The 113,029-nt window shown below is 69.4% G+C and carries 101 protein-coding genes and 1 pseudogene (2 of these 102 only partly in view); 35 read left to right on the forward strand and 67 right to left on the reverse strand.

Annotated features, from left to right (window positions below; all coding sequences use genetic code 11):
• Positions 1-467 carry the 5' portion of a LacI family DNA-binding transcriptional regulator gene (locus AC07OY_RS08370; RefSeq protein ID WP_495042095.1) on the reverse strand. 553 nt of this gene lie to the left of the window's left edge, so the window shows 467 of its 1,020 coding nt (coding positions 1-467); its start codon is at positions 465-467; the stop codon falls past the left edge of the window.
• 167 nt (positions 468-634) lie between these two features.
• Here AC07OY_RS08370 and AC07OY_RS08375 point away from each other — a divergent pair, with 167 nt between their 5' ends.
• Complete coding sequence (locus AC07OY_RS08375) at positions 635-1,006, forward strand: YciI family protein (RefSeq protein WP_495042096.1); 372 nt, start codon at positions 635-637, stop codon at positions 1,004-1,006.
• A gap of 13 nt (positions 1,007-1,019) precedes the next feature.
• Complete coding sequence (locus AC07OY_RS08380; protein ID WP_495042097.1) at positions 1,020-2,246, forward strand: MFS transporter; 1,227 nt, start codon at positions 1,020-1,022, stop codon at positions 2,244-2,246.
• Positions 2,247-2,302: 56 nt separating this feature from the next.
• Here AC07OY_RS08380 and AC07OY_RS08385 read toward each other — a convergent pair whose 3' ends face one another.
• Positions 2,303-6,043, reverse strand: a complete 3,741-nt coding sequence (locus AC07OY_RS08385; protein WP_495042098.1) for a glycosyl hydrolase family 8 — start codon at positions 6,041-6,043, stop codon at positions 2,303-2,305.
• A 164-nt stretch (positions 6,044-6,207) separates the two neighbouring features.
• Here AC07OY_RS08385 and AC07OY_RS08390 point away from each other — a divergent pair, with 164 nt between their 5' ends.
• The 4 genes from AC07OY_RS08390 (at position 6,208) to AC07OY_RS08405 (ending at position 11,432) form a co-directional block, all read left to right on the forward strand.
• Entirely contained in the window at positions 6,208-7,824 is a 1,617-nt protein-coding gene (locus AC07OY_RS08390; protein WP_495042099.1) for a glycoside hydrolase family 43 protein, read from the forward strand.
• On the forward strand, positions 7,821-8,843 hold the full coding sequence (locus AC07OY_RS08395; protein ID WP_495042100.1) for an aldose epimerase family protein: 1,023 nt from the start codon (positions 7,821-7,823) through the stop codon (positions 8,841-8,843). Before AC07OY_RS08390 ends, AC07OY_RS08395 begins: the two co-directional genes overlap by 4 nt.
• Positions 8,840-10,564, forward strand: coding sequence for an L-arabinonate dehydratase (gene araD, locus AC07OY_RS08400; protein ID WP_495042101.1), 1,725 nt, complete (start codon positions 8,840-8,842; stop codon positions 10,562-10,564). Before AC07OY_RS08395 ends, araD begins: the two co-directional genes overlap by 4 nt.
• A gap of 157 nt (positions 10,565-10,721) precedes the next feature.
• Positions 10,722-11,432 (forward strand): ribonuclease activity regulator RraA, encoded by a 711-nt coding sequence (locus tag AC07OY_RS08405; RefSeq protein ID WP_495043516.1) that lies wholly within the window; start codon positions 10,722-10,724, stop codon positions 11,430-11,432.
• Here the strand turns inward: AC07OY_RS08405 and AC07OY_RS08410 are convergent.
• From AC07OY_RS08410 to AC07OY_RS08430, 5 genes are read right to left on the reverse strand one after another with little or no spacing between them, the layout of a single operon-like run.
• Complete coding sequence (locus AC07OY_RS08410; protein WP_495042102.1) at positions 11,419-12,672, reverse strand: GDSL-type esterase/lipase family protein; 1,254 nt, start codon at positions 12,670-12,672, stop codon at positions 11,419-11,421. The genes AC07OY_RS08405 and AC07OY_RS08410 overlap by 14 nt on opposite strands.
• A 30-nt stretch (positions 12,673-12,702) precedes the next feature.
• Positions 12,703-13,380 carry an IclR family transcriptional regulator gene (locus AC07OY_RS08415; protein ID WP_495042103.1) on the reverse strand — a complete coding sequence of 226 codons (678 nt, stop codon included), beginning with the start codon at positions 13,378-13,380 and terminating at the stop codon, positions 12,703-12,705.
• A gap of 7 nt (positions 13,381-13,387) precedes the next feature.
• Positions 13,388-14,149 carry a 2-dehydro-3-deoxy-D-gluconate 5-dehydrogenase KduD gene (gene kduD / locus AC07OY_RS08420; protein ID WP_495042104.1) on the reverse strand — a complete coding sequence of 254 codons (762 nt, stop codon included), beginning with the start codon at positions 14,147-14,149 and terminating at the stop codon, positions 13,388-13,390.
• A 5-nt stretch (positions 14,150-14,154) separates the two neighbouring features.
• On the reverse strand, positions 14,155-16,572 hold the full coding sequence (locus tag AC07OY_RS08425; protein ID WP_495042105.1) for a TonB-dependent receptor: 2,418 nt from the start codon (positions 16,570-16,572) through the stop codon (positions 14,155-14,157).
• A 34-nt stretch (positions 16,573-16,606) separates the two neighbouring features.
• A complete protein-coding gene (locus AC07OY_RS08430) occupies positions 16,607-18,409 on the reverse strand; it encodes a hypothetical protein (protein WP_495042106.1) in 1,803 nt (600 codons plus the stop codon).
• A gap of 67 nt (positions 18,410-18,476) precedes the next feature.
• Between AC07OY_RS08430 and AC07OY_RS08435 the strand changes: the two genes are divergently transcribed.
• Complete coding sequence (locus AC07OY_RS08435) at positions 18,477-19,472, forward strand: LacI family DNA-binding transcriptional regulator (RefSeq protein WP_495042107.1); 996 nt, start codon at positions 18,477-18,479, stop codon at positions 19,470-19,472.
• Positions 19,473-19,486: 14 nt separating this feature from the next.
• On the opposite strand, the gene AC07OY_RS08440 is transcribed toward AC07OY_RS08435, so the two are convergent.
• Complete coding sequence (locus tag AC07OY_RS08440; RefSeq protein WP_495042108.1) at positions 19,487-20,488, reverse strand: LacI family DNA-binding transcriptional regulator; 1,002 nt, start codon at positions 20,486-20,488, stop codon at positions 19,487-19,489.
• Positions 20,489-20,620: 132 nt separating this feature from the next.
• Between AC07OY_RS08440 and AC07OY_RS08445 the strand changes: the two genes are divergently transcribed.
• Genes AC07OY_RS08445 through AC07OY_RS08465 form a run of 5 tightly spaced genes read left to right on the forward strand, consistent with a single transcriptional unit; the run spans position 20,621 to position 25,827 of the window.
• Positions 20,621-21,916: an ABC transporter substrate-binding protein gene (locus AC07OY_RS08445; protein WP_495042109.1), complete on the forward strand. Its 1,296-nt coding sequence runs from the start codon at positions 20,621-20,623 to the stop codon at positions 21,914-21,916.
• Positions 21,913-22,782, forward strand: a complete 870-nt coding sequence (locus AC07OY_RS08450) for a carbohydrate ABC transporter permease (RefSeq protein WP_495042110.1) — start codon at positions 21,913-21,915, stop codon at positions 22,780-22,782. Before AC07OY_RS08445 ends, AC07OY_RS08450 begins: the two co-directional genes overlap by 4 nt.
• Positions 22,779-23,612 carry a carbohydrate ABC transporter permease gene (locus AC07OY_RS08455; RefSeq protein WP_495042111.1) on the forward strand — a complete coding sequence of 278 codons (834 nt, stop codon included), beginning with the start codon at positions 22,779-22,781 and terminating at the stop codon, positions 23,610-23,612. The genes AC07OY_RS08450 and AC07OY_RS08455 overlap by 4 nt, the downstream gene beginning before the upstream one ends.
• A gap of 8 nt (positions 23,613-23,620) precedes the next feature.
• Positions 23,621-24,649 (forward strand): ABC transporter ATP-binding protein, encoded by a 1,029-nt coding sequence (locus tag AC07OY_RS08460; protein WP_495042112.1) that lies wholly within the window; start codon positions 23,621-23,623, stop codon positions 24,647-24,649.
• Positions 24,646-25,827: an alginate lyase family protein gene (locus AC07OY_RS08465; RefSeq protein ID WP_495042113.1), complete on the forward strand. Its 1,182-nt coding sequence runs from the start codon at positions 24,646-24,648 to the stop codon at positions 25,825-25,827. Before AC07OY_RS08460 ends, AC07OY_RS08465 begins: the two co-directional genes overlap by 4 nt.
• 4 nt (positions 25,828-25,831) lie before the next feature.
• On the opposite strand, the gene AC07OY_RS08470 is transcribed toward AC07OY_RS08465, so the two are convergent.
• The 11 genes from AC07OY_RS08470 to AC07OY_RS08520 form a co-directional block, all read right to left on the reverse strand.
• Positions 25,832-26,032, reverse strand: coding sequence for a hypothetical protein (locus AC07OY_RS08470; RefSeq protein WP_495042114.1), 201 nt, complete (start codon positions 26,030-26,032; stop codon positions 25,832-25,834).
• A gap of 220 nt (positions 26,033-26,252) precedes the next feature.
• Positions 26,253-26,459, reverse strand: a complete 207-nt coding sequence (locus tag AC07OY_RS08475) for a hypothetical protein (protein ID WP_495042115.1) — start codon at positions 26,457-26,459, stop codon at positions 26,253-26,255.
• Between the two features lie 129 nt (positions 26,460-26,588).
• Positions 26,589-26,900 (reverse strand): thiosulfate oxidation carrier complex protein SoxZ, encoded by a 312-nt coding sequence (gene soxZ, locus AC07OY_RS08480; protein ID WP_495042116.1) that lies wholly within the window; start codon positions 26,898-26,900, stop codon positions 26,589-26,591.
• A gap of 5 nt (positions 26,901-26,905) precedes the next feature.
• Positions 26,906-27,325, reverse strand: coding sequence for a thiosulfate oxidation carrier protein SoxY (locus tag AC07OY_RS08485; protein ID WP_495042117.1), 420 nt, complete (start codon positions 27,323-27,325; stop codon positions 26,906-26,908).
• Positions 27,325-28,599 carry an FCSD flavin-binding domain-containing protein gene (locus AC07OY_RS08490; protein ID WP_495042118.1) on the reverse strand — a complete coding sequence of 425 codons (1,275 nt, stop codon included), beginning with the start codon at positions 28,597-28,599 and terminating at the stop codon, positions 27,325-27,327. Before AC07OY_RS08490 ends, AC07OY_RS08485 begins: the two co-directional genes overlap by 1 nt.
• A 10-nt stretch (positions 28,600-28,609) precedes the next feature.
• Entirely contained in the window at positions 28,610-28,930 is a 321-nt protein-coding gene (locus tag AC07OY_RS08495; protein ID WP_495042119.1) for a c-type cytochrome, read from the reverse strand.
• 16 nt (positions 28,931-28,946) lie between these two features.
• Complete coding sequence (locus tag AC07OY_RS08500; RefSeq protein ID WP_495042120.1) at positions 28,947-30,539, reverse strand: rhodanese-like domain-containing protein; 1,593 nt, start codon at positions 30,537-30,539, stop codon at positions 28,947-28,949.
• A gap of 140 nt (positions 30,540-30,679) precedes the next feature.
• Positions 30,680-31,492, reverse strand: a complete 813-nt coding sequence (locus AC07OY_RS08505) for a LytR/AlgR family response regulator transcription factor (protein ID WP_495042121.1) — start codon at positions 31,490-31,492, stop codon at positions 30,680-30,682.
• Positions 31,489-32,559, reverse strand: coding sequence for a sensor histidine kinase (locus AC07OY_RS08510; protein WP_495042122.1), 1,071 nt, complete (start codon positions 32,557-32,559; stop codon positions 31,489-31,491). The genes AC07OY_RS08505 and AC07OY_RS08510 overlap by 4 nt, the downstream gene beginning before the upstream one ends.
• A gap of 160 nt (positions 32,560-32,719) precedes the next feature.
• Positions 32,720-36,268, reverse strand: a complete 3,549-nt coding sequence (locus AC07OY_RS08515; RefSeq protein WP_495042123.1) for a DNA/RNA non-specific endonuclease — start codon at positions 36,266-36,268, stop codon at positions 32,720-32,722.
• Positions 36,255-37,337 carry a caspase family protein gene (locus tag AC07OY_RS08520; protein WP_495042124.1) on the reverse strand — a complete coding sequence of 361 codons (1,083 nt, stop codon included), beginning with the start codon at positions 37,335-37,337 and terminating at the stop codon, positions 36,255-36,257. Before AC07OY_RS08520 ends, AC07OY_RS08515 begins: the two co-directional genes overlap by 14 nt.
• Positions 37,338-37,607: 270 nt before the next feature.
• Here AC07OY_RS08520 and AC07OY_RS08525 point away from each other — a divergent pair, with 270 nt between their 5' ends.
• Positions 37,608-40,046 (forward strand): S8 family serine peptidase, encoded by a 2,439-nt coding sequence (locus tag AC07OY_RS08525; RefSeq protein WP_495042125.1) that lies wholly within the window; start codon positions 37,608-37,610, stop codon positions 40,044-40,046.
• Between the two features lie 7 nt (positions 40,047-40,053).
• Here AC07OY_RS08525 and truD read toward each other — a convergent pair whose 3' ends face one another.
• The 8 genes and pseudogenes from truD to AC07OY_RS08565 form a co-directional block, all read right to left on the reverse strand.
• Positions 40,054-41,079: a tRNA pseudouridine(13) synthase TruD gene (gene truD, locus AC07OY_RS08530; protein ID WP_495042126.1), complete on the reverse strand. Its 1,026-nt coding sequence runs from the start codon at positions 41,077-41,079 to the stop codon at positions 40,054-40,056.
• Positions 41,080-41,199: 120 nt separating this feature from the next.
• Positions 41,200-41,373 carry a hypothetical protein gene (locus AC07OY_RS08535; RefSeq protein WP_495042127.1) on the reverse strand — a complete coding sequence of 58 codons (174 nt, stop codon included), beginning with the start codon at positions 41,371-41,373 and terminating at the stop codon, positions 41,200-41,202.
• A gap of 45 nt (positions 41,374-41,418) precedes the next feature.
• On the reverse strand, positions 41,419-41,736 hold the full coding sequence (locus tag AC07OY_RS08540; RefSeq protein ID WP_495042128.1) for a hypothetical protein: 318 nt from the start codon (positions 41,734-41,736) through the stop codon (positions 41,419-41,421).
• A gap of 43 nt (positions 41,737-41,779) precedes the next feature.
• On the reverse strand, positions 41,780-42,343 hold the full coding sequence (locus AC07OY_RS08545) for a hemerythrin domain-containing protein (protein WP_495042129.1): 564 nt from the start codon (positions 42,341-42,343) through the stop codon (positions 41,780-41,782).
• A gap of 387 nt (positions 42,344-42,730) precedes the next feature.
• Positions 42,731-43,258 carry a hypothetical protein gene (locus AC07OY_RS08550; RefSeq protein ID WP_495042130.1) on the reverse strand — a complete coding sequence of 176 codons (528 nt, stop codon included), beginning with the start codon at positions 43,256-43,258 and terminating at the stop codon, positions 42,731-42,733.
• A 29-nt stretch (positions 43,259-43,287) separates the two neighbouring features.
• Complete coding sequence (locus AC07OY_RS08555) at positions 43,288-43,617, reverse strand: hypothetical protein (protein ID WP_495042131.1); 330 nt, start codon at positions 43,615-43,617, stop codon at positions 43,288-43,290.
• 185 nt (positions 43,618-43,802) lie between these two features.
• The gene (locus AC07OY_RS08560; protein WP_495042132.1) at positions 43,803-45,092 is read right to left on the reverse strand and encodes a phospholipase D-like domain-containing protein; all 1,290 of its coding nucleotides are present in this window, start codon (positions 45,090-45,092) and stop codon (positions 43,803-43,805) included.
• A gap of 80 nt (positions 45,093-45,172) precedes the next feature.
• Positions 45,173-45,337, reverse strand: a pseudogene (locus AC07OY_RS08565) (extracellular catalytic domain type 1 short-chain-length polyhydroxyalkanoate depolymerase); the annotation flags it as partial.
• 849 nt (positions 45,338-46,186) lie between these two features.
• On the opposite strand from AC07OY_RS08565, the gene AC07OY_RS08570 reads away from it, so the two are divergent.
• From AC07OY_RS08570 to AC07OY_RS08580, 3 genes are read left to right on the forward strand one after another with little or no spacing between them, the layout of a single operon-like run.
• Entirely contained in the window at positions 46,187-47,341 is a 1,155-nt protein-coding gene (locus AC07OY_RS08570) for a response regulator (protein ID WP_495042133.1), read from the forward strand.
• Between the two features lie 25 nt (positions 47,342-47,366).
• Positions 47,367-51,779: a response regulator gene (locus AC07OY_RS08575; RefSeq protein ID WP_495042134.1), complete on the forward strand. Its 4,413-nt coding sequence runs from the start codon at positions 47,367-47,369 to the stop codon at positions 51,777-51,779.
• A gap of 41 nt (positions 51,780-51,820) precedes the next feature.
• Positions 51,821-53,350 (forward strand): ATP-binding response regulator, encoded by a 1,530-nt coding sequence (locus AC07OY_RS08580; protein WP_495042135.1) that lies wholly within the window; start codon positions 51,821-51,823, stop codon positions 53,348-53,350.
• 378 nt (positions 53,351-53,728) lie between these two features.
• Here the strand turns inward: AC07OY_RS08580 and glmS are convergent, their stop codons facing one another.
• Complete coding sequence (gene glmS / locus AC07OY_RS08585) at positions 53,729-55,588, reverse strand: glutamine--fructose-6-phosphate transaminase (isomerizing) (protein WP_495042136.1); 1,860 nt, start codon at positions 55,586-55,588, stop codon at positions 53,729-53,731.
• Positions 55,589-55,722: 134 nt separating this feature from the next.
• Here glmS and AC07OY_RS08590 point away from each other — a divergent pair, with 134 nt between their 5' ends.
• Together AC07OY_RS08590 and AC07OY_RS08595 are read left to right on the forward strand one after the other, a co-directional pair.
• On the forward strand, positions 55,723-56,193 hold the full coding sequence (locus AC07OY_RS08590) for an Lrp/AsnC family transcriptional regulator (RefSeq protein ID WP_495042137.1): 471 nt from the start codon (positions 55,723-55,725) through the stop codon (positions 56,191-56,193).
• Positions 56,194-56,279: 86 nt separating this feature from the next.
• A complete protein-coding gene (locus AC07OY_RS08595; RefSeq protein WP_495042138.1) occupies positions 56,280-57,350 on the forward strand; it encodes an NF038122 family metalloprotease in 1,071 nt (356 codons plus the stop codon).
• 49 nt (positions 57,351-57,399) lie between these two features.
• Here AC07OY_RS08595 and AC07OY_RS08600 read toward each other — a convergent pair whose 3' ends face one another.
• The 8 genes from AC07OY_RS08600 to AC07OY_RS08635 all read right to left on the reverse strand — a co-directional run bounded on the left by AC07OY_RS08600 (position 57,400) and on the right by AC07OY_RS08635 (position 65,614).
• On the reverse strand, positions 57,400-58,440 hold the full coding sequence (locus AC07OY_RS08600) for a trypsin-like serine protease (RefSeq protein WP_495042139.1): 1,041 nt from the start codon (positions 58,438-58,440) through the stop codon (positions 57,400-57,402).
• A gap of 276 nt (positions 58,441-58,716) precedes the next feature.
• Positions 58,717-59,898, reverse strand: a complete 1,182-nt coding sequence (locus AC07OY_RS08605) for a class I SAM-dependent rRNA methyltransferase (protein WP_495042140.1) — start codon at positions 59,896-59,898, stop codon at positions 58,717-58,719.
• Positions 59,899-59,977: 79 nt separating this feature from the next.
• A complete protein-coding gene (locus tag AC07OY_RS08610; protein ID WP_495042141.1) occupies positions 59,978-61,489 on the reverse strand; it encodes a hypothetical protein in 1,512 nt (503 codons plus the stop codon).
• Positions 61,486-62,436, reverse strand: a complete 951-nt coding sequence (locus AC07OY_RS08615; protein WP_495042142.1) for a tyrosine-type recombinase/integrase — start codon at positions 62,434-62,436, stop codon at positions 61,486-61,488. The genes AC07OY_RS08610 and AC07OY_RS08615 overlap by 4 nt, the downstream gene beginning before the upstream one ends.
• Positions 62,437-62,498: 62 nt before the next feature.
• The gene (locus AC07OY_RS08620) at positions 62,499-63,206 is read right to left on the reverse strand and encodes a DUF484 family protein (RefSeq protein ID WP_495042143.1); all 708 of its coding nucleotides are present in this window, start codon (positions 63,204-63,206) and stop codon (positions 62,499-62,501) included.
• Positions 63,203-64,042, reverse strand: a complete 840-nt coding sequence (dapF, locus tag AC07OY_RS08625) for a diaminopimelate epimerase (protein WP_495042144.1) — start codon at positions 64,040-64,042, stop codon at positions 63,203-63,205. Before dapF ends, AC07OY_RS08620 begins: the two co-directional genes overlap by 4 nt.
• Before the next feature lie 7 nt (positions 64,043-64,049).
• Positions 64,050-65,177 carry a cytochrome c biogenesis protein/redoxin gene (locus tag AC07OY_RS08630; RefSeq protein ID WP_495042145.1) on the reverse strand — a complete coding sequence of 376 codons (1,128 nt, stop codon included), beginning with the start codon at positions 65,175-65,177 and terminating at the stop codon, positions 64,050-64,052.
• On the reverse strand, positions 65,174-65,614 hold the full coding sequence (locus AC07OY_RS08635) for a DUF2147 domain-containing protein (protein WP_495042146.1): 441 nt from the start codon (positions 65,612-65,614) through the stop codon (positions 65,174-65,176). The genes AC07OY_RS08630 and AC07OY_RS08635 overlap by 4 nt, the downstream gene beginning before the upstream one ends.
• 147 nt (positions 65,615-65,761) lie before the next feature.
• Between AC07OY_RS08635 and AC07OY_RS08640 the strand changes: the two genes are divergently transcribed.
• Together AC07OY_RS08640 and AC07OY_RS08645 are read left to right on the forward strand one after the other, a co-directional pair.
• The gene (locus AC07OY_RS08640; RefSeq protein WP_495042147.1) at positions 65,762-66,499 is read left to right on the forward strand and encodes a response regulator; all 738 of its coding nucleotides are present in this window, start codon (positions 65,762-65,764) and stop codon (positions 66,497-66,499) included.
• A complete protein-coding gene (locus AC07OY_RS08645; protein ID WP_495042148.1) occupies positions 66,496-67,755 on the forward strand; it encodes an ATP-binding protein in 1,260 nt (419 codons plus the stop codon). The genes AC07OY_RS08640 and AC07OY_RS08645 overlap by 4 nt, the downstream gene beginning before the upstream one ends.
• Here the strand turns inward: AC07OY_RS08645 and AC07OY_RS08650 are convergent.
• On the reverse strand, positions 67,739-68,614 hold the full coding sequence (locus tag AC07OY_RS08650) for a lysophospholipid acyltransferase family protein (protein WP_495042149.1): 876 nt from the start codon (positions 68,612-68,614) through the stop codon (positions 67,739-67,741). The genes AC07OY_RS08645 and AC07OY_RS08650 overlap by 17 nt on opposite strands.
• A 129-nt stretch (positions 68,615-68,743) precedes the next feature.
• Between AC07OY_RS08650 and metK the strand changes: the two genes are divergently transcribed.
• Positions 68,744-69,925, forward strand: coding sequence for a methionine adenosyltransferase (gene metK, locus AC07OY_RS08655; RefSeq protein ID WP_495042150.1), 1,182 nt, complete (start codon positions 68,744-68,746; stop codon positions 69,923-69,925).
• A gap of 221 nt (positions 69,926-70,146) precedes the next feature.
• A complete protein-coding gene (locus tag AC07OY_RS08660; RefSeq protein ID WP_495042151.1) occupies positions 70,147-71,682 on the forward strand; it encodes a methyl-accepting chemotaxis protein in 1,536 nt (511 codons plus the stop codon).
• Positions 71,683-71,761: 79 nt separating this feature from the next.
• On the opposite strand, the gene AC07OY_RS08665 is transcribed toward AC07OY_RS08660, so the two are convergent.
• Positions 71,762-72,424 carry a response regulator gene (locus tag AC07OY_RS08665; protein ID WP_495042152.1) on the reverse strand — a complete coding sequence of 221 codons (663 nt, stop codon included), beginning with the start codon at positions 72,422-72,424 and terminating at the stop codon, positions 71,762-71,764.
• Positions 72,425-72,561: 137 nt separating this feature from the next.
• On the opposite strand from AC07OY_RS08665, the gene AC07OY_RS08670 reads away from it, so the two are divergent.
• The gene (locus tag AC07OY_RS08670; protein WP_495042153.1) at positions 72,562-72,846 is read left to right on the forward strand and encodes a hypothetical protein; all 285 of its coding nucleotides are present in this window, start codon (positions 72,562-72,564) and stop codon (positions 72,844-72,846) included.
• A gap of 152 nt (positions 72,847-72,998) precedes the next feature.
• Here AC07OY_RS08670 and glcF read toward each other — a convergent pair whose 3' ends face one another.
• From glcF to AC07OY_RS08700, 6 genes are all read right to left on the reverse strand, one after another.
• Entirely contained in the window at positions 72,999-74,246 is a 1,248-nt protein-coding gene (gene glcF / locus AC07OY_RS08675; protein WP_495042154.1) for a glycolate oxidase subunit GlcF, read from the reverse strand.
• A gap of 2 nt (positions 74,247-74,248) precedes the next feature.
• Entirely contained in the window at positions 74,249-75,319 is a 1,071-nt protein-coding gene (gene glcE / locus AC07OY_RS08680; RefSeq protein ID WP_495042155.1) for a glycolate oxidase subunit GlcE, read from the reverse strand.
• A complete protein-coding gene (locus AC07OY_RS08685) occupies positions 75,316-76,806 on the reverse strand; it encodes an FAD-linked oxidase C-terminal domain-containing protein (RefSeq protein ID WP_495042156.1) in 1,491 nt (496 codons plus the stop codon). The genes glcE and AC07OY_RS08685 overlap by 4 nt, the downstream gene beginning before the upstream one ends.
• Positions 76,807-76,872: 66 nt before the next feature.
• The gene (locus AC07OY_RS08690) at positions 76,873-77,670 is read right to left on the reverse strand and encodes a PhaM family polyhydroxyalkanoate granule multifunctional regulatory protein (protein ID WP_495042157.1); all 798 of its coding nucleotides are present in this window, start codon (positions 77,668-77,670) and stop codon (positions 76,873-76,875) included.
• A 27-nt stretch (positions 77,671-77,697) separates the two neighbouring features.
• Entirely contained in the window at positions 77,698-78,606 is a 909-nt protein-coding gene (locus tag AC07OY_RS08695) for a TraB/GumN family protein (RefSeq protein ID WP_495042158.1), read from the reverse strand.
• Complete coding sequence (locus tag AC07OY_RS08700) at positions 78,603-79,088, reverse strand: retropepsin-like aspartic protease family protein (RefSeq protein ID WP_495042159.1); 486 nt, start codon at positions 79,086-79,088, stop codon at positions 78,603-78,605. The genes AC07OY_RS08695 and AC07OY_RS08700 overlap by 4 nt, the downstream gene beginning before the upstream one ends.
• 65 nt (positions 79,089-79,153) lie before the next feature.
• On the opposite strand from AC07OY_RS08700, the gene AC07OY_RS08705 reads away from it, so the two are divergent.
• Genes AC07OY_RS08705 through AC07OY_RS08715 form a run of 3 tightly spaced genes read left to right on the forward strand, consistent with a single transcriptional unit; the run spans position 79,154 to position 80,944 of the window.
• A complete protein-coding gene (locus tag AC07OY_RS08705; protein WP_495042160.1) occupies positions 79,154-79,609 on the forward strand; it encodes a DUF6265 family protein in 456 nt (151 codons plus the stop codon).
• Entirely contained in the window at positions 79,606-80,073 is a 468-nt protein-coding gene (locus tag AC07OY_RS08710; RefSeq protein WP_495042161.1) for a BON domain-containing protein, read from the forward strand. Before AC07OY_RS08705 ends, AC07OY_RS08710 begins: the two co-directional genes overlap by 4 nt.
• 52 nt (positions 80,074-80,125) lie before the next feature.
• Entirely contained in the window at positions 80,126-80,944 is an 819-nt protein-coding gene (locus tag AC07OY_RS08715; protein WP_495042162.1) for a DUF6279 family lipoprotein, read from the forward strand.
• A 175-nt stretch (positions 80,945-81,119) separates the two neighbouring features.
• Here AC07OY_RS08715 and AC07OY_RS08720 read toward each other — a convergent pair whose 3' ends face one another.
• The 8 genes from AC07OY_RS08720 to AC07OY_RS08755 all read right to left on the reverse strand — a co-directional run bounded on the left by AC07OY_RS08720 (position 81,120) and on the right by AC07OY_RS08755 (position 89,556).
• The gene (locus tag AC07OY_RS08720; protein WP_495042163.1) at positions 81,120-81,986 is read right to left on the reverse strand and encodes an alpha/beta hydrolase; all 867 of its coding nucleotides are present in this window, start codon (positions 81,984-81,986) and stop codon (positions 81,120-81,122) included.
• Positions 81,987-82,032: 46 nt separating this feature from the next.
• A complete protein-coding gene (locus AC07OY_RS08725; protein ID WP_495042164.1) occupies positions 82,033-82,935 on the reverse strand; it encodes a c-type cytochrome in 903 nt (300 codons plus the stop codon).
• Positions 82,936-82,980: 45 nt separating this feature from the next.
• Positions 82,981-84,189: an ABC transporter permease gene (locus AC07OY_RS08730; RefSeq protein ID WP_495042165.1), complete on the reverse strand. Its 1,209-nt coding sequence runs from the start codon at positions 84,187-84,189 to the stop codon at positions 82,981-82,983.
• Between the two features lie 11 nt (positions 84,190-84,200).
• On the reverse strand, positions 84,201-85,508 hold the full coding sequence (locus tag AC07OY_RS08735) for an ABC transporter permease (RefSeq protein WP_495042166.1): 1,308 nt from the start codon (positions 85,506-85,508) through the stop codon (positions 84,201-84,203).
• The gene (locus AC07OY_RS08740) at positions 85,508-86,908 is read right to left on the reverse strand and encodes a TolC family outer membrane protein (protein ID WP_495042167.1); all 1,401 of its coding nucleotides are present in this window, start codon (positions 86,906-86,908) and stop codon (positions 85,508-85,510) included. Before AC07OY_RS08740 ends, AC07OY_RS08735 begins: the two co-directional genes overlap by 1 nt.
• A 1-nt stretch (position 86,909) precedes the next feature.
• A complete protein-coding gene (locus tag AC07OY_RS08745; RefSeq protein ID WP_495042168.1) occupies positions 86,910-87,608 on the reverse strand; it encodes an ABC transporter ATP-binding protein in 699 nt (232 codons plus the stop codon).
• A 38-nt stretch (positions 87,609-87,646) separates the two neighbouring features.
• Positions 87,647-88,048 (reverse strand): hypothetical protein, encoded by a 402-nt coding sequence (locus tag AC07OY_RS08750; protein WP_495042169.1) that lies wholly within the window; start codon positions 88,046-88,048, stop codon positions 87,647-87,649.
• Positions 88,049-88,272: 224 nt separating this feature from the next.
• The gene (locus AC07OY_RS08755) at positions 88,273-89,556 is read right to left on the reverse strand and encodes an efflux RND transporter periplasmic adaptor subunit (protein ID WP_495042170.1); all 1,284 of its coding nucleotides are present in this window, start codon (positions 89,554-89,556) and stop codon (positions 88,273-88,275) included.
• Positions 89,557-89,760: 204 nt separating this feature from the next.
• On the opposite strand from AC07OY_RS08755, the gene AC07OY_RS08760 reads away from it, so the two are divergent.
• The 5 genes from AC07OY_RS08760 to AC07OY_RS08780 all read left to right on the forward strand — a co-directional run bounded on the left by AC07OY_RS08760 (position 89,761) and on the right by AC07OY_RS08780 (position 95,918).
• On the forward strand, positions 89,761-91,419 hold the full coding sequence (locus tag AC07OY_RS08760; protein WP_495042171.1) for a DUF1800 domain-containing protein: 1,659 nt from the start codon (positions 89,761-89,763) through the stop codon (positions 91,417-91,419).
• Between the two features lies 1 nt (position 91,420).
• Positions 91,421-92,758: a DUF1501 domain-containing protein gene (locus tag AC07OY_RS08765; RefSeq protein WP_495042172.1), complete on the forward strand. Its 1,338-nt coding sequence runs from the start codon at positions 91,421-91,423 to the stop codon at positions 92,756-92,758.
• 63 nt (positions 92,759-92,821) lie between these two features.
• A complete protein-coding gene (locus AC07OY_RS08770) occupies positions 92,822-94,828 on the forward strand; it encodes a hypothetical protein (RefSeq protein ID WP_495042173.1) in 2,007 nt (668 codons plus the stop codon).
• A gap of 6 nt (positions 94,829-94,834) precedes the next feature.
• Entirely contained in the window at positions 94,835-95,467 is a 633-nt protein-coding gene (locus tag AC07OY_RS08775) for a DUF6151 family protein (RefSeq protein WP_495042174.1), read from the forward strand.
• Between the two features lie 7 nt (positions 95,468-95,474).
• A complete protein-coding gene (locus tag AC07OY_RS08780; protein WP_495042175.1) occupies positions 95,475-95,918 on the forward strand; it encodes a hypothetical protein in 444 nt (147 codons plus the stop codon).
• 17 nt (positions 95,919-95,935) lie between these two features.
• Here AC07OY_RS08780 and AC07OY_RS08785 read toward each other — a convergent pair whose 3' ends face one another.
• From AC07OY_RS08785 to AC07OY_RS08815, 7 genes are all read right to left on the reverse strand, one after another.
• Positions 95,936-96,442 carry a hypothetical protein gene (locus AC07OY_RS08785; protein ID WP_495042176.1) on the reverse strand — a complete coding sequence of 169 codons (507 nt, stop codon included), beginning with the start codon at positions 96,440-96,442 and terminating at the stop codon, positions 95,936-95,938.
• 82 nt (positions 96,443-96,524) lie between these two features.
• Complete coding sequence (locus AC07OY_RS08790) at positions 96,525-96,875, reverse strand: tautomerase family protein (RefSeq protein WP_495042177.1); 351 nt, start codon at positions 96,873-96,875, stop codon at positions 96,525-96,527.
• Between the two features lie 131 nt (positions 96,876-97,006).
• Positions 97,007-98,239, reverse strand: coding sequence for a DUF1501 domain-containing protein (locus AC07OY_RS08795; protein WP_495042178.1), 1,233 nt, complete (start codon positions 98,237-98,239; stop codon positions 97,007-97,009).
• Positions 98,240-98,245: 6 nt separating this feature from the next.
• Positions 98,246-99,805, reverse strand: a complete 1,560-nt coding sequence (locus AC07OY_RS08800; protein ID WP_495042179.1) for a DUF1800 domain-containing protein — start codon at positions 99,803-99,805, stop codon at positions 98,246-98,248.
• A gap of 99 nt (positions 99,806-99,904) precedes the next feature.
• Positions 99,905-100,282, reverse strand: a complete 378-nt coding sequence (locus tag AC07OY_RS08805; RefSeq protein ID WP_495042180.1) for a response regulator — start codon at positions 100,280-100,282, stop codon at positions 99,905-99,907.
• A gap of 206 nt (positions 100,283-100,488) precedes the next feature.
• Positions 100,489-101,226: an Hpt domain-containing protein gene (locus AC07OY_RS08810; protein ID WP_495042181.1), complete on the reverse strand. Its 738-nt coding sequence runs from the start codon at positions 101,224-101,226 to the stop codon at positions 100,489-100,491.
• A gap of 93 nt (positions 101,227-101,319) precedes the next feature.
• On the reverse strand, positions 101,320-101,934 hold the full coding sequence (locus tag AC07OY_RS08815) for a helix-turn-helix domain-containing protein (RefSeq protein ID WP_495042182.1): 615 nt from the start codon (positions 101,932-101,934) through the stop codon (positions 101,320-101,322).
• 98 nt (positions 101,935-102,032) lie between these two features.
• Here AC07OY_RS08815 and AC07OY_RS08820 point away from each other — a divergent pair, with 98 nt between their 5' ends.
• The 4 genes from AC07OY_RS08820 (at position 102,033) to AC07OY_RS08835 (ending at position 106,717) form a co-directional block, all read left to right on the forward strand.
• A complete protein-coding gene (locus AC07OY_RS08820; protein WP_495042183.1) occupies positions 102,033-102,674 on the forward strand; it encodes an HD-GYP domain-containing protein in 642 nt (213 codons plus the stop codon).
• Positions 102,671-103,459, forward strand: coding sequence for an ABC transporter substrate-binding protein (locus AC07OY_RS08825; protein WP_495042184.1), 789 nt, complete (start codon positions 102,671-102,673; stop codon positions 103,457-103,459). The genes AC07OY_RS08820 and AC07OY_RS08825 overlap by 4 nt, the downstream gene beginning before the upstream one ends.
• Positions 103,459-105,963 (forward strand): ATP-binding protein, encoded by a 2,505-nt coding sequence (locus AC07OY_RS08830; protein WP_495042185.1) that lies wholly within the window; start codon positions 103,459-103,461, stop codon positions 105,961-105,963. Before AC07OY_RS08825 ends, AC07OY_RS08830 begins: the two co-directional genes overlap by 1 nt.
• A 106-nt stretch (positions 105,964-106,069) precedes the next feature.
• Positions 106,070-106,717, forward strand: a complete 648-nt coding sequence (locus tag AC07OY_RS08835) for a discoidin domain-containing protein (protein WP_495042186.1) — start codon at positions 106,070-106,072, stop codon at positions 106,715-106,717.
• 8 nt (positions 106,718-106,725) lie between these two features.
• Here the strand turns inward: AC07OY_RS08835 and AC07OY_RS08840 are convergent, their stop codons facing one another.
• The 8 genes in view from AC07OY_RS08840 to AC07OY_RS08875 are tightly spaced (at most 36 nt apart) and all read right to left on the reverse strand, a layout consistent with a single transcriptional unit that may run on beyond the window.
• Positions 106,726-107,259, reverse strand: coding sequence for a DUF805 domain-containing protein (locus AC07OY_RS08840; RefSeq protein WP_495042187.1), 534 nt, complete (start codon positions 107,257-107,259; stop codon positions 106,726-106,728).
• A 36-nt stretch (positions 107,260-107,295) separates the two neighbouring features.
• The gene (locus AC07OY_RS08845) at positions 107,296-107,751 is read right to left on the reverse strand and encodes a hypothetical protein (RefSeq protein WP_495042188.1); all 456 of its coding nucleotides are present in this window, start codon (positions 107,749-107,751) and stop codon (positions 107,296-107,298) included.
• Positions 107,752-107,773: 22 nt separating this feature from the next.
• Positions 107,774-109,144 carry a DUF58 domain-containing protein gene (locus AC07OY_RS08850; protein WP_495042189.1) on the reverse strand — a complete coding sequence of 457 codons (1,371 nt, stop codon included), beginning with the start codon at positions 109,142-109,144 and terminating at the stop codon, positions 107,774-107,776.
• Positions 109,144-110,124 carry an AAA family ATPase gene (locus tag AC07OY_RS08855; protein ID WP_495042190.1) on the reverse strand — a complete coding sequence of 327 codons (981 nt, stop codon included), beginning with the start codon at positions 110,122-110,124 and terminating at the stop codon, positions 109,144-109,146. Before AC07OY_RS08855 ends, AC07OY_RS08850 begins: the two co-directional genes overlap by 1 nt.
• A complete protein-coding gene (locus AC07OY_RS08860) occupies positions 110,121-111,395 on the reverse strand; it encodes a DUF4350 domain-containing protein (protein WP_495042191.1) in 1,275 nt (424 codons plus the stop codon). The genes AC07OY_RS08855 and AC07OY_RS08860 overlap by 4 nt, the downstream gene beginning before the upstream one ends.
• Positions 111,392-112,135, reverse strand: coding sequence for a DUF4129 domain-containing protein (locus tag AC07OY_RS08865; protein ID WP_495042192.1), 744 nt, complete (start codon positions 112,133-112,135; stop codon positions 111,392-111,394). Before AC07OY_RS08865 ends, AC07OY_RS08860 begins: the two co-directional genes overlap by 4 nt.
• Positions 112,122-112,868 (reverse strand): hypothetical protein, encoded by a 747-nt coding sequence (locus tag AC07OY_RS08870; protein ID WP_495042193.1) that lies wholly within the window; start codon positions 112,866-112,868, stop codon positions 112,122-112,124. The genes AC07OY_RS08865 and AC07OY_RS08870 overlap by 14 nt, the downstream gene beginning before the upstream one ends.
• A protein-coding gene (locus tag AC07OY_RS08875; RefSeq protein WP_495042194.1) for a stage II sporulation protein M crosses the window boundary here: on the reverse strand, positions 112,858-113,029 show its end. 797 nt of this gene lie beyond the right edge of the window; the window shows 172 of its 969 coding nt (coding positions 798-969); the start codon falls outside the window, past its right edge — the gene reads right to left on this strand; its stop codon occupies positions 112,858-112,860. The genes AC07OY_RS08870 and AC07OY_RS08875 overlap by 11 nt, the downstream gene beginning before the upstream one ends.

A 113,029-nucleotide genomic window follows, 5' to 3' on the forward strand; every position in this document is an offset into this window, starting at 1 on the left:
TGGCGGCCGGTGGCCACGACGGGCAGTTCTTGGGCCAGCTCGGTCAGGAAACGGTCCTCCAGCATGCCGGTCAGCACGATGATGCCGTCCACGCGGCGCGCCTTCAGCGACTGCACGCAGCGCTCCTCCTCGCGCCGGTCCCAATGCCCGCTGGCGACCACCAGGCCATAGCCGGCCTTGGACAGGGCCTCCTCGACGCCGCGCAGCGTCCAGGCATAGCAGGGGCTCTCGAAATGCTGGACGACGATGCCGATGGTGCGCGAGCGCCCGTCGGCCAGGGCGCGCGCAATCGTGTTGGGCACGAAGCCCAGGCGGGCGATGGCGGCGAGCACGGCTTCGCGCTTCTCGGGCCGCACATGCGGGGCGTTGTTGATCACGCGCGACGCCGTCGTCGTCGACACGCCGGAGGCATCGGCCACCATGCGCAATGTGGCGGCATGGGAAGAGGTGGGGGGATGGCTTTTCATGAAACCGGATGAAATGACAACGTTGTCAGATTCCTGCAATCGTGCATCAAGATTGGCAATCGATCAAGCGGGGGCAGCCGAAAACCTGGCTTGTCGATTTGGTGGCCCGTCGTTCGTCGTGGGGGTGAAGTGGCGGAATCGGTCCGCCGCATCCGGGAGACATGACGATGCGATTCCTTTCGATGATCAGCGGCGACGAGACCTCGACCCAGGCCCCCAGCGAGCAACTGATGGCCGACATGGGCCGGCTGATCGACGAGCTCACCCGCAGCGGCGAGCTGATCAGCACCGCCGGCCTGCGGCCGACGTCGGAGGGCGTGCGAGTGCGGCTGCACCGCGGCGGCCTGCTGTCGGTGGTGGACGGCCCCTTCACCGAGACCAAGGAGGTCATCGCCGGCTTCGCCATCTTCGAGGCGCCGTCGCGCGACGCCGCGCTGGCCCTGACGCATCGCTTCCTGAAGCTGCACGGCAGCGACTGGGACCTGGTGTGCGAGGTGCGCCAGATCGACGAAGCCGGCTGCGCCCTCTCCGATGCTTGAGGACGGGACCGCCATGCCTTCCCTGACATCCACCCTGCGCGAGCACTACCGCTGGGTCATCGTCGCCGCCGGCGGCCTGCTCGGCTGCGTCGCCATCGGTGCCCTCTTCTCCCTGCCGGTGCTGCTGCGGCCCATCGCGCTGGACACCGGCTGGTCGACCACGGGCATCTCCACCGCCATGACCATCGCCTTCGGGGCCATGGCCGCCGGCAGCATGTTCTGGGGTGCCCTGTCCGACCGCATCGGGCCGCGCCTCGTCGTCGTGGCGGGCACCCTGCTGCTCATCGCCGGCCTGGCGCTGTCCAGCCTGGCGACGTCGCTGACGGCCTTCCAGCTCTGCTTCGGCGCCGTCGTCGGCGTCAGCGCGGCGGCCATCTTCGCGCCGCTGATGGCCTGCGTGACGGGCTGGTTCGACACCCGCCGCAGCCTGGCCGTATCCCTGGTGTCGGCCGGCATGGGCATGGCCCCCCTGACCATGTCGCCCCTGGTGGCCTGGCTGATCCAGGACCATGACTGGCGCAGCACGCTGCAGATCCTCGCCGTGCTGGTGGCTGTGCTCATGCTGCCTGCCGCGCTGCTGATCCGCCGTCCGCCGGCTTTGGCCCAGGCCGCGGCCTCGCCCGGGGCGCCGCAAGAGACAGGCCCCTCCGTCGGCCAGGCCCTGCGCTCGGCCCCCTTCATCATCCTGGTGCTGACCAGCTTCCTGACCTGCGCCACCCACTCCGGGCCCATCTTCCACACGGTCAGCTATGCGGTGACCTGCGGCATCCCGCTGATGGCGGCCGTGTCCATCTACAGCCTGGAGGGTCTGGCCGGCATGGGCGGTCGCATCGTCTTCGGCCTGCTAGGCGACCGCTTCGGCGCGGCACGCACCCTGGTGCTGGCCCTGCTGGCCCAGGCCATCGTCGTACTCGGCTACATCTACGCCCGCGAGCTGAAGAGCTTCTACACCGTGGCCGCCCTGTTCGGCTTCACCTATGCCGGCGTGATGCCGCTGTTCGCCGTCATCGCGCGCGACAACTTCCCACTGCGCATGATGGGCACCGTCATCGGCGGCACCGCCATGGCCAGCAGCATCGGCATGGCCCTGGGGCCCGTATTGGGCGGGCTCATCTACGACGCCTTCTCCAGCTACAGCTGGCTCTTCATTGCCGCCTTCGCGCTGGGCATGGGCTCCTGCCTGTGCGCGCTGGTCTTCACGCGCCTGCCGAAGCGGCCCCTGGCCGCGGTCGCGGCATGAGCGCCGCCGGATGGGCCTTGATGGCGGCGGCCGCCAGCCGGGCCGCCGTCATCGCCTCACCACGCCCTGAACCGCCCCGTCACATGCAGCATCGCCATGAACTGCAGCAGCCCGTCGTAGTAGCGCCACTGGCCGCTCGGCGGCTCCAGGGCCCAGAGATCGTTGACGAAGCGCGCGCCCAGGGGCTTGTCGACGAGTAGGGCCGCCACCGCATTGCTGGCGACGAGACCCTTGGAAGGCTCGTCGTTCAGCGGCTTGCCGTCCAGCTTGTAGAGATGTGGATAGGGCTTGCCATCGGGGCCCTGTGACGCGAAGAAGCCCAGCAGCCTGCGGCTCAGGCCCGCGGCCTCGGGGTTCCTGTCCCACCAGGCCTGGTCGACGCTCCAGTTCACCGCCGTGCGGAAGGCGTCGTAGCGGAAGTCCTCATGGCCTTCGTGCACGCGCGGGCGGCCGTCGAACTCGGCGTAGTCGGGCGTCAGGCCCGTCCTGGGGTGCGCGGCCACGGAGAAATAGGCGCGGCTGATGTCAGCGATCTCGGCCCAGCGCTTGCGGTCCTCGGGCCTGGCCGCGCGGCGGGCCCAGATCTCGTAGAAGGCCGGCAGGTGGTAGGAGGGGTCGCTGAAGTCGGCCGCCTCGCCGATCGGCACGAAGACGACCTGGCCGCGGTCCGGCGAGAACATGGCGCGCACGCCGTCGACGATGCCGCCGTTCATGGCCTCCTTGTGCAGCATGGTGCTGAGCAGGGCCTGGGCCTGGGCGTTGTAGTCGTACAGCCCCTGGCCATTGCCCCAGCGGCTGGCGGCCATCAGCAAGGCGGTTGCGAAGTATTCCTCGCCGTCCGAAGCGGGCACCGCGTCCTTGTCGCAGCCCCTTGGCTGGCACTGCCAGCGGAAATAGCCTTGGCGCGGCCCGGAGGCATAGCGCATATGCGTCGCGGTCCAGTTCCACAGCGCGTCGAACTCGGCCTTGCGGCCCATCTGCACCGCAATCATCATCCCGTAGGACATGCCTTCGCTGCGCACATCGGCATTGCCGACGTCCAGCACATAGGCGGCGGGGCCATCGGGCGTTGCCGCGGCGGGGTAGACGACGCGCTGCTCGGGGCCGCCTTCGAACAGCGACTTCCAATAGCCGGCCAGCTTGGCATCGATCTGCGCTTCGCTGATGTCGGGCTTGATCTCACGCAGCAGATTGCGGTACTGGCCGGTGATTGCCGCACCACGCGGCGCGACGGTGATCGACGCGAGCGGCGCCAGCACCAGCTGCTGCAGCACCGCGTTGTCATCCAGGCGCCAGACCTTGATGACATGCCTGCCCGGCTGCAGGCCCTTGAACGAAGCCTTCAACACGAAGTCGTTGTCCTTGACGGCCTGGGCCCAGTCCTTCTCGACGCGGCTCAGCTCCGGGCCCGCCGTGGGCACGAGGTTGAGCCTGAGCTCCTGCGCCGGCTGCTCGTCGATGGCCACGGCCAGGCGGATGCCGCCGGCATTGCGAGTGTCCAGCGTCGGCACCATGTGCAGGCTGAGCAGGGCGTCGCCGCTGAAGGCCGTGTCGACGTCGTACTCCAGCCTCACGCCATCGGCCAGCGCCGTTGCCGCGCGCCCTTGCGGCAACGCCGTCACGGCGCCCAGGCTCTGGCCGAGGTTGGGGATGGCCGTCCACGCCAGGCCGCGGCCGTTGACGGCGCGGCTGAAGCGCGGGGCTTCGATCGTGATCGCCTTCGACAGCGCCGGTACGCCACGCGCCAGCTGCCTGTCCACGTCGCCCGCGTCCACGCGGCCGGTCACCCGCAGGACGGCCGGCATGATGTTCCTGTCCGGCTGCTGCCAGCTCGTGTAGCCGATATGGGTCTGCAGCATCATGCCGGCCCATTTGCCACCGGCGATGCCGTGGTACTGGTCGGCAATCGCCTGGTCGCGCGCGAAGGCCGCCTCGGCGCGGTCGGCAAAGACATTGGCGCGCGCATCACCGGCCGCCGCCAGCTTACGGTTCCAGGCCGCCGCATAGTGCAGGCGATAGAGATTGGCCAGGGCCAGCACCGGGTGCTCGACCAGCTGGAAATAGGCGTCGAGCTGATCGGCGCGCAGCCCGGCCTTGACCCTGGCGACACCCGCCTCGAGTGCGGCCCACTCGGCCACGCGCCGGCCGAAGTCGCCGCCGTCCAGCGCGTCGGTCGTCGCATGGCCCAGGCGGAAGCTGTCCGGGTCGATCAGCTCGGGCTTGCGCCGCGCCGCGTACTGGCTGTAGCGCGTCACCAGCTCGCCGATCTCGGCCGCCTGCGCGGGCCCGAAGGTCTGCGCCGCCCAGGCTTTCGGGTAGGCCGCGAGCGCGGCCGGCGTCATCGCCTGGGGCGACCAGGCCATGTCCAGGAAGAAATGAATCGGGAACTCCATCGGCTTGATGTCGCCGACGTTGACGATCCACAGCGCATCGGCCCCACGCTCGTGCGCCAGGTTCATCTGCTGCCAGGTCTTCTCGATCTGGTTGGTGTTGAGCCACTTGTAGTTGCGCGGCCCGCCGACATAGTCGAAGTGGTAGTACACGCCATAGCCACCCTTGCGTTTGGCATCGGACGTCGGCAGGCGGCGGATCTGGCCCCAGTTGTCGTCGCAGAACAGCAGCAGCACATCGTCGGGCACCTGCATGCCCTTGTCGTGGTAGTCCTGCACCTCCTTGTAGAGGGCCCACATCTGCGGCGTCTTTTCGGCCGGCTGCTTGGTCACCTCGGCCAGGATCTGACGCTGGTCCTTGACGATGCCTTCCAGCAGGCCGATGGCCGTGCCCTCGCTCATGGCCTCGTCGCCATCGCCGCGCATGCCGATGGTGACGAGGCTGTCGAAGGCGCTGCCGTCGGGCCGGCCCATCATGCGCTGGGCGCCGCCGCGCCAGAACTCGCGCAGCTTCTCGCCGTTCTTCGCATGGTCCCAGCGCCCGCCCTTGAAGCGGGTCCATTCATCATGGGCCCGCATCATGGGCTCGTGGTGGGAGGTGCCCATGACGATGCCCATCTCATCGGCCAGCACCATGTTCTTCGGGTCGTCGGCGCTGAAGGCGCGCGGCTGCCACATGGCGGGCCACAGATAGTTGCCCTTCAAGCGCAGGATCAGCTCGAAGACATGGGCATAGAAGGCCGAGTTGGTGCCGCCGAACTTCGCCTGTGCCCAGGTGCTGAGTGCCGGCGCCTCGTCGTTGATGAAGATGCCGCGGTATTTGACGCCGGGCTGGTCGCTGCGCATGCCGGCGGCGAGGTAGACATCGCGCTTCTTCTCGACCGGCACGTCGGCCCACCAGGCCCAGGGGCTGACGCCGATGCGCGCCGACACGTCATAGGTACCGAACACGGCGCCCCGGCGGTCGGAGCCGGCGATGACCAGGGCCCGCGCAACGCCCGGCCAGGGCTGGTCGACGACGGCCTGGGTGTAGGCCTCCCATTGGCCTTTCAGGCTGTCGAGCTTGAGCTTGCCGCGCTTGGCCAGCTCGTCGATGGCGGCGCTGCGGCCCGCGACGCCGATGACGACGACCTCGCCCTTGGCATCGGCCAGGCGATCCAGCAGCACGGCCGGACGGCCCGAGACACGCTCCAGGTCGGCAGCGAAGTTGCGGCTGGCATGCCTGAGGGCCGCATCGGCGCCGGCATCCACATAGACGGCGGCCGGCTGGCCCGCCTTCACCAGGGCCAGGCCGCGGCCAGGGTCGCGCGCGCAGGTCGAGACGGGCGCCTCGCAGGCGCTCGCAGGCGCCGCGCACAGCGCCGACCACAGCATCGCGGCCAGCCAGGCCAGGCGTCGGAAGTCCATGTCCGAATGTCTCCGGCCGGTGCCGAACGGCACCGCCCTTGTGGTTTGAATGGTTACGCAATCAGGAATGTTTTCCATGAGTGCGCAGAGTCTTGTTTTGAATTATGGTAGCGCAATCTTTTGTTTGCATGCAGCGGGTTCACCCGCTCCTCGGCGCGCCGTCCATGATCCGCAACCCCGTGCTGCCCGGCTTCAACCCGGACCCCTCCTTTTGCCGCGTCGGCGACGACTTCTACATCGCCACCTCGACCTTCGAGTGGTACCCGGGCGTGCAGATCCATCACTCGCGCGACCTCGTCAACTGGACCCTGGTGGGCCGCCCGCTGAACCGCAAGAGCCAGCTCGACCTGCGCGGCAACCCCGATTCCTGCGGCGTCTGGGCGCCCTGCCTTTCCTATGCCGACGGCCAGTTCTGGCTGGTCTATACCGATGTCAAGCGCTTCGAGGGCAACTTCAAGGATGCGCACAACTACATCGTCACGGCGCCATCCATCGAAGGTCCCTGGAGCGATCCGGTCCATGTGAACTCCTCGGGCTTCGATCCTTCGCTCTTCCATGACGGCGACGGCCGCAAATGGTTCCTCAACATGCTCTGGAACCACCGCACCGGCTCCATCGGCGGCCAGCCCAAGGCGCCGGCTTTCGACGGCATCCTGCTGCAGGAATGGGATGCCGGCAGCGGCAAGCTCGTCGGCCCCGCCACCAACATCTACAAGGGCACGCCGCTGGGCCTGGTCGAAGGACCGCATCTCTTCAAGCGCAAGGGCTGGTACTACCTGGTCACGGCCGAAGGCGGCACGGGCTACAGCCATGCGGTGACGCTGGCGCGCTCGCGCTCGCTGCAGGGCCCGTACGAAACCCATCCGCAACGGCATGTCGTCAGCAGCAAGGACGCGCCCGAGGCGGCGCTGCAGCGCGCCGGCCATGGCCAGGTCGTCGAGCTGGCCGACGGGTCCACCTATCTGGCCCACCTCTGTGGCCGCCCGCTGCCCGGCACGCGGCGCTCGCCGCGCGGCCGCGAGACGGCCATCCAGCGCTGCGTCTGGGGCGATGACGACTGGCTGTATCTCGAGCATGGCGGCATGGTGCCGGCGGTGGATGTGCCGGCGCCTCTTTCCATTGCCACCGGCGTCGACCCCGCGCCGCGCCAGGCCGTGCGCTGCAGCTTTGTCGATTGCCCCACGCTGCCGGCCGAATTCCAATGGCTGCGCACGCCAGAACCTGACCGCCTGTTCCGGCTGACCGGCGGCGCGCTGCGGCTGACGGGCCGCGAGTCGGTCGGCAGCTGGTTCGAGCAAAGCCTGGTGGCCCGACGCCAGGAAGACGCCAGCCTGCGCGCCGAGACGACGCTCGCCAGCTTCGCGCCTGAAAGCTATCAGCAGGCCGCCGGCCTGACCCACTACTACAACCGCCACAAGTTCCACGCCCTCGTCGTGACCTGGCAGGAGGGCATGGGCCGCGTGCTGAGCCTGCTGTCCTGCGCAGGCGACTGGCCGGACAACCGCTTGAGCTTTCCGCTGGCCGAAGCCGTGGTGCTGCCGGCCGACGGCCCGGTGCGCCTGGCCGCCGACATCGCCGGTGAGGCCCTGCAGTTCTCGGCCAACTGGGGCCAGGGCTGGCAGCCCGTCGGCCCGGTGCTGGACGCCAGCGTCATCTCCGACGAGGGCGGTCGCGGCGAGCACGGCAGCTTCACCGGCGCCTTTGTCGGCATGCTGGCCTTCGACACCAGCGGCGGCGCGCGCACGGCCGACTTCAGCAGCTTCGACTATCTGCCGCGATGAGCATGGAGGTCTACACCCTGGGTGCAGCCGATGGCCTGCAGATCCAGGTCAGCAACTGCGGCGCGCGCTGGCTGTCCTGCCTGGTGCCCATGCCAGACGGCAGCCGCCGCGAGGTCGTGCTGGGCCATGCGACACCCGACGACCATCTGCACGAGCCCGGCTTCTTCGGCGCCGTCGTGGGCCGCTATGCCAACCGCATCGGCGGGGCCTCCTTCAGGCTCGACGGGCGGGAGCACCGCCTGGTCGCCAACGAGGGCGCCAACCAGCTTCACGGCGGGCCCGATGGCTTTGATCGCCGCCTCTGGACCGTCGTCGACCACGGACCCTGGCATCTGCGCCTGGGCCTGCATTCGCCGCACGGCGACCAGGGCTGGCCGGGCGACGTCGATGCCGAGGTCGAGTACCGGGTCGACCCCGCGCGGCCGGCCGTCACGCTGCGCTTCGGCGCCCGCACGACGGCGCCCTGCCCTGTCAGCCTGACCAGCCACCCCTACTTCAATCTCGACGGCGGCACGGCGCCGGTGCTGGGCCATCGCCTGCATGTCGCCGCGGCGCACATGCTGCCGGTGCGGCCGGACATGATCCCGACCGGCGTGGTCGCGGCCGTGGACGGCACGGCCTTCGACCTGCGCCAGGCACGGCGTCTCGGCGACGGCCTGGGCCAGGGCGAGCAGCAGCGGCTGGGCAGCGGCTACGACCATTGCTTCGTGCTCGACGACACCGCCTCGCGCGGCGAGCGGGCAGCGGCCGAACTGATCTCCACCGACGAGAGGCTGGCGATGCGCCTCTTCACCGACTACCCCGGCCTGCAGGTCTGCAGCGGCAACTTCGTGCAGAACTCGCGCGGCCGCGACGGCCTGCCGTTCGAGCGCCATGCCGGCATCGCGCTGGAGCCGCAGTTCTTTCCCGATGCACCCAACCATCCCGTCTGGCGCGGCCAGGGCTGCCTGCTGAGGCCCGGTCAGCATCTGCAACGGTGGATGCGGCTGGAGTTCGACAACAGAAAGAATCGCTCATGAAGACCGCTGATGAGCTGCGCAGCGCGCGCTGGTTTGCCAAGGACGATTTCCGCAGCTTCGGCCACCGCAGCCGAGTGCTGCAGATGGGCTACGCCGCCGAGGACTTCATCGGCAAACCGGTGATTGCCATCGTCAACACCTGGAGCGATGCCAACCAGTGCCACACCCACTTCAAGCAGCGGGTGGAGGACGTCAAGCGCGGCATCCTCCAGGCCGGCGGCTGGCCGCTGGAGCTGCCGGCCATCTCCCTCAGCGAGAGCATGGTCAAGCCGACCTCCATGCTCTATCGCAACTTCCTCGCGATGGAGACCGAGGAGCTGCTGCGCAGCCATCCGGTGGACGGCGCCGTGCTGATGGGCGGCTGCGACAAGACCACGCCGGGGCTGCTGATGGGCGCCCTCAGCATGGGCCTGCCCTGCATCTATCTGCCGGCCGGCCCCATGCTGCGCGGCAACTGGCGCGGCCAGGTGCTGGGCTCGGGCAGCGACGCCTTCAAGTACTGGGACGAACGCCGCGCCGGCCGGCTGGATGACCAGGCCTGGGCCGAGATGGAAGCCGGCATCGCGCGCAGCCACGGCACCTGCATGACCATGGGCACGGCCGCCACCATGATGGGCATTGCCGAGGCCCTGGGCTTCACGCTGCCGGGGGCCAGCAGCATCCCGGCGCCGGACGCCAACCACATCCGCATGTCGGCCGAATGCGGACGGCGCATCGTGCAGATGGTGTGGGATGACCTGACGCCCGCGAAGATGCTGAGCCAGGGCAGCTTTGCCAACGCGATTGCGGTCGCCATGGCCATGGGCTGCAGCACCAACGCCATCATCCACCTCGTCGCCATCAGCCGTCGCGCCGGCCTCGCCGTCACGCTGGACGACTTCGATGCGGCCAGCCGCCATGTCAGCGTCATCGCCAATATCCGGCCCAGCGGCGATGCCTATCTGATGGAGGACTTCTTCTACGCCGGTGGCCTGCCGGCGCTGATGAACGTGATGCGCGACAAGCTGGACCTGGGTGCGCAGACCGTCAACGGCCGCACGGTGGCCGACAACATCGCGGGCGCCGAGGTCTTCAACGCCGACGTCATCCGCCCGCTGGACAAGCCCATCTATGCCGAAGGCGCGCTGGCCGTGCTGCGCGGCAATCTCGCGCCCGACGGCGTCGTCATCAAGCCCAGCGCCGTGGCACCGCATCTGCTGCAGCACACCGGCCGCGCGCTGGTCTTCGACGACTACCCGAGCTTGAAGGCCGCGGTCGACGACCCCGATCTCGACGTGACCGGCGACGACATCCTGGTGCTGCGCAACGCCGGCCCCAAGGGCGCCGGCATGCCGGAGTGGGGCATGCTGCCCATCCCCACCAAGCTGCTCAAACAAGGTGTGACCGACATGCTGCGCCTGTCCGACGCGCGCATGAGCGGCACCAGCTATGGCGGCTGCCTGCTGCACTGCAGCCCCGAGGCCTTTGTCGGCGGCCCGCTGGCCCTGGTGAAGACGGGCGACCGCATCAGCGTCGACGTGCCGGCCCGGACCATCCATCTCGAGGTCGGCGACGCGGAGCTGGCCGCCCGCCGCGCCGCGTGGACGCCGCCGCCGCCGCGCTACGAGCGCGGCTATGGCTGGATGTTCGGCCGCCACATCCTGCAGGCCCATGAGGGCTGCGACTTCGATTTCCTCGAAACCCAGTTCGGCGCCCCCGTGCCCGAACCGATGATTTATTAGCCCCTCGTCCAAGGATTACCTTGGCCGGTCCCCCGAGGGGACGGCGATGCTTGCGGCGTCGAGCCGCAAGCACATCGCCAGGGCGGGCCAGCTAGGGAGCGGCCCGTCGCTCGGCCCGCAAATACCGCCAGCCACGATGGAGACTGACATGCGAAACATGAATCCCGATACCCGCAACAGGCTGATGGGCGTCAGCACCGCCACGCTGTGCACCGCCCTGTTCAAGCGCGGCCTGCGCAACCAGTTCATCCAGGGCGTGCTGCCGCTGAACGCCGGCCTGCCCAACATGGTCGGCCCCGCCTACACGCTGCGCTACATCCCGGCGCGTGAAGACCTGAACGACATCAGCGTCTTCAAGGACCGCGCCCATCCGCAGCGCAAGGCCGTCGAGGAATGCCCTGAAGGCGCGGTGCTGGTCATCGACAGCCGCAAGGATGCGCGCGCCGCCTCGGCCGGTGGCATCCTGGTTGCAAGGCTGATGGTGCGCGGCGTGGCCGGTGTCGTCACCGACGGCGGCTTTCGCGACAGCCCCGACATCGCGAAGTACGCCTTTCCCGCCTACCACTCGCGCCCCAGCGCACCGACCAATCTGACGCTGCACCAGGCCATCGCCATCAACGAGCCCATCGCCTGCGGCGACGCGCCGGTCTTCCCGGGCGATGTCGTCGTCGGCGACGCCGAGGGTGTCATCGTCATCCCGGCCCATCTGGCCGACGGGATCGCGAGCGAGGCCGTCGAGATGACGGTGTTCGAGGACTATGTGCAGGACAAGGTCATGGGCGGCCGCAGCGTGCTGGGCCTCTACCCGCCGACCGACGCCGACGTGGCCGCCGACTTTGCGGCCTGGCGCCAGCTCAAGGGGCGCTGACTTTCGGGCAGCGCCTGTCGAGCACCTCGACAGGAAAGGCCGCGGCCATCGCGCGATAGCCGGCCAGCGAGGGATGCAGGCCATCGTTGTCGACGTCGGCACGCAGATACGCAGGCCGCGCCGGGTCGCGCATCAACGCGTCGAAATCCACCAGCGCGTCGAAGCGCCCCGGCTCGCGCAGCCAGGCATTCAGGGCCTGGCGGTCGGCCTCGTTCTCGGCCTGCGGCGCGTAGTAGCCGCTGCCCGAATAGGGCATGACGGTGGAGGCGATCAGGCAGACACCGCGCGCACGGGCACGTTGCGCCAGATCCGTGAAACCGGCCTTCAGTTCGGCCAGCAGCGCCGCGCGCGCCTCCGGCGTCGTCAGCCGGCCCCGATGGCTGACGCCGAAGTCATTGACGCCGATCAGCACGACAGCATGGGTGGCCCCACTGCGCGCCAGCACATCGCGCTCGAAGCGCGACACGAGATTCGGCCCGAGGCCATCGCGCAGCAGCCGGCCACCGCCGATGCCGGTGTTGACAACGGCCACGTCGCGCTTCTCCACCATCAGGCGGCGCGACAGCCCGTCCGTCCAGCGCTGGTAGCTGCCCGAGGGCACGCCATAGCCGTCGGTGATGGAGTCACCCGTCGCGACCAGCACCGGCGTCGGCCGGGCCGCCCGCACATCGAGGGCGGCCAGATGCCACCAGCCCTCCTGGGCCGCTGCATCCGGCCATTCCGCCAGGCCGACGCGGTTGCCCGGTGCTGCCCAGCTGCGGATGCGCGAACCCGGATGCACCGTGGCGACGGCTGGCCCCGCCTGCACATGCATCTGCACGGCGATATCGGCCTGACGCGGCACGGCGAACTCGAGGGCATCGCTCCAGATCTCGGCACGCGCCGGCACAACGACGCCGCGCAGGCCGCCAAAGCTCAGCGAGCGCAGGCTGGACGCATTCACCGCCACGCCATCGGCCAGGGCCACGGTGACGGCACCCAGGCTGAGCGGCTCGGCGCCGAAGAGATTGCTGATGCGCACCCGCAAGACCGGGCCCGCGGCGTCCACACGCACGATCTGGCGCAGGCTGACGTCGCGCATGGGTTGGCGCCACGGCGCCGCAGCGTTGGCGGCTGGCGCCTGCTCCAGCTGGGCGCTACCCCAGGCAGCCAGCCAAGGTCCGTCGCCGCGCGGCGCGCTCGCGCAGCCGGCCAGCAACAAGGCGGCCGCGAGCAGGCCTGCTATCAACGACTTGGTCATTCGAAAATGGTAGCGCGACCATTTTGAATGTCATCCGGGCGATCCCCAGCCCAAGCCTTGTGAGATGGCGCCACTCGCAGCGCGCAGCTGACTGGCCAGGCGAGCGGTGGTGCTGGCATTGAAGCGCGCCGCCGGCACATGCACGGCCAGGCCGGCAATCGCCCGGCCGCGACAGTCAAGGATGGGCGTGGCGATGCTGTGCACCTGCAGGGCCCGCTGCTCGCTGAAGCCACGCAGGCGGATGTGGGCGAACTCCGCGTCGTCGCCGCCCCAGGCCAGCAGCGCCTGGCCGATGGCCGAACTCCGCAAGGGCAGGCGCTGGCCGATGGGCAGGGACAGGCCCAGAGGCTGGGTGGAGTCGATCTTGTGCAGGCAGATGACCTCGCCCTCCTCCAGCGCCCCCAGCTGCACGGCCTCGCCGAGGGCGTCGGCGACGGCGCGCATGGCGGGCTTGGCGGCATCCACGAGCTCGGGCAGTTGCAGCGCACGCGCGCCGAGTTCGAAGGTGCGCACGGTCAGCCGCCAGACGCCTTCGCGCTCGGCCACATAGCCCAGGGCGGCCATGGTCCGCAGCAGGCGCTGCGCGGCATGCGGCGCCAGGCCAATGCCTTGCGCCAGCTCGGCCAGCGTCGCCGCGCCGTGCTGGCCGATGGCTTCCAGCAGCGCGAACACCTGGTGCACGGCACCGATGGAATCCTTGGCGGACATGGCTGCCTCAGCGCGCCAGCCAGCCGCCGTCGACGGCCAGGGTGTGGCCATGCACATAGTCGGCGGCGCGCGAAGCCAGGAAGACAACGGCCCCCGACAGGTCCTCGGGCCGGCCCCAGCGGCCGGCCGGGATGCGGCCGAGGATGGCCTCGTTGCGCTCGCTGTCGGCGCGCAGCTCGGCCGTGTTGTTGGTGCTCATATAGCCGGGCGCGATGGCGTTGACGTTGATGCCCAGCGGCGCCCATTCATTGGCCAGGGCGCGCGTGAGGCCAAGCACGCCGCTCTTGCTGGCCGTGTAGGAGGCCACGCGCAGCCCGCCCTGGAAGCTCAGCATGGAAGCGACGTTGATGATCTTGCCGCCGCCGCCCTGGTCCATGAAGCGGCGCGCAGCCGCCTGGCTGAGCTGGAAGACGGCGCGCAGGTTCAGGTCGACGACGTCGTCCCAGTCGGTCTCGCTGAACTCCAGCGCGCTGCGGCGCCGGATGATGCCGGCATTGTTGACGAGGATGTCGACGCGGCCGCTCAGAGCCGCGGCCTGCTCGATCAGGTCGGCGGCAGGGCTGTCGGCCAGGTCGGCGCGCAGGTCCAGGAAGCGCCGGCCGCAGCGGGCGATCTCGTCCGCGAGGCCCGCGGCCTCGCTGCGGTTCAGGCCGACGATGTCGGCCCCCGCCTCGGCCAGGGCCAGCGCCATCGCGCGGCCCAGGCCCGTGTTGCAGCCGCTGACCACGGCCGTGCGCCCTTCCAGGCTGAATACTGCTGAGGCGTTCATGGCGCTCAGAACTTCACATCCAGGCGCACCGCCGAGTAGCTGAAGGCGTCGCGGGCCGGCGTCCACGTCGTGTGCGCATACGAGGAGCCGCTGTTGGTCGGGTTGACGCGCCAGGTGCCCAGGCCGCTGTAGCCGGTGTTGGCGTAGTGGTGGTCGAAGAGGTTGTTGACGTAGAAGCCCAGCTGGTACTTGCCGGCCTTGTCCTTCAGGCCAAAGCCGATGTTGACGATGGTGAAACCCGGCGAGGCCAGCGTCGGGTCCTGGTTGATATTGGTCAGCACCGCGGTGCGCTTGCGCAGGTTGCCGCTGAAGAAGAGGTTGAAGGGCGCGTCCGTCAGCGCGAAGTCATAGCGGCCCGACATGCCGACCTTCCATTTCGGCGCATTGGGCATGGAGCCGCCGCTCACGTCCTGGGTGTTCTGGCCACCGTAGATGGGGTTGGCGCGCACGCACTCCAGGTTGAAGCCGCCGTTGGGCGAGCCCGCCACGTTGTAGCAAGGCGCGTTGGGCCAGTCGGTCACGGTGGCCCGCGTGTAGGCGATGTCGGCGTTGACGATGAAGTTGGGCGTGACCAGGGCCGCGATGTCCAGTTCCACGCCGCGCGTCTGTACGCCGCCGATGCTGTTCAACCGCGTCACATAGGTCGACGTGCCGGGCAGGAAGCTGCCGGAGTTCTGCTGGTAGTCCTTGAACTTGGTGTTGAAGACGGCCAGGTTCATCGTCAGGCGGTTGCCGAAGAAGTTGCCCTTGGCGCCCAGCTCGTAGTGCTTGGCCGATTCGGACGCCACCGGCTGCTGGGCGGCCGTCGCGGCTGTCAGGCCGCTGGTGATGTCATAGGCCTTGCCCTTGTAGCCCGTCGAGGTCATCACATAGCCCATCAGCCCGGGCGTGAACTGGCGCTGCAGGCTGAGCTTGCCGGTCGTCGAGTCCTCCTTGTTGCCGCGGCTGGAATAGGTGGCCGTGGGCGTGAAGACGGCCGGCAGCGGGTTGCTCAGCGTCAGCGAATAGCCCGAGACCTGGCGGTTCTGGCGCAGGCCGGCCACCAGCGTCGTCTGCGGCAGGAACTCCCAGGTGGCCTGGCCATAGATGGCGGTGTTGCGGTTGCTGGTGTCGCCGACATAGGCGATGGGCGTGGACAGCGCGATGCCATCGAAGCCGCGATTGAAGAAGCGGTCGATGGTGTTGCTGGCCCACCAGAGGCCGGCCACGTAGCGGAAGCTGCCCTGGTCTGCCGACGTCAGGCGCAGCTCCTGAGTCTTGGAGTCGATCTGGTAGTTGCCGTATTGCGTGTAGCCCGAATCCCGGCCCACCGTCGGCTTGCCGGCGGTGATGGGGTAGTACAGCAGCGTGTGGACGTCGGTGAAGTCCTGGTCACGGTAGTCGCTGGCCGTGTAGCGCTGGCCCGAGGTGATGGAGGTCAGCGTCATGCCATTGGGCATGGCCCAGTTGACCCGCAGCGAAGCGCCCTTGATCTCGGACTCGATGCCGGTGGGCGAGTCCATGCGGATGTCGCGGTTGGTGGGGCCGGGCGTGATGCCCGCCAGCAGCAGCGTGGCCGGCAGGGCTTGGACGCCGTTCTGGTAGCCGGCCAGCTGGTTGTTGGTGCCGAAGCTGGTCAGCGCGAAGGTGCAGCAGTCGTTGCGGGTCTTGTTGTAGGTCGGCGTGAACTCGACGTCGAGGTCCTCCGTCGGATGCCAGGCCAGCTTCATCATCAGCGTGCGGTCGCGGCTGCCGTTGACCTTCTTGCCGGTGCTGAGGTTGTTCAGGTTGCCGTCGAACTGGCTGGCCGCGGCCGCGACGCGCAGGCCGAGCTTGGGCGCGATCTCGCCGCCGACCGAGAAGCGCAGCCTCTCCTCGCCATCGCTGGTGACATAGGCGCTGGCGTCGCCACGGATGGCGCTGCCGATGGGCTTGGTCGTGATCAGCATGGCGCCGGCGATGGCGCTCTTGCCGAACAGCGTGCTCTGCGGGCCCTTCAGCACCTCGACGCGCTGCACGTCGGCCAGGTCCTTGAAGGCCATGAACTGGGCGCCCATGGGCACGTCGTCGATGATGACGGACACGTCCGACTCGACGCCGATGCCGATGGACGAGGTGCCGATGCCGCGCATGTTCAGGCCGTTGTTGGCCGGCGTCGTGCCATAGGTGACGCTCAGAGCCGGCGTCAGCTCGATGACGTCTTCCAGCGAGCGCACATTGCTGCGCTCCAGCCGCTCGCTGGTGAAGACCGAGATGGCCAGGGGCACGTTCTCCAGCTTCTCCACGCGCTTGTTGGCCGTGACCTCGACGCGCTCCAGCTGGTTCTTCGCCGGCTCGGCATCGGCCTTGGGCTTGGCCGCCTCCTGCGCCAGCGCGGCCTGGGCCGACAGCAGCAGCAGGGCGGCGGCGATGGGCGTCAGGCGCCCGGTTGTGACCTCGTTCATTGCCTGTCTCCGTCTTATTGATGGTTTGGGTTGGCTACCGGTAGCTCAGCGTCCACCGGACTTGAAGTGGGGCGGCCCTCTGTGGGGCCGTTCCCGAGAAGTGCAGATGCGTGCGCGAGGGCCCGCTGGTCAGGCCGCGCAGGACGCTGGTGGGTGGCTCCTGCACGTCCAGGCGCTCATAGCCTTCGGCCTCGAAGCGCGCGACGACCCCGGCATCGAAGGCCACGCCCATGCCCTCGGTGGCGGCGCCCGACGAGAAGCAGGCGAACTCCAGGCTCAAGGCGACGATGTCCAGCGCCGCCGAGGGACGCAGCACGTCGGTGCGGCTGATGCGGCCGGGGCCGAAGCGGTACTCGGTCGTCAGCGTCACGCGGGTATCGAGCACGGGCTGGCGGCCGCCAACGCGGTTCAGGCCGGGCTGGCTGTAGCTGACGACATGGTCGTCGCCATCGCGCCAGGTCTTGATGTCGGCGATGAAGGAGGTCGGCAGCAGCAGGCTGCCGTCGGCCAGCACGAGGCGGGGCAGCAGCTGGGCATGGGCGGCGCCGCTCTCGGGCCGGCCCTCGATGAGGCGCGGCGAGAAGGGGATGGGGTAGTAGGGTGCGTTGTCGTGCTGGCCCGCACCGCCGTTGATCAGCGGCAGCGTGAAGACCAGGCCCCGGTCGCGCCGCGTCACCAGCGCGCGGTCGTAGGTGCCGCGGGCGAACCAGTTCAGCTTGAAGTCGGGCTGGCGGCGCTCGAGCCAGGCGGCGAGGTCCGCCGGCGGCACCTGGTCGGCCATGCCGATCTCATCCCACAGCTCGCAGGTCGACAGCAGCTGGTGGATGATGGAGAAGTTCTCCCCCAGCATGCGGTGCGGGCCGCGGTAGCCGTCGGTGCTGCGGCCGTGCTTCCAGAGATTGACCGAGTTCAGCGCCGGGTCGAACCAGAAGTCGACGTATTTGGCCGCCGCGCGCACGCAGAAGGCATAGGCGTGGCTGACCTCCTCGGCATCGAGCACGCCCAGGCGCGCCGCCGTCGCGAGGATCTCGACGACGCCGGTGTCGCCATAGGGTCCGATGCTGCGGCCGAAGCCGAAGCCGTCGCCGCCCGAGCTGGCGCATTGCAGGGCGAGCTGGGCCGACTGGGCCAGCAGGGTCTTGAGCTGCGGCGTGACAGGCAGCTCGGTCTCGATGAAGCGCTCGCAGAACTCGGCGGCGAGCAGGATGCTGTAGCGGTCGAAGCGGCCTTCGCCTTCGGTCTCGTCGGAGAAGCCGAACTCGCCGGAGTAGCGCTCGTAATGGTCCAGCGTCTTGGCCAGCAGGGCTTCGCCGGCGCTGGCGTCCTCCCAGCCCATCAGCATGCGCAGCCGCGCGATGCCGAAGGCCACGCCGTAGTAGTTGGTCGGCAGGGCTTTGAGCCGCAGCGTCTTCGCGTCGACGAAAAGGCGCCAGTCCAGGCCCGCGCGAAAACGCGCGAGGCTTTCGGCGTCGACGGCCGCGTCCAGCAGCCCGGCCTTGCGCAGGCGGTTCAGCGCCATCAGCGCGTAATAGATGCCCCAGCTGTCGATGCGCATCTGGCTGATCAGGGCCATCAGGCGGCGGCTGCCGGCCAGCGTGCCGGCAAACGACGGGTCGTCGCGCGGCGTCAGCGTCAGCAGGTGCGCCAGCGCAATGGCGACCTTGCCGGGCAGGAAGACATCGCCCTGGCCGAACACCGGCGCGCCGTTGAAGCGGGTGTCGATGCCATCGGCGTCCAGCAAAGCGAAGTAGCTGGCCAGCTGGGGCAGCAGCTGCTCGCGCACCAGCGCGTTCAGCGGCGTGCCCTTGAGCGGCGGCTCGTAGCGATCAGCTGGCATGGCGGCTCCGGTCGCTCTGCCCTTGGTAGAGAATCCGCGCCATTCCAGCGCCGCCCACAAGCCCATCGTGTCCTCCACCAAATCCCCCGCCACCCTGCGCGATGTCGCCGAGCTGGCCGGGGTGTCGACGGCGGCGGTGTCCAAATACGTCAATGGCAAGCAGCGCTTCACACCCGCCGTCGAGACCCGCATCGCCGAGGCCATCGAGAAGGTGGGCTACCGCTCCAACCTGGCGGCGCGCAGCATGGTCACGGGCCGCTCGGGCGCCATCGCGGCCCTGGTCTACGGCGTGGAGAACCCCTACACGGCCGCCGTCATCAAAGGCGCCAGCCGCGCGGCCACGGCCCTGGGCTATGACCTGCTCTTCGTCGACCTGCTGCAGAGCGAGTCGCCCGAGCGCGAGCTGGCCCGCGTGACCGGCATGCAGGTGGACGGCATCGTGCTGGCCGCCGCGCTGCCGACCGCCGCGCGCAAGCTGCTGGCCAGCTATGGCCGGCCCTTCGTGGACCTGGGCCGCGCCAGCGAACCCTCGCAGGCCCCCAGTGGCGACGAGCAGGCCGCGGCCATGCTGGGCCGCTATCTGCTGAGCCTGGGCCACCGCGACATCGCCTACATCGCCTGCGAGGCCCAGCCCGGCAATGCCGAGCGCCTGCTGGGCATGAAGCGTTCGCTGCAGGCCGCCGGCATCGAGCTGGCCGTGCACCAGGTGGTGAACCCGACGGCCGAGGACGGCGCCAGGCTGGCCTCCAGCCTGCTGCTGGGCCAGAAGCGGCCGCAAGCGATCGCGACCTGCAATGACCTGATTGCCATGGGCCTGATCTCCGAGGCGCGGCATCTGGGCCTGACGGTGCCTCAGGATGTGTCGGTCGCCGGCATCGAGAACATGCCCTTCGGCCGCTTCCTGAGCCCGCCGTTGACCAGCGTCGACCTGCATGCCGACGCCCTCGGTGAATGGGCCATGCGCGACCTCATCGCGGCCATCGACGGCGAGGCCGCACCGGCGCGCGCGCACGACATGACGCCGCGACTCGTCGTGCGGGGCTCGACCCGAGCCGCCGCCTGATGGATAGCGGGCGTTCATGACGCTCGCCGGCTGGTGGATTCGCGCACGACCAGGCGCGGCGCGAGCACTTCGTCGAAGGGCGAGTCCAGCTCGTCGTTGATGAGCTGCAGCAGGCGTTGCATCGCCACCTCGCCCATCTGCTCACTGTTCATCGCCACCGAGGTCAGCGTCGGGCTGGTGTAGCGGCCATAGGCGATGTCGTCGAAGCTGGCGATGGAGACGTCGCGCGGGATGCTGACGCCCAGGGCTCGCGCTTCGTTCATCAGGCCCAGCGCGATCAGGTCGTTGTAGGTGACGATGGCATCGGGCCGCTGGCCGCCCAGCAGCAGGCGCGACGCGGCCGATTCGCCGGCCTCGGGCGACGGCGCGTCGATGTCCAGCACCTCCAGCCTGCGGCCCTTCTCGGCCAGCGCGTCGCCCAGGCCGCGTATGCGCTCCGCATTCCAGCGCGAGGACGGGAAGCCCACATAGGTCACGCGCTGGTGCTCCAGCGACATCAGGTGGCGGCCGATCATCAGCCCGGCCAGATAGCCGTCGGCGCCGACGCTGTGCACGCCGCCATGCCCGTAGCGGCCGAAGAAGACGACGGGCTTGCCCAGGGCCTTCAGCCACTCGATGGATTCGTCGGCCAGGCGTGAGCTGACGACGAGGCCGTCGACGCGCCGCGACAGCGTCTCGACCAGATGCCGCTCCGGCGCCTGGCTCTCGGCCGTGTCGACGAAGGCCATGCTGTAGTCATTGGCCTGGGCCACGCGGCTGGCGCCCTTGACGATGCCGGTGAAGTGCGGGTTGCCCAGGTCCAGCACCACCAGGCCGACCGTGCCGCTGCGGCCCGTCGCGATGGAGCGGGCGAGGTGGTTGGTGCGGTAGCCCAGGCTGTCGATGGCGGCCTGGATGGCGGCCTCGACGGCTGCGGAGAAGCGCTGGCCGCCGCTGCAGTACTTGGAGACCGTGGCCACGGAGACGCCGGCGGCTTCGGCCACGTCACGGAGGGTGGGGAGTCGTTTTTTGGTCATCTCAGTAAAGCGTTTAACTGAATGATAGTGAGCGGAGCAAGAAATGGAAGCCAGTTTCACGCCTTTGTAGCCAGGGTTTTCTCTAGACGACTCGCTGTTTACTTGGCAGCAAGCAGCCGCAACAATGATGGAATGGTTAACCGCTTTACCTTGATTGCGTTGTCATTGGCGCTGCTGCCGATGGCGGCGCAGTCCGCCTCGCCCGATGAGCCCCTGCGGGTCTGGACACGCTCTTCCAAGGACGGCCGCAAGACCTACGACGCCATCGCCGCGGCCTTCACGAAGAAGACCGGCATCCGCATCGAGTACTTCAATGCGCTGAACGATTTCGAGCAGCGCCTGGCCCGCGCCGCGGTCGGCGGCCGCATGCCCGATGTCATCGTCAACGAGCTCGGCACGGTGGGTCAGCTCGTCAACATGGGCGTGGCCGCCGAGATAGCCCGCAGCCGCATCGCCGGCAGCGAGGACCTGTTGGACAGCGCATGGAAAGCCGCCACCCTGCCCGATGGCAAGACCTATGGCGTGCCCATCTCCGTGCAGACCCATGTGCTCTTCATCCGCAAGGACTGGCGCGAGAAGCTCGGTCTGCCGCTGCCCCGCACCTGGCAGGACCTGGCCCAGCTCGCGCGCGCCTTCACCGAGCGCGACCCCGATGGCAACGGCCGCCGCGACACCTATGGCCTGGCCTTTCCCGGTGGCGCGGCGCGCGGCTATGCGGCCTGGTACTTGAGCAGCTTCCTGTTCCAGGCGGGCGGCGAGTTCCAGCGCGCGGGCGCCGACGGCAAGATGCACGGCGCGCTGGACGAGGTGGCGGCCGTCGCCACGCTCACGCTGTTCCGCCGCCTGGTCTGCGAGGAGCGCAGCGTGCAGCCCAATGCCATCAACGCGACGACGCAGGACACCAACAAGGTCTTCAGCTCGGGCCAGGCCGGCATCTATCTGTCGGGCCCGTATCACATCGCCCTGTTCGACAAGGAGCCGGGCCGCGATCGCTACGAGGTGGTCCCCGCGCCCGCCGGCCCCAACGGGCAACGCGCCAGCCTCGCGGGCGGTGAGCTGGCCTATATCGCCCGCAACACCTCGCAGCCCGAGCGGGCGCGGCGATTCATCGAATTCCTGATCTCGCCCGAGGGCCAGGCCCTGGGCACCAAGCCGCCGTCCGGGGGCCTGCCCGTCGTGCGCCTGCCGGTCAATCGCAAGGTCGATGCGGCCCAGGCCCACGGCGACGAACGCTGGGCCATGGTGGCCCAGGAGTACACCCAGCATGGCCATCCGCTGCCGCAGGCGCGCAACTGGTCGCGACTGCAGCAGGTGGCGGCCGATGGCTTCAATGCCATCCTGGCCCATTGCAGCAAGGACATCCCCGGCGATCTGCGCGCACTGAACGCGCGCTTCAATGCCGAACTCGCCCGCCAGGAGGCGCAATGACATCGCGCCGCAACTTCTCCCGCTTCACGCCCTGGCTCTTTCTCGCACCGGCGCTGCTGATCTTCACCTGGTTCAAGTTCATCCCCATGGCCAAGGGCCTGGTGATGAGCTTTCACAAGGTCAACTTCGGCAGCCCCGACAGCTTTGTCGGCTGGCACAACTTCGAGCGCGCGCTGAGCGACGCGGCCCTGCGCGACGCCGCCGGCCGCACCCTGCTCTATGTCTTCGTCACCGTGCTGCTGTCGGCCTCCATCGCGCTGCTGCTGGCCCAGACCCTGCAGGGCACGGCGCGGCATATGCGCTTCATCCGCACGGCGATGTTCCTGCCCGCGGTGACCAGCGCCGCCGTGGCCGCCGAGGTCTGGCGCATCCTCTACGCACCCACGCCGGATGGTGTCATCAACGCCATGCTCGGTTTGATCGGTGTCGGCCCGCAGGGCTTCTGGGCCGACCCGTCGCAGGCCCTGGCCGCGCTGATGGGCATGCATGTCTGGAAGCATGTGCCCTATGACACCGTCATCTTCGTGGCGGGCCTGGCGGGCATCAACAGCGAGCTCTACGACGCCGCAGCCGTGGACGGTGCCAATGCCTGGCAACGCTTCACGGCCGTGACGCTGCCGGGCCTCGCACCCGCCATCACCGTCATCTGTACCCTGGGCTTCATCCGCGGCTTTCGCGTCTTCACCGAGGTCTATGCGACGACCGGCGGCGGCCCGGCCGGCAGCACCGAGGTCGTCATGACGCAGATCTACAAGCAGGGCTTCCAGGAGCTGGACTACGGCTTCGCCGCCGCCGCATCCACCCTGCTCTTCCTCTTCACTGCGGCCCTCACCGCGGTCTATCTCGCCTGGCGCCGCCGTCGATGAAATCAGCCTTCGCCTGGGCGCCGCGCGCCCTGCTCTACACCCTGGTCGTCGTCGTCTTCGCCGGACCCTTCTGGGCCTTCCTGATGACGGCCCTGTCCGGCGTCACCATCGCGCCGGGCCGGCTGCTGTGGTGGCCCGAGCAACCCACGCTGGAGAACTTCCGCTATGCCTGGGTGGAGGCCAAGGTCTGGCGCTATTTGCTGAACTCGAGCATCGTCGTGCTGGTGGGCACCGTGCTGCAGCTGTCGGTCAGCGCCTTCGCGGCCTATGCGCTGGCGCGCAAGCGCTTTCGCGGCCTGGCGGCGGTCAGCTTCCTGATCCTGTCCACCATGATGCTGCCGGACGAGGTCATCGCCATCCCGCTGTTCATCGTGCTGGGCAAGTTGCCGCTGATCGGCGCCAGCCTGCATGACACGCATCTGGGCATGATCCTGCCGGTCGTCGGCTGGGGCTTCTCCATCTTCATGCTGAGCGAGTTCATGCGCGCCATTCCCGCCGACCTGGAAGAGGCCGCGCGCGTGGATGGCGCCAGCGACTGGCAGATCTTCTGGCACGTCATCCTGCCGCTGTGCAAGCCGGCCCTGGGCAGCGCCGCGGTGTTCGGCTTCATCATGATCTGGGACCAGTACCTGCTGCCCCTGCTCGTCACCAACGACGAGAACCTCTACACGCTGCCCGTCGCGCTGGCCACCGTGCGCGCCGACGAGACCATGAAGCCCGCCGTCTTCATCGCCATCAGCGTCATCGCCATGCTGCCCAGCATCCTCGTCTACCTGGGCCTGCAGAAATCCTTCAACCGCGGCCTGCTGGCCGGTGCCGTGAAAGGCTAGACATCCCCGTGGCTGCCATTGAATTGAAGGGCGTCGGCAAACGCTTCGCCCAGACCGACGTCATCAAGAACGTCTCGCTCACCATCGCCGAAGGCGAGTTCTGCGTGCTCGTCGGCCCCAGCGGCTCGGGCAAGTCCACGCTGCTGCGCATGATCGCGGGGCTGGAGGAAGCGACCGGCGGCCAGCTCTTCATCGGCGGCCGCGACGTCACGCATGAGCCGCCCAAGGCGCGCGACATCGCCATGGTGTTCCAGAGCTATGCGCTGTACCCGCAGATGACGGTGCGCGAGAACATGGGCTTTGGCCTGAAGCTGATGAAGCGCCCGACCGACGAGATCCGCCGCCGTGTCGACGAGATCGCCCGCATGCTGAGCCTGGAGGCGCTGATGGAGCGCAAGCCCGCGGCGCTCTCCGGCGGCCAGCGCCAGCGCGTGGCCATGGGGCGGGCCATGGTGCGCGAGCCGGCAGCCTTTTTGTTCGACGAACCCCTGTCCAATCTCGACGCCGCCCTGCGCAGCGCCGTGCGCCAGGAGATCCGCTCACTGCATGCGCGGCTGCGCACCACCTCGGTCTATGTGACCCACGACCAGGTCGAGGCCATGACCATGGGCGACAAGATCGTGGTGCTGCGCGATGGCCGCATCGAGCAGAGCGGCACCCCGACGGCGCTCTACGACCGGCCGGCCAATCGCTTCGTGGCCGGCTTCATCGGCTCGCCAGCGATGAACTTCTGCGCGCTGCCGGCGGGGCTGTCCACCTCGCTGGATGCGACGCGGCTGCAGCTCGGCGTGCGGCCCGAGCATCTGCAACTGGGCCGCGCGCCGGATGCGGCGGCCGTCTTCGAAGGCACCGTCGAGGCGGTCGAGTTCATGGGCGCGCAGTCGCAGCTGAGCCTGCAGACGGCGGCCGGGCCGCTGGTCGTCAACGTCGCGGATCGGCCGGGCCTGAGTGCTGGCGATCGCATCAGCGTGTCGGCCCCGCGCGAACGCCTGCATTTCTTCGACACGCAAAGCGGCCTGCGCCAGGAGGCTGCATGAAGCGCCGTGCCCTGCTGCTGGCCGCGCTGGCAAGCCAGGTCCATGCGACGCCGAAGGAAGCGCAGCTGTTGACCTTGGACCGCAGCGCCCTGGACGAAACACGCCGCCGCCTCGCTGCCGGTGACACGCAACTCGCAGCGGCCCACGCCGCCCTGCTCGCCCGTGCCGCCAAGGCCCTGAAGACGCCGCTGCGCAGCGTCACCGACAAGAAGCTGCTGCCGCCCTCGGGCTCGCGCAACGACTACATGAGCATGGGCCCCTACTGGTGGCCCAACCCGGACACGGCCAACGGCCTGCCCTATGTGCGGCGCGACGGCCAGCGCAACCCGCAGGTGGCCGGCGAGGCCCTGGACTCCGACCGCATGCAGGCCTTCTGCCGCGATGTGCTGGAGCTGACCCTGGCCCACCATGTCGGCGCCCCCGACAGCCATGCCGACAAGGCTGCGGCCGCCATCCGCCATTGGTTCCTGGCGCCCGAGACGCGCATGACCCCGCATCTGCGCTATGGCCAGGGCATCCCCGGCATCGTCGAGGGCCGCGCCGAAGGACTGATCGACACGCGCAACCTCTGGATGGTCATCGACTCGGCCCTGCTGCTGAATGCCCGCGGCGCCTTCCCGGACGCCGACCTGGCAGCGCTGCGCCAATGGTTCACCGAGTTCGCGCAGTGGATGCAGACCAGCCCCATCGCGCAGGACGAGGACAGGGCCGCCAACAACCACGGCATGTTCTTCGATGCCCAGCTGGTCGCCTGCCTGCTCTTCATCGGCCAGGCCGACAAGGCACGCGCGCGCCTGAGCACCGTCGTGGCAAGGCGCTTCACGCCGCAGATCGAGGCCGACGGCCGCATGCCGCACGAGCTGTCGCGCACGCGGCCCTTTCACTATTGCGCCTTCAATCTGGAGGCCGCAACGCGCCTCGCGCAATACGACCCGGCGCTGTGGCGCGAACCGCGCCTGCTGCAGGCCATCGCCTATCTGCAGGCGGCCGCGCTGGCGCCCGCCAGCTGGAAGCATGTAACGCCCACCGAGCCCACGCTGGAGGCCGACAAGCTGCTGCCGATTCTGCTGATGGCGCATCGCGCGACGAGGTCCGGCCAGCCCCTGCTGAAAACGCTCGAGGCTTCGCGGCCGGCGGATCTGGATTGGCTGGTCTGGCCCGCGCCGACGACTCTCTGACGGATCAGTCGCGCGACAGCCAGACGCAGGCACCGTTGGAGGCCTGCTTGTTGCTCTGCATGCCCACGGGCATCGTCTGGCTGAGCCTGGTGGCCAGCTTCTCGACATAGCCCTTGTCCGGGTGCCAGGGCCCGGAGCAGAAGCTGTCGCTTTGGAGGGTGACTCGGCGGGTATAGATGACCCGCCACAAAACCAGGTTGTCCACGTCGGTGACTTCGCTAACGTCCTGACGAAATGGTACGAAGCGAGCCCCTGGACGTCACCACCCCGCGTCGACGAAGGCGCGCCGGATGCCACTTGGTTCACGCATTTGCAGGGCGCACCGCCAGCCGCCCTATTGACAATTCCGGCGCCGTAAAGATTCACCTACGCGCGCTGTCAAGAACTCCCGGCTTGCCTCTCCCGAGGCGCCTGGTCTAGCGCATTCAGCGGCGTGACGGCAATGACGCCAGCCGGGCAGACCACTGGGGCTGTCGCGCCAGTTCCGCGGCCGTGATGTCGTCTGCCGTCACCGCATATTCATTGCTGCTGCGCTCCACGAAATAGGCCGTGCGATAGCGCTGCAGAAGGCCGCCCAGGGCGATGCGGGCCTGGCTCGACGGGCCGTTGAAGGTGAGGGTCAGCGTGGTCATGGTCGTTGCCTTCTCGATGGGTCGGGGTCAATGCCACCGGTCCTGCTTGAACGCCGGCCATGCGCCGCGGTTGACGCGCGGGTTGCTACAGCTTGTGAAACCCGGGACGGTTTCCTGACGCCGAGGCGCTCACGAGACGGTGGCTTCGTCGGTGCGGCTTTCACCGCGGTTGTCACGCCAGGTGATGGCGATGGTGTCGCCGGGCCTGGCGCCTTTCACGACGAATTGAAGCCATGGGTTCCGCGACACGGAGGGCCCCCACGCGGCGTTGAACACGGGCCTGCCGTTGAGCCGGGCGGTCACTTCCTGAATGAAGCACGCGGGGATGACCTTGCCGGCGGGGTCCTGGCGAAGACCGGTCTCCATCTCATGGCTGATCAGCACCCGGACCGTCGTCCTGTCTCCGCCCGCCTGGGCTCGAATGCGCATGGGATCGGGCATGTCCGTCAGCCGCCGCAGCCGCCGAGGGTGACTTCGACTGGCTTGCGGGCACAGAACGCGCGGCCATCCGCCATCAGCGCGATGGCCATCACGTCAGACGACCGGCCCATCTTCACCTGGAGGGTGAAGCTGGGTTCGACGAGCTCGCTGATGTCGAAGGCCGCGGCCAAGGGGCTGGGGTTCTTCTCGACCCATAGCAGCAGACGCCTGGCGCCGGACAGCGTCGTGGCAATACCCACGGGCACGATGGCGCCGTTCTCCGCAATGTCGGGCGCGGTGAGCATCACGCCCCTGCTCTCGACGAGCGTTCCGACGCCCAGTGCCTTCGCCAGTTCGGTGCCGGCCAGCACATGGCTGGGCAGCAGACCCAGGCCGCCCAGCATCAGTGCCGCGTGCCGGCGGTTCAGCATGGCCAGGTTTCCCATCAAGGCGCACCCGCCAGCATGTCGTCCCAGGTGTTCCGGGCCCAGGACAGCGCGTAGCGGCCTTCCGTCCGGTTGGCGGCGGTCGACACGCCGCCCGAGCCGGGTACCGGCTTCATCACCCTGTCCTGGGCGTCGTACTGGTGGACGCTGGCGACGTGGATGGCGTCCTGCGCCGTGACGAAGCTGTAGCAGGTGTTCATCACGATCGGTGCCGGGTTCACCGCCTCGCCCTTCAGCAGCTGGATCACGGCCGCGGCCGCCACCTTGCCGTGCTGGTTCGCCATATGGCCGGACTTGGGCATCCCGGGCCCCGGGAAGATGGCATCGCCCAGCACATGGATGCCCGGCGCCGCGGTTGACTCCATGGACAGCCAGTCGATGCCCACCCAGCGCTGGTTGATGTTGACCAGCCCGGCCTTCACCGCAATGTCCGCCGCCCGCTGCGGGGGCACGATGTTGAGGACGTCGGCACGGACATCCTCGAAGGCCAGCTTCGCGACCCGCCCGGCGACCTCGCGCAGTTCGGCGTTGGCCCGGTACTCCAGCATGCCGGCGTAGTGCTGCTGGAAGGCCTTCTCGAACAGCGCCTTCTTGGACTGCACTTCCGGGTTGGCATCGAGCACCAGCACCTTGGACTTCGGCTTGTGCTGCTGGAGATACGCCGCCACCACGCAGGCCCGCTCATAGGGGCCGGGTGGGCAGCGATAAGGCGCCTTGGGGATGCTGATGGCGAACACGCCGCCATCGCGCATGCCCTCCAGCTGCTGGCGCAGGGCCAGCGTCTGCGGCCCGGCCTTCCAGGCATGCGTGACCTCACCCCGCTCCAGCCCCAGCGCCAGGCCGCCGACCTGCTCGGCCATGAAGTCGACGCCGGGCGACAGGATCAAGCGGTCGTAGGCCAGCTCCCGCCCATCGGCCAGCCTCACCTTGCGTGCCGCGGCGTCGATGGCCGTGACCTCGCCCTGCACGATGCTGACGCCGAGGGATTGCAGGCCTTCGTAGCCCCGGGTCAGCTCGGCCATCGGCTTGAAGCCCCCCACCACCAGGTTGGACATCGGGCAGGAGATGAACTGCGGATGGCGCTCGACCAGGGTCACCTCCACGCTGCCACCCCACAGCCGCAGATAGCGTGCGGCCGTGCTGCCGCCAAAGCCACCGCCCACGACGACGACGCGGCCGATGCTCGGGCCACTCATCGTGGCGCATCCGGCCAGGCCCAGCGCTGCGGCCCCCGCCAGCACGCTGCGACGGGTGAATTGCTTGTTGTCAGACATGCCAGCTCCTTCAGCGTGCCGGAGCCGGCGCTTGCGCGGCCAGGTATTGCGCGATCAGGCGGAGCTGATCCTCGGTGTAGCCCTTGGCGATCTGGTGCATGACCGTGGCGGGCTGGCTGCCGCTCTTGAAGTCGGCAAGCATGGCGAGCATCTGGTCCGCCCTCATGCCCGCCAGCGGCTTCACGTCGCCCTTGGCGCGGCCCTGCGTGCCATGGCAGTTGGCGCAGGTGGCCGCGAGGCTGCGCGCCTGCTGGATCCGCAACTCAGCCGGCTGGGCCGCAGCGGCCGTCGCCAGCAGCAGGGCTGCGCCGCTCAATAGGCATCTCTTCATGTCTGTCTCCCTGGCTTCAGATCTGGGGCCGCACATCGGCATAGCCCATCAGCTTGAGCACGAAGTAGCCGAGCGCCACCTCGCCGGGGTCGTCGGCCAGCACGACGATGGGCGCATAGCGCGGCACGCCGGCCTTGTCGAGCAAAGGCCACAGGGCCTTGGCCGGCTTGGGGCGGCGCTGGGCGTCAAGCAGCTCGGTGTAGGGCAGATGGAGAGTCACGGCGCCATCGCCGGCACGGCGAACCGACGGCTTCGTGCCGACGCCCAGATAGACGGTGGCATGGCCGCCGGCCTTGCCCTGCGCCAGCGGCGACGGCGCAGCCCGGGGCACCGCCTTGGCCGCACTGCTGGTCTTCTCCACCGCCAGGCCCGCGAAAGCCCAGTCCTCGACCGAATCCATCAGCACCGACACGCGCTGCTGCCCCTGCCGCTCCAGCAGCATGAAGGCCAGGGCCGCGCCGGGGTCGATGCCGCCGGCGCTGACGATGACGGCCTCGTCCGTCGTCTTCACGCCAGCCCCGGCCAGCGCTTCGGCGAGCCGGTCAGGCTGGCCCAGGTGCTGCCTGAACAGCGCGGCCGGCAGGTTCTGCGCGAAGGGCAGATGGCTCTGCGCGAAGGCCTCCGGGCTGCGGACATCGATCACGCTGATGCGCGCCACGCCGAACATCCGGGTCATCGCCGTGTTCCAGCCGCTCAGCCAGCGCATGTCGCGCAGCAGGGACGGTGCGCCATAGGTCCACACCGGCAGGCCGCGTTCGTCGCGCAGCCACTCCTGCTGGGAGCCGGCAAAGAGCTTGACGCGCGGCTGGTCGGTCAGCAGGAACTTCAGCGCGAAGTAGGGCACGCTGGCCGCCACGCCGCCACCGCAGTAGCTGTGCACCTCCTGGTCGGGCCGTATGCCGAGGTGATCCCGCATGCGGGCGATCTCCGCGGTGGATTTGAAGGTCTTGTCCGCGTTGAAGAAGTCGGCGGAGGGCCACAGCCTGGCGTTCGGCAGATGGCCGCCGGTACCGAAGAAGCTGCGCTCGCCGTAGTAGTAGCCCGGCTCCAGCGCATCGACCACCGCATGGCGCGCCGGGTCTCCCGAGGCGGTGACGACCTCGGCCAGGCCGCTGCGGACTTCCGCGTCGTGCTTGAGCGTCGGCACGAAGCTGCCGGCAGCCGGCGCCGGCGTGGGCGTCTTCGTGATCGCGCCGCCGATGGCCTTCCAACGCGCCATGCCACCATCGAGCACCAGCACGTCGGCCATGTTGAAACCCTGGCGATGGAGCTCGTAGTAGAGGTGGGTGGCCATATAGCTGGCGCCTTGGTCCGTGATGACCACCATGCGCCCGGGGCTCAGGCCCCAGGACTGGAAGCGCTGAGTCATCTGCGCCGGCGTCAACGCGCCCGAGGCGTAGGAGAACACGTCGACGGGGACCGCGCCCTCGATGTGGCCGGCCGCGTGCATGGGCGCCGGCGAGGTGTCGAGGATCAGCGGAGCGTCGCTGCCGGCCAGGCGCGAAGCCAGCTGCTCGGCGCTGATCAGCGGACTGGCGGCGGCCGCCGCGGTCAACAGCGCCATCACAAGCGCCGCCACGCTGCGAATGACCAGAAGTGGGAGTGTCATGTCGGTCGTCCTTCCATGGGAGAAGCCACTCTCTCGCGGCGAAGCTCGCGGGGCGAGATGGACGCGACAGGCGACGGACTGATGGGGCCGAGCGACGGCCGGCGGGGACGGGCTACGGCTGCTCTGCCAGCCGGCTCACGTCACATCTGACGGAACAGATGCAGATAGGTGCGGCTCACGCGCAGCACCTCGGGGCGGTCCTTGAGACGGATGTCGGCCGTCTCGTTCTCGCCGCGCGTCAGCACGTCGATCGCACGCAGGTTCACGACCGTCGAGCGGTGCACCTGCACGAACTGATCGGGGTCGAGCTGGGGCAGCAGCTCCTTCAGCGGCGTGCGGATCAGCGCCTCGCCGGGTTGGCCGCCGTCGCCGCGCCAGGCGACCAGTGTGTACTTCTCGTCCGAGCGGAGGTAGTCGATCTCGTCGACCGGAATCAGCCGCAAGGCGTCGCCGATGGAGGCGCGCAGCCAGCGCAGCCCGGAACCCGGCCGGCTGCCTTTCATCTGCGCCTGGATGTGCGCGGCCAGCTGCTGCAGCAGCACTTCGGTATGGCCTGCCGGCGCGGCTGCACTGAAGCGCTCCTGCAGCCTGGTGACCGTGTCGGCGAGGCGCGCAGGCTCGACCGGCTTGACCAGATAGTCCAGCGCGCCATGCTCGAAGGCCTGCACCGCGTACTGGTCGTAGGCGGTCACGAAGACGAGGTGGGCGCGCCGGCCGATGTGCCGCGCCGCCTCGACGCCGGACATGCCGGGCATGTGCACATCGAGAAAGCAGATGTCGGGCCGGTGCAGCTCGAACTGCTCGACGGCCTCGAGCCCGTTGCGGGCCTGCGCCACCACCTCCAGCACCGGCCAGGCCAGGCCCAGCAGGCGTGCCAGGCCCGAGCGCAGCAGCGGCTCGTCGTCGGCGATCAGCGCCGTGGGCCGCCGCTGCATGATGTCCCCGGCGCTCACGGCGTGGTCCTGGCGGGAAAGTTCAGCTCCGCGCAAACGCCGCGCGGCTGGCGCTCGGCCAGGCTCAGTTGCGCGTCCCCGCCGAACACCAGCTGCAGCCGCTCGCGCAGCGTGGACAGACCGGTGCCCAGCCCCGGCTTGGCCGCGCCCAGGCCCACGCCGGTGTCCATCACCTGGGCCGTGCAGCGCCCGCCACTGAGGCGCACCCGCACGTCGATGCGGCCGCCCTCCACGCTCGGGTCGATGCCGTGCCTGACCGCGTTCTCCACCAGGGTCAGCAGCGTCGTCGGCGGACATTGCAGAGCCTCCGCCGCGCCGTCGACCTCGAGCGCGAACTCCAGCCGGTCCGGCATGCGCAGGTGCATCAGGGCCAGGTAGGCGCGCACGAGCTGCAGCTCCTGGCCCATCGTCGTGGCCGGCTCGTGCAGGCGCGGCACGGCGGCGCGCAGGTAGTCGATCAGGTTCTCCAGCACCGTCGAGGCCTGCGGCGAGCCGCTGTCCACCAGCTCGCGCACATTGGCCAGCGTGTTGAACAGGAAATGCGGCTCGACCTGGGCCTGCAGGAGGCGCAGGCGGGCATCGACGGCCTGGCGTTCGAGCGCGCTGCGCTCCTGGGCGAATGACAGGGCCTGCGCCCGCACCGCGTCATCGCGCTGGCGCAGCAGCGTCGACATCGCCACCCAGGGCGCCACCAGCATGCCGCTGAAGCTCATCAGCAGCGCGCCGTTCACGCGCTTGCCGTCATGCCAGAAGGCGCCCTTGTCGCCCTGCAGGACGATATAGAGCAGGACGACGCCAACCGGCACCGCCAGCGCGACCCCGAGCACCTGCAGCACCCAGCGCGCCAGCCAGTGCGGCAGGTTCGCCGGCCAGCGTTCGAGCAGCGAGAACACCAGCAGGACGAACATCCCCACCGTCGCGACGCGCACCACCACGCCCAGGGTCGACGTGGTGAAGCCTGCGCTGATGATCAACCCCAGCAGCCCCGAGACGACCAGCGTCGTCAGCGCGCGCCGCCAGGTCAGCGTGAGGGGCGTGCCCAGGCTCGGTGTCGCGGCGGAGGTCATGGCGGGACGATAACGCCGACCGCCGGGCGCTGGGCGCGCGGGCTGACGAACGACGGACAGGACCTGACGGGGCACGGCCGGCAAGGACGAACCGCAGGCCGCGGCAAGGTTCCGGATCCATCACGAGTCCGGGCGACGGTTCATGCCGCCCGGCCGCGGCTCACAGCGCCGGCAGCCCCGCTTGCGCCAGCACGCCGTCGATCCAGGCGCGGAACTTGTCCGGCCGCACATAGATGCCGCCATCGCCGCAGTTCACGGTCGCACCGAACGTGGGCCGGCTGGTGAGGCCGGCGAGCAGGAAGCCGGCCGCCACCGGAAGGTAGGCCGGGCCGCCGCTGTCCCCGTTGCAGGTGTCGATGCCCAGGTGCTTGCGGCCCGCGACGAACTCGTAGTCGCTGTGATGGCCGAACTGCCGCTCCAGCTCCGCGCTGGCCTCGGGCGTCGCGCCATCGATCACCGGCGCCATCGGGATGCGCACATGCCGCTTGATGCCGAATCCGAGCGGCCGCGACGGGTCGTCGTAGCCGAACCCGACCAGTTCGAAGTCGGGGGTCGCACGCAGCTCGGCGTCGCTGGCCAGCCTCACCGGCGGCACGTTCGCATCCTCCGCCAGGATCAGCACGTTGATGTCGTTGGCATTGACGTTGCGCCGGTAGTCGGGATGCACCACGGCACGCAGCACGTTGATCACGCGGCCATCGACACCGCCCACGACACGGTTGCCGCCGACCATCACGCGCGTGATGTCGCCACCGCAGTGCGCCGCCGTCAGCACGACCCGCGGGGCGACCACGACACCCGTGCACTGCCAGCCCGTCGCCGTGCCAATGCACACGCAGGACAGGAAGCCACCCGGCCCGACGGCGTCGCCGCCTACGATGCGCTTGGCATCGGTCGCGACCGCCTCCTCGGCGCCGCGCGCGATCCTGCCGCGCTTGTGGATCTCGGCCAGGAAGGCCGCCATGCGCGCCTGCTGGTCGGCGGGCGTCAGCGCCAGCACGGCCTGGTCGCGCGCCGCGTCGATGGACCGCACGGCCGGCTCGACAAGGGGCGCGGCACCGCCATTCCCTGGCAGCCCCCTGACTCCGCCGCCATCGGCGGGGCCGGCCAGCAGCGCGGTCAGGCGCACCACGTCGGCATTGAGGGCGGCGATGGCGGCGCGGGCGTCGAAGGCCTGCGCCTCTCCACCCTTGCACCCGCAGCCCCCCGCGGCCGGCTGGGCATCGCGCGGCAGGCTCGCCGCGCCGACGGACCGCAGGGCACGCCGGCCGCCCAGGCGCCGGGTGGCGCCGGAGAAGGCGATATCGCCGGCCTTGCGCACCTCCGGCCAGGGGGCATCGCCGTCCTCGGCGAGGCCGCGCGGCTCCGACCATTGCAGCTCGTCGGCCGACTTCAGCTCGCCGAAGTCCAGGCCCGTCCACGCCTCGATCGCCGCCAGCGTCACCTGGTGGACCTTCAGATGCAGCAGCTTGCGGCCCTGCCTGTCGTTCCACATCTCGCTCTGCCGCATGGCGAAGGCGACCACCGACAGGTCTTCGCCGCCAGCGGAGGCGTCGCGAAGCACGATGACCTTCCAGAAGGCCGCCGGGATCTGGGCCAGCCCGACATTGCGCAGCCCGGGCGGCAGGTCCGTGAGGACGGGGTCGTCGTCGCGCAGCACCGGCCCGGTCAGCACGCACAGGCGGTAGGAGAAGTCGGTGGCATGGTCCAGCACCCAGTCCTCCAGCGCGACCCATTCGTCCTGGTTGAAGTTCTGGTGCTGGGGCGCCGCATTGGCGTAGAAGAAGGTGGCCTGGTTGGCCAGGCGTGCCTCCTGCACGCTGCCCCACAGCACGTCCTCGCGGCGCACCAGGTGGCCGCGGTCGAGCTGGTTGCCGCCGTAGGTCTCGGGGCCGAGCTGGCTGTCGCCCACGCGCTCGTCCATCTGCCAGGTCAGGCCGCCACTGACCTGCACCTTGCGGGCCGCGTCGATGTTGTTGGCCGCCACGATGGCCACGCGGCGCCGCGCATGCATGACCAGCGAGTAATGCGTGTAGGGGATCTCGACGCCTTCGCCGAAGGCGTCGGCCTTCAAGGCCTCGGACAGGCGCGGCAGCGGCACCTGGAAGCCGTCACCGAGGAAGTGCGGGTCGTAGGGAATGATGAGGGTCGGGGATGCCATCGGAGCTCCTTCGAGTCGGGAAAGGCCGTCACGCCTGGCCTGTGAGGCGATCTTTGCGGTGAGGCTGTCGGCGGCGTCTTCCACCGTGGCCTGGGGCAGGCCGAGGCGCTCGGCCAGGGCCTGGATAGAGGGAGTGGCCTGCTCGCCGCGCGGCCGGCCTATCCACAAGGCGTCGAACAGCGGCTGGCGGCCCTCGTCGGCAGCGACGGGGCGCAGCGCCCCGACAAGGGCGCGCTCCTGCGGCTCGATCGCTTCGTCTTGTTCGCCGTTGATGCTGCGGGCAGCGGCGTCGCGGTACCAGCCGCGCAGCGCGGCATGTCCCAGCGCCGTGCGGAGATAGGCACACTGCGCCGCAAAGTCGGCGACCTGGACAGCAGGCGGGATTTCGCGCGGCGTCGCCACGGGCCCACGGAGAAGTCCCCGTTCCTGACGCGGCACGCCCCCCCTCGACACGCCTGCCCTGCCCTTGCTCGCCGGCCCGGTCCAGCCGCGCCAAGGCCCGCATTCGAAGGACCGGGCCGCAAACTCCGCCACCTTCGAACCACGCGGAATGAGTTCGGGGCGCCGCTTGGCGGCCTCCAGCAACACACGCCAGCTGGCACCCAGCATGGGCGGGTCGCTGAAGGGCGGCACCTCCTCGGCGGGGAGCCGCAGCTTCAGGGCCTGCACGTCGGGGTGCCGGAAGCCGTCCTGCTGCACCAGGCCCTCCAGGTTGGCGACGACCTCCCGCAGCAGCTTGCTGTCCTCTTCCGTCTGCAGCTTCAGCAGATGCCCCGCATAGATGCCCAGCATGGGATCCTGGAACTTGTCGCGCGTCAGCCGCGTCAACAGCTCGCGGTAGGAGGCCCCGGACAGCGAGCGCCTGCCGGCGAGGGCCGCCAGCGCGGTCCGGCTGTCCTGGCTGGCAGCAGCCGACTGCCCATCCCAGCGGACGTAGGAGACCAGCGTGCGCGCCGGATCCCATTTCTTCACCTCGCTGCCCATCGTGTAGAGCCGCAGGCGGCATCGCCAGTCCGGAATGCAGACCAGCGGCATCGAAGCCGACGGCTTGCGGCCCTCGATGGCAACGCTGAGGAACCAGACGCCCGGCGGCACCGGCTCGAGGAAGCCGTCGGGGCCTTGCGCAAGCCGCCGCACGAGATGGCCATCCGTCAGGGTGATCTCGACGTCGCCGCGTGAGGGCCTTTCCTCGGACCTGCCGTGCCGCAAGAACAGATGGATGCCGCTCGTGAACGACGGAAATCCCGAAACGCCCAGCAGCACCTCATCCACGTCGTCCGGTGGCCCCTCTTGCGGCAGCGCGTCGGCCGGCTCCTGCTTACAGTACGCCTCGGGTTGGCCGGCCTCCAACGCAATGAGCTGGTTGCTCCAGCCCTTTTGCCGCCTGAACGCCACCTGGTAGACGCCCGGCGCCAGGTCCACTTGAACGTCGCCGGTATTGCCCGGCAGGCGAACCTCGCGGAAGCGGGCGTCGGAGACGCGGATCTCCGTCAGCGACGTGGCCGCCTGGATGTTCAGCTTGATCTTCACGGCTTCAGAAGTCGACATCGACGGACTCCGCAAAGAGTTCAACCGGACGCTTGCCGATGCGCACGCCCGCCGCGTCCAGGGCTTCGACCAGGTAGCGCGCCGGGGGCAGCTCGAAGACGACCGGCTGGCCACCCAGAGCTGGTACCGGCCGGCGCGCCAGCTCCGCCAGCCCCTGGCCATCGCGCACGACGACCTCGGCAATGGGCTGGCCGCCCGCTGCGCTGCCGGCGGCGACTTGCAGGCGGTTGGGACGGCCCGTACCGAAGACGATGGGCTGCAGGTCCTCGTGAAACTCGATCAGCGGCCGGTCGTTGTCGCCGGGCGGCAGCAAGGGCTGGACGGCATCGCGCACATAGGCTTTCAGCGACAGCGAGGTGACTTGCCCGTCGGCGTCGGCCGCACTGCGCAGCCCGCGCAGCAGGCAGTGCGTGAAGACGCCCTGCACCGACGGCCCCTTGCTGGCATCGAAGGGGTGCGGCAGCAGCTGCTCCGATGCGGTGGCCGCCCAGGGCGCGGCAAAGCCGTGCAGGAAGGGAATGCGCTTGGTGACGCTGGCGTCGCCGGCCATCGAAGGCAGCTCGCAGCTCGCCTGGACGAAGTCCGTGAGCTCGCGGCAGCAGTCCACGAACAGCACCACCTCCTCGAAGACCGAGGCCTCGCGCACATGCTTCGCGGTGGTGCGGCTCAGCAGCGAGCGCAGCGACAGCTTCACGGCGTTGCCCATCACGACGCCACAGTCTTCGTCGAAGGGCTTGGGTGGCCCGACACCGTGCCCGGCAAAGTAGAGATAGACGCGCCGACCCTTGCGCAATCCGGTCTGCAGCAGGTGCTGGTAGTAGCCGTGGATGATGAGGTCTTCGATGTCGTTGCGGATCGGCCGGCCGCTCGGTCCTGCACCGTTGACCGGGCGGGGTGCCGTGATGAGCTTGATGTTGTCCGGATCCAGGCCGCCGCCATCGTCGGCCTCCAGCCATTCCTTGAAGAGCAGGGCATCGTTGACGCAGCCCGTCAGCGACTGGATGCCGTCGGCATAGCTGTCGATGCCCACGACGATGGCGTGATCCCGCGGTGATCGGAAGTTGGGCATGGGCCTGGCGAAGCCTTCTCAGCGGCGTTGACGCGCCACATGAATGACGCGCCGGGACCATATCGACGCGCCCGGCCAGTGACATCCACAACTTTGGTGAGGCGGGCCCGCTGGGCCCACTCACAACACGCGTTTCCCAGGCCCGATGGCGCAAGCCGCGCCTTGCCTCATGAGAAACGGGGACGAGCCACTCAACAAAATTGGTGATGTTCGGGCCCTCGGAGGCTGCCATCGTGCTTCGACACGGCATCCCAAGCGAGGCAGGCACCCATGGACGAAATCACCCTCAAGCTCGGCAGTCACGAAGTGACGCTGCGAAAGAGCGATCGTGAGATCGCTGTCCATCCCAGGTCCAACATCAGCGCAGCCAAGCGCGCGGCCTTGCATCCGCAGCTGGTCGAGGAAAGCGCGGCGCGGCTCACCTCGCTGGCGGGTTTTCAGGTGCTTGCCGTCGCGCCGGAAAGCATGGAAAGCGACCTGGATGCCCTCCGCAAGGACCCCGCGGTCGCGGCGGGCACCCACGTCTATCACACCAGCGATGACGGGGTCGCCTTCGTTCCCACGGGCGAGATCTTCGTGAAATGGAGCGATCGGGCCACGTCGGAGCAGCGCAACGCCCTGCTCGCGGAGCACCATCTTTGCGTCCAGGAGCTCCGCGAAGGCGGCGCAGCCATCCTCAGGATCACCGAGAGTTCGCCCAACCCGCTGAAGGTCGCGGCATCGTTGCAGCGCAGTCCGGCGGTGGACGTCGCCGAACCCGACCTGGCCACACCCGGCACGCTCCACGCGTTTGTCATGCCCAGCGACTCGCTGCTCGAGCAGCAATGGCATCTGCGCAACACAGGCAACAACGGGGGCAGCGACCTGGGATTGCTGGCGGAGGCTGACGCCCGTGTCATCGATGCCTGGGAAGCTTGCGGATCTTTCGGCGTCCCCTCCGTCACGGTCGCGGTCATCGATGACGGCTTCGACCTCGGACATCCCGATCTCAGCGGGCCTGGCAAGCAGGTCGCGCCCTGGGACTTCACGCGGGGCAATGACGATCCTCGCCCTTCATTCGGGTTCAATCCGCAAGGCCGCTTTGTTGGCGACTGGCACGGCACGGCATGCGCCGGCGTCGCCGTCGGTGCGAACCAGGGCGTCGGCGTCGTCGGCGCCGCCCCGGGTTGCCGCCTGCTGCCGGTTCGCTGGGGCCCGAATCTGGCCGCCTCGCAGGTCGAGCAATGGTTTCGCTACGTCACCTTGCAAGGCGCGGCCGTGGTGAGCTGCAGCTGGAGCGCGCAGGCGCGGAACTTCCCGCTGGCCGACCGCATCGCAGACGCGATCACCGCCTGCGCCCGAGACGGACGCGGCGGCTTGGGCACGGTCATCTGCTTCGCGGCGGGCAATGAGAACCGTGACATCAACGACCCCGCCAGCAACTCGATCAACGGCTTCGCCATCCACCCCGACGTCATCGCCGTGGCGGCCTCCACGAGCCGCGACGAAAGGGCGCACTACTCCAACCATGGCGCAGAGATCTCCATCTGCGCACCGTCCAGCGGCGCTGGTGGAAGAGGCATCCTGACCGCCGATGTGCGGTCCTCGGCCGACACGCCGAACGGCAAGTTCGCGCTCGGATACGCCGCGGGCGACTTCGCGGCCGATTTCGGCGGCACCTCGAGTGCCACGCCCCTCGTTGCCGGTGTCTGCGGCCTGCTGCTTTCCATCCGCCCTCAGGCGACGGCGCAGCAGATCCGTCAGCTGATCGAGCGCACGGCCCGCAAGATCGGCCCGCCCGGCGGCTACGACGCCAGCGGACATTCAAGATTCTTCGGCTACGGCTGCGTGGATGCCCGAGCCGCGGTTCAAGTCATCCTGAATGCGGAAGGAGAAGGGGAGGATGCGCTGGGCATCGCTCCGCTCTGGGGACAGGAAGGCCACGAGAACACGAATGGCAAGGCGATCGCAGCCGTGCCGCAAGCGCTCAGGGGCTTCTATCTTGCGCACGAGGAGCGCATCGTCGTGGAGGCCATGGCCGCCGATCATGCAAAGAACAGCGATCCCTCCGAAAGGCCGCGTCACTATCTCGATGCCGATCGGTATGGCGTCCATCCGTTCGCCGAGCTGCCGGAGGACCTGGGCGAAGCCGTCGCCAAGTTCGGCCTGGAGACGCTCACCAAGAACGGTCTGCTGCCCTGGATCATCGAGGATAGCTTCGGGAAGCTGGTCCAGGCTTTCCGCAGCAAGGACGTCGATCAGGTCATCCGTCACTCCGCCTGGCTGGGCCACTACATCGGCGACTCGCATGTGCCGCTTCACACCACCGAGAACCACGACGGCCAGATGACCGGGCAACGTGGCCTGCACAGCCACTTCGAGTCCGTGGCCCTCGAGTTCATCGCCATCGATGAGATCGCCCCCGATGCTGGAGCGCTACTGACAGCCCCTATCCGCACCCTCGCCTTCGAGTGGATCCGGGAGAGTCATCTCCACATCCCGGAGATCCTGCGCGCCGACCTCGAAACGCGGATGCCGGGGCCGCAGCGACGCAGGAACAAGCAGGCCTTCGCCCTGCGCGTGCGGCCCATCGTGGTCGAGCGTCTCAGCCGGGGTGCATCACGGCTGGCCAGCGCGTGGTTCAGCGCCTGGACGATGGCAGGCGAGCCCGAGCTTGATGGCGCCATGCCAGCAAGTCACGTCCGGCCTGCCTCCTTCAACCTGAGCTGAGAACGGGTCATTCGACAGCCGCAGGCTCGCCCTCCGCGTGCCGGTCCCGCTCCGTCGTGCGGAGGATCTCGTCCAGAACGGATGTGGCGTAGGTCCCGGCGGGCAAGGAGAAGGTGAGCACCAGCTGGTCGGCTTGCGGCCATTCCCATGACATCTCCGCCGGGCTCGCGACCAGGGCGCGGCGCTCCTGATCCAGGCCGGCGTGCTCCATGCCGTCGCACAAGGTGGCGTGACGGCCAGCCACGCCGTTCTCCAGGGCCTGCGCTTGATCGGTGGTGCTCACCCGGCCCCGTCCCCAGAGCGGTCCGGTGGGCCGGCCCGCCTCGTCCATCACGTCACCGGGCAGGGTCTTGCCCCAGAGGCCCTGCTGGATTCGCAGCGCCAGCACTTCATTGAAGACGAAGGAGCGCACCGCCGACAGGTAGATGCCCTTCTTCTTCGGGTTGCGCACGCGGATTTCGCGCGCCAGCATGGCCCGGCCCAGCTCGACGTTGCCGCCGTCATGGCCGAAGCGCTGAGCGCCGAAGTAGTTGGGCACGCCCTGTGACGCGACGGCCTTGAGATTGGCCTCGATGGCGTCGCGGTCGCCGGTCACGTCACGCAGCACGATGCGGAATCGGTTGCCCTGCAGATCACCGGGGCGCAGCTTCTTCACATGGCGGCTCTGGCTCAGCACCTTGAACTCCGGGTGCTGAAGCCCGGTCAGGTCGGGCGTCTCGCCCTTCCCTTTCCCAATCGGCAGATAGATGCTGAACCACTGGCGGGTGATGGCGTAGCGGTCCTTGAGGCCGGCGTAGCCCACGTCCATCTCCTGCACGCCGGCGGCCTCGGCCAGCTGCTGGGCGACGAAGGCGGTGTTGGCGCCGTTCTTTTCGATGTCCAGCCAGATGTGCTCGCCCTCGCCGCCGGGCAGCTGCAGCGGCAGCTCGGTCACGACGAAATCCTCATTGAGGAGTTTCAGCGTGGCGCTGGCGCCGCTGGCGGGATAGGCGTTGGGCCAGGGCGGCAAGGTCGTGTATTGAGGGTCGGTCATGAGCGGTCTGACGGCACCAGCTGTAGAGAGGGACAGGCTGCCCGGCCGACCAGGTGCAGTCCAGACGGTGATTCTCCGCGAAGCCAGGGACCGCTCCCAGCGTCATCACGTCGCGCACTGTCAACCCACGTTCCGCGGCTGGCCGGCTGCAAGCCGGCTGCCGGGCGCAACGACTGGGCTGTGCGGCACGCGTTCGACCGCGGGCGTTGGAACGGGGTCGGACAAGGTCTCCGGCTCGAACGTCGACACGCAAAGCAACGCCATGAGGCTCGTCAGCACGAGCAGCACCGTCACGATGGCTCGGTGCCAGCCCATTGCAGCCCCCGGCAGCAGCGCCGCTCAGCGGCAGAGGCGACCGATGACCATGCCGAGGGCCAGCGCGGTGACAACGACGGTGAGCGGCTTGGCGCGTACGACCGACCGCGCAGCTTCTGTGCCTTCGGCACCCAGGGTGCAAGCGTCATCAACGTACTGGTAGACGGTTTCGCGCGCGGCGGCCACACCGGCCTTGACTTGCTCGCCAGCAGACGACGCGGCCTGCGCAACGTGATCCATTGCGTTTCGCACGGTTCCAGCGACGGCTGACGGGTCCGATGCAGCGGTATCCGATCCATGAGCGGGATCTGCAAGATTTGGTGACGTGGTGACAGTTGCCATGGTGATTCCTTTGGGAGAGTCCATCTTTCTGGTCGTGCGGCGATCAATGCTTCTCGGCGTCTTCGCCAAGCAATTCGGCCTTGCGGACTGCCATGTCCTCGCCCAGCGCGTCGAGATCCAGGTCCGACTTGCGCACCTTGGGAAACATCTCGCCTTCCTCTTCCTTGACGTGGTGATCGATGTACTCCCCCAGCACCTTGACCTTGGCGTCGTACAGCGGATCTTCCGGCGAGCCTTCCTCGATCTGCGCGATCAGCTCCTTGCAGCTGGCGTGTTCCACATCGGCCTCGTCGACCAGGTCTTCGTCCTCACCCAGCACGCTGCGCGCGGCCGGATAGAACAGCTCTTCCTCGACCGTGGCGTGCGCCGTCAGCATGGTGCAGATCAGCAGGGCGATGGTCTGCTTGTCCTCGGCCTGGGCCTCGGACTTGACGAGCTGGTCGTAATCCTTGAACAGCGCCTTCACCTCCTTGTGGTCGGCGATGAGGAGCTGGATGGCGTCGGGGGTGGCGCTGGCCTTCGACCGGGTGGCGGTTTTCCGAGCGGCGGGCTTGTGCGCGGCTGCGTGCTTGGCCGCCTTGGCTGAGGTCTTTGTTGCATTGGGCATGGGGATTCCTGCTGGATGGTGGCGAAAGAGAAGTGGCGGATATGCACCGGGAAGAAGTCCCAGGCGCGTGAGTTGTGTCGGCGTTGGCGCGGGGCCGTGCAGCGGCGGTCGGATGGAGGAAGGCGGTTCAGCGCCGCCGAGCCAGAGGCCCGAGGCAGCGATCGGGTCGCTTCAGAAGCGATGACGGATGGTGATCGCAAGGGCGAACGGCCGATGAAAGACGCCGCGTCGCAAGGGCGTAGGCGCTGGCGCCGATGTCACCAAGGCAGTCAGCGCAACAAGGTCCAAACGCGGAGTTGCCAATGGCCGACGGAGTCCTGCGTGCAGGCGAGTACGCCTGGTCGAAAGAAAAGGCGGCCGGGGCCGCCTTTCTTGGGTGCGCGTCGATCAGCGATAGACGTGCTGGCCCTTCGCTTCGGTCCAGTTGCGCTCGAAGTGCTCGGCGTCCTCGTCCGACTTGGCGCGCACGCCCATCAGGATGCCGCCCTTCTTGATGCCTTCTTCGTAGTGCTTGACGCGCTCTTCCGGCATGCTCCAGCCGACCAGCGCGCCGACCAGGCCGCCACTGGCGGCACCGGCGCCTGCGCCGGCGATGGCTGCGGCGAGCGGGCCCGCCACCACCAGGCCGAGGCCGGGGATGGCGATGCTGGTGCCGACAGCCGCGACTGCAGCGGCGATGGCGCCCAGCGTGCCACCAATGGCACCGCCGATGCCGGCGCCCTCGGCAGCCTTGTTGCCGAGTTCCGTCTCGGTGCCGGCAGGCACGAAGTGGCGCTCGCGCGTCTCGTCGGACATGACGACATCCACGTCATCGTTGCTGTAGCCGCGCTGGCTGGCGGAGTCGTAGGCGGCTTCGGCGCTGGCGCGGTCGGGGAAAAGGCCGGTCACAAGGCGGCGGTCATGGGTCGTGGTCATGGAATCTCCTGAATTGAAAAAGGTGGGAATCAGTGGCGGTCCACGCGCGGTACACGGTTCTCGTTGACCGAGGCGTTGGTCGCCACCGTCGTGCCGTCATTGGCCATCGTGTTCGGCGGCGCGTTCGCGGCGTCAGGCTTGGCCTGACGGGCCTTGTCGGCCACCGTCGGGCCGGTGCGAACCACGGTGGCGACGTCCGAGCGCGGGACGGCCTTCTCGTTGGCAGCCCTCGCGGTATCGGGCGTCACGCCCACGGCGGTCGGCTGAGAGGCAGGAACTGCCGGCGAGGCTTGCGCAAAGGCGGCTACGCAAGCAGCGGCCAGGGCGAAACCCGCAGCAAGGCGCGAGGTGATGTTCATGAAAAATCCTTGGTGGACGGAAAGGAAGGCAGTTCAAGGTGACAGGCGCTCGGCCTGTACCCTGCTGCCGATAGGCTCTGCATGGTGGAGCGCGCCACCCGGCCGGGACGTGGGGCCTCACGAAGTCCAGGTGTAGGACCGCGCGAGCAACTGCGGCTTGCGGTTACGCGCTTGAGCGTGCGGGCCTACAGCTGCGATGCGAGCAAGCGGCTCCAGCGTTCGGCGAGCTTCTCCGTCCAGGGCCGGTACTGCCACTCAGCGAAGCTGACGACCTTGGACCGGAGCAGGTCAGCCTCGAACGCATCGCGCTGCTGGCGCGCGAAATCAGCATCCAGCACGTTCAGCGTGGCCTCGTCGTTGAGACGGAAGGAGCGGTTGTCGAAGTTGGTGGAACCGACCGACGTCAGCAGCCCGTCCACGATCAACACCTTGCAATGGAACATCGTGGGCTGGTACTCGGCGATCACCGCACCGGCTTGCAACAACGGCCCCCAGCTCGCGCGGGAAGCGCTGCGCACGGTATCGCTGTCGATGTGGGGGCCTGGCACGATGATCCTGACCTTGACCCCGCGCGCCATGGCGTCCAGCAGAGCCTGGTGCGTCAGTGCATCGGGGACGAAGTAGGCGGCCGACAGGTCGATGGAAGACTCGGCCGCGGTGATGGAAAACAGATAGAGCAACTGCATGCTCTCGCTGCCGCTTGCGGGGGAACTGCTGAACATCTGTGCCGCCATGCCGCCACGCGCCTTCAGCACCGGGAAATAGGCCTCGCCATGCAGCACGCGGCCGGTGACCTTGATCCAGTTGTCCAGGAAGACGGCCTGCATCTGCGCCACCACGGGGCCGCTGACCTCGAAGTGGGTATCGCGCCAGTGCGAGGCGTCCTGCGCATGGCCGGTCCATTCGGGCGCGATACCCACGCCGCCGGTGAATCCGAGACGGCCGTCGACAACCAGCAACTTGCGATGCGTCCGGTTGTTCATGCGCGTCAGGTGCGACCAGTGCGGCGGATGGAATCGCTTGACCTCGACGCCGGCCTCTGTCATTTGCCGGATCAAGGCCTCGTCCATCTTGACGCTGCCCAGCCAGTCCAGCAGCACATGGCATTTCACGCCGCGCCGGGCCGCGTCCGACAGCGCGTTGGCGAACTCCAGCCCGATGTCGCCTGACCAGTAGATGTAGGTCTCGAAGGTGACGGACGCCTTGGCCTCGCGAATGGCCTTCAGCATGGGCGGAAAGATCTCGTCGCCATTGAGCCGCGCCGCGACTGCGTTGCCTTCGATGAACGGGGGCCCCAGCAAGGCCCCCAACTCGCGAGGGAACTGCGGATCGGCCAGGGCGTACAGACGGGGAATGTGCCGCTCGATCTTCTTCTCGCCGGTCACGAAGTTCACGACCAGCAGACCGCCCAACACGGCCAAAGCGAACCCGAGTGCGATGAGGCTCAGCTTGCCAGCCTTATGCAACAACGCCATGCATGTCTCCCAAGTCCGCGCTCCTGGAGCGCAGACAGGTCAGTGAGGGCTGTGAACCGGGCTGCCGGACGCCGGGTGCGTCATGCTTGCAGGAAGAACCGCATCATCTCCGCGCTGGCGTCGGGGCCGCGCGCGTCCGTGTAGGAGCCGGACGGATCGCCGCCCGACCAGGCATGGCTGGCGCCATGCACCCGCCATTGCTCGGTCACGACGCGGCCTTGTGCGTCTCTGTGCAGACGTCGAGTGCAAGCCAGCGCCAATGTTGGCCTGTGAATGTGAATACCTCGATGACTCGATGGCCAAGATCCAATAATCTTGGTGGGACGACTTGGTGTTCACCCCAATCGTACCCAGGCGGCAAGTCTTCAAAAACTGTTTGCTGACCTCTGACGTCAAGCTATTGTTGAGAACGTCAACTTTCTGTTAGCAAGAACCTTTGGAGTCACGCAGTCGCGCCTGTCATTCCACAGTCACCGACTTCGCCAGATTGCGGGGTTTGTGTCGTGCCGCTGCGCATCACGACCAATCCGAGAGCCACGCGCGAGGCCGATCAGCGCACGCTGATCGAACTGACTCGAACAATTAATGTCCGTCGGAACCGCTACTCGTAAGTTGGTGATTTTTCGACACGAGCGGACTGCCTGAATGTCCGTCGGAGATCGTCAAACGAACCACCGCCGCTGCTCGGCTACAAATAATGTCCGTCGGACACCCCCGAGAAGGCCTGATCGCTGCCTACGCTTTTGTTGCGGGCAGCTTTGACCTTGCGACTAGCAGCTCTGCCGGGCGACAGCAGCCGTTCGCTGACGGCTGACTGCTTTCAGCGCTCGACGTAGTCGTGCGTCACGTCCTTCGCGTGTCGCCCGGATAGCGGTCCGCGTCTGTACGGCAGCAATGTGCCCAAAGCCGAAATTCGCCGAACCACGCCAACAGGCTGACCCGAGGCATTCGCAGTCGAGTCCCCGAACGGCGGCACCGCCGCAAAGCCGACAAGCGGCTGCTTGTCATCTCTCGCATCGGCGAGTCATTTGGACACCCTGGACGTATGCTGCGTGTCAGGATTCAATGGCGCGGGCCGCCTGGGAGCTAACTTCATGGACGATGCGACCCCTGGAACAGAGCGACAAACGGTCCTCGTGGTCGACGACACGCCGGACAACTTGGCCTTGATGGCAGGCCTGCTCAAGGAGCACTACCGCGTGAGGCTGGCCAATGATGGTCAGAAGGCGCTGCAGCTTGCCGCGCGGGCAGATCCACCCGACCTCATCCTGCTGGACGTCATGATGCCCGGCATGGACGGCTTCGCGGTTTGCCGCGAGTTGAAGGCGGATGAGCGCACGCGTGACATCCCCATCATCTTCCTGACTGCGCTGAACGACGCTGTCGACGAGGAATTCGGCTTGGCCGTGGGAGCGGTGGACTACATCACCAAGCCCATCAGCCCAGCCGTGGTGCTGGCGCGTGTGCGAACCCAGTTGCAGCTGAAGGCGTCGGCGGACTTCCTTCGCGACAAGGCCAGCTTCCTCGAGGCCGAGGTGGCGCGGCGCACTCGCGAGCTTGCCACCATCCAGGACGTGACCATCCAGGCCATGGCCTCCCTGGCCGAGACTCGCGACAACGAAACCGGCAACCACATCCGGCGTACCCAGCTCTACGTCAAGCTGCTGGCCGAGACCCTGCGCGATCACCCGCGCTTCAGGGGCACGCTGACCGACGCCTACATCGACACGCTCTTCAAGTCGGCGCCGCTGCACGACATCGGCAAGGTCGGCATTCCCGACCGCATCCTGCTCAAGCCGGGGAAGTTCGAACCGCACGAGTTCGAGATCATGAAGACCCACTGCAAGCTGGGGCGCGACGCCATCCAGCAGGCGGAGGACAGGCTGGGGCTGAAGGTGGACTTCCTGACCGTCGCCAAGGAGATTGCCTACAGCCACCAGGAGAAATGGAACGGCTCGGGCTATCCCGAAGGACTGTCGGGAGACGACATCCCCGTGTCGGCGCGCCTCATGGCCGTCGCGGACGTCTACGACGCCTTGATCAGCCGCCGCGTCTACAAGGAAGGCATGCCGCACGACAAGGCCGAGCAGATCATCATCGACGGCCGTGGGAGTCATTTTGACCCCGACATGGTCGACGCGTTCGTGCAGGTCGCTGTCCAGTTCCGTGAGATAGCGCAGCTACACGCCGACAGCGATGCCGACCTGCACGACAAGGAACGCAGCCTGAGCGTCTTCAAGAGCCCCTGAGCGGCCTAGGTAATCGGGAGGGGTGATGCTCGGCTCGAATTGGCTGGAAAGGCATTCGCTGCGCAGCAAGCTGCTGCTCGGCTTCAGCGTGCTCATCTTCACGATGCTGGCGCTGGGCATCGGCGACCTGCTGCGGCAGCAAGCCCTGCTGGCGCAGATCACCCAGCTCTACGAGAAGGACCTGCTGGGCTTGGCGAACGCCAAGAACGCTCAGGCCGCCTATCTCACCATGGGCCGCGAGTTGCGCCAGGCACTGATCTCGGAGAACGTTGAAGACCGAAAGTTGGCCTTACGTCACATAGCCGAACAGGACACCCGCATTCGCCGCGAACTGGCCGAACTCAGGCCGCGGCTGTTTCGCCCGGAGAACCTGCCACGCCTGGCCGCGTTCGAGGAGGCCTACGCCCTCTACAAGATCGACGTCGACAGCGCCGCCGGCATGCTGGTTCGCGGCGAGGACGACCAGGCGCGTGCCTTCGTCGCTTCGCCCGACTTCCAGGCAACCGGCGACGCTGTGCGCGCGCGCATGGAAGATGTGGTGGCCTCCAAGGAAAGCGGCGCGCGCGGCAGCATGGAAGCCGCCCTGCAGCGCGTCGCCGAGGCGCGCAATCAGACCTTGGGACTGCTGTTTGGCGGTCTGCTGCTGGGCGGCGGCGTGGCTTGGTGGGTGGTGGTGTCCATCCGCCGCCCTCATGCGCGCGTGCGCCACGCGGTTGAGCAACTGGCCCACGGGCAGCTCCACACCGAAGTACCGCACCAGGACTTCAACAACGAGCTCGGCGAGATCGCCCGCTCCGTCCAGGTGCTGCAGAAGGTCGCGCAGGAGATGGAGGGACGCAACTGGCAGAAGAGCCACCTGGCGCAGATCTCGGCGGCCCTGCAGACAGCGACCGACGATGCCGAGCTGGCACAGCTCTTCTTCAGCCAGCTGGCGGCGGCCATCGAAGGCATCGGCCACGGCGCGCTTTACGCCTACGACGATGACGCCCGCCAGCTGCGCCTGCTCGGCGGCTATGCGCTGCCAGAGCCGGGTGCGCCGCGGCGCCTCGAGCTGGGTCAGGGCCTCGCGGGTCAATGCGCGCTGGAGCGTGCGCCCATCGTGATGACCGATCCGCCGCCGGGCTATTTGTCCATCGCTTCGGCTCTGGGTGCGGCGCCGCCTCGCGCCATCACGTTGTTCCCTCTGCTACGCGCCGAACGGCTGTTGGGCGTGCTGGAACTGGCCGCCTTCCAGCCCCTGGGCGCGCGCGAGCAGGGCCTGCTGGATGACCTCACACCCGTGCTGTCCATGGACCTGGAGATCCTGGAGCGCGCGGCGCGCTCGATGCGGCTGCTGCAGGAGGCGCAGCGCCAAGCCGCCGAGCTGGAGGCGCAGAAGAACGAGATCCAGGCCACCGAGGCCTGGTACCGCGGTGTCATCGATGCCGCACCCGACGGCCTGTTGATCGCCGATGCCGCGGGTGTCATCGTCACGGTCAACCGTCAGCTCGAGCGCATGTTCGGCTACGCGGCGGGCGACCTGGTCGGCCAGCCGGTGGAGCTGCTGGTGCCCGAAGCGGCGCGCGGCCAGCACCCTGCATTGCGCGCGTCCTTCATGCAGTCCGGTGGCACGCGCGCGATGACGGCGCGTGAAGGCGTGCTCCAGGGCCGCCGCAAGGATGGCACCCTGTTCCCGGTCGACGTCGGCCTGTCGCGGCTGGACGCACAGGGCGGGCGCGACGCCAGCGTCTGCGCCTCGGTGCGCGACGTCACAGCTCGGCTGGCGGCCGAACGGGCCCTGACGGAGAGTGCAGAGCGTCTGGACTTCGCGCTGCGGGGCGGCAACCTCGGCCTGTGGGACTGGGACGTCGGCGCGGGCCGAAGCCGCGTCAACGAGATCTGGGCGGCGATGCTGGGCTATCGGCTTGACGAGCTGGTCGACGAGCACGGCAGCGCTGCGGCAGCCTGGGCGCGGCTGCTGCATCCCGACGATGCGGGCGAGGCCAACCGGCGCTTTGGGCAATGCATCGAGACGCCAGAGCTTTCCGAGTACCAGGCCCAGTTCCGCATGCTCAGCAAAGCGGGCGAGTGGCGCTGGATCCTGTCGCTGGGCCGCGCCACCGAGCGCGATGCCAATGGCCGCGCGCTGCGCTTCGTCGGCATCCACCAGGACGTCACCGAGCGCAAGCAGCTGCAGGACGAGATGGCCCGCGCCAAGGAGGCCGCCGAGGACGCCACCCGCGCCAAGAGCGAATTCCTGGCCAACATGAGCCATGAGATCCGCACGCCGATGAACGCCATCATCGGCATGTCCCACCTGGCCCTGCAGACCCCGCTCGACAAGAAGCAGCGCAACTACATCGAGAAGGTGCATCGCTCGGGCGAGAACCTGCTGGGCATCATCAACGACATCCTCGACTTCTCCAAGATCGAGGCCGGTCGCATGACGCTGGAGACGGTGGACTTCCGCCTTGAAGACGTGATGGACCATCTGGCCAACCTCGTGGGCCTGAAGGCCGACGACAAGGGCTTGGAACTGCTGTTCGACGTCGCCGACGACGTGCCCACCGCACTGCGCGGCGACCCGCTGCGCCTTGGACAGATCCTCGTCAACCTCGGCAACAACGCCGTCAAGTTCACGGAGAGCGGCGAGGTGGTGGTCGGCGTTGAATTGGTGTCCGAAGTCGAGGGCCAGGCCGAGCTGCACTTCCGGCTGCGCGACACCGGCATCGGCATGACGGCGGAGCAGCTGGGCCGCCTGTTCGTGAGCTTCAGCCAGGCCGACGCCTCCACGACGCGTCGCTACGGCGGCACCGGCCTGGGCCTGGCCATCTCCAAGACCCTGGTCGAGCTGATGCACGGCCGCATCTGGGTGGACAGCACGCCCGGCGAGGGCTCGACCTTCCATTTCCAGGTGCGCTTGGGCGTGCAGAGCCAGCCACGGCCGCGCCGCATGTTCCGCGCCGACGAGTTGCTGGGCGTGCGCGTGCTGGTCGTGGACGACAACGCCTCGGCGCGCGAGATTCTCTCCACCATGGCCCGCAGCTTCGGCCTGGAGGTGGATGTGGCGCACAGCGGCGCCGAAGCCCTGCGCATGGCCGCGCAGGCCGACGCGCGCGACCTGGGCTATGACGTGGTGCTGATGGACTGGCGCATGCCCGACATGGACGGCGTGGAGGCCATGCACCGGCTGGAAGCCGAGGGCCTCAAGCGCACACCCACCGTCATCATGGTGACGGCCTACGGGCGTGAGGAGGCGCTGGGCGCCGCGCAACAGCAGGGGGTGACGCCGCGCGCGGTGCTCACCAAGCCCGTCACCCCGTCCACGCTGCTGGAGGCCGTGGGCGAGGCGCTGGGCCGGCAGGGCCTGGTGGAGACGCGCGCCGTCGAGAAGGCCGATACCCATGCCCAGGCCCGCGAGCGGCTCGCAGGCGCGCGGCTGCTGCTGGTCGAGGACAACGACCTCAACCAGGAGCTGGCCCTGGATCTGCTGGCCGATGCCGGCATCGAGGTCGTCTGCGCGGGCAACGGCCAGGAGGCGCTGGACCTGCTGGCGCGCGATGCGCGGTTCGACGGCATCCTGATGGACTGCCAGATGCCTGTGCTGGACGGCTACGCGGCCACCCAGCGCATCCGCGCCCAGCCCGCCCTGGCGGCGTTGCCCATCATTGCCATGACGGCCAACGCCATGGCCGGCGACCGCGAGAAGGCGCTGGCCGCCGGCATGTGCGACCACGTGCCCAAACCGCTCAACGTGGGCAGCATGTTCACCACGCTGGCCAAATGGATCAGGCCGGCCGCGGGCCGCGCGGTGCAGGTTCCGCATGGCACCGGGCAGCTCGCAGCGGCATTCCCCGCATTCCCCGCCTTGGCCGGCATCGATACCGCGCGTGGCCTCGCGACGGCTGGCGGCAAGCCTGAGCTCTACCGCCGCCTGTTGCTCAAGTTCCAGGCTGGGCAGGCGGGTTTTGCCGCCGCCTATGCCGCGGCGCGCGCCGATGCCACCGACCCGCTGGCCGCGCGGCGCGCGGCCCACACGCTGCGCGGCACGGCCGGCAACATCGGCGCGCTGGGGCTGCAGGCCGCGGCCGCACGGCTGGAGGACGCCAGCGGTCCCGATCAGGGCGCCGCCGCCGACACGGCCCTGGCCGCGGTACTGGACCGGCTAGCTCCCGTGCTGGCAGGCCTGGCCGAATTCGCGGTGCAGGAGGCCTTCGCGCCGACTGCAGCGACAGCGGCCGTGGTGGTGGATGAGGCACGCTTGCGGCAGGGCCTGGCACGTCTGTCGCAACTACTGTCCGAGGGCGACATCGAGGCCATCGATCTCACGGAGGCGCTGCTGGCCCAAGTCGGTGACGCTGCGCTGGCCCGCACGCTGCAGCGGGTTGCCAAAGCCCTGTCAGATTTTGATTTCGACACTGCTGCGGCAGCACTGCAGGCGCTGGAGCCGACACCATGACACCGATACCTGCACCGCCCCGGCTTGGCCCCGAGACTCGCGTGCTTGTCGTCGACGACTTCGAGGCGATGTGCAAGGTCACGGTGAACCAGCTGCGCCAGATGGGCGTGGAGCGCGTCGTCACAGCCCGCAACGGTGCCGAGGCGCTGCGCCAGCTGCAGGGGGCGCGCTTCGACATCGTGCTGTCCGACTGGAACATGCCGGTCATGTCCGGCCTCGAGCTGCTGCAGGCCATGCGCGCCGACCCACAGCTGTCGGCCCTGCCTTTCGTGCTCATCACCGCCGAGGCCGAGCGCCAGAAGGTGACCGAGGCCGTCGCCAGCGGCGTGACGTCCATGCTGCTCAAGCCCTACACGCCACAGCAGCTCATTGACCGCGTGCAAAAGGCGCTGCGCTGGACGCCGCGCCGGCTCGTGGCGGCCACAGCGCCACCGCCGCCGCAGGAGGCGGCTGGCGAGATGGCCGATACGCGGCCCACCATCCTGGTCGTCGATGACACGCCCGACAACCTGGTGCTGCTGTCCGGCCTGTTCCGCGACGAGTACCGCGTGCGCCTGGCCCAGACCGGGGAAAAGGCTCTGCAGTTCGCCACCTCGGACCGTCCGCCCGACCTGGTGCTGCTGGACGTCATGATGCCGGGCATCGATGGCTTCGAGGTGGCGCGCCGCATGCGAGAGCACCCCAGCTCGCAGACCATCCCCATCATCTTCGTCACCACGCTGAGCACGGCGGACGCGCGCTTGCAAGGCCTGGACCTGGGCGCCGTGGACTTCATCACCAAGCCCGTCGACCCCGCGACGCTCAAGCCGCGGGTGCGCAACTTCATGCGCTATGTCCAGCTGCGCAAGGACCTGCAGGCCGAGGTCGACGGCATGCTGGAAGCCGCTCAGATGCGCGAAGACGTGGAGCGCATCACCCGCCATGACCTCAAGGGCCCGCTCGCCGGCGCGCTGGGCGTTGCGCAGGCCCTGCTCCAGGACGATGCGCTGGGGCGCCGGCAGCTCGAGCAGGTGGAACTGATCGAAGACATCCTGATGCGGGTGCTCGGCATGATCAACCTGTCTGCCGAGCTCTACAAGATCGAGACGGGGCACTTTCAGCTCAAGGCCGCGCCGCTGCGCATCGGCGAGTTGCTGCGCCGCATCGTCGAGACCGCTCGCGTCACCTTTGCTGAGAAGCAGCTGTCCATCTCGGTGGACACCGACGTCCCCGTGGGCAGCGAGCCGCCGCAAGCCATGGGCGATGCGACCCTGTGCTTCTCGGCCTTGCAGAACCTCGTCAAGAACGCCTGCGAAGCCGCACCGGCCCGTGGCACGGTCGCCGTGCGACTGTTGGACCAGGTGCCGCTGAAGATCGTCATCGAGAACAAGGGCGTCGTCCCCGAGGCCATCCGCGAGCACTTCTTCGACAAGTTCGTCACCGCAGGAAAGCAGGGCGGGACAGGTCTGGGCACCTACTCCGCGCGCTTGCTGATGAGGGCGCAGCATGGTGATGTCGAGATGGAAACCTCCGATGACGAACACCTGACTCGCGTCGTGGTGCATCTGCCCAAGGTCGGAGGCGCTAGATAGATTTCACAATCGTTCGAGCGTCAGCCGCTTGAGGGAACGTCGGCTAAAGGCTGAGGCCCGGCATCCGGAACGGCGCACACGAACGGCAGCAACCGCTGCGGCGCCGTTCTTCGTCATCAACCTCGAACTTCGGCTTTGGGCACATTGCTGACAGCCGACTCAGCAAACTGAAGGTCGGCAACCGCTGCAAAGCAGCCGGCCACGCTGGCCTGCTGCTTCCGCCGCACCGCGGACATCACCGCTCAATATCAGCCAGGGCTAAGCATTCCGAAGCGACAGCATCGGTTGTCGCACTCTTTATTGCAGTGTCGCGGACTCTATTGCGCTGTCGCATACTTTATTGCCGGCGAACATCGAACCTGGCCCAGCCCGTGCCGGTCATTCGACCGTCACGCTCTTGGCAAGGTTTCTCGGTTTGTCCACATCCGTCCCCCGCGCACAGGCCGTGTGATACGCCAGCAGCTGCAGCGGCACGACGTGCAGGATGGGGCTGAGTTCGCCGTAGTGCTCGGGCATGCGGATGACGTGCAGGCCGGCTTCGCTTTCGATGGCGGTGTCGCCGTCGGCGAAGACGTAGAGCTGGCCGCCGCGGGCGCGGACTTCCTGCATATTGCTCTTCAGCTTTTCCAGCAGCGCGTCGTTGGGCGCCACCGTCACCACCGGCATCTCGGCCGTGACCAGGGCCAGCGGGCCGTGCTTGAGCTCGCCGGCGGGGTAGGCCTCGGCGTGGATGTAGCTGATCTCCTTGAGCTTCAAGGCACCTTCCAGCGCGATCGGGTAGTGCAGGCCGCGGCCGAGGAAGAGGGCGTTTTCCTTGCGCGCGAACTCCTCGCTCCACGCAATGATCTGGGGCTCCAGGGCCACCACGGCCTGCACGGCGACGGGCAGGTGGCGCAGATCCTTCAGGTGCCGGGCTTCATCGGCCTCGCTGAGGTGGCCGCGAGTCTGCGCCAGCGCCAGGGTCAGCAGGAAGAGACCGACGAGCTGGGTCGTGAAGGCCTTGGTGGAGGCCACGCCGATCTCGGCGCCGGCTCGCGTGATGTAGGCCAGCTCGCACTCGCGCACCATGGCGCTGGTGGACACATTGCAGATGGTCAGCGTGTGCTTCATGCCCAGGCTGCGGGCATGCTTGAGCGCGGCGATGGTGTCGGCGGTCTCGCCGCTCTGGCTGATGGTGACGACCAGGGTGCGCGGATTCGGCACGCTGTCGCGGTAGCGGTACTCGCTGGCGATCTCCACCGAGGTCGGGATCTTGGCGATGCTCTCCAGCCAATACTTGGCCGTGGAGCCCGAGTAGTAGCTGGTGCCGCAGGCCAGGATCAGGACGTTGTCGATCTCCTTGAAGATGCGATAGGCACCGTCGCCGAACAGCTCGGGACTGATGCTGGTCACCGCGTCCAGCGTGTTGGCGATGGCCACGGGCTGCTCGAAGATTTCCTTCTGCATGTAGTGGCGGTAGGGGCCCAGCTCGGCGGCGCCGCTGTGGGCGTGCACGGTCTTGACCTCGCGCTGCACGGCGCCGTAGCGGCCGGTCGTCGTGTCCAGGCGGCTCAGCCAGTAGCGGCCCAGCTGCAGGTCGACGACATCGCCCTCTTCCAGGTAGACGATCTGGTCGGTCACGCCGGCCAGGGCCATGGCGTCGGAGGCGACGAAGTTCTCCTGCTCGCCCACGCCCAGCACCAGCGGCGAGCCCTCGCGGGCGGCGACGACGCGGTGCGGCTCGTCGCGGCAGAACACGGCCACGGCATAGGCGCCCTTCAGGCGCGGCAGGGCCTGCTGCACGGCGTCCAGCAGGTCGCCGCTGTAGAGGTGGTCGATCAGGTGGGCGATGACCTCGGTGTCGGTCTGGCTGGAGAAGACATAGCCGCGACCCTTCAGCTCGGCGCGCAGCTCGTCGTGGTTCTCGATGATGCCGTTGTGGACCAGGGCGATGCGGCCCATGGCCTCCACGCCGGCGTTGGGGCCGGGCGAGAAATGCGGGTGGGCGTTGTGCACGGCGGGCGCGCCATGCGTGGCCCAGCGGGTGTGGGCGATGCCGGTGCCGGCGGAGATGCCGTCCTGGTCGGCCTGGGTCTGCAGCTCGGCCACGCGCGAGGTGGAACGGGCACGGCGCAGGCCGCCGTCCTGATGCACGGCCACGCCGCAGGAGTCATAGCCGCGGTACTCGAGGCGCTTCAGGCCTTCGACGAGGATGGGAACGATGTTGCGCTGACTGACCGCGCCGACGATGCCGCACATGAGATGTCTCCGTTGGGGAATGGCCCAGATCGTAGGCAGGCTCGCGCGGCGAATGGATGCAAATTTTCCTCATAAATGAAGGAAAATTTCCCATCCTGCTTGGCGAGAAATATTCATTCAAATACCATTTGAAAATGAACGATATCGACGCCATCGACCTGCGCCTGCTGGATGCCCTGCAGACCGACGCGGCCCTGAGCAACCAGGACCTGGCCGCGCGGGTGGCCGTGTCGCCGGCCACCTGCCTGCGGCGCGTGAAGCGCCTGGTGGACGCCGGCGTCATCGAACGCCGCGTCGCCCTGCTGTCGCCCGACAAGCTGGGCGCGGGGCTGTCGGCCATCCTGGAGATCACGCTGGACCGCCAGGGCGCTGAGCATCTGGACGCCTTCGAGGCGCGCGCGGTGCAGGAGGCGGCCGTGCAGCAGTGCTGGCGCGTCTCGCCGGGACCGGACTTCGTGCTGGTGGTGCAGGTCGCCGACATGGCGGCCTACCAGGCCTTCACCCAGCGCCTGCTGACCCAGGACGCCAATGTGCGCAACATCAAGGCCTTCTTCAGCGTCAAGCGAGCCAAGTTCGAGACGCGGATCGGGCTGCCATCCCCCTAATTTCATAGGCTCCCCCGCGAGCTCGGGGGGCAAAAACCGCTCCCGCGGCCGACAGAATCCGGCTCCCCTCGACCGGAGCCCCCCCGATGTTGTCCCGCAAGTCCTTCCGCCCCGCCGCCTTCGCGCTGGCCCTGGGCCTCGCCGGCCTGGCCCCCGCGGCCCAGGCCCTCAACATCGTCCTGACCGATGTCGGCACCACGCCGATGTCCTCCGCACAGCTGGGCGCCTTCCAGGCCGCCGCCAACTACTGGTCCAGCAAGCTGACGGACAACGTGACGGTCTACGTCAACATCGCCTTCAACGACCTGGGCCCCAACATCCTGGGCTCCACGAGTTCCAACTGGGACACCATCAACTACAGCACGCTGCGCGGCAGCCTCGCCACCGACGCCAAGTCGACCACCGACGCCCTCGCCGTGGCCAGCCTGCCCGCCGGCTCCTCGGTCAGCTTCTGGGCCACCCAGGGCGACCTGAGCACGCGTTTTGACAACGACGGCTCGGTGAACAACCGCCTGCTCGGCATCAACACGGCCAACCTCAAGGCCCTGGGCATCAATCCGGGCACCAACGCCAGCAATCCCGATGCACGCATCGAATTCGCCAACGCCTATGCCAGCGATTTCGCCTTCACTCGCACCGGTGGCGTCCCGGCCAACAAGATCGACTTCATCACTGTCGCCGAGCACGAGATCGGCCACGCCCTCGGCTTCGTGTCGGGCGTCGACGACATCGACTTCTGCGTCAGCAACCCCGGCACCTGCGGCCTGTCGGGCCAGGCCAACCAGTTCGAAAGCGACTGGTGGTACTACCCGCTGGACATGTTCCGCTACTCGGCGGCCGGCAAGCGCGACGTGACCCTGGGCGGCTCACCCTATTTCTCGGTGAACGGCGGCGTGACCTCCATCCAGCCCTTCTCGACCGGCGAGGAGCACGGCAACGGCTGGCAGGCGAGCCACTTCGGCCCCAACGTGCTGACGCTGATGCGCCCCTTCGTCGGCAACGGCCAGTCCTACGACGCCTCCGCCAGCGACCTGATGGCCTTCGACGCCATCGGCTGGGACCTCGCCGCCGCCGTGCCGGAACCCAGCCAGTATGCCCTGCTGATCGGCGGCCTGGCCGCCATCAGCCTGGCACGCCGCCGCAACAAGCGCGACTGAACAAGCGCAGGCGAGCAAAAAAAAGCGGCCCGCGGGCCGCTTTCTTCATTCAGGCCGCCAAGCCTCGGGCGCGACGGCGGGCGATGCCCACCACCAGGCCCATGCCGGCCAGCATCAGTGCATAGGTCTCGGGCTCAGGCACCGGCGCCGTGTTGACGATGCCGTTGATCCACTCCGCGTGCGAGAAGGTCGCGGTGGAACCCGACAGATCGCCGTAGCTGGAGGAGTTGTTGTTCAGGCCGCTGCAATTCCCGTAGCCGAAGAATGAGCAGGGATTGTTCCAGCCCCAGCTGTGCACGGCGGACAGCACCCACTCGCTGCCGTTCCAGACGAAGTCGCCACCGCCGGAATCGCCGCCGGCGATCAGGGCCTCGTTGGCACCCAAGCCTTGGTCGCTCGTCCAGGAGCCGTTGAAATCGGCAGCCGTGCGGCCCAGCACGTTGTAGTTGGCGCGCTGAGCAGCGGTCGAACCGGCACCCGAGCGGTCGAAGTCGACCATATAGGTCACGCCATGCTTGTAGTAGTCGGGCACGCCGTACACCGGGTCGTCCGTGAAGATCGTGGTGTTCCAGGTTTCGCTGGTGACGTCGAAGACGTTGTAGCCGTAGTGGCCATAAGCGCCGTCGTTCCAGTTCGTGTCGCTGTTGGTGCTGGCCTGCTGGGTCGTGCCGTAGCCGGCCATCAGATGCTGCTTGCCAACGTCGTTGGTGGTGCTGATCTTGTAGCCGGCGATGGTGGTAACCGGGGCATTGAGCTTGATCACGGCAATATCGGCGCCGGTATCGAGCTCTCCCGTCCAGCCGGGGTGCACATAGGCCTGGCCGACCGCGACGCTGCGGGTCACCTGCGCGACGCCGTTGAAGTAGCCGAACTGCACCGTCATCGCGGTGAAATCGTCCGCGCAATGGGCCGCCGTGAGCACGTACTGCCCGCCCTGCAGCAGCGAGCCCGAGCAAGCCCAGTTGCCACCGGAATTGGTGAAAGACAGGCGGGCGACGCCGTCAAGGGCGCCTGCGACGCCGTTGAACACCTGGCCAGGAGCAAAACGCCAGTTCGACGGGGCCGTGGTGTTGCCGGTCAACGGCGTCATTTCGCCAACCGCCGCTTCAAGGTTGGGGCCGGCCAGGGCGACTTGGCTGAGCGCCAAGCCACAAGCCATTGCGGCGAGCTTCAGGGATGCCTTCATGAGGTAATGCTTCTAGGGGGTTGTCGGGCGCCCACCGAACCGCTATCGGCAGCGATGTGCGTGCTTTCGCCCGACACCAGAAGTCGGGTTGTTCAAATATCCCATCGCCTCGATGCTGCGGTGCCGCAAACGTCCCCCGCGCCTTGGGGCATGGCTTCCCCCAATACCACCGCGCCGCAACTAGCGCCGCAGGATGCCCAGGCCCTTCAGGTAGTCGCCTTCCGGGAAGCAGACTGTCTGCGGATGGTCGGCCGCGGCCGACAGCCGCTCGACGATATAGCCGTCCACGCCCGCGTCCAGGCCGGCGCCGGCCACGATCTTGTGGAAGAGATCGGGCGAGATGCCGCCCGAGCAGGAGAAGGTGTAGAGCAGGCCGCCTTCGTTCAAGAGCATGAAGGCCAGGCGGTTGATGTCCTTGTAGGCCCGCGAGGCGCGCTCGGCATGGGCGGCCGTCGGCGCGAACTTCGGCGGATCGAGCACGATGGCGTCGAAGCGCCGGCCCTCCTGCAGGCAGCGGCGCAGCGTCGCGTTGACGTCGGCATCCCAGGCCTGGTGGCGGCTGGCGTCGAAGCCGTTCAGCTCGACATGGGCCTTGGCGCGCTCCAGCGCGGGGCCCGACGAATCCACGCTGACCACCTCGCTCGCGCCGCCCGCCAGCGCGGCCACCGAGAAGCCGCCGGTGTAGCTGAAGCAGTTCAGCACGCTCTTCACGCCGTACTGCTTCACCGCATCGGCAAAGCGGCGGCGGCTGTCGCGCTGGTCGAGGTAGTAGCCGGTCTTGTGGCCCTCGGCCACGTCCAGCGTCAACCGCCAGTCGTGCTCGCGGATGGTCAGGGCCGTTTCGCCCTCACCACGCAACCAGCCCGTCTGCACGGGCAGGCCTTCCCACTCACGGGCCTGCGCGTCGGAGCGCTCGTACAGGCGCGTGAGGCCGGTGGCGGCCAGCAGGGCGTCGGCGATGACAGCCTTCCAGCGCTCGGCACCGGCACTGCCGAACTGCGCCACCAGGGTGTCGCCATAGCGGTCGACGACCAGGCCGGGCAGGCCGTCGGCCTCGCCATGCACGAGGCGCCAGGCGTCCGACGCGATGGCCAGGCGCGTGCGCATGGCCACGGCCTGCTCGATGCGCCGCTTGAAGAAGGCGGCGTCGATGCGCTCGGCCTCGTCAAAGCTCCAGGCCCGCAGGCGGATCTGCGATTGGGGGCTGAAGGCCGCCCAGCACAGGAAGGCGCCGTCGGCCGACTCCACGCGCACGGTCTCGCCCGAATCGCCGCCGCCGCGCGCGATGGAGCTCTCGAACACCCAGGGGTGGCGCTTGACGAGCGAGCGCTCCTTGCCGGCGCGCAGGGTGATCTTTTTCATCGCCGGGCCGCCCCTAGATGAAAAGCGCCCCCTCGGGGGGCCGTGGCCACACGCAGTGTGGGCGCTTGGGGGCCAGTTTTCATCGTTGCAGCGTGCCAAAGGCGTAGTTCAGCCCCAAGTGGAACACCGGCGTGGACTGGTTGTGGCCGCGCATGGTGCGGAACTCGCCGAGGCCGGTGCGCAGGCGCAAGCGCTCGCCGACCTTCCACTGCGCCCACAGCTCGGCCTGGGTCACGGCGCCGCCGCCCACCTGCACGCCACCGCCGCCGGCCGCACCGACCAGCCATTCGGCGCCGACGCGCATGCCATTCCACAAAGGCTGGCTCTGCACGCCCAGGCCGATCAGGCCGAAGGAATAAGCCCCCGCATGGCCGGCCGCCGCGCTGCCGGCCTGGGCCGTGCCGTAGATGCTGGAGGTGAACTCGCGCGACATGTTGACGGCCAGGTGGGTGACCCCTTCGCGGCGGCCGTCCTTGAAGCGCATCCGCGGCAGATGCATGACGCTGGTGCCGAGCTGCTGCACGCGCACCGTGCCGCCACGATCATCGGACAGCGGGACCGGAAAGTGATCCAGCGGCATGGAGATGGCGGCGCGCACGAAGCGGGCGCTGTAGTTGCCGCGCGGCGCGTGGGTCAGGCCGGCATCCAGGCGCAGGCTGGGACCCCAGGGCGTGATCCAGCGCAGCGTCGGCCCAGCGCGCAGCAGCAGGCCGCTGCCGGTGTCCAGGTTGCCGCCACCCGCCAGGCCCACGCCGACCTGGCCGCCGGCGCGCAGCCGCGGCGAGCCCAGGGCCCAGTCCTGGCCGATCTGGCCCAGCACTTCCATATAGCCGTCGGCGCCGCCCTGGGCCGCGCCCGCGGCCTCGATGCCCCACCAGCTGCCCTCGGCGACGTACTGGCGCAGGTCGGCGCCGGCCTTGCCGACGCGGCGGGTGCGGCGCTCGCCATTGCGGTCCACGCTGACCGAGCGCGGATCTTCATAGCCGCCGGTCAGCGAGATTTCGTCGAAGCCCAGGCCGGTGCGCTGGCTGGCGCGGCCGAAGCGGCCGGCGTCGTCGGGCGAGAAGCTCGCCATGCCCAGCGAGCGGCCGAGCGAGAAGCTCAGGCCGACGCTGCTGCGCACATTGCCGCTGGGGAAGCGGATTTGCGACAGGCCGACGCCCGTGTACCAGCCATTGGCTTCCGTGCGCAGCGTCAGCTCGGGCCTGAGCATCAGGCCGCCGCCAAAGCGCAGCTGCTGGCTGGACAGGCCGCCGCCGGCGCCGACGTAGAGGCTGGCTGCCAGATGGGTGTTGCCGCTCAGGCGCCAGCGCCGCTGGCCGGTGAAGCCGACGGTGAAGATGCCGCCGTAATTGCCCCGGGCCGCACCATAGACACCGGGGCCGAAGCCCCAGTCATCGTCCAGGGCCATCAGATAGCTGACCGAGGCGAAGGCCGTGCGGCCGCCGTCGGGCATCTTCATGCTCGTCCAGTTGGCCTCGATGGCGGCGGGGCGCAGCGTGTCGACGCGTGCGAAGGGTGCTTCGTCAGGCGTGGCCCAGGACGCCGTCGGCAACAGGGCGGCCACCAGCGCAGCAAGTCGGAATCTCATTTGTGTTTCTTGGCCCGGGGATGCGCCGCGTCGTAGATGCGCGCCAGATGTTGATGATCGAGCTGGGTGTAGACCTGCGTCGTCGTGATGTGGGCATGGCCCAGCAGCTCCTGCACGGCACGCAGGTCGCCGCTGGACTGCAGCAGATGCGAGGCGAAGCTGTGGCGCAGCATGTGCGGGTGGACATGGGCCGGCGAGCCGGCCGCCACGGCACGGGCGCTCAGCATGGCGCGCAGCGTCGAGCCGGCGACACGGTGGCCGCGCGCGCCGACAAACAGGGCCGCCTCGCCCGCTGCCGCGAGCTGGGGGCGCACGGCCAGCCAGGCCCGCAGGGCCTCGGCCGCGGCCTTGCCCAGCGGCGTGCTGCGGCGCTTGCCGCCCTTGCCCAGCACATGGACCTCGGCGGACTGCAGGTCGACCCAGCCGTCGGCCTGGCCGCTGGCCTGCACGTCCAGGCTGGTCAGCTCGGAGGCGCGCAGGCCGGCACCGTAGAGCAGCTCGACCATGGCGCGGTCGCGCGCCTCCAGGCGCGAGTCCGCGATCTCGTCCGGCACATAGCTGGCCAGCTGCACGGCATCGTCCACGCCCAGGGCCTTGGGCAGGGGCTTGGGCGCCTTGGGCGCGCGCAGGCCGTCGAAGGGGTTGAGCACGACGCGGCCCTGCAGGCCCAGCCAGCGGTAGGCGCTGCGCCAGACCGACAGCAGCAGCGCGATGGACTTGGGCGCCAGGCCCTCGCGATGCAGCAGGGCGGCGAGCCTGCGCGCCTGCGCGATGCTCAGGGAGCGCGCTTCGATGGCGCTTGAAGCCAGCATGGCCTGCAGGCGCTCCAGGCCGTCGGTGTAGATGCGCAGCGTGCGCGGACTCAGGCGCTGCTGCACGCGGGCGTGCTGCAGGAATTCGCCGAAATCCGCTGAAAGGCATTGAGGCCTCTCGGCCGGCGGGTACACCGGCCGGTCTCCCGCGGAGACGCCAGCCCGGCTAGGGACGGCCCGGCGCTCGGGCTGCTCCATCAGGCCAGCAAGCCTGCCAGGCCGGCGCTGGCGATCTCGCCGACGCGGGTCAGGAAGTCGGTGCCCATCTCGGCGGTGTAGCGCGTCGGGTCGGGCGAGCCCAGCACCAGCAGGCCGAAGGGCTTGTCGTCGTCGACACCCGGCTGGTGCAGCGGGATCAGGGCCAGCGAAGTGGCCGTGCCGCCGCTTTCGCTCAAGCCCAGCCAGCGCGCCGCCTCGAAGCCCGAGTTGACGCCGCAATAGGGCTGGCTCAGGCTGGACGCGAAGCTGCGCACATCGCTGCTGACTGCAGCCGAGAACTCCGAGGCCTCATGCTCGGGCGCCACGCCCCACAGGCGCAGGCTGGCCTGGGGAATCATGAACTGGTGGCGCAACTCGGCCAGCAGCACGGTCGGCAGCTCGGGCGTGCCCACGGCGCGCATGACGGCCAGCGTCCAGCGGTGCAGGCGGTCGGCGATGGCGACGTTGTCCTGGCCGTTGCGGATCATGTCGATGATGCGCAGCTCCAGGCCCTTGATCTTGTCGCGCAGCATCTCGGCCTGGCGCTCCTGCAGCGACACGGCGCGGGCGCCATGCGGGTGCTGCAACTGCACGCTGGCCAGCAACGCCGCGTGGCGCTCGAAGAAGCCGGGGGTGGCCGCCAGGTAGTTGGCGATATCGGTTTCGGTGATGCCTTGCACCGCGTCCGCGGCCGGGTTGGAACTCACAGCGTGATCTCTCCGTCAAAAACTTTCACTGCGGGGCCGGTCATCAGCACCGGGGATTCACCACCCGCCCATTCGATGCGCAGCAGACCGCCGCGGGTCTGCACTTCCACGGCGCTGTCCAGCCAGCCGGCGCGGATGCCGACGACCACGGCCGCGCAGGCGCCCGTGCCGCAGGCCAGGGTCTCGCCGGCATCGCGCTCGAAGACGCGCAGCTTGATGCGGTCGCGGCCCAGGATCTGCATATAGCCGGCATTGACGCGCCGGGGGAAGTGCGTGTCCTGCTCGATCAGCGGGCCCTGGGTCAGCACCGGCGCCGTCTCGACATCGTCGACGCGCTGCACCGCATGCGGATTGCCCATGGAGACCACGCCGAGTTCGGCGCCTTCCAGCGGCCAGAGCTCGAAACCGTTCACGAGGCGGGGCGCCAGGCCGCGCGCATCGAAAGGCAGGGCGGCATGGTCGAACACCGGCGCGCCCATGTTGACCGTCACGCGGCCGTCGTCCTGCAGCTTGAGCAGCAGGCGGCGGTTCATGGTGTCGACATGGATCTCGCGCTTGCTCGTCAGCCCGGCGTCGACGACGAAGCGCACGAAGCAGCGCGAGCCGTTGCCGCAATGCTCCACCTCGTCGCCGGTGTTGTTGAAGATGCGGTAGCGGAAGTCCGCGCCGGCGTCCTGGCTGGGCTCGATGACGAGGATCTGGTCGCAGCCGACACCAAAGCGCCGGTCGCCGAGCAGGCGCATCTGCTCGGGGGTCAGCGTGAAGGGCTGCTGCGTCGCGTCGATGACAACGAAGTCATTGCCCGCGCCGTGCATCTTGGTGAAGCGCAATCTCATTCAGGGATTATCGCAAGGCCTCCTCTATGGCCGCCGCAAGTTCCGCCTCGCCCCCTTCCCCTTCGTGGCGATAAACGACACGCCCCTCGCGATCGATGAGCCAGGCGGCCGGCCAATAGCGGTTCTCGAAGGCCTTCCAGACGCGGTATTCGTTGTCCTGGACCACCGGATAGTGCAGGCCCAGGCGCCGCACGGCCGCCTGCACGCTGGCCAGCGGCCGCTCGTGGGCGAACTCGGGCGTGTGCACGCCGATGACGACCAGGCCGCGGTCCGCGAAGCGCTGGTGCAGGCGCTCGATGACGGGCACGCTGCGCAGGCAGTTGACGCAGTCCCAGGTCCAGAAGTCCACCAGCACGACCTTGCCGCGCAGCGCCTGCATTTGCAGCGGCTGGCTGTTGATCCAGGGGCCGGCACCGGTCAATTCGGGCGCCGCCTTGCCCACCACCTGGCCTTGCGAGGACTCGGCCGGGCCCGTCAGCGCCGCCACCCAGGCCGAGCTGACATTGGCCAGGCTGGCACCCGCCATCGCCATGACAAGCACGCCCAGTCCCCGGCGCAGCCGTCCCGACCAGGCGCGCAGGGCGACAGCGATGCGCTGGCCGCCGTAGGCCAGGGCCAGCATCGGGCCACCGGCACCGGCGGCATAGGCGACCAGAAGCGCAGCCGCCTGCTGAGAATCCCCAGCGCTGGCCACCAGGGCCAGGATGCTGGCCAGGGCCGGGCCGGCGCAGGGCGTCCACAAGGCGCCCAGGCTGGCGCCCAGGGCCAGGGCGCCCAGACGCCCGCCACCATGGCCAAAGCGCTGGGCCCAGTCGGCCACACGGCCCAGCGGGCGCGACAGGCGCTCCCAGCCCGCCGGCCAGACCAGCAACAGCCCAAAGCCCAGCAGCAGCAGGGCCGCCCCATCGCGCAGCGCACCCGCCGACAGGCCCAGCACGCTGGCCGAAGCACCAAAGGCCAGGGCCAGCGCGCTGAAGGACGCGATGAAGCCGGCCACGATCAGCAGGGGCCGCCAGCGGTCGGCAGGCGCGAGGCCGCTGCCCAGCAGGGCCGGCAGCAGCGGCAGCACGCAGGGGCTGGCGACGGTCGCCAAGCCGGCGCCGAAAGCCGCCGCCAAGGGCAACACGGCGCTCACGGTGCGCTCCCCGGCACGCGCTGCCAGGCCTGGGTCTTGCCGAACAGCGGCAGGCCGACATAGGCGCGCAGCTTCAGCTCGCCGGCCGGGCCGACGGACATCAGCGCGTCATAGGTCTTGCCGTTCTCGCGGTTGAAGATGCGGCCGCGCCATTCGGTGACGGCGCTGCTGCCGTCGGGCCGGGTCTCGCGCTCGGAGGGCAGGAAATCGCTGAGGATGTCCATGCCCTCCTGCGCCGCCTGGGCGTCGGCCGCCATGGCCTCGCCGGGCCGGCTCATGGACTGGTTGGCAATGACGCGGGCCACCTTGCCGCACAGGGCGGCGCCGCAGGGCGCGATGCGCACCTCGAGATTGCCGCTGGCCGTCAGCCACAGGCCGCGCGGGTCGGCCTGGGCGGCGCCGGCCGCGAGCGCAAGGAGGAGCAGGGCAGTTCGCATGGGATCACCTCGTTCGAGTGGAAGGAGGCGCCATTGCAGGCGGCGGCGGTATCGGGGCGATGTCGATGTGTCGCCGCAGGACACGCGGCGGCCATCGAGACAAAGAGCGATACAAACCGATGGGCCTCGTCCGCTATCGTGGCCGCCATGGAGTCCCGCCCCGACCATCTGCTGCTTGTCGACGACGACCGCCAGTTGCTGGCCCTGCTGGCCGGCTATCTGCGTGCCGCCGGCTACCGCATCAGCACGGCGACGCAAGGCCGCGAGATGCGCGCCGTGCTGGCGGCCGAGGCCATCGACCTCGTCGTGCTCGACCTGATGCTGCCCGGCGAGGACGGCCTGAGCCTGTGCCGCGACCTGCGCGCCCGCGAGGTCGACCCCCTGCCCGTGCTGATGCTGACGGCACGCGGCGACGAAGCCGACCGCGTGCTCGGCCTGGAGATGGGCGCCGACGACTACCTGGCCAAGCCCTTCGCGACCCGCGAGCTGCTGGCCCGCATCCGCGCCGTGCTGCGCCGCACCCGCCAGCTGCCGCCGCGCCTCACGCCCGCGCGTCAGGCCAGGCGTCTGGCCTTCAACGACTGGGTGCTGGACACGATGGCCCGCCACCTGCTGGACCCGGCCGGCACCCTGGTGCCGCTGACCGGCGGCGAATACCGGCTGCTGCGCACGCTGCTGGATCACCCCCAGCGCATCCTCAGCCGCGACCAGTTGCTCAACCTCACGCAAGGACGCGATGCCGATCCCTTCGACCGCTCCATCGACCTGCTGGTGAGCCGCCTGCGCCGCCGCCTGCGCGACGACGCCAAGGAGGCCCGCCTCGTCAAGACGGTGCGCAACGAGGGCTATGTGTTCTGCGCGGCGGTCGAGGCGCTGGACCCATGAGCCTGGCGGGTCGCATCGCCGGGCTGCTGTTCGCAGGCCTGCTGCTCGCTTACGGCCTGGCCAGCCTCGCCTGGCTGGCCGAGCGCGGCGAGACCATGGGCCGCATGATGAGCGCCTATCTCGGCCGCGACGTGGCGACCGCCGTCGCCCTGCTGGAACGCCTGCCCGAGGCCGAGCGCGCGGCCTGGCTGGAGCGGCTGGCAAGGCCCAACTACCGCTATGAACTCGGCGCCGCACCCGGTGACCTGCAGCCCTCTGAGACGGCCGCAGCCCTGGCCCGGGCGATGGCCCCCACGCCCCTCATAGCGTCCGGCGCACGGCCCGATGGCGAGCTGGTCTTCGCGCTGAAGCTGGCCGATGGCACTCCCCTGACCCTGCGCGCCCAGCCGCCCTCGCTCAGGCCTTCGGCGGCGACGCTGGCCTTGCTGGCCGCCCAGATCGCCGTGCTGGCCCTGTGCGGCGCAGCGGCCGTGCGCCTGGCCATCCGCCCGTTGCGCCGCCTGGCCGATGCCGCCGAGCGCCTGGGCCAGGACCCGGCGGCCGCGCCGCTGGCCGAAACCGGCCCGCGCGAAGTGGCCTCCGCCGCCCGCGCCTTCAACACCATGCAGGCCCGCATCGGCGACCACCTGCGAGAGCGCTCGCAGATCCTCGCCGCCGTCACCCACGACCTGCAGACGCCGCTGACCCGGCTGCGCCTGCGCAGCGAACTGCTGCCGCCCGGCGAGGCGCGCGACAAGCTGCTGGCCGACGTCGACGCCATGCAGGGCCTGGTCGCCGAGGGACTGCACTACGCGGCCAGCGCCCATGCGGCCGAGGAGGCGCCGCAGTCGGTGGACGTGCTAGCGCTGCTGGACGGCCTGGTGTGCGACGGCCAGGACGCCGGCCAGCAGCTCAGTCTGCAAGTGCCCTCGTCCCTCGCCCCGCTGACGACGCGGCCGCGCGCGCTGCGACGTGTCATCGGCAATCTCGTCGACAACGCGGTCAAGTTCGCCGGTGCGGCGGAGGTTGTCGTCACCCCGGGCCAGGGCCTGCTGCACATCGCCGTGTTGGATCGCGGCCCGGGCATCCCGGCCGATCAAGTGCAAGCGGCACTGCAGCCCTTTGTGCGGCTGGAAACCTCGCGCAACCGCGACAGCGGCGGCACCGGCCTGGGCCTGGCCATCGCGCAAAGGCTGACTCAGGCCTTGGGTGGAACGCTGGAACTGAAGGCCCGCGAAGGCGGCGGCCTGGAAGCCTGGCTCAGCCTTCCGACGTAGGAGCCGCGCCGATGTCCAGCCCGCGCGGCTGCTTGTAGCGGTGGTAGCCCCACATGTACTGCCCCGGCGCGCGGCGGATCACGCTTTCCATGGCGGCGTTGATCATCGTGGCGGCCGCTTCAGCCGGCGCATCCTTGGCGATCGCGGGCGCCGGCAACACATGCACGACAAAGCCTTCACCGCCGGCCAAGCGCTCACCCCAGATCAGCAGCAGGACCGCGCCGGTCTGCTGCACCAGGCGGGCTGCCAGCGTCATCGTGTAGGCCGGCTTGCCGAAGAAGGGCGCCCAGACGCCCAGGCCGTCGGGTGGCACCTGGTCGGGCAGCAGGCCGATGACCTCGCCCTTGCGCAGGGCCCGGATCATCTGGCGCACGCCGGCCAGCGACGCCGGCGCCGTGGCCAGGCCCGGTCGCTCGCGAGAGCCGGCCATCACGTCGCGCAGGGCCGCTTGGCGGGCTGGGCGGTAGAGCACGGTGATGGGGGCTTCGGGCGTCGTGAAGCGCTCGGCAATGGCCTGGGCGCAGATCTCGAAACAGCCCATGTGCGGCGTCAGCATGACCAGGCCGCGCTTCTGTTCAAGAGCGGCCGCGATCAGCTCGCCGCCGTCCCAGCTCAGCTTGTCGCCCAGCGGCTTTCCCTTGGTGCCGACCCACAGCCACGGCAGCTCCGCGGCCATGCGCCCGGCGGCCGCGATCGCCGGCCGCGCATCGGCCCACGCCACGCCCGCCTGGGCCACATTGGCCTGGAAACGACGCCGGTAGACGCCGGACGCCAGGTAGACGATCCAGCCCATGCCTGCCCCCAAAGCGTGCAAAAGCGCCAGGGGGAACCGGGATAACAAGCGAAAGACCAAGCCCATGTTTCTTATAATCCGCAAATCGCCGAGTTACTGAACTACTTGCGGGGCGATCCATAAATCCCGCTAAAGCGTTCGCCGCACCCTTCTGGAGCAACGGCGACGCCGTCTACATGCAACCGGAGTTTAAAAGTGGCGAACGATTTCCTCTTCACGTCTGAATCTGTCTCTGAAGGCCACCCCGACAAGGTCGCCGACCAGATCTCGGACGCCATCCTGGACGCGATCTTCGAGCAGGACCCGCGCAGCCGCGTGGCCGCCGAGACGCTGTGCAACACCGGCCTGGTGGTCCTCGCCGGCGAAATCACGACCAACGCCCACGTCGACTACATCCAGGTCGCCCGCGACACCATCAAGCGCATCGGCTACGACAACACCGAGTACGGCATCGACTACAAGGGTTGCGCCGTGCTCGTCGCCTACGACAAGCAGTCCAACGACATCGCCCAGGGCGTCGACCACGCCTCCGACGACCACCTCAACATCGGTGCCGGCGACCAGGGCCTGATGTTCGGCTATGCCTGCGACGAGACGCCCGAGCTGATGCCCGCGCCGATCTACTATGCCCACCGCCTCGTGGAGCGCCAGGCCCAGCTGCGCAAGGACGGCCGCCTGCCCTTCCTGCGCCCGGACGCCAAGAGCCAGGTCACGATGCGCTATGTGGACGGCAAGCCCCACAGCATCGACACCGTCGTGCTGTCCACCCAGCATGCCCCCGAGTACTCGCTCGGCGACCGCATGACGGACGAGTTCTACGAAGCCATCCGTGAAGAGCTGATCAAGCCGGTGCTGCCCAAGGACTGGATCACGGCCGACACCAAGTACCTGATCAACCCGACCGGCCGCTTCGTCGTCGGCGGCCCGCAGGGTGACTGCGGCCTGACCGGCCGCAAGATCATCGTCGACACCTATGGCGGCGCCTGCCCGCACGGTGGCGGCGCCTTCTCGGGCAAGGACCCGTCCAAGGTCGACCGCTCGGCCGCCTATGCCGCCCGCTACGTCGCCAAGAACATCGTCGCCGCCGGCCTGGCCCGCCAGTGCCAGATCCAGGTCGCCTACGCCATCGGCGTGGCCCGTCCGATGAACGTGACGGTCTACACCGAAGGCACCGGCGTCATCCCCGACGACCAGATCGCCAAGCTGGTCAACGAACACTTCGACCTGCGTCCCAAGGGCATCATCCAGATGCTCGATTTGCTGCGTCCGATCTATTCCAAGACGGCGGCTTACGGCCACTTCGGCCGCGAAGAGCCGGAGTTCACTTGGGAACACACCGATAAAGCCGCTGCCTTGCGGGCTGCGGCCGGCCTGTAAAGGCCGCCGCGCGCCAGCGCGGTTCGGTGCGTGGGCGAAGCTCATATCGCTTGTCGATGTGAGCGGAGACCAGAAGACCGTGCCGCGCGCATGTAACACCGCCCCTCCAGGCGGTGTTTTTCTTTCTGCCCCTCCCTCGCTCAGACGGTTAGAGTCGGCGCACCGACAGGGTGCGCGCTCGTCGCGCCCGTCGCTCCATCAACCTGGAGGCGGTGATGCAGATGCAGTCCTTGCGAATCGGAACCCGTTTGGGCCTGGGCTTTGGCCTCGTCTTGCTGCTGCTGGCCATCGCGCTGGGCCTGAGCTACCGGCAGATCGGCTCGGTCGGCCCGCACATCGACCTGCTGGTGGAGCTGCAGAAGCGCCAGGACATGGCGCAGGACTGGCGCACCCAGACCCAGCTCAATGTCACGCGCACCGACGCCGTCGCGCGGGCCGGTGGCACCGGGCCGGTGGCCGAGTTCTTCTCGCCCGCCATCAAGACGACCAGCGCCAAGATCACCAAGCTGCAGGAGGGCCTGACCAAGGTCGTCGACACCGAGCGCGGCAAGGCCCTGCTCACCGAGATCGCCGCGGCCCGCAAGGCCTATGTCGACATCCGCAACCAGGTCTTCGCCCAGCTCAAGGCCGGCGAGGCTGAAGGCGCCCTGCAGACGCTGGAAGGCAAGATGCGGCCGGCCTCCGAGGCCTATGTGGCCGCCATCAGCCGCATGGCCGACTTCCAGGGCGAGCGCGTGCGCATCGAGACCCAGTCGGTGTTGGAGGAAGCGCGGCACACGCAGATGATCATGCTCGTCATCGCCCTCGCCTGCCTGAGCCTGGGCATCGCGGCGGCCTGGCTGATCACGCGCTCCGTCGTTGGCCCGCTGCGCGAAGCCATCCAGGAGGCCGAGGAGGTCGGCCGCGGCGACCTGTCGCGCGACATCCGCAGCACCGGCAGCGACGAGACCGCGCAGCTGACCCAGGCGCTGGGCCAGATGCAGCAGGCCCTGCGCCATCTCGTCGGCTCGGTGCGCGAGAACGCCAATGGCGTGGCCACCGCCAGTACCGAGATCTCCCACGGCAGCAACGACCTGTCGGCCCGCACCGAGCAGCAGGCCAGCGCCATCCAGCAGACGGCGGCGTCGATGGAGGAGCTGTCGGCCACCGTCAGGCTGAATGCCGACAACGCCGGCGAAGCCGACCAGCTCGCGCATGACGCCAGCAACGTGGCGCGCCAGGGCGGCGAGGTCGTCGGCGAGGCCGTGCAACGCATGAAGGGCATCGAGGAGAGCTCGCGCAAGATCGCCGACATCATCGGCACCATCGACGCCATCGCCTTCCAGACCAATATCCTGGCCTTGAACGCGGCCGTCGAGGCCGCGCGGGCTGGCGAGCAGGGCCGCGGCTTCGCGGTTGTCGCCAGCGAGGTGCGCATGCTGGCCCAGCGCAGCGCCGACGCGGCCAAGGAGATCAAGGGCCTGATCGGCGACAGCGTCGAGCGCGTCGAACAGGGGGCCGTGCTGGTGAACAAGGCGGGCCAGACCATGGAGCAGGTCGTCTCCGCGATCGGCCGCGTCGCCCAGATCGTTCGCGAGATCAGCTCGGCCAGCCGCGAGCAGAGCACCGGCGTCAGCCAGGTCGGCCAGGCCATCACGCAGATGGACCAGGCGACGCAGCAGAACGCCGCGCTCGTGGAGGAAAGCGCGGCGGCGGCGGAGAGCCTGAAGCATCAGGCGGACGAGTTGGTGAAGCTGGTGTCGACGTTCCGCGTCTAGAACGGAGACGGCTCGACCGCTCGGCGCGCCTGGCAGCCTGTTGGCGCGACGGCGCCGCTGCGCGGCTGCGCGCCATCCATCATTCGCCCTTGGGCATGTTCTCTGGCGTCGAGCCACTCGCGCCATTCTCGCGATCAGACTTTGGCTCGTTGGTCGCGGGCACATTCGAGGCCAGACCGTGCCGCTCGAGATGATCACGAACGGCCGCTGCGTTCTTCTCCACGAGTTCGCTCACGGCCTCGGTCAGGACCCGGTCAATCTCGACACGCTCCATGAGCTCTTCGACACCGATCGTTTCCCGGGCCGGATCTCCCGCGTCGCTTTCGCCAGGCGGCAGGGCGCTTGGCGCCATGGCAGCTTGACGGCTCTGGTCGGTCGAGTATTGCCTGCACAGTTCCAGAAACTGGTCGATCTCGGTTGACTTGTCGAACACTGCGTCGGCGCCGCATTCGACCGATTTCCGGCGAATGTCCGGCGTGGCGTAATTGGTCAGGACGATCACGTACTGATCGCTGCGGCGCTCTCTTGCGGCGCGCAGAACCTGCAGGCCGTTGCCCGCTTTCAGCAACATGTCCACGATCGCGAGTCGCCACTGGTCCGCATGCGCCTTCAGCGCCGCGATGCCTTGATCCGCGGTCTCGGCGGTGGCGATGACTTCGACGTCGGCAAACTCCTCCAAGGCCGGAATCAGGCTTGACCGGATGGCAGCACTATCTTCGATCAAGATGGTCGCGATAGGCATGTTCGTCCAGCCGGCGCCGAGTGCGCAAGATCATTTATACAGGGCGTGCTGTGTCCATAATGTAGGACGACGCGCCGCCCGTCCCCCAAGAGGGCGGATGCACCACGCCAAGCGGGAAAGCTGCTCCAGGAGAGGCCATGTCTAACGAGTTGTCTGATTCGCAGGAAAAGCGGGATGCGTCGCCGCTCGACGAGGCACTGACCAAGAACAAGGAAGCGACCGAGGAAGTCGCGCGCGCCGCTGACGATCTGGCTGTCGTGCACGCGGTCCTTGACACCAAGCTCGCCAAAGGTTCGAGCGACGGCGACGTCAAGCGGGCGGTTGCCGAGACGAAGAAGGTCGAGGAACGCCTCAGCGAGTCCGCCGAAAAGCTGGAACAGGTCAACGAGACCTTGGAGCGCGAAGTTCGTCGAGCTGGTTGAGCCCCCGGGAGGCGCTCAGAGCCCCGCGCATTGGGTCGCTTGGCGGCCTGCGCCTGCAGCCTTGCATGCCGGCCGGTGATGCCGGCTTCCAGGCGTTGTGCGCGGGGGCGATCGTCCTCTTTGGGTCGACAGCCTGTCATTGGCTGACCCCGCTACCCGCTCACACCCCTCAAAGCATCATCCAGCACCTCCACCCAATGCCTGACCGGCTGGGTGGTGCCGCTCTGCAGATGCTGGATGCAGCCAACATTGGCCGACACGATCTGCTCGGCCTGCAGGGGCGCGAGTGCCGCGAGCTTGCGGTCGCGCAATTGCATGGACAACTCCGGCTGCAGCACCGAATAGGTGCCGGCCGAGCCGCAGCAGAGATGGCTGTCATGGGGTGCGCAATCGATGCGGAAACCCAGCTCGCGCATCGCCCCTTCCACACCGCCCTTGAGCTTCTGGCCATGCTGCAGCGTGCAGGGCGGGTGCCAGGCCAGCGAGCCGGGCTTGGCCTTGAGCCGTGACTTCAGCGTCGGCACCAGCTCGGGCAACAGCTCGCTGAGGTCCTTGGTCACTTCGCTGATGCGCTTGGCCTTGTCGGCATAGGCAGGGTCGTGGGCCAGGGCGTGCGCGTACTCCTTGACCGTCACCCCGCAGCCCGAGGCATTCATCACCAGGGCCTCGACGCGCTCGCCCATGCCGGCGACCAGGGGCCACCAGGCGTCGATGTTGCGGCGCATGTCGTCCAGCGCGGCCTCGTGGTCGCCCAGATGCTCGCGGATGGCGCCGCAGCAGCCGGCACTGTCGGCCACCACGGTCTGGATGCCGGCGGCGTCCAGCACGCGCGCCGTCGCGCTGTTGATATTGGGCGCCATGGCCGGCTGCACGCAGCCCAGCAGCAGGGCCACCTTGCGGTTGAGCTGGCGCGTCGGCCAGTCATGCGCCGTCGCGGGTGGCTTGGCTGGCACCTTGTCCTTCAGCGACGCCGGCACGAAGGGCCGGAACATCTGCCCCAGCTTCATGGCCGGCTTGAACAGCGGCGAGGTCAGCCCTTCCTTCAGCAGCCAGCGCACGCGCTTCTCGCCGCTGGGGCGCTCGACCTTGGCATCGACGATGCGTCGGCCGATGTCGACCAGATGGCCGTACTCGACGCCCGAGGGACAGGTGGTCTCGCAGTTGCGGCAGGTCAGGCAGCGGTCCAGGTGCAGCTGGGTCTCACGCGTCGGCTCGGCGCCTTCCAGCACCTGCTTGATCAGGTAGATGCGGCCGCGCGGGCCATCGAGCTCGTCGCCCAGCAGCTGGTAGGTCGGGCAGGTGGCCGTGCAGAAGCCGCAGTGCACGCAACGGCGCAGGATGGCCTCGGCCTCCGTGCCCTCGGGGGTGCCGGCGAATTCGGGGGCTAGTGTGGTCTGCATGCTCAGAGATCGGAATAGAGCCGGCCCGGGTTGAACACGCCGTGCGGATCGAACGACGCCTTCAACCGCTTGTGGATGGCCGCCAGCGGTGTACTCAGCGGTGCAAACGCGCCCACGCTCTTGTCCTGGGCACGGAACAGCGTGGCGTGCCCGCCCACCTTGGCAGCGGCCTCGCGCATGGCCGCGGGCTCCATCGGCGTGACGACCCAGCGCTGGGCGCCGCCCCAGTCGATGAGCTGCTCGCCATGCAGCTTGAGCTCGGGCGTGGTGCTGGGCAGGCTCAGCCGCCACATGCGCGCGCCACCGGCCACGGCGCGCTCGGCGCCGATGAAGAACTCGTCGCTCTGGTCGCGCAGGCCCAGCCAGAAGGCGCCGGCCAGCTCGGGCGGGATCACGTCGCCGCCCAGCTTGCGCGCCGCGGCCTCGACGGCGGCATGCGCACCCGCCAGCCGCACCAGCAGCGCGCCATCCCACCAGGCGCTGGCCTCGATGGGCAGGGGCTCGCCGCCCCAGCGGTTCATGGCCATCAGCGCCGGCGCCTGCTCGAACTCGAAGCGCAGCGTCATCACGGCGGCCGGCAGGGGCATCACCTTCAACGTGGCCTCGGTGATGAGGCCGAGCTGGCCCATCGATCCGGCCAGCGCGCGGCTGACGTCGAAGCCGGCGACGTTCTTCATGACCGTGCCGCCAAAGCTCAGCAGCTCGCCTTTGCCGTTGATCATCACGGCGCCCAGCAGGTGGTCGCGCACCGAGCCGAGCGACGCGCGAGCGGGGCCGGACAGCCCGGCCGCGACCATGCCGCCGACGCTGCCCTTGCCGCCGAAGCGTGGCGGCTCGAAGGCAAAGCGCTGCTGATGCCGGGCCAGCAGGGCCTCGACGTCGAACACCGGCGTGCCGGCCAGCACGCTGATGAAGAGTTCGCTCGGCTCATAGGCCGTCACGCCGTTCAGCGCCAGCGTGGACAGCGGCTCGCCCTGCAGCGGGCCGCCGTAGAAGTCCTTGCTGCCGTGGCCGGTGAAGCGCAGCGGCGTGCGGGCATCGCGCAGGCGCTGCTGCAGATCGTCGAAGTTCAAAACCGCTCCAGTTCCGGGAATGCCAGCAGGCCGCGCTTCACATGCATGCGGCCGTATTCGGCGCAGCGGCTCAAGGACGGGATCTGCTTGCCCGGGTTCAGCGTGCCGGCCGGGTCGAAGGCCGCCTTCAAGGCCAGCATCTGCTCGCGCTCCTCGGCACTGAACTGCACGCACATGGAATTCAGCTTCTCGACGCCGACGCCATGCTCGCCCGTCACCGTGCCGCCCAGGGCCACGCTGCGCTCCAGGATCTCGGCGCCGAACTGCTCGCAGCGGTGCAGCTGGTCGGGGTCGTTGGCGTCGAACAGGATCAACGGATGCAGATTGCCGTCGCCGGCATGGAAGACGTTGGCGCAGCGCAGGCCGTACTTCTTCTCCATTTGCTGGATGTCGAGCAGGATGGTGGCGAGGTGCTTGCGCGGGATGGTGGAATCCATGCACATGTAGTCGGGACTGATGCGGCCGGACGCCGGGAAGGCGTTCTTGCGGCCGCTCCAGAACTTCAGGCGCTGGGCCTCATCGGCGCTGACCTGGCAGCGCGTCGCGCCGCTGGCCTGCAGCACGGCTTCCATGCGGGCGACCTCCTCGGCCACCTCCTCGGGCGTGCCGTCACTCTCGCACAGCAAGATGGCCTCGGCCTCGAGGTCGTAGCCGGCATGCACGAAGTCCTCGACGGCGGCCGTCATGGGCTTGTCCATCATCTCCAGGCCGGCCGGGATGATGCCCGCGGCGATGATGGCCGCCACCGCATCGCCGGCCTTTCTCACATCGTCGAAGCTGGCCATGATGCAGCGCGCCAGCTGGGGCTTGGGCACCAGCTTGACGGTGACCTCGGTGATGACGGCCAGCATGCCCTCGCTGCCAATCACCAGGGCCAGCAGGTCCAGGCCCGGCGCGTCCAGGGCCTCGCTGCCGAACTCGACAGCCTCGCCCTCGGCCGTGAAGCCGCGCAGGCGCAAGACGTTGTGCAGCGTCAGGCCGTACTTGAGGCAGTGCACGCCGCCGCTGTTCTCGGCGATGTTGCCACCGATGCTGCAGGCGATCTGGCTGCTGGGATCCGGCGCGTAGTACAGGCCGTGGGCCGCGGCGGCCTCGCTGATGGCGAGGTTGCGCACGCCGCATTGCACGCGGGCCGTGCGGGCCAGCGGGTCGACGGACAAGATCTTGTTGAACTTGGCCAGGGCCAGCGTCAGGCCGGCTTCGTGCGGCATCGCGCCGCCACTCAGGCCCGTGCCGGCGCCGCGCGCGACGACGGGCACACCCAGGCGGTGGCAAGCCTTGAGCACGGCGGCCACCTGGGCCTCGGTCTCCGGCAGGGCCACGGCCAGCGGGCGCTGGCGGTAGGCGGTCAGGCCGTCGCATTCATAGGGCGTGGTCTGCTCGGCCTGGTGCAGCAGGGCATGGGCGGGCAGCAGTGGCGCCACGGCCGCAAGGAGTGGCGAAAGAAGGGCGGCGCGGCGGGCGGCGAGGTCCACGGGGGCGTTCATGGTGCGGGCGACTTTAGCCGCCGGCCGCCGTCCGCCAGTCGCGGCGGCGCAGCGCGCGGCGCCAAATCAAGGGCTGCGGCGTCGCGCCGTCTTGGCGGGTGTCTTGGCCGCTGCCTTGGCCGTGGCCCTGGCGGCAGTCCGGGCTGCCGGCTTGGGCGGGGCGCCCGTCGCAAAGCCCTTGGCGACGCTGCCCACCACCGAACCCGGCACGCTGGCCGCGCGTTTCAGGGTCTCGCTGGCGGCGTCGAAGCTCTGCTTGACGAGGCTGCCCGCCAGGTTCTTGGCCGCGTCGGTGGCGGTGTCCTTCATGGCCGAGGTGGCCAGCTGGGTGAATTGCTGGCTCAGGGCCGTCCACCACTGCGTCGGGTCGACGACGGCCGCGGGGTTGTCGGCCACGGCCTTGGCGGCCTTCGCCGACTTCTCGGCGGTCTTGGCGGCCACCTCGGCCGTCTTGGTCGCCGCCTTGGCTGCGGTGCTGACGGCCGTCTTGGCCGCGGCCTGGGCCACCGGCGCCGCGGCCGCCAGGATCTCGGGCGGGATGGCCGGCCAGGAGGCGCCGTCGCCACCGGTGGGCAGCTTGAGGCTGTCGCGCAGGTCGGCCAGCGGCACGTTCATGGACTTCAGCGTCGACAGCGTCATGCGCTGCACCTCCAGGGCCTGGATGGTGGCGGCCAGCATGCGCGCGTTCTGCTCCAGCCAGAACTGCACGGTGCGCAGCTCCTCGATGCGCTTGGACAGCTCCTCGGGGTTGAGGGTAGGCGCCACCCACTGGCCGATGCCAGGCAGGGCCGAGCCCGCGTTCTTGACGAGGCCTTGCAGGAATTCGAAACCGGGCACGAACTTGGTGAAGCTGTTGTCGGTCATGTTGTCTCCTTGGCGATCAGGGTGATGCTACTTCGCGGGCAGCAGCGGCTCGACGGTAAAACCCTGGTCGGCCAACAGCCGGGGCAGGGCCTGGGGTCCGCTCATGTGCAGGGCGCCCACGGCCACCAGCAGGCGCTGGCCGGCGCCGTGCAAGGCCGCGATGCGGGCGGCCAGCGGGCCGTTGCGGTCGTCGTTGACGCGCTTGAGCCAGGCGCTCTCGGCCGGCGTGGCGGCACAGCCGCACCAGCGGGGGTAGCTGCCCAGCGTCGCCAGGTCGCCGCGCGACCACGCCGCCGCCAGCCGCCGCAGCGGCTCGCGCATCTGGCCCTTCTGCAGCTGGCGCAGCGTGCCGTCGACGAGGGCCGGCAGCTCCGCGGCCTCCGGCGCCAGGGCCTGCAGCTGCTCCTCGACGCTTTCCAGCGACTGCACGGGCCGGCCCTCGCTCCTGGCCCGCGCCAGCAGCATGACGTCCTGGCCGAATCCGGCATCGAAGCCGTCGCGGCGGGCCTCCATCAGCGTCAGCATGCTGAGCTGCAGCATGGTCGGCAAGGTGCTCAGGGCGCCCGACGGCAGGCAGGCGGCACCGGCCTGGGCGTCCAGGCGCCGGGCCAGGGGCGCGGGCAGGGGCGCGGCCTTGGGCATGGCGGCCAGCACGGCGCCGACGTCGGCGGGATCGAGCTCGACGGCCAGCACCTCGGTCTGTTCCCAGGCCGCGCGCAGGGCCGGGCCGGGGTAGGCCCAATCGGCCTTGCCGATATGCAGGCTGCCGTAGAGGTAGCTGCTGTGGCCGCCATGGCTGATGCGCCACAGCACGCCGCGATCGGGCGCCTTGGCGGCCCAGGTGGCGGCCTGGTCGGCGGTGGGCAGGGACGGCGCAGGCGGGCAGGCGGCGTGGGCGCTGCCGACGAACAGCGCGAGCAGGAGGGCACGAATCATGGCTGGGGCGTGATGCGGAGTTCGCCGGGTTTCTGGCTGAAGTGCAGGCGGCCCAGCACGTCCATGCCGAGCAGGGGCGCGCTGAGGTCGGGCAGCACCGTGACGGGCAGACGGTCGGCGCGCACGCCGCCTTCCAGCGCGATGTCGGCGCGCGCGACGAAGCCGCGCGTGGCGCCACCGGCCGTCTGGGCCTGCACGGTGCCCAGGGGCTTCAGCCCGGCGCGCTCGGCCAGCGACTGCGGCAGGGCCGTGGACGTGGCGCCGGTGTCGACGAGGAAGTCCACCGCGACGCCGCCGACGCGGCCGGGCCAGTGGAAATGGCCGTCGCCGCTGCGCGTCAGCACGATGACCTCGCCGGCCAGCTGGAAGCGGCGCGACTCGCGATGGTGTTCCCAGTATTTGAAGCCGAGGAAGATCAGCAGGCCGACGAGCAGCCAGACCGTCATCAGCTTCAGGGTGTGGGGCAGATCCGACTGGGACACGCGATGGACCGGGGCAAGGGTTATCTAGGGCGCCAACGATAACCGTGCCGCCCAGAATCAAAGGCATGAAGCTGTTACCTGCCCTCCTGCTGATGGCCTGCACCTCGGCCCAGGCCAATCCCTTCGCCCCCGTCGAGTGGCTGGCCGGCTGCTGGACGCAGACGGGCCGCGAGGCCGGCTCGGTCGAGCAGTGGATGGCGCCGGCCGGCGGCGTCATGCTGGGCATGGCGCGCACGCTGAAGAACGGCCGCGTCGTCGAGTTCGAATACATGCGCATCAGTGCCGACGCGGACGGCAAGCTCAGCTTCATCGCCCAGCCCCAGGGCCGGCCGCCCACCGAGTTCAAGCTGCTGCGCCAGGGCGATGCCGAAGCCGTGTTCGAGAACCCCGGCCACGATTTCCCGCAGCGCGTGCTCTACCGCCGCGAAGCCGCCGACCGCCTGCTGGCGCGCATCGAGGGCACCATGAAGGGCAAGGAGCGCGGCATCGACTTCGCCATGCAGCGCGCGGCCTGTCCGTGAGTACGCTGCTGCTGGCCCTGCTGCTCACTGGCGCCGCCGACGACGCGGTGCTGAACCGCTTCAACGATCCCTTCGAAACGGTCTCCGCCGACATCGCCGACTGCCCCGAGCCGCGCGGCCCACGTCTCACAGCCGCCGAGGCCCGCGTGCAGGCCCATGCACGAGCCGAGCGCGGCACCACCTGCTGGCTCAAGGGCGAATGCCGCGAGCCCAATGCCTTCCGCTATGACGCCGGCATCGCGCAAAGCCTGCGCGAGCGGCTGCCCGGCGCCGCCGCCCTGCATCCCAGCAGCCTGTGGCTGACCGTGCAGGGTCGTGTCGTCTACCTGGAAGGCTGCGTCGAGACGGCGGCCCAGGCGGCCGCGCTGGAGGCCCTGGCACGCGGATTGCCGGACGTGCAGCAAGCCCTGGCCCTGGTGCGGGTCGGCCGCGGCGGCGCCCTGCCCTACCGGCGCATGAATTGACCCGCAAGACCCCAGGCGTGACAACGTCCACCGCCCTTGCCACCATGCCCGCATGCGACTGCTGAAGCGACTTGCCACCCTGCTTGCCCTGTCCACGCTGATCGGCCTGATCGGTTGCTCCAGCGTGACGCTGGCCTACAGGCAGCTGCCGCTGCTGGCGGGGCTGTGGGCCGACAACTACCTCGACCTGGACAGCGCCCAGCGCGCCCAGCTGAAGACGCAGCTGCAGGCCTGGCAGGCCTGGCACCGCCGCGAGGAGCTGCCGCAGTGGATTGCCCTGCTGCGCCAGGCCCATGCGGCCCTGGACGACGGCGTCACCCAGGATGAGCTGCTGGCCCTGGAGCGTGGCGCGCGGGCCAGCGCCGAGCGCTGCCTCCAGCATGCCGCGCCGCTGGCCGTGCCGGTGCTGGCCGGCCTCAGGCCCGAGCAATGGCAGCATCTGCAGAAGAAGATGGACGAGAAGACCGCCGAGTGGCGCGACAAGCACACCGACGGCCGCAGCCCGGACGAACGCGCCAAGCGCTACACCAGCAACCTGGAGCGCTGGCTGGGCGACCTGGACCGCCCGACCCGCAAGCAGGCCGGCGCCGACGCACGCGGCTGGCATTTCGACCTGCCCGTGATGGCCCAGGCCCGCGTGCAGCGCCAGGCTCGCCTGGTGCAGGCCCTGCGCGCCTGGTCGCGCCAGGAACTGGCCGCCGGCACGGCCCTGCTGATGCAGGATTCGCAGACCCAGCCCGCCGAGATGCCCTACCGCGAGCAGGTGGTCGCCAGCCTGCTGAAGCTGCTCAACGGCCTGGACGCCGAGCAGCGCGCCGCCGTGCGCAAGCATTGGGCCGACTGGACGAACGAACTGCGAAGCTTGCAATGAGCCCCTCGTCCAGCCTCACCCCGCTGCACGCGGGCGAGTCTGGCCGGTCCCCCGAGGGGACGGCGATGCTTGCGGCCTCGAGCCGCAAGCACATCGCCGGACGGGCCGGCTAGGGGCGGCCCGGCGCTCGGCCCGAGGTGGAGCCCTACGGCCGCGACGAGCACCCCCGGCGCGTTCAGAGTCCAAACAGTTCAGTCAAGGCTTCGCGCACCTGGGCGCGGCCGACGGCATTGGCGTTGTGATGCGTGCCGCCCTCGACGAGGACGAAGCGCTTGGGACCCTGGGCACGCTCGTACAGGGCCTGGCCGAGGCGAGACGGGATGAGGCTGTCGCGGCTGCCATGCACCACCAGCAGCGGCGAGCCCACCTTGTCGACCCGCGAGGCCGCGTCGAAGCGCTGGGTGATCAGCGGCGACACCGGCAGCCAGCCCCAGCGGAAGGTGGAGACGACGTCGGGGATGGACGTGAAGCTGCCCTCGACGATGAGGCCGGCTTCGTCGCCGACCTCGCTGGCCAGGTTGACGGCGATGGCGCCGCCCAGGGAATGGCCGAAGATGAAGCGGCGCCGGTCGGGGTGGTGCCGGGCCAGCCAGTCCCAGGCCGCGCGCACGTCCTCGGCGGCCATGGCTTCGGAGGGCAGGCCGGCCGAGCTGCGGCCGAAGCCGCGGTAGTCGACACCGAGCACGGCAAAGCCCAGCTCGTGCATGCGGCGCATGCGCGGGGCGCTGCCGCGCACGTCGTAGCGGGCGCCATGCAGATACAGCAGCACCGGTGCCGCCGGGTCGGCCTGGGGCAGCCACAGCCCGTGCAGGCGCACGGGGCTGGCATCGGCGGCGGGTGGCTGGAAGTCGATCCAGACGTCTTCCATGCCCTGGGCCGCCGCGAGGCCGCCGGCCCAGGTGCGGTCACCGGGCTGGAAGATCCAGTCGCGCTGGCGCTCGTCCAGGGACGCGCAGCCGGCCTGCAGGCCCAGGGCCACCGCCACCAGCAGTGCGATGCCGGCCAGGCGGCCCAACGGTAGTTTGGGTGCTTTGCGATTCACCCGCCCATGGTGCCAGCCCCGGCAAAGCCCTGGGGGGTGCCAGGAGTCAGCGGCTGCCGAAATCGCGCGCCGGCAGCGTCAGCAGATAGGCGTGCAGGCCGCGCAGGTCGATATCGTTCATCTGCGCCAGCGACTGGAAGGGCATGACGGCGATGGCGGCGCCATCGGGGCGCTTGCCGCTGCGCATCATGGCGACGAAGGCATCCACGCTGGCATAGCGCGGCGCCATCGCGCTGCCGGCGCCGGGCGTCAGATTGGCCGCGGCCGGCCAGTCCGGCGGGCCGCCGGGGATCTTGCCGCCGCCATAGCCCGTGCCATGACAGCCTATGCACATCTGGGCCACATAGCGGCCATGCGCCACCGTCGGGCCTTCCGGCACCGGCGCGGGCGGCGCCAGCGTGTGGTCGATCTTGGCCGCGGCGTCCTGGATCAGGCCCAGGCCATAGAGCACGCGCACCGGCGGCGGCAACTGGATGACGGCCGCCTCGCCGCCGACGCCGGGCAGCTGCTTGGCGTAGGCGATCAGGGCGCCGAGGTCGGCGTCGGTGAAGCGGTTGTAGTCCTCGCTGGGCATGACCATCAGCGGCCGGCCATCGGTCTTCAGGCCATGGCGGATGGCGCGCACCCAGTCCTCGGTGCGGTAGGCCGCCGTCGGGCTGCCCGCGCCCGCCGTCAGGTTGGGCGCGACGACCAGCATGCCGCCGCCGTCGATGACCTTGTGGCCGGCGCCGTTGGCGCCATGGCATTCGGCGCAGCCGCGCGAGTTGAAGAGATAGCGGCCGCGCTCGATGTCCGCCGCCTCCGTGGGCAGGGTGAGCGCCGCGACCTTGACGTCGACGCGGCGTTCCAGCTTGCGGCCGGCCTGCCACCAGCCGGTGGCGGCGATCGCGGCGACGATGATCAGGAGGAGGCCGACGATGCCGCCGGCCCACTTCAACAGCTTGCCCATTTTTTTGCCCTCCGCGCGGCCCTCACCGCGCGCAGGACTATGGCCTCAGGAACGCAGCGCCGCCACTGCGGACAAACGCGCGGCCCGGCGCGCCGGCACCCAGACGGCCAGCTGGCCCAGGCCCCACAAGGTCAGCGCACCCGCGGGCAGGTAAAGCCAGGGCAGGCGCGGCAGCTCGTAGCTCTGCATCAGCAGCTGGCTCAGGCCCCAGGCGCCGCCCAGGCCGATGAGGATGCCGGTGGTCGTCAGCAGCAGGTTCTCGAGCTGGAAATAGCGCAGGATCTGGCCTTCGGTGGCGCCCAGGGCGCGGCGCGTGCCGATCATGCGGGTGCGCTGCTGCACCCAGAAACTGGCCAGGCCGACGATGCCCATGGCGGTGACGAGCAGCAGGGCCACGCAGACGCCGCCCATCAGCCAGGCCATGGCGCGGTCCTGGGCATAGAAGGCCGCGCGCATCTCGGTCAGCGAGCGCGCCTGGGTGACGACGCGGCCCTTGTCACCCTCTTCCAGCACGGCCGTCACGGCCTTGATCTGGGCGTCCAGCTTGCCCGGCTCGGCGCGGATGACGTAGGAGCCGCCGCCGCGCAGCGGCAGGATCATGGCGGCGCCGCGGCCATCGCTGCGCGCACGGTGCAGCTGGGTGTGGGTGAGCGTCTCGACGACGCCGATGATGGTCGATGGCGCGCGGCCGAAGATGTAGACCTGCTTGCCGACGGCCGGCTGGCCGGGGAAGAGCCTCTCGGCCAGGACCTTGTTGATGATGAGCTGCGGGATCTTGGGCTCGGCGACGGTGAAGGTCTGGAAGCCGTCCAGGATCTCGTCGGCCGAGAAGTTGCGGCCCTCGATGATCTTGAGCCCGAAGGTCGGGATCATCTGCTCGTCGGACGAGTACTGGGCCGCGCTGACGCGCAGGCCCTTGTTGTCGGGCTCCAGCGAGACGCCGCTGTTGTTGCTGTTGTTGCCGTAGGCGATCTGGTTGGCCACCGTGGCCGCCTTGATGCCGGGCACGGCGCGCACGCGGGCCAGGTCCTCGGCCACGATGCCGGCGGTGCGCTCGGGCAGCTGGGGCTTGGCGCCGCGCAGCGTCAGCACGGCGATCTCGGCCTCGGCCATGCCGCTGTCGGCATTCAGCGCCTGAACGCGGGTCTGGATCAGGTGCAGGGCATTGGTGACGATGCCGCAGGACAGGGCCACCTCCAGCACGATGAGGCCGGCGGCGATCCTGTGGCGACGCAGCGTGGACAGAATGGGCATCAGGTCTTTCATCACTGCACCTTCAACTGAACAGCGGGGGTGACAAGGGCCGCGCGCCAGGCCGGCAGCAGGCCGGCGATCAGGCTGGCCAGCAGGGCCAGGCCGAGCGTCAGCGCCAGCATGCTGGCGTCGAGTTCAGCCAGGCGGGCGTAGTCGTTGGGCGTCTGGCGCACCAGCCACAGTCCGCCCTGGGCGAACAGCAGGCCCAGCAGCGCGCCGGCCAGGCCCAGCAGGCCGGCCTCGACAACGAATTGCTTGAAGATGTCGCCGCGCGTGGCGCCCAGCGCCCGGCGCACGCCGATCTCGCCGCTGCGGCGCAGCGTCTTGGCCAGCAGCAGGCCCACCATGTTGACGACGCAGACGGCCAGGAAGCCGAAGGCCAGCCAGGTCTGCAGGCGCACGTCGGCGGGCAGCACCTTCTGGGCGCCCAGCCAGTCCATCACGTTGCGCAGGCGCACATTGGTCGGGCGCTCGAAGCGGCCGGCCTTGCGCTGGGCCTCGGAGTAGGAGGCGAGGTAGTCGCGGTAGGCCGCGGCGTCCTCGGGCTTGGCGAACTCGACCCAGTACTGGATCCACGAGCAGCTGGCGTTCATGTCCAGCGAGCTGCCGGTGCCGGCGCCACGGCCCCAGCAGTCCATATTGCCCCAGTGGCCCATCTTCAGGAACATGGCCGTCGAGAAGGGCAGGTAGAAGTCTTCGGTCTCGGTGTAGCTGCCGAGGGTCAGGTCCCAGAAGTGCGGCTGCACCTTCCAGGCTTTCAGCACGCCGATGATGCGCAGCGGCTGGCCCCGCACGATGACTTCCTTGCCGACGCTGTTGGCGCCACCGAAGAGCTTTTCGTTCAGCGAGGCGGAAATGACGGCGACGCGCGCCTCGCCCTCGTCGTCAGACGCGCTCCAGCCGCCGCCGTACTGCCAGGGCGCGTCGAACATGGCGAAGAAGTCGGCCGAAGTCATGCGCACGCTGGAGAAGACGGGCTTGGTGTTGGCATCGGGCAGGCCGACGGCGGTGTTGAAGCCGCTGGACATGCTCTGGCGCAGGGCCTTCTTCTCACGCAGCAGGGCCGTGGCGTCGAAGCGCGTCAGGTCGAAGGTGGGCTCGTCGCCGGCTTTCCAGCCGACCATGTCGGCCGCGTCGAGCTGCACGTTGAAGAGCTTGGCGCTCTTGTGCGGGATCGGGTCGCCGGACAGCACGTGATACACGGTCAGCGTCGTCATGCAGGCGCCTATCCCTAAGGCCAGGGCCAGCACCATCAACGCGGAGAGGCCCTTGGCGGCGAGGGTGTTGCGCCAGGCGAGTTCGAGGTAATGAAGAAACATCAGCGTGTCTCCAGCAATGCGTTGACGGTGGCGAGCTCGGCGTCGCCGAGCGACCCGGCCGCCTGGTGCAGGGCCAGCAGGGCGAGCACATGGCGGTGGCGGGCCTGGGTCTGGGCGTTCTGAGCGCCGGCCAGGGTCTGGATGGCGAGCAGCAGATCGGTGGTGCTGCGGGTGCCCAGGGTCAGGCCGGTGCGCGTGGCCTCCAGCGCACGCTCGGCGGCCTCGACGGCCACCTGTGTCGAGCGCAGCTGCGTCGCGCCCTGGCCGACGGCCAGGTGCTGGGCGCGCACATCGCGCAGCACAGCACGGCGGCCGGCCTCGAGCTGCTCGCGGGCGGCGTCGCGCTGGAAGCCGGCGCGGTCGGCCGCAGCGGCGACTGAGCCGCCGGCGAACAGCGGCACGGTCAGGCGCAGGCCGACCAGGGTCGGCGTGCGGCCGGCGTCCAGGGCCGACACGCCGTCACCGCGACGCTGCGTCGTGTCCACGCCGACGCTCAGCGTCGGCAGATGGCCGGCGCGGGCGGCGGAGATGCGCTGCTCGCTGGCCTGCACGTCCAGCTGCAGCGCGCGCAGCTCGGGGTTGGCCTGCAGGGCGCGCTGGGTCCAGGCCTCGGCATCCTCGGGCAGGGCCTGGGCGTCGAGGGCGCGGCGCAGTGGCTGCAGCGTCGTGGCGGGCACGCCGGTCAGCTGGGCCAGGGCTTCGCGGGCATCGGCCAGGTTGAGTTCGGCGGCCAGCGTGTTGCCGCGCGCCAGCTCGCGGTAGGCGCGCGACTGGTCGGCCTCGACCTGGGCCGACAGCCCGGCCTTGAAGCGGGTGTCGGCCTCGCTGACCTGGCGGGCGAAGGCCTCTTCGTTGGCACGCGCCGTGGCCAGCTGGGCCTGTGCCGACAGCAGGCCGAAATAGGCGTCGGCGACGCGGGCGCGCGCGGCCTGCTCGGCAGCGGCCAGGCGGGCCGACTGGGCCGAAGCCTGGCTGCGGCTGGCGTCCCATTCGCGCAGGGCGGCGAGGTCCACCAGCGGCTGGCTGAGGCTGCTGGTCGTCGTGCGCGTACGCCCGCCGCCACCGTTCTCGCGCTGCTCGCTGCTCTGCAGGCTCCATTGCGGCAGCAGGGCGGCGCGGGCTTCACGCGCGGCTGCTTCCTGGGCGCCGTTGAAGGCGGCGGCCTGGCGCAGCAGCGGGTCGGCCGCGCGCGCCTGGGCCCAGACCTGCAGCAGGTCGTCGGCGCGGGCCGCGTGGGCGGTCAGCAGCGCGAGGACGACAAATAGGGTTCTTGCGGGCCGAGCGACGGGCCGCTCCCTAGCCGGCCCGCGCTCGCGATGTGCTCGCGGCTCGACGCCGCGTGCATCGCCGTCCCCTCGGGGGACCGGCCAAGGTACTCCTTGGACGAGGGGCATCATCATTTCAGGCCATCGCCAGGTTCATCTTCAGCTCGGCGGTCAGGTCCACGACCTGGCCGTCGATGACGTGCACATTGCGCTGGGCGCGGGCGGCCAGCTGCGGGTCGTGGGTCACCATGACGATGGTGGCGCCATCGCGGTGCAGCTCTTCGAGCAGCTCCATGACGCTGCGCGCCATCGCGCTGTCGAGGTTGCCGGTGGGCTCGTCGGCGAGCAGCAGGCGCGGTTCGCCGGCGAGTGCACGGGCGATGGCGACACGCTGCTGCTGGCCGCCGGAAAGCTCGTTCGGGTAGTGCTTGCCGCGGGCCGACAGGCCGACTCGGCCCAGGGCATCCGCCGCGCGCTTCTTGCGCTCGGCCCCGCTCATGCCGCGGTAGCGCAGCGGCACCTCGATGTTGTCGAGCACGCTGAGGTCGGGGATGAGGTTGAAGGCCTGGAAGATGAAGCCGATCTTCTGGTTGCGGATGCGCGAGCGCTCGCCATCGCCCATGCGGCTGACGTCGATGCCGTCCAGCATGTAGCGGCCGGCGCTGAAGGCCTCCAGCAGGCCGGCGATGGTCAGGAAGGTGGTCTTGCCCGAACCGGAGGGGCCGGTCACGGCGACGAACTCCCCTTCGTTGACGGTCAGATTGAAGTCGCGCAAGGCATAGGTCTCGACCATCTCGGTGCGGTAGACCTTCTGCAGTTTTTCCATCTGGAGCATGGGGGTTGTCCTGTTCGTTTGGATTGAGTTGGTCGCGATCAGCTTTGCCGAGGGCTTGGTTTGTTTAAGTGGCACTTGCGCTTTGGCCAGGTGCCGGGAGTCCGTCCCGGCGGCCGGGTAACTTTCTTCTGCGGGGCCAGAAGAAAGTCACCAAAGAAGAGGCCCTGAACCGCACTCGACCGCGGCGCCGCGACGAGCGGCGCGCGAAAACGCTCACCGTCATGCCGGGCCGATGCGAACCGCTGCGCTCTCGCGTCTGACTTGTCACCGGTGGCGCTCATCGCCGCATCGCACCTGTTAACGCGCGGCTGCACGCCGTGCTCACCAAAACAGCCCAATGCAGCGTCGCTCGGGCGACGCGGCTGTTCGGTGTTCCTTGATGAGCCCGGCGTGCAGCCGGCGTTAAGCGGCGTGAAGGCGCGATGGATGGTGCTCGTCATAGGGACAGCAGCGAGAGCGAAGCGGGTCGCTTGAGGGCGTGCCCCAGTCCGAGCAACGCGAGCGCCTGATCCAACTCGAGTGCGGATTGCATTGAGCGCTCCTCTTTTGGTGACTTTTCTCTGGCGCGTCAGAGAAAAGTTACCCGCCATGCCGGGGCGGACTCCCGGCTCACTGCAGCGAGTCGAAAGGACAGCCGCAAAAGCAACCCGATTACCCATCACGCTCAATCCGCAATCAGGACGCGCTCCGCGCCCTTGAAGTTGTCCGAACCGGAGATGACGACGCGGTCGCCCACCGAGAGACCCGAAATGATTTCGACGCGTTCCAGCGAGCGAGCGCCGAGCTTGACGGCGACCTTCTCGGCCACGCCGCCGCGCACCACATAGGCATAGCTGCCGCCGCCCTCGTCGACGAAGCTGCCGCGGGCCACGCCCAGCACCTTGTCGCGCTTGTCCAGCAGCACGCGCACCGACAGGCGCTGGTTCTGGCGCAGCTGCTCGGGCTGGGTGCCGGCAAAGCGCAGCCGCGCCGCGACCTCGCCGTTGACGACCTCGGGCGACACCGAGCTGACCTGGCCGGCCCAGCGCTGGCCATTGCCGGTGATCTCGCCAGGCATGCCGGGCTGCAGCTCGCGGGCAAAGCTCTCGGCGACCTGCATCTGCACTTCCAGCGCCGACAGGTCGATGACCGACAGCAGCTTGGCATCGCGGGCGACGTTGGTGCGGTCGGGGATGAAGAGCTGGCCAACCTGGCCGTCCACCGGCGAGCGCACCTGCAGCTCGGCCACCTGGCGCTCCAGGTCGGCCACCAGCAGCTGCTGGCGCGACAGGGCGCTCTGCTTGGCTTGCACATCGAGCTTGAGGCTGTCGGTCTTCATGCCGCGCAGGTCGCGGGCCTGGTCGTGCGCGAGCTTGGCCTTGGCCAGGGCGTCCTGGGCGCGCTCGACCTGCATGCGCGCCGTGGCGCCGGCCTCGAAGGCCTGGGTCTGGCGGGCCAGGTCGTTCTGGGCCGTCTGCTGGTCGATGCGGGCGTTCTCGTAGGCGCTCTGCAGGGCGGCCGTCTGCTGGCGGGCCTCGACCTCGGCGCGGGCCAGGTCGGCACGCAGCGCGTCGACATTGCTGCGCTCCTGGGCCAGGCGGTTGGTCAGTTCGGGCGAATCGACCTTGGCCAGCACCTGGTTGCGCTTGACCGGGTCGCCAGCCTGCACGGCCAGGGTCACGGTGCCGGCGCCGGGCGCGAACAGCGTCGGGCTCTGGGCGGCGACGACGCGGCCTTCGCCGGCCACGTCGCGCGTCAGCGGCGCGACGTCGACGGTGGCCAGGGACAGGCGGGCCACGCTGACGGCGGAGTCGGCCGACAGCATCTGCTTGACGCGGCCGCCACCCAGCAGGGCGATGGCGGCGACCACGGCGGCGGCGCCCAGCAGCAGGGGCCAGCGCCGGCGCAATCCTGAGGGTTGAGCCAGGGGTCGGTCCTGCTCGGAGGTGTCGCGGAAGCGGGTGTTCATGCCCCTCTTTTCGCAAGGGATGTGCCAGCCTGCGAGCCGTGACAAATCAACGACTTGGCGCGCCGGCATGTGTCCGCGGACAGGTGGCGGACAGTCCGTACAAGATCGGCAACGGACAGCAGCGTTTGCTTACGAAACTGCACAACTGGTGGCAAGACGACACGAGCGGCGGCCCCCAAGATCGCGCCGCTTCGGAGATCCAACATGCCCTTCGCCCGACTCTGCCTGTGGGCCGCAGCGGCCAGCCTTGCCTGGCCCGCCTTTGCCGCGTCCGACATGCCGCCCGCCACCGTGTCGATGACGGAATCCGAGGCGCGCCGCTTTCTCGCCCAGGCCAGCTTCGGGCCGACGGAGGCCAGCGTCGCCGACGTGATGGCCCGCGGCCGCGCGGCCTGGCTCGCGGGTCAATTCACGCTGGCGAACTCCGACTTCAGCGACGTGCCCTATGTCGACCCCGACTCCAGCAAGGGCTGCCCCACCGGCGCGCCGGCGACCTGCAAGCGCGACAACTACAGCCTGTTCCCGGTGCAGGTGCAGTTCTTCGCCAATGCCGTCAACCAGCCCGACCAGCTGCGCCAGCGCACCGCTCTGGCACTGTCGGAGATCCTGGTCGTGTCGGGCAACGTCATCAAGCTGCCCAACGCGATGGCCACCTACCAGCGCATCTTCCTGCGCAACGCCTTTGGCAATTACCGCGATGTGCTGAAGGAAGTGACGTTGAGCCCGGCCATGGGGCGCTTCCTGAACATGGCCAACAACGACAAGCCCAACCCGGCCAAGGGCATCGAGCCGAACGAGAACTACGCCCGCGAGGTGCTGCAGCTCTTCTCCATCGGCCTGACGCAGCTCAACCTCGATGGCAGCGTCCAGCTCGACGCCAGGGGCCAGCCCATGCCCAGCTATGACCAGGACACGGTCGAAGGCTTCGCCCACGCCTTCACCGGCTGGACCTATGCGCCACGGCCCGGCGCGACCAAGAACAAGTTCGGCAACCCGAGCTATTACGCCGCGCCCATGATCGCCTTTGACGATCACCACGACAAAGGCACGAAGAAGCTGCTGAACGGCACCGTGCTGCCGGGTGGCCAGAGCGCTCAGGCCGACCTCGAGGCGGCCATCGACAACATCTTCAACCACCCCAATGTCGGCCCCTTCATCGGCCGCCAGCTGATCCAGCACCTGGTCACGGCCAACCCCAGCCCGGCCTATGTGCAACGCGTGGCCGGGGCCTTCAACGGCGGCATCGTCATCAATGGCCAGCGCAGCCGGCGCGGCGACATGAAGGCCGTGCTGACAGCCATCCTGACCGACGCCGAGGCCCTCACGCCGCAGACGCCTGCCCACTTCGGCAAGCTGCGCGAGCCCATCCTGCAGCTGACCCACCTGCTGCGCAGCATGGGTGGCACGAGCGACGGCGTCTGGCTGCGCTCGCAGGCGGCCAGCCTCGGCCAGACCATCTACAGCCCGCCCAGCGTCTTCAACTTCTTCTCGCCCGACCAGGACCTGCCCGACAACCCCAGCCTGGACGGCCCGGCCTTCGGCGTCTTCAATGCCAGCGCCGCCTTCAAGCTGAGCGGCGTGCTGCAGACGGCCCTGAACGGCAAGGGCGTGGCGCCGGACGCCACGGTCGCCGGCTCAACAGGCACCAAGATCGACCTGACGCGCTGGCAGGCCCTGGCCGCCACGCCGACCAGCCTGGTCGCCGAGATCAACCGCGTGCTCTTCGCCGGCCGCGCCAGCACCGCCCTGCAGACCGCGCTGCTGAAGGCGGCGCAGATCGCGCCGGCCAGCAAGCCGCTGGACCGCGCCAAGGCTGCGCTGTTCCTGGCTGCGATGTCGCCCGAATATCTCGTGGAGAACTGAAATGCTGTCCCGACGCCATCTGCTCTCCCACGCCGCCGCCTTCGCCGGCGCCACCGCCCTGCCCTCGGTGGCCGCGCCCCTGATCGGCAGCGACTACCGCGCCCTCGTCTGCGTCTTCCTGTATGGCGGCAACGACGGCAACAACATGGTCATTCCCATGGACACGGCCGGCTATGCGGCCTACGCCAGGGCGCGTGGCACGGCGGGTGCCGGCGGCCTGACGCTGCCGCAGTCGTCGCTGGCGCCGCTGAACGGCGGCGGCGTGGGCCTGCACCCGGCGCTGACGCCGCTGGCCGACATCTGGAACCAGGGCCGCCTGGCCGTGCAGGCCAATGTCGGCCCGCTGGTCAGGCCCATGAGCAAGGCCGAGTTCAACGCCGCGAACGCGCAGCGGCCGAGCAACCTCTTCTCGCACGACGATCAGCAGGACCAATGGCAGCGCGGCCAGTCCTACAGCGGCAACGCGATGCCGTCGACGGCCGGCTGGGGCGGCCGCATCGCCGACCTGCAGGCCACCGGCGGCGTCGTGCCCATGGCGCTCTCGGTCAGCGGCAACAACGTCTTCATGAACGGCGCGACCAGCTCCGGCCTGACCGTCGGCAGCGGCACCAGCTTCGCCATCAAGGGCTTTGGCAGCAACCCCAGCGCCAGCCCCCTCTACCAGCTCTACCAGAGCCTGCTGCAGCAGCCCTATGGCAATGCCGAGGAGCGCGCCGCCGCCAGCGTACTGAACCAGGCCCTCAAGGCCAGCCATGTGCTGAACACGGCCATCTCGGGCACCGGCAGCATCGCCGGCCTGTTCAGCGGCCTCACCAGCGGCGTCGCCCAGCAGCTGCTGACCGTGGCCAAGATGATCGAGGGCCGCTCGGGCCTGGGCGCCACGCGCCAGCTCTTCTTCGTCAGCATGGGCGGCTTCGACACCCACAACGACCAGATCAACCAGCAGCAGAACCTCTTCAGCGACCTCGGCCCCGCGCTGAAGGCCTTCTACGACGCGATGCAGCAGCTCGGCGTCGCCAACGCGGTGACGACCTTCACCGCCAGCGACTTCGCGCGCACCCTGCAGCCCGCTTCCGGCGGAGGCACCGACCACGCCTGGGGCAACCACCATTTCGTCATGGGCGGCGCCGTCAAGGGCGGCCTCTACGGCCGCATGCCCCAGCTCGTGCTCGGCGGGCCGGACGACACCGGCGACGAAGGCCGCTGGCTGCCGACGACGTCGGTGGACCAGATGAGCGCGACGCTGGCCAGCTGGTTCGGCGTCGGCGCGGCCGACCTCGGCACCGTCTTCCCCCACCTGGCCAACTTCAGCGTGAAGAACCTGGGCTATTTCGGCTGACGGCCAGCCGGAGCCGGCACGGTGAGCTGCACTATCCTCGTGCAGCTCCCGCCGTCGACTTCCATGCGACCTACCGACCTTCTTGGCTTGGCCCTGTCGGGCCTGCTGCTGCCCGCACTCGCCGGTCGGGCCTTCGCAGCCCCCGGCCAGCCTGACCCGGCAGCTCCAGGCTGCGTCGCCGAACCATTGGCAGCGGCGACCCTGCGGCCGCAACTGGCGCCGCAGGAGTTTGCGCCGCTGCAGCGGCTGACGCTGAGAAACGCAGGCGTCCCCCTTCCGGGATTGCTGGACCCGGACTCCGTGCCCACTGAGGCCGGCAGCGCCGCGTGCAAAGAGGGCCTGATGGCCATGGGCGCCAGACTTGCCGCGCCCGGCGACACCGGCACGGCCGGCTTGCCTGTGGGCCGAGCGCCCCACATGATGTCCGCCTATGCCGCCTTGCAGGCACGCTCCGTGTTCCTGGTCGATCGCGAGGGCCGCTGGTCTTATCGACCCGCCGAGGGCTCGACGCGGGCGCCCAGCGAAGGTCGGCTGAACTACTTCTCCGAGCCGAACACGGCGCTTGCCGACAACGGCGCCTTGCTGGCCACGCAGGTCGCCAGCGACGCCCTGGGCTTTCTCGACCTGCCGACCGGCCAGCCCCTGCTCTGGATTGCCGGACTATCGCGCGCGGTGGGCTGGTGGCCCGCCGAGCGCGCCGTCATCACGCTGACGCCGCAACGCACCCTCGTGCTGCTGGACGGCACGACCGGGCAGGCCTGGGCGCTGCCGCTGACCCTCCAGACCTTGCAGAGCATCCGGCAGGACGCCCACGATCCCGGGCGTTTCGTCGTGCCGCAGGCCGGTGGGATCGGTGTGCTGCGCCTGCGCCGCGAATCGGGCACCTGGGTGGCAGGCATCGAGCACGTCGTTGCCACGGGCAACAAGGACCACATCGGTTTCGACGACGTCGCCCTGCTGGAGCAAGGCCGCTATGTCGTCCGGCTCCACCCGCCGTCCGTGACCTGGACCGACCTGAGCATGGGCACCCACCAGGAAGTGACGTTCGGCGAGGTGGAGTTCATGGGCGACCTTGCCGTCCTGGACGATGCTCGAGTGCTTTTCCGCACCACGGCCCTCGATGGCCGCAGCCAGCGCTACTGGAGTTTTTCACCGCGGGCTGCGGAGTTCGCCGCCATGGATCTCGGCACCACCTCCGCAACGCTGCTGGGCGGAGACGGCCAGGGCCGGGTGCTGGCCCGCGAGATGGATGCCGTGCTGGTGGCGACGCCTCGGCAGATCGGCGAAGCCGTGGGCCTTGCGGCGCTGGACAAGAAGTTCGGACTGCCCGTTTCGCCGGTGCATGTCGAGGATTCCTTTGCCGCCGGCTTCGGCCTGCAGCTGCGCAAGGCACCGACCTGGTTCATCCCGCCGCCCAAGTCACGGCTGCCGCCATGGCAGCCGGTGATCGCCCTCGAAAACCCGATGTTCAGGGCTTGGCCGCCATCGCGTAGCAGGATGGATGACCGTGACGCCGACGCCATCACGCAAAAGCGCTGGCAATGGCTGCTGGACGCGCTGAAAACCATCAAGAGCATGCCCGGCGCGCAGCAGCAGCTGCCAGTCGCGGTGCGCCGGGAAGGACGCCCGCCCGCCTGGTGCGAGCAACTCGTGGCGGATCTCTTCACAGGCCGGGCGCTGGAGCCCCTCACCGCCAGGGCCTTGAAGGGCTACGCCGCCCGGACGTCGCCGGACTCGCCGGACCGGGTCCGCAAATCCCTCGAGTGGCCGCCCACCGGTAACTTCGAAGCCTGGCGCGCCCACAGTGGCGAGCAATACATGGACGGCAAGGTCCACTTGCTGTGGCGCAAGCAGCTGCCGGTCGCCCTGTCGCTGCGCTGGACCTGCGTGGACCTTTCGGGCAAGGGCAAGGTGCAATGCAGCCATGAATTCGGCGCCAGCCTGTCGATCGAAGATGCTGAGGTCAAGCTGGCCTGCCAGGTCGACCTGTCGCCGCGATGGCCGGCCTTGCCCGCCCACCCGGAAGTCCGGTGGCTGCACGTCATGGAACCGATCCGGCTCTCGCGCTGAAGGCTGATGACAAAACCGGCCCAGGGCGGCTGGTACAACCGCCCCATGCCCGACACCCACGCCATCCAATGCCGCTGCGGCCAGCTCCGCGGCCTGCTGCAGCCCACGCGCCCGTCCAACCGCTGCGTCTGCTACTGCTCCGACTGCCAGGCCTTTGCCCGCCATCTGGGCGCGCAGGACGCGCTGGACTCTCAGGGCGGCAGCGACATCGTGCAGCTGCCCGCCTCCCATGTCGCGTTCACGCAGGGCCAGCAGCACTTGGCCTGCATCCGCCTGACGGACAAGGGCATGGTGCGCTGGTATGCCAGCTGCTGCCGCACGCCGATCGGCAACACGCTGGCAGACGGCAAGTCGGATTTCGTCGGCCTGCTCCATACAGGTCTGGGCACGGCCTCGCTGGAGGCCTCGTTCGGCCCGGTCACGATGCGCACCGCGGTCGACAGTGCCCTCGGCAAGGACAAGCCCAAGGCCGCCGGTATGCTGCGCGGCATCGCCAAGGTGATAGGCATCATCATCAAGGGCCGGCTGCGCAAGACCTGGCGCGCCAGCCCCTTCTTCGATGCGCAGACGGGCCTGCCGGTCGCCAAGCCCAAGGTGTTGAGTGCCGAGGAGCTGGTGGCGGCCAAGCGCGCCACTTGATCTGGCCATGCCCATACTCACGTCGGCCCGCCGAATCTGGATGAGTCTTCTCTGGCTGACCTTTCAAGGGCTGCTGATCTATATGTGCAGTGCCGCCCTATACGGCATGTCCAATGAACCGCGCTTCAACTTCTTGCAGATGGTGATCGTGGTGGCGGCCTTTGTTTTCGTCTTCCTGCTGGCTCTGATGTGCCGTGAAGCCGCCATGACGTCCGCGCCGACTCCGACTCCGCGCGCCGGAGCCGCTGTACTCGCCGTCCTTGCCGCACTGCTTCTATTCACTGCCCACGGTGCCGCCATCGGTGTCTGGCGGGGGCCGTCCCGGCTGGCTCTCTTTCATCTGGTCGCGACCGAGTATTCCGGCTCCTGGTCACTCGCGCTGGTATTGGGCGTCGCATCCGCGATGCTGCTCACACATGCCTGGTCCATGCTGACGCGCAAAGTGACCTGACCACACCAGCAATTCGCCTACTTCGCCCGCCCCTCTTCGCAAGGCTGGGTCAGGAGCCCGTAGTTGGCTTCCTTGGCATACAGGAAGCGGCCGCTGCCCAGCTCGAGAATCAGGTCGGTGGACACGATGCGTCCCCACCAGGCGCGCACGAAGATCAGTTCATCGTTGACCCAGCGCACCTCGACGCTGTCGAGCTCGCGGTCGAAGTCCATGCGCCAGCGCGCACGCGTCTTGACGGAGAAGATCTCCAGCGCCACCGTGTCCGGGCCATTGAGCCCCGGGCGGGTCACGCGCGTGAAGGCGGCCGTCTGCTGCGGCGCCCAGCGCCTGTCTTCGCCTTCTTGCTCATCTTGAGGTGGCGCGGCGGGCCGCGCGGCCAGGCGCTTGACGGCCACATGCCCCTTCAGCGGGATGAGCTGGGGGGCGGTGTAGCGGACGACGGCGTCGTCACAGCTCAGCGGGGTTTCGGCCTGGGCGCCGCAGGCGATGGCCAGGAGAGCCAGCAAGGAAAAGAAGGAGCGCATGGTGGCGGCAGAGAAGTCCGGGGTGAAATGCTGCCGCCATAACGCGCCGGTTCGCGAACCGGGCGACCTTCGGATTGGGGGGCTACTCGAACAGCCGTCCGCCAAAGGCCATGCGCCCCGCGCCGGCCGGCGCGTACTCGAGATGCACCCGCTCCGCGGGCCGCTCGCAGACGCGGGCGATGGCCTGGGTCAGCGCCGCCACCTCGGCCTTCAGCGCGGCCCCGGTCGGCGGGTGGGCATGCAGGACGCTGACGAAGACGGGTAGTGCGCCCGGCAGCGGGCCGCCGTTCTCGGCGTAGTGCTCGGCGGGCAGCAGATGCAGGCGCACCCAGACGCGGCCCGGCGCCTGATTCAGGGCGTCGCCGATGACGTCGGCCAGCGCGTCGGCGGCCGGCACTGGCGCGCCGACGCATTGCACGTCAACGACGGGCATGCCGGCTCAGGCCGCGCCCGTGGCGACAAGGAAGCAGTAGGCCAGCACGGCCACCAGGCACACACCGAACAAGGGGAACGCATTTCTCTGCATCTCGTTCTCCATTCCGCTCGAACCTTGTTGCCACCCGCTCAGGCGCGCAGCAGCTTGTCCGCATAACGCCAAGTTTGCGGGGCTTGAGGAAACACTGCTGCCAGTGCGGTTTCCGACAGGCCGAGGTGGCGCTGCAGCAGCGGCGCCAGCACCTGGCGGAAGTCGGTGCGCACCGCCAGGTCGCGGCCATCGGCCAGGGCGCTGCCGTCCAGGCCCGGCCATTCGCCCAGCATCTGGCCGCCGGCAATCGGGCCGCCCATCAGCCAGATGACATTGCCGCGGCCGTGGTCGGTGCCGCCATTGCCGTTCTGGCGCAGGGTGCGGCCGAACTCGCTGACGACGACGATGACGGTGTCCTTGTAGGCATCGCCCAGGCCGAGGCTGAGCGCATCCAGGCCCTCGCCCAGGCTGGCCAGGCGGTTGGCGAGCTGGCCACGCGCGGCGCCCTGGTTGACATGGGTGTCCCAGCCGCCCACGGCCGTGAAGGCCAGTTGGGTATGGGCGTCCTTGCGGATCAGCGTGCCGAGGCGGCGCGCATCGGCGGCAAAGCTGCGCGCGGACGGTGCGCCGGCGTCGGCACTCGGGTCCATGGACTTGGGCTCCGCCGCCGCCATGCTGCGGCTCATCTCGCCGCGGCCCTGGGTCGTGTCGCGCAGCGTGCCGCTGAGTTGGGCGTCGCCGGCATAGAGCTTGGCCAGGCCCGCCTGCAGTTGCGGGTTGTCGATGGCGCGGCGCTGCATGGCATTCGGCCCCAGGCCCAGGCTGGCAACGCTGGCCGTGCCGGCAAAGATGCGTGGCGGCGTGCTGCCCTGGGAGATGGCGCGCGTCGGCGCCGGCTCGCCCGGCAGGGCGGCCAGCAGGCGGTTCATCCAGCCGTCGGGGGTGGACTTGCGGCCCGGTGTGCCGGACTCGAGATAGTCCTGGGCGTCGAAATGGGAGCGGGTCGGGTCGGGCGAGCCGCTGGCATGCACGAAGGCGAGCTGGCCGCCGTCCCAATGGCGCTTGAGCGGGCTCAGCGACGGGTGCAGGCCGAACAGCGAATCGAGCTTGATGAGGCCGTCCTCGGCGCCAGGTGCGGCCAGCGCGATCTGCGGGCGACTGGCGGCGTACTCGCGCTCGCCATAGGGCGCGACGACAGACAGGCCGTCCACCGCGCCGCGCAGCATGACGACGACGAGCTTCTTCTGAGTGCCACCTTGCGCCTGCACCAGGGACACCGGCAGGCCGCCCAGGGTGAAGGCGCCGAAGTGGAGGAGTTGGCGTCGCAGCATGGCGGACTACCTTTTCATGAAATCGGGGCTGGCCAACAGCAGGGCCACCTGCTGGCCGGCGGGCTCGGCGGCCAGGGTGCGGCGCGTCGGCTCGCTGACGGAAGCGCCGAGCGTGCTCGTCAGCTTCTCGGGGCTGACGCCGCTGCGCTGGCCCAGCGTGGTGGCGAGCTGCACGCGCTGCGTCAACGCCTCGGGGTTGCGCCAGGCGGCGGCCACGTTCTTGTAGCCGTCGGGCGTCTGGGCGCCATAGAGAGGCTGGCCGGCCTGGGCCAGGGCCGCGAGCAGGTTCTGCGGATTGGCCGGCTGCAGGTCCAGCGCACGCAGGCTGGACAGCAGGTATTGCCAAGGCGTCTTGAACTTGGCCTGATAGGCCTCGCGGCTCCAGAACTCGTCGGCGCGGATCAGTGTGCGCGTGAACTCGCGCAGGTCGCCCCCCGTGGCCTGGAAGTTGTCGGCCAGCTTCTGCACCAGGGAGGCCGGCGGCTCGTCGGCCACAAAGGCCTGGGCTAACTTGAAGGCCAGGTGGCGGGCCGTGGCCGGGTGGCCGGCCAGCACATCGAGCGCGTGCTCACCCTCGGCCTGGCCTGCGCCCTTCACGCTCTTGCCCAGCCACGTCTTGCTGCCGCCGTCGTGCTTGCGCGCATCGAACTCGAAGAGGTCGCCCTGGCCTCCCACCAGGGCCTTGCGCGAGTCCAGGCCCCAGCCGGTCAGCATGCGCGCCAGCTCGGTCACGTCGCGCTGCGTGTAGCCGCCGTCCACGCCCAGGGTGTGCAGCTCCATCAGCTCGCGGGCGTAGTTTTCGTTCAGGCCGCTGGGCACCCGCGCCTTGAGCTCGGGCCGCTCGGCCAGATAGCGCCGGGCGCGCTGCGGCGGCTCATAGCCGGCGACGACGCTCTGGGCGTTGTCGAGATAGATCAGCATCGCCGGGTGCCTGGCCGTCGCGCCCAGCATGTCGCGAAAGCGCCCCAGCACATGGGGCCGGATGGCGCGCTGCTCGTAGTCGGCCACCAGCACGCCGACGGCGTTCTTGCCGGCAAACACATTGAAGTGGTTGAACCAGAACTCGGTCAGCACCTCCTCGAGCTGGGCGGGACTCTGCAGCGCGCGCGACAGGCGCGCCGTCGCGGCCTGGGCGACCAGGGGGCGGATCTTGTCGCGCACCGCATTGATGGCGTCGCCATCGGCCTGCATGCCCTGGGCCTTGTCGCGCCGGGCCTCGCGCGCCGCCTTGACCGCCTCCCGGTAGCGGCCCAGCAGTTCGGCCTGGCCGAGCTTGAGCACTTCCATGCCGGCCAGGCGGGCGCTCAGGCTTTCCGGCTGCGGCAGGCGGCGCGGCTCCAGTTGTTCGGCGAGGAAGCGCTCCAGCCATGGGTCTGCGCCCTGGGCGGCGATGGCGGCGGCATCGGCCGGTCGCGGCCCATAGCCGAGGCGATTCAATGCGTGCAGGGCGCGCTCGTCGGCGCTCAAGGCCGGACCGACCACAGCCGCCTGGCTGCGGCGCACCGCCAGCGTGACGCCACTCGCCAGGGCGGCGGCGCTGCTCAGCACAAAGCGGCGGTTCTTCATGGGGACTCTCCGGTTCTTGAACCGAAGAATCACCCGATCGACGCAAGGCCGTGTGGCCCCTGCGCAAAGAAATGTGTCAGCGCGACGCTGTTTCCAGCTTCAGCGTTTCCCCAGCCAGCCTTCCAGGCTGCGCAGCGTGGCGGCCACGTCCAGCGGCTTGCTCCAGTAGCCGTCGAAACCATGGCGGCGCGCCAGCTGGGCCGCGACAAACTCGGACTCGGCCGTTACCAGCAGGGCCGGCACGCCCTCGGGCAGGCCGGCCGCGCGCAACTGGGCGAGCAGTTCGTCACCGCCGATGTCGGGCAGGCGCAGATCGCACAGCAGCAGGTCGACATGGCCCTCGGTGACGAGGCTGCGGGCCTCGGCGCCGCTGCGGGCCACCAGCAGGCGGCACCCGGGCCGCAGCTCGAGGATGCCCTGCATCAGCATGGCGTTGACAGGATCGTCCTCGACGTAGAGCACCTGGCTTGTCGTCATGCCCACCCCCTCAGCAGCAGCCGGCAGGCCGCAAGGATCCGGGTCGGGCGAAGCGGCGTCGGTCGGGGATAGGCATAGAAACATGGCGTGAGATTTTGCGCCGATTATCAAATCTATTAATACAGACGATCAATGCACCCGCCCCTGAACGGGTGGGGTGGCAGCGGATTTGCCAAATATTGCGCCGCGGCGGCCGCGCGCCTGGTTTAGGCGCGGCGGCGCAGTTGGGCCAGGCCGCGGGACAGGCGCAGCCAGCCTTCCGGCAGGGGTTGGCCCGGGGCGGCGTCGGCGGCCGCCGTCTCCAGCGCGCGGGCCTGGGCGGCCAGCGCGGGCTGGCCCAGCAGCTCCAGCACGGCCTTCAGGCCATGGGCGACGCGGCGCAGCGCGGGCGCATCGCCGCTGGCCATGGCGGCATTGCCTTGCGCGAGGTCATCGGCAAAGCGCTCGAGACAGCCGGCGCGAAAGCTCTCGAACAGGGCGCGGTCGCCGCCGAAATGCTGGCGCACGGGATCGTCATCGGGAACCTGCGCCAAGGTGGCGGGTGCCGGGCTCGCACGACCGCGCAGCAGCTCGCTGACAGTGTCGAGCAGCTCGGCCAGCGGCACGGGCTTGCGCAGCGTGCGCGCGACGCCGCGGGCGGCCAGGGCCTCGTGATGCTCAGCATGCACGCCGGCGCTGAAGACCACCCAGGGCGGCGCGCCCGCGGCCTGGGCCAGGCCCTCGGCCAGCAGGGCTTCGGCCGAGCCGTCCGGCAGCATCAAGTCGCTGATGACGAGCTGCCAGCCGCCGGCCCGCAGCGCGTCGCGGGCATCGGCCAGGCGGCGCACGATGCTGAGCTCGACGGCCGGCGCGGCGGCGTCGTGGCCAGGCAGCTCCTCGAGGGCCAGCTCGACGAAGCGGGCGATCGAGGCGTCATCCTCGATCAGCAGCAGGCGCGCGATCACTGGGGCACCCTTCGGCCTGCGGCCTGTCCCGCCAAGCGGGAGCGAGCTTGCTTGGGACGGCCCGGCGCTGCGCTCATTCGCCGGAGGTCGCGCTCAGGCTGGCTGGGCCGCGACGGCCTCGGCCAGCAGCGGCGGCAGCTCGGTGACCAGGGCCGTCTTGTGCACCAGGGGCACGCCGTCCAGCGCGAAGGCATAGGGCGCGCGCTGGGCCTCGTCCAGGGCCGTCACGACGATGAGGCGGCTGCGCGCGAACTGCGGGTGCGAGCGCAGGCTGGTGATCAGGGCCGCGCCATCGATGCCGGGCAGCAGGATGTCGATAAGCAGCACATCGGGCTCGAGGCGCCCGGCCATGGCCAGGCCGGCGATGCCGTCGGAGGCGACATGCAGCTCGGCCTCGGGCAGCTCGCGCTTGACGACCAGGCTGATGAGGTTCTGGAAGTGCACCGAGTCCTCGATGAGCAGCAGCGTCACCGGCCGCTCGCCGGCCGGGGTGCCCGGCGTCGGCAGCGTTGTCGCCGCGGGGCCGGCGCGGGTCGCGAGCCAGGCCTCCAGCGAGCTGCGCAGGATGCGGCGATGCCCGCCGGGCGTCTTCCAGGCCTGCAGCTCGCCGCGGTCCACCATCAGCTGAACGGAGCGCACGGCCATGCCGAGGCGCTGCGCGGCTTCGGTGGTCGAGCAGGTATCGGGCACGGTTGTGGTGCGGTTCACGCGCGATATTTTGCCGAATTCGCCCGCCGCTGCCGAGTTGGCTTATTTGATAAAACTGATCGCAACGGAAAATAGGCCATCCGCCACGGAGCTCCGCCATGCCATCCACCGCCGCCGCCCTCGCATCGCCCGTCCCGCCGCCGGCCCTGCCGTCCCTGGACCTGGCCGGATGGCCCGAGGCCGACCGCAGCGCCCACCGCGTGCGCCTCGGGCATCTGGCCGAAGCCCTGGCCCTGCATCTGGGGCAGAACGCCGACAGCGCCCACGAACTGCGCCTGGCCGCGCCCCTGCATGACATCGGCGAGCTCGACACCAGCGACACCAGCCTGGAGCCGCCCTGGCCCCTGAGCCTGGACGAGGAGCGCGGCCGCCGGCACGAGCAGCCCCGCCGCGGAGCCGCCCTGTTGAGCGGCTCCAGCCTGCCGCTGTTCGCGCTGGCCGCGGAGATCGCCCTGCACCACCGCGAGCGCTGGGATGGCAGCGGCTATCCCGAAGGCCTCAGCGGCACAAGCATCCCGCTGTCTGGGCGTATCGTTGCCGTCGTGGACTATTTCGACGCGCTGACCATGCCCCGCAGCTACCGCCCAGCCCGCGCCGACGACCGCGCGCTGGCCATGCTGGCCGAGCAGGCCGGCACGGCCTTCGATCCGGCCATCGTCGCCGCCTTCCTGGCCCATGCCAACGAGCTGATCGCGCTGCGCGACCGTGTCAACGCGACGCGGCTGGGGGCCGACGCATGAGGGCGCTGTCCAGCGCCCTGCTCGGCCTGCTGGCCGCCACCGCGGCCTGCGCCGCCCCCGGCACCGCCTCCCAGCGCGTGCAGGACAGCGGCGAGCTGCGCGTCTGCATCTGGCCCGACTACTACGGCGTCTCGCTGCGCAATCCGCGCACCGGCCAGCTGGCGGGCATCGACATCGACCTGTCCGCCGCCCTCGCCGCCGACCTCAAGGCCAAGGCCGTCTACGTGGACTCCTCCTTCGCGACCCTCATCGACGACCTGCAGCGCGACCGCTGCGACATCGCCATGTTCGCCGTCGGCATGACGCCGCAGCGCGCCCAGTCGCTGCGCTTCAGCCGCCCCTACCTGGAAAGCGACATCTATGCCGTGACGACGCGGAGCAGCCGCGTCATCAAGCAGTGGCAGGACCTGGACAAGCCCGGCGTGCGCATCGCCGTGCAGGCCGGCACTTTCATGGAGCCGGTGATGGCAGGCGCCCTCAAACAGGCTAACCTCGTCGTCGTGCGGCCACCCGACACGCGCGAGCGCGAACTCGAGGCCGGCCGCGTGGACGCCTTCATGACCGACTACCCCTACAGCCGCCGCCTGCTGGACAACGCCGACTGGGCCCGCCTCGTCGCGCCGCCCGCGCCCTTCTTCGTGCTGCCCTACGCCTATGCCGTCAAGCCCGGCGACGCCGCCTGGCTGAGCACCGTCGACGAGTTCGTCTCCCGCATCCAGCGCGACGGCCGGCTTCAATCGGCCGCCAAACGCCACGGCCTCAGCGCCATCGTCCGCAACAACTGATGCCGCACCGCAGCCGCTGGCGCCCGAGCATCATCACCGCCAGCGCCGGCGTCCTGCTCGCGACCACCATGCTGGCGGCCGCGGGCTACAGCATCTGGCGCGAGAAGCGCGAACAGGCGACCGAGACCTCGGCCCGCCAGGCCCTGCTGGCCCGCGTGCTGGAAGACCACGCCAGCCGCAGCCTCGATGCCGCCCAGCTCGCCCTGGCCGGCCTCGCCGACATGGCGGAGCGAGGCGCGCCGCCCGAGGTGCTGCAGGCCCTGCTCGGCCAGACCCAGGCCAGCCTGGGCTTTCTGCGCGGCGTCGCCCTGGTTGACGAAGCGGGCCATGTACTCGCCGCCGCCGACCCCGCCGACCGTGGCGTGCAGATCGTGGCCGCCCGGCTCGGCCCCTGGCCGGCCCTGGGCCAGGACGCCCTGGGCGGCTTCGTCGCCGCGCGCAGCCTGGCCGGCCTGGCGCCCGCCAGCCCCGCAGCCGTCGTGCCGCCCGGCGTCGGCTTCATTCCGCTGCTGCGCGGCCTCAAGCTCGCCGATGGCCGGCCGGCCCTGCTGGCCGCCCTGCTCAATCCCGATGCGCTGGCCAATTTCCAGGAGCTGACGCTGAACGACACGCGGGCGGCGGCGGCCCTCGTCGACCTGGACGGCCGGCTGCTGGCCGTCACCGCCGGCGCCGATCACATGGCCGGCGCACGCCTGCCCTCGCTGCAACTGCCGACGGGCCCGCTGGCCCGGGTGCGCACCGGCAGCGAGCACGGCCGCTGGGAGGGTCCCGGCCTGCGCGACAGCGACCAGCTCGGCGCCTTCCGGGCCCTGCGCGCCCGCCCCCTGGTCGTCGTCGTCGAGTTGCCGCAGGCCGAGCTGCGCGCCCAGTGGCTGGCCACCATGCGCGACCTCGGCCTGCCCGCCATCGGCATCGCCGCCGCGCTGCTGATGCTGTCGGGCGTCGGCGCCGTGGCCCTGCACGCGCGCGAGCGCTCCCTGCTGCAGCTCGACCAGGCCCAGCGCCAGGTCGCCGAGCGCGAGCGCGAGCTCAGCGCCATCTTCGGCAGCGTGCAGGACCTGCTCTTTCGCACCGACGCCAGCGGCCATGTGACCTTCATCAACGAGGGCTATGCCCGCCTCAGCGGCCATCCCGTCGCCCAGGTGCTGGGCCGGCCGCTGCAGGACCTGTTCGGCGGCTCGGCGGCAGTGGCGGCGCTGTTCGCCGTCGGCGAGATGCACGACGCCCATCCCCATGAACTGCGCGCCGACTGGATCGCGCCCGACGGCCGGGCGCGCAGCTTCGAGATCCACCTGGTGCCGCTGCGCCGCCAGGCCGGCGTGCTCGAATGGGTGGGCAGCGCGGCCGATGTCAGCGGCCTGGTGCGCGCCCAGGCCGAATTGCGCGCCCAGTTGGGCCTGGCCCGCTCGCTGCTGTCCAGCAGCCCCCTGCCGATGTCGGTGCTGGACAGCGACAACCGCTACCTCGACGTCAACCGCGCCTGGGAGCAGTTCACCGGCCGCCGCCGCAGCGAGGTGCTCGGCCGCAAGGCCGCCAGCTATCTGCGCCCCGACGAAGCGGCCCTGCACGACCACCGCGACGCCGAGCTGCTGGCGCGCGGCGGCGAGATGAACTACGAGTCCGTCTGGCATGGCAGCGACGGCCGCCGGCGCGACCTCTACATCAGCAAGTCGACCTTCCCCGACGCCCACGGCCAGCCCATGGGCATCGTCGTCTGCTTCATGGACATCAGCGAGTTCCGCGAGGCCGAGCGCGCCACCCGCGCGGCGCGCGACGCGGCCCTGCATGCCTCGCGGGCCAAGTCCGACTTCATCGCCAACGTCAGCCACGAGCTGCGCACGCCGCTGCAGTCCATCCTCGGCTTCTCCGAGATCGGCGCGCTGCGCGCCCGCGCCGAGCCGCGCCTGGCCGAGCTGTTCGGCGACGTGCACCGTGCCGGCCAGCGCATGCTCAGCCTCGTCAACGACCTGCTCGATCTCAGCAAGATCGAGCGCGGCGCCGAGCCCATGCACCCCGAGCGCCTGGACCTGCGGCCGCTGGCCGTCGACGTCGGCCGCGAGCTCGAACCGCTGCTGGCCGCACGCCAGCTCAGCCTGGGCATGGCCCTGGGCGACGCGGACCTTGTCGTGCTCGCCGATCCACAGCGCCTGCAGCAGCTGCTGCGCAATCTGCTGGCCAATGCCATCCGCTTCTCGCCGCTGGGCGGCGCCATCGAGGTGACCGCCTGGCAGGACGACACGGCCGACGAGGTGCGCGTCGACGTCGCCGACCGCGGCCCGGGCATTCCGCCGGACGAGCTGGAAAGCATCTTCGAGGCCTTCGTGCAGTCCAGCGCCACCAAGAACGCGGCCGGCGGCACCGGCTTGGGCCTGGCCATCTGCCGGCGCATCGCCGAGGCCCACGACGGGCGCATCTGGGCCGACAACCGCAAGGAGGGCGGCGCCGTCATCTCGCTGGCCCTGCCCGCGGCGCGCTTCGGCGATACCTCGCACGCGCCACTCTGAGCACCCTACATCTTGACGATGCGATGCCACCTGTCCGGGTGGTGCCGGGCTCGACCGGCCCGCCCGCTGCGGTAGAACGGCCGGTACATCTCAACCGGGAGCCTGTATGCGCCGCTTCATCCTGCCTCTGATCCTGGCCACCACCCTGGGCGCGGCCCAGGCAGGCGTGATCCTGCAAGGGGTTTCGGCCACGGCCTCCTCCACCTTCGCGCCCTACACGCCGGATGCCGCCATCAACCAGTTCGGCCTGAACAGCGCCTACGTCAGCGGCGTCACCGACTTCGCCACCTATGTGGCCTCCGCCACGCACGCCGACATCTCCATCGCCAATGGGGCCCAGGGCTGGTTCAACGACGGCAGCGGCGCGACGGCGACTTTCACGGTGGACTTCGGCTCCAGCGTGCTGCTGCAGCGCCTGGCGCTGTGGAGCGACGTCGGCAACTTCAACAACCTGAACGCCTTCGACGTGCTGCTGTCCGATGACGTCAACTTCGGCAGCTTCGTCAACGCGGGCAGCTTTCTTGCCGCCAACGACCCGAACGACCCGACATCCGCGCAGGTGTTCGACTTCGCCGACGGCACCGCCCGCTATCTGCGCCTGGACATCAAGAGCAGCCACGGCGGCAGCTTCGTCGGCTTCGCGGAGCTGGCGGCCGAGACCAGCACCGTCAACAGGGTGCCGGAACCGGCCGCCCTGAGCCTGGCCCTGCTGGCCCTGGGCGGCTCAGCCGCCGCACGCCGCCGGCCAGGCTGACCAGGCGGTCAGCGCGGCCCGGCGCTCTGGGCCGCGCGGGCGCGGTTGGTGTAGTCCTTGTACTGCGGGATCGCGATCGCGGCGAGGATGCCGACGAAGAAGATCACCGGCAGGAGCGCACCCAGCAGGCGCACACCCCAGTTGTTGGGCGGTGGCGGCGGGCCGAAGCGGTTCTCGCCGCGGCTGCCGGGCCAGAAGATCCAGGCGAACACGATGACCGGGATGAGGAGGGTCAGCGACCACCAGCCGCTGATGTCCATGTCGTGGCAGCGCTTGATGCCGGTGATGACGCTGAACCAGAGCATGACGGCGAACAGCGCCAGCATGAACAGGTTGATCGCCATGCCACCGATGGCCAGGGTCAGCGCGGTGACCGCGATGTTGTAGAGGATGCCCGCGCCGCCGCCATAGGCCAGATAGCGCAGCCGCCCGATACGGCCCCGGTGGGAAAACAGCTTGAGCTCCGCCACCGCCGTGGTGGCCGGCGCGTCGGCCACATGGGCGCGCGGCGGGGCGTACTGGTTCATGGTCGGTTCATTCATGGAATCCTCCTTGGAAAACTTGCAAGCGGCGCGGCCTCACTTCAAACGGCGCTGCAGCCAGAGCCATGCGCAGAAGCCGAACACCAGCAGCTCCACCGCCCAGACCGGATACACCAGCCCGGGAATATGCGACCAGCCGATGCCGCCGAAGATCTGCCAGATGAACAGGCCGATATGCAGCAGCAGCGGCACAAAAACCCAGCGGGAGCGCAGGGGCAGCAGCACGCCGGTCGCCAGCACGCACAGCTCCAGCACCAGCCAGGGCATGGGGTTGTAGGCGCGGTCGATGATCATGCGGTCGGTGTAGAAGCGCCAGTTCGAGGCCAGCAGCAGCAGGCGCCACAGGCCCAGCCCTACCAGCCCCGCGGACAGCGCCCAGCGCAGCACCAGCAGCACGGGCAGACTGGCGGAGACGGCCTCGCCGGCATCGGCGGCCCGGCCATCGACCTGGGCCTGCGGCGGGGCGTAGCGGTTCACGGCGGGTTCGGTCAAGGCTTCTCCTGGACGGCTGGGCTCACAGCAGGCCGGCGCGCTTGACCTGGTGATAGCGGTTCACCAGCGAGGCGGCCAGCGCGCGGGGTTCGACGTCGACGGACAGCTTGTCGTGGTCGACGACGCGGGCAAAGGCGTCATGGCGGGCCTGGGACAGCAGGTGGGCGCTGGCCACGGCCACGGCATCGTCGGGGCCGGCGATGGGCTGGTCGGCGATGCGGCCCAGGGCCGTCTCGCGCAGGCTGGCCAGCAGCACGAGGTGGCGCTGGCGCAGCAGGCGCAGGGCCGGCTGCAGCTCGGGCGAGTCCTCGTCGCGGAAATTGGTCAGGATGATGACCAGGGAGCGGCGCCGCAGCCGCCGCGACAGCGCCTCGGCCGCGGCCAGGTAGTCGGAGTGGTGGCCGCCCGGCTGCAGGTCGTGCATCTTGTTCATCAGCGCATTCAGCGTGCCCATGCCCTTGCGCGGCGCGCAGTCGCGGCTGGCGCCTTCCTCGCAGCCGAAGGTCATCGCGCCCACCTCGTCGCCCTCGGTCAGCGCGACATAGGCCAGCAGCATCAGCGCATCCAGCGCATCGTCGAAATGGCTGTTCTCGCCGATGCCCGCGGACTGCTCGTCGGCGCGCATGCGGCGGCCGCAGTCCAGCATGAACATCACGCACTGGTCGCGCTCGTCCTGGTACTCGCGCACCACCGGCCGGCGCTGCCGCAGCGAGGCCTTGGCGTCGAGATGGCGCAGCGGGTCGCCCCGCCGGTACTCGGCGAGCTGGCGGAAATCGGTGCCCTGGCCGCGCTGCACGAAGTTCTTGATGCCGATCTGCGCGAGACGCCGGTCGCCGCTGAGCCAGGCATAGCGCGCCAGGGCCGCGAAGTTGGGATAGACGCGCAGCCGGCTCTCCTCGCCCAGCAGCTCGCGCACCTCGAACACGCCGGCGCGGCTGCGCCACAGCACCTGCGTGAGGCCGAGCGCCACGACGCCGCGCTGGCGGGCCGTGGCATGGAACTTCAGCGTGCTGCGGCTCTGCGCCGCCACGGTGAGACGGCGCGGCAGGCCTTCGAAATCGAACACCGGGTCGAGCTCGTCGAAGACCTGCAGCCGCCAGGCCAGCCGGCCGGGGTTCACGAGGGTCAGGCTGAGCTCGGTCGAGGCGCCGATAGCGAAGGCGGCCGGCAGCCGCCGCTCCACGCGCAGGCCATTGCGCGCCCACAGCCGCAGGCTGCGCCACAGGTCGAGCACGGCCAGGGCGGCTAGCAGGCCCAGCAGGCCCAGGCCCAGCGGCGCGACGGTCGCCAGCGGCGCCCCCAGGCTCAGGGCCAGGGCCGCGGCCACGCCCAGGCCGGCCAGCACGGCGATGCTGGCCCGCGTGGGCAGGACGACGCGGCGGGCGGTCTTCATCAAAGCCGGGGCGCCTCCACGCTGTCGAGGGCGGCCTGCAGGATCTCGTCGAGGTCGCGGCCTTCGATCTGGGCGTCGGGGGCCATGGTGACGCGGTGGCGCAGCACGGCCAGCGCCTGGGCGGCGACGTCGTCGGGCGTGATGAAGTCGCGCCCATTGATCAGGGCCGTCGCGCGCGCCGTACGGATCAGGGCCACGCTGCCACGCGGGCCGGCGCCTACCTCCAGGCCCGGCCAGTTGCGCGTCGCCCGCACCACGCGCACCGCGTAGTCGATGACCTTGGCATCGGCATGCACCAGGCCGCACAGGCGCTGCAGCTCCAGCACCTGCACATCGTCCAGGGCTGGCTGCACCGCCTCCAGCGGCAGCTCGTGGCCGGCGCGGCCGGTGGTGACCAGCTGCACCACCGCGGCCTCCTCGTCGTGCGTCGGATAGCCGATGCGGATCTGCAGCAGGAAGCGGTCGAGCTGGGCCTCGGGCAGCGGGTAGGTGCCCTCGGTGTCCACGGGGTTCTGCGTGGCCATGACGAGGAAGGGCCGCGGCAGGGCCAGCGTCTGCCCTTCCAGCGTGGCCTGGTACTCCTGCATCACCTCCAGCAGCGCGCTCTGCGTCTTGGCCGGGGCGCGGTTGATTTCGTCGGCCAGCAGCAGGTTGGTGAACACCGGGCCGCGGCGCACGCGCAGCCGGCCGAGGCCCGCGCCGGTGTCATCCAGCACGCTGTGGCCGATGACGTCGGCCGGCATCAGGTCGGGCGTGAACTGCACGCGGGCGTACTGCAGGCGCAGGGCCTGGGCCAGCGCGCGGGCCAGCAGCGTCTTGCCCAGGCCCGGCACGCCTTCGACCAGCACATGGCCCGAGGCCACGATGGCCACCAGCATCTGCTCCACGGCCTGCGTCTGCCCGACGACGGCCTTGCCGATTTCGCCGCGCAGGGCGTGCAGCCATTGCGTGGCGAGCTTGATTTCCTCGGGCTTGATCATGATGGCGGATGCCTTTCTTCTGAGGGTCTTGCGGGAGTCTTGTGGAGGCGGCGCCGGGCGGTCTCGAGCAGCTGCAGGTGCTGCGGCAGCTCCGCCCGGGTGCAGAAGCGCGCGGACAGGGCCGTGGAGAGCTCCACCGCCGCCAGCCCGGTCGCCGCCGCGATGGCCCGTGCGCGCTCGCCCAGCGGCAGGCGGGCGAAGCGCGGCAGCGTGCGCGTGGCCACTTCGACGAGGGCGCGCTGCTGGGCCGCCAGCAGGGCCTCGGAACCGCCGCGCTGCAGATAGGCCCCCAGGCCGCGCACCTGTTCGGAGATCGAGCGCCGCAGCCGCGGCGGCGGCGCCAGGCGGGGGCCGAAGCGCACGGCCGCGCGCCACAGGGCCGCGGCCAGCGCGAGGGCACAGGCCAGGATGGCGATCCAGCCCCGATGCCACAGCCAGGGCAGCAGGGCCTCGCGCTTCTCGTGCAGATATATCCAGGCCGTCGCGCCCGGTTCCGCCTGCACGGCCCCCGCCAGCAGCAAGGGGTTGTCGCACTGCAGCGAGCCCGTGTTGAAGAAGAGCGGAGGGCCGGCGTTCAGCACCGTGACGCTGCCCTGCCCGACCGCCACGCGCAGCGCTTGCGCGGGCGGTTGTGCGGGCTTGCCTTGCAGGGCCAGGTCCTGCTGGGCCACCAGGGTCCGGGTGGCAGGCGTGCCGTCGACGCGGGCCAGCGACCAGGTCGGCACATGGCCCGGCTTGGCACGCAGCGTCCAGCCGGGCGAGAAGGAATGGCAGGCCACCATGCTGTCGGTCTCGCCCCACAGCGGCGGCGAGGACTCCAGCGTGGCGCGCTCAGGGCCCGAGGCAGCCGACATCGCCGCTTTCACCGCCTTGGACGGCTCGGACGTCTTCACATAGACCGAAGTGATCGGCACCCAGCTCGACAGGCTGGTCTCATGCCAGTCGCCGTCATCCAGCACCACCAGATGCCCGCCGCGCAGCACCCACTGGTGCAGCTGCTCGCCCCGCTCGGGCATCAGCTCCCAGTCGCTGGACAGCAGCACCAGGCGGGCCTGCGGCGGCGGCATCGCGTCGAGGGCCTCGTGGCGTTCGACCGCCATGCCCAGGCGCTTGAGCATCTGCCCGAAGGCATAGAACGGGTTGTCGCGGGCCTCGCCCTGCGCGGGGCGGGGGCGATCCTCGTCCACCCATTCGGTATTGAGCTTGAGCCACCAGCCGCCGGCGATCAAGGCCAGCAGGGCCAGCAGCCAGACCAGACGTTCGCGCGTCATGCCGCCCCTCTCGACGCCGCGGCGGGCAGTTGCGCATCAAAGCCCTGGCACAGGGCCTCCAGGCCTTCTTCCGGCACCTGGCGCTGCGCATAGGCCACCGTCTGCCAGGCCCCGACCAGCTGCGCCAGGAAGGCCTGCGACGCTGGTGTCAGGCGCGGCGCCGCCAGCGTCAGGCATTCCCTCTCGGTACTGGCGGCGCGGATGGGCACGCCATGCGTGTGCACGAGGCGGGACAGCGCGCCCCGGTACAGCAGCGACAGCGCCGCCCGCTGCTCGCCGCGCTGCCACAGCGCCCGCGCCGCGGCACCGATGTCGTCCGGCAGGCTTTCGGGGCGGATGTCCAGCGTGCCGACATGGGTGGGCGCGATGGCGGCCAGCGTGCCGGCGGCCGAACCGCCCTTGAGCCAGTCGCGCAGGCGCAGCAGCACCCAGATCAGCAGCACCGCGCCGCCCAGCCACACCGCCACGCGCATGCCGGCGGACAGGTTGCCGAGCAGGTTCAGCCACCAGCGCGCCTCGTCCTCGTCGGGCGGCTTGCGCTTGTCGTCCTCATCCTTGAAGCGCAGGGTCTTGGACTTCTCCGTGCCGGGCAGCAGCGGGTCGGCCTCCACGGCACTGGCCGCCGCCTGCACGGCGCTGGCGCTCATGGCCACCGGCGCCTCGGCCGCGACCACCGCGGCCGGCAGCAGCAGGGCCGCCACGAGCACCAGGGTGCGGGCCAGCACTTCAGGCAAACGCACGCCGGAACTCCTGCTCGATGTCCCAGGCCTCGAGAGCGACGCGCCGGTTCAGATACATCGCGAAGCCCGCCGCCACATAGAAGGGCTCGAGGAACAGCACCACGACGAAATAGGTCAGCGCCATCACCAGGTTCAGGCCCAGCTCCCCCGCGGCGTGGGACCCCGGGTTGAAGAACCAGTCCCAGACGTCGCCGCTGCGGTTCTCGGGCGCGAACCACCACAGCAGCGCCACCAGCCCATAGCTCAGCACGGCTTCCGCATGCGCGAAGGCCACCTGCAGGGCCGTCGCCGCGCCGCGGTTGTCGTTGAGCATCAGCCGGGCGCGCTTGCGCCGCGCGCCGCCGCGCTGGCCTTCGAGCTGCTCGATGGGCTGGGTGTAGGAGCGCCACGGTGAGAAGCGCCGCCACAGCAGGGTGCGCAGCAGCTGGCCACCCAGCACCAGGCGCCGGGCGCGCCACAGGTCGGACCAGCGCGTGGCCTCGCCGAACACCGCGCGGGCCAGCACGAACACCAGGCTGCGGTCCAGCCAGGGCTTGAGCCAGAACATGATGAGCACCGGCAGCCAGCCGAAGGTGTCCACCGTGCACAGGGCCAGCGCCGCCACGGCGAGCCAGACGGGCGCGAAGCAGCGCCAGATCGACAGCGCATGGCCGCGCACCAGGGCCAGCCCGAGGTCACAGGCTTCGCTCTGGCTGCGCGGGCGCAGCACGACGGCCAGGCCTTCAACGCGCATGCGTCTTCTCCCGGCCCATCAGCAGCAGCCACATCAGCACCAGGGCCCAGCAGGCGGCGGCCACGCTGTACTTGACCGTCGGCGCAATCCAGGCAGCACCGGACCAGAAAGCCTCGAAGGCCGCCGCCACCACCAGCAGGAAGAAGGCCGCATAGACCAGC

This window comes from Roseateles sp. GW821-FHT09H10 (assembly GCF_059415865.1).

Bases quoted from the DNA above. Each gene is read 5' to 3' on its own strand.
- AC07OY_RS08375 (WP_495042096.1), top strand. From the start codon at position 635: ATGCGATTCCTTTCGATGATCAGCGGCGACGAGACCTCGACCCAGGCC.
- AC07OY_RS08380 (WP_495042097.1), top strand. From the start codon at position 1,020: ATGCCTTCCCTGACATCCACCCTGCGCGAGCACTACCGCTGGGTCATC.
- AC07OY_RS08385 (WP_495042098.1), bottom strand. From the start codon at position 6,043: ATGGACTTCCGACGCCTGGCCTGGCTGGCCGCGATGCTGTGGTCGGCG.
- AC07OY_RS08390 (WP_495042099.1), top strand. From the start codon at position 6,208: ATGATCCGCAACCCCGTGCTGCCCGGCTTCAACCCGGACCCCTCCTTT.
- AC07OY_RS08395 (WP_495042100.1), top strand. From the start codon at position 7,821: ATGAGCATGGAGGTCTACACCCTGGGTGCAGCCGATGGCCTGCAGATC.
- araD (WP_495042101.1), top strand. From the start codon at position 8,840: ATGAAGACCGCTGATGAGCTGCGCAGCGCGCGCTGGTTTGCCAAGGAC.
- AC07OY_RS08405 (WP_495043516.1), top strand. From the start codon at position 10,722: ATGAATCCCGATACCCGCAACAGGCTGATGGGCGTCAGCACCGCCACG.
- AC07OY_RS08410 (WP_495042102.1), bottom strand. From the start codon at position 12,672: ATGACCAAGTCGTTGATAGCAGGCCTGCTCGCGGCCGCCTTGTTGCTG.
- AC07OY_RS08415 (WP_495042103.1), bottom strand. From the start codon at position 13,380: ATGTCCGCCAAGGATTCCATCGGTGCCGTGCACCAGGTGTTCGCGCTG.
- kduD (WP_495042104.1), bottom strand. From the start codon at position 14,149: ATGAACGCCTCAGCAGTATTCAGCCTGGAAGGGCGCACGGCCGTGGTC.
- AC07OY_RS08425 (WP_495042105.1), bottom strand. From the start codon at position 16,572: ATGAACGAGGTCACAACCGGGCGCCTGACGCCCATCGCCGCCGCCCTG.
- AC07OY_RS08430 (WP_495042106.1), bottom strand. From the start codon at position 18,409: ATGCCAGCTGATCGCTACGAGCCGCCGCTCAAGGGCACGCCGCTGAAC.
- AC07OY_RS08440 (WP_495042108.1), bottom strand. From the start codon at position 20,488: ATGACCAAAAAACGACTCCCCACCCTCCGTGACGTGGCCGAAGCCGCC.
- AC07OY_RS08445 (WP_495042109.1), top strand. From the start codon at position 20,621: ATGGTTAACCGCTTTACCTTGATTGCGTTGTCATTGGCGCTGCTGCCG.
- AC07OY_RS08450 (WP_495042110.1), top strand. From the start codon at position 21,913: ATGACATCGCGCCGCAACTTCTCCCGCTTCACGCCCTGGCTCTTTCTC.
- AC07OY_RS08455 (WP_495042111.1), top strand. From the start codon at position 22,779: ATGAAATCAGCCTTCGCCTGGGCGCCGCGCGCCCTGCTCTACACCCTG.
- AC07OY_RS08465 (WP_495042113.1), top strand. From the start codon at position 24,646: ATGAAGCGCCGTGCCCTGCTGCTGGCCGCGCTGGCAAGCCAGGTCCAT.
- AC07OY_RS08475 (WP_495042115.1), bottom strand. From the start codon at position 26,459: ATGACCACGCTGACCCTCACCTTCAACGGCCCGTCGAGCCAGGCCCGC.
- soxZ (WP_495042116.1), bottom strand. From the start codon at position 26,900: ATGCCCGATCCCATGCGCATTCGAGCCCAGGCGGGCGGAGACAGGACG.
- AC07OY_RS08485 (WP_495042117.1), bottom strand. From the start codon at position 27,325: ATGGGAAACCTGGCCATGCTGAACCGCCGGCACGCGGCACTGATGCTG.
- AC07OY_RS08490 (WP_495042118.1), bottom strand. From the start codon at position 28,599: ATGTCTGACAACAAGCAATTCACCCGTCGCAGCGTGCTGGCGGGGGCC.
- AC07OY_RS08495 (WP_495042119.1), bottom strand. From the start codon at position 28,930: ATGAAGAGATGCCTATTGAGCGGCGCAGCCCTGCTGCTGGCGACGGCC.
- AC07OY_RS08500 (WP_495042120.1), bottom strand. From the start codon at position 30,539: ATGACACTCCCACTTCTGGTCATTCGCAGCGTGGCGGCGCTTGTGATG.
- AC07OY_RS08510 (WP_495042122.1), bottom strand. From the start codon at position 32,559: ATGACCTCCGCCGCGACACCGAGCCTGGGCACGCCCCTCACGCTGACC.
- AC07OY_RS08515 (WP_495042123.1), bottom strand. From the start codon at position 36,268: ATGTCGACTTCTGAAGCCGTGAAGATCAAGCTGAACATCCAGGCGGCC.
- AC07OY_RS08520 (WP_495042124.1), bottom strand. From the start codon at position 37,337: ATGCCCAACTTCCGATCACCGCGGGATCACGCCATCGTCGTGGGCATC.
- AC07OY_RS08525 (WP_495042125.1), top strand. From the start codon at position 37,608: ATGGACGAAATCACCCTCAAGCTCGGCAGTCACGAAGTGACGCTGCGA.
- truD (WP_495042126.1), bottom strand. From the start codon at position 41,079: ATGACCGACCCTCAATACACGACCTTGCCGCCCTGGCCCAACGCCTAT.
- AC07OY_RS08540 (WP_495042128.1), bottom strand. From the start codon at position 41,736: ATGGCAACTGTCACCACGTCACCAAATCTTGCAGATCCCGCTCATGGA.
- AC07OY_RS08545 (WP_495042129.1), bottom strand. From the start codon at position 42,343: ATGCCCAATGCAACAAAGACCTCAGCCAAGGCGGCCAAGCACGCAGCC.
- AC07OY_RS08550 (WP_495042130.1), bottom strand. From the start codon at position 43,258: ATGACCACGACCCATGACCGCCGCCTTGTGACCGGCCTTTTCCCCGAC.
- AC07OY_RS08555 (WP_495042131.1), bottom strand. From the start codon at position 43,617: ATGAACATCACCTCGCGCCTTGCTGCGGGTTTCGCCCTGGCCGCTGCT.
- AC07OY_RS08560 (WP_495042132.1), bottom strand. From the start codon at position 45,092: ATGGCGTTGTTGCATAAGGCTGGCAAGCTGAGCCTCATCGCACTCGGG.
- AC07OY_RS08570 (WP_495042133.1), top strand. From the start codon at position 46,187: ATGGACGATGCGACCCCTGGAACAGAGCGACAAACGGTCCTCGTGGTC.
- AC07OY_RS08575 (WP_495042134.1), top strand. From the start codon at position 47,367: ATGCTCGGCTCGAATTGGCTGGAAAGGCATTCGCTGCGCAGCAAGCTG.
- glmS (WP_495042136.1), bottom strand. From the start codon at position 55,588: ATGTGCGGCATCGTCGGCGCGGTCAGTCAGCGCAACATCGTTCCCATC.
- AC07OY_RS08590 (WP_495042137.1), top strand. From the start codon at position 55,723: ATGAACGATATCGACGCCATCGACCTGCGCCTGCTGGATGCCCTGCAG.
- AC07OY_RS08595 (WP_495042138.1), top strand. From the start codon at position 56,280: ATGTTGTCCCGCAAGTCCTTCCGCCCCGCCGCCTTCGCGCTGGCCCTG.
- AC07OY_RS08600 (WP_495042139.1), bottom strand. From the start codon at position 58,440: ATGACGCCGTTGACCGGCAACACCACGGCCCCGTCGAACTGGCGTTTT.
- AC07OY_RS08605 (WP_495042140.1), bottom strand. From the start codon at position 59,898: ATGAAAAAGATCACCCTGCGCGCCGGCAAGGAGCGCTCGCTCGTCAAG.
- AC07OY_RS08610 (WP_495042141.1), bottom strand. From the start codon at position 61,489: ATGAGATTCCGACTTGCTGCGCTGGTGGCCGCCCTGTTGCCGACGGCG.
- dapF (WP_495042144.1), bottom strand. From the start codon at position 64,042: ATGAGATTGCGCTTCACCAAGATGCACGGCGCGGGCAATGACTTCGTT.
- AC07OY_RS08635 (WP_495042146.1), bottom strand. From the start codon at position 65,614: ATGCGAACTGCCCTGCTCCTCCTTGCGCTCGCGGCCGGCGCCGCCCAG.
- AC07OY_RS08640 (WP_495042147.1), top strand. From the start codon at position 65,762: ATGGAGTCCCGCCCCGACCATCTGCTGCTTGTCGACGACGACCGCCAG.
- AC07OY_RS08645 (WP_495042148.1), top strand. From the start codon at position 66,496: ATGAGCCTGGCGGGTCGCATCGCCGGGCTGCTGTTCGCAGGCCTGCTG.
- AC07OY_RS08650 (WP_495042149.1), bottom strand. From the start codon at position 68,614: ATGGGCTTGGTCTTTCGCTTGTTATCCCGGTTCCCCCTGGCGCTTTTG.
- AC07OY_RS08660 (WP_495042151.1), top strand. From the start codon at position 70,147: ATGCAGTCCTTGCGAATCGGAACCCGTTTGGGCCTGGGCTTTGGCCTC.
- AC07OY_RS08665 (WP_495042152.1), bottom strand. From the start codon at position 72,424: ATGCCTATCGCGACCATCTTGATCGAAGATAGTGCTGCCATCCGGTCA.
- AC07OY_RS08670 (WP_495042153.1), top strand. From the start codon at position 72,562: ATGTCTAACGAGTTGTCTGATTCGCAGGAAAAGCGGGATGCGTCGCCG.
- glcF (WP_495042154.1), bottom strand. From the start codon at position 74,246: ATGCAGACCACACTAGCCCCCGAATTCGCCGGCACCCCCGAGGGCACG.
- AC07OY_RS08685 (WP_495042156.1), bottom strand. From the start codon at position 76,806: ATGAACGCCCCCGTGGACCTCGCCGCCCGCCGCGCCGCCCTTCTTTCG.
- AC07OY_RS08690 (WP_495042157.1), bottom strand. From the start codon at position 77,670: ATGACCGACAACAGCTTCACCAAGTTCGTGCCCGGTTTCGAATTCCTG.
- AC07OY_RS08695 (WP_495042158.1), bottom strand. From the start codon at position 78,606: ATGATTCGTGCCCTCCTGCTCGCGCTGTTCGTCGGCAGCGCCCACGCC.
- AC07OY_RS08705 (WP_495042160.1), top strand. From the start codon at position 79,154: ATGAAGCTGTTACCTGCCCTCCTGCTGATGGCCTGCACCTCGGCCCAG.
- AC07OY_RS08715 (WP_495042162.1), top strand. From the start codon at position 80,126: ATGCGACTGCTGAAGCGACTTGCCACCCTGCTTGCCCTGTCCACGCTG.
- AC07OY_RS08725 (WP_495042164.1), bottom strand. From the start codon at position 82,935: ATGGGCAAGCTGTTGAAGTGGGCCGGCGGCATCGTCGGCCTCCTCCTG.
- AC07OY_RS08730 (WP_495042165.1), bottom strand. From the start codon at position 84,189: ATGCCCATTCTGTCCACGCTGCGTCGCCACAGGATCGCCGCCGGCCTC.
- AC07OY_RS08735 (WP_495042166.1), bottom strand. From the start codon at position 85,508: ATGTTTCTTCATTACCTCGAACTCGCCTGGCGCAACACCCTCGCCGCC.
- AC07OY_RS08740 (WP_495042167.1), bottom strand. From the start codon at position 86,908: ATGATGATGCCCCTCGTCCAAGGAGTACCTTGGCCGGTCCCCCGAGGG.
- AC07OY_RS08745 (WP_495042168.1), bottom strand. From the start codon at position 87,608: ATGCTCCAGATGGAAAAACTGCAGAAGGTCTACCGCACCGAGATGGTC.
- AC07OY_RS08750 (WP_495042169.1), bottom strand. From the start codon at position 88,048: ATGACGAGCACCATCCATCGCGCCTTCACGCCGCTTAACGCCGGCTGC.
- AC07OY_RS08755 (WP_495042170.1), bottom strand. From the start codon at position 89,556: ATGAACACCCGCTTCCGCGACACCTCCGAGCAGGACCGACCCCTGGCT.
- AC07OY_RS08760 (WP_495042171.1), top strand. From the start codon at position 89,761: ATGCCCTTCGCCCGACTCTGCCTGTGGGCCGCAGCGGCCAGCCTTGCC.
- AC07OY_RS08765 (WP_495042172.1), top strand. From the start codon at position 91,421: ATGCTGTCCCGACGCCATCTGCTCTCCCACGCCGCCGCCTTCGCCGGC.
- AC07OY_RS08770 (WP_495042173.1), top strand. From the start codon at position 92,822: ATGCGACCTACCGACCTTCTTGGCTTGGCCCTGTCGGGCCTGCTGCTG.
- AC07OY_RS08775 (WP_495042174.1), top strand. From the start codon at position 94,835: ATGACAAAACCGGCCCAGGGCGGCTGGTACAACCGCCCCATGCCCGAC.
- AC07OY_RS08780 (WP_495042175.1), top strand. From the start codon at position 95,475: ATGCCCATACTCACGTCGGCCCGCCGAATCTGGATGAGTCTTCTCTGG.
- AC07OY_RS08785 (WP_495042176.1), bottom strand. From the start codon at position 96,442: ATGCGCTCCTTCTTTTCCTTGCTGGCTCTCCTGGCCATCGCCTGCGGC.
- AC07OY_RS08790 (WP_495042177.1), bottom strand. From the start codon at position 96,875: ATGCCCGTCGTTGACGTGCAATGCGTCGGCGCGCCAGTGCCGGCCGCC.
- AC07OY_RS08795 (WP_495042178.1), bottom strand. From the start codon at position 98,239: ATGCTGCGACGCCAACTCCTCCACTTCGGCGCCTTCACCCTGGGCGGC.
- AC07OY_RS08800 (WP_495042179.1), bottom strand. From the start codon at position 99,805: ATGAAGAACCGCCGCTTTGTGCTGAGCAGCGCCGCCGCCCTGGCGAGT.
- AC07OY_RS08805 (WP_495042180.1), bottom strand. From the start codon at position 100,282: ATGACGACAAGCCAGGTGCTCTACGTCGAGGACGATCCTGTCAACGCC.
- AC07OY_RS08820 (WP_495042183.1), top strand. From the start codon at position 102,033: ATGCCATCCACCGCCGCCGCCCTCGCATCGCCCGTCCCGCCGCCGGCC.
- AC07OY_RS08825 (WP_495042184.1), top strand. From the start codon at position 102,671: ATGAGGGCGCTGTCCAGCGCCCTGCTCGGCCTGCTGGCCGCCACCGCG.
- AC07OY_RS08830 (WP_495042185.1), top strand. From the start codon at position 103,459: ATGCCGCACCGCAGCCGCTGGCGCCCGAGCATCATCACCGCCAGCGCC.
- AC07OY_RS08835 (WP_495042186.1), top strand. From the start codon at position 106,070: ATGCGCCGCTTCATCCTGCCTCTGATCCTGGCCACCACCCTGGGCGCG.
- AC07OY_RS08840 (WP_495042187.1), bottom strand. From the start codon at position 107,259: ATGAATGAACCGACCATGAACCAGTACGCCCCGCCGCGCGCCCATGTG.
- AC07OY_RS08850 (WP_495042189.1), bottom strand. From the start codon at position 109,144: ATGAAGACCGCCCGCCGCGTCGTCCTGCCCACGCGGGCCAGCATCGCC.
- AC07OY_RS08855 (WP_495042190.1), bottom strand. From the start codon at position 110,124: ATGATCAAGCCCGAGGAAATCAAGCTCGCCACGCAATGGCTGCACGCC.
- AC07OY_RS08860 (WP_495042191.1), bottom strand. From the start codon at position 111,395: ATGACGCGCGAACGTCTGGTCTGGCTGCTGGCCCTGCTGGCCTTGATC.
- AC07OY_RS08870 (WP_495042193.1), bottom strand. From the start codon at position 112,868: ATGCGCGTTGAAGGCCTGGCCGTCGTGCTGCGCCCGCGCAGCCAGAGC.